Here is a 112412-nt window from a genome sequence, read left to right on the forward strand (position 1 = left end):
GCGCAGGAAGTCGGCAAAGCGCACGCCGCCCCATTTGCCGATGGCGCTCCAGCCTTCCACGCAGATGTGCCGCGTGATCTGGTCGTGCTGCGGCATGGCGCGCAGCTCGGCCAGCGTCCAGGCGTGCTTGTCGGCCACCATGCCGGTCACTTCCAGCTTGTAGCTGGCCTCGTCCACCTCGCGCACCTCGTCTTCGCCGTAGTAGGCGTTGAACGGAAAGGGGCGCGTGATCTCGGCCTCGGTGTAGGTCGGCGCGAGCTGGGTCGGGCTGAAGATCAGGCCCTGCACCTTGTCGTTGAAGCGCGAGATCTTCGTGAGCGCGGCTTCCACCTGCGCGTTGTCGCTGATGCTGCAGCCCGTGAGCAGCGAGAGTCCGCCGAGCGTGAGCGAGCGCTGCAGGAAGATGCGGCGCGATGGCTGGTCGAGCTTCTTCGCGATCAGCGTGCGGGCTTCGTGCAGCACGGCTTCGCCGTCGATGCCGCTCAGGGTGGGGGCCTTGAAGATTTTCATGATGGGACGACTCAGTCCTTCGGCGCGCGGCCGCGGAGCATGGTGAGGAGGGTTCGCGGCACCAGCGCCACCATCACGAGGTGAACGACGACGAAGGCGACGATGGTGGCCATGCAGAAGAAATGGATGCGGCGGGCGAACTCGTAGCCGCCCAGCAGCTCGCGCAGCACCGGGAACTGCACCGACTTCCACAGCACCAGGCCCGACAGCACGATCAGGATCAGGTCGAGCATCACGAACAGGTAGGCCAGCTTCTGCACGCTGTTGTAGCGGCGCGGGTCGGCGTGCGAGAGCTTTCCCTTGAGCGCGGCCAGCGCGTCCTGCAGCACGCCGCGCGGCGTCACCGGGAAGAACTTGCTGAAGAGCCGGCCGCTGGCGATGTTCAGGGTCAGGTACACGAGGCCGTTGAACACCAGCAGCCACATCGCGGCAAAGTGCCACTGCAGCGCGCCGCCCAGCCAGCCGCCGAGCGTGATCACGGTGGGAATGGTGAAGGGGAAGAAGGGCGCGGCGTCGTAGATGCGCCAGCCGCTGGTCACCAGGATCACCACCGCCAGCGCGTTGAGCCAGTGCGTGATGCGCATCCACAGCGGATGGATCGGGCGGCGGGCATCGGCCGGCGGGGCCGACTCGGCTGGTGGGGCGATGGCTGTGCTGTTCATGGGGCGGATTGTTGGGCGCACCCCATGGCCGATTCATCACGCAAACTTCAATTAATCGTGATAACTCCGGAAGCCGTATCGCGGGACAATGGCGCCACCATGGACACTGCCAAGCGCGTGCTGATCGTCGAGGACGACGCCCACATTGCCGAACTCCTGCGCATGCACCTGCGCGACGAGGGCTATGCCGTCGAGCACGCCGCCGACGGCAACGCCGGCCTGCGCGAACTGGAGCGCGGCAGCTGGGACGCTCTGGTGCTCGACCTGATGCTGCCCGGCATCGATGGCCTCGAGATCTGCCGCCGCGCCCGCGCCATGACGCGCTACACGCCGATCATCATCATCAGCGCGCGATCCAGCGAGGTTCACCGCATCCTGGGCCTGGAGTTGGGCGCCGACGACTACCTGGCCAAGCCCTTTTCGGTACTGGAGCTGGTGGCGCGCGTGAAGGCGCTGCTGCGGCGCACCGACGCGCTGGCGCGCAACGCGCGCATGGAGTCGGGCAGCCTCACGCTGGGCAACCTCGACATCGAACCGCTCGCGCGCGAGGTGCGGGTGGACGGCAAGCCCGTCGAGCTAACCCCGCGCGAGTTCGACCTGCTGTACTTCTTCGCGCGCAACCCCGGCAAGGTGTTCTCGCGGCTGGACCTGCTCAACCAGGTCTGGGGCTACCAGCACGACGGCTACGAGCACACCGTCAACACCCACATCAACCGGCTGCGCACCAAGGTCGAGGCCGATCCGGCGGAGCCGCGGCGCATCCTCACGGTATGGGGGCGCGGCTACAAGCTGTCGGCCACCGCCAACGGGGAGGATTCGCCGTGATGGCATGGGCCACGCTGTCGCGGCGGCTTTCCGCCGTGTTCGCGGTGCTGCTGCTGGTGTGCAGTGGCGCGTCGGTGTGGCTGCAGATGCGCTCCAACGGCATCCACGAGCAGGAAGTCATCCAGCGGCTGTCGCTCGGGCTCGCGGCACATATCGCCGAAAACTCCGAGCTCATGAAGCCCGGCGGGCTCAACCAGGAAGCAGTGAAAGACCTGTTCGACAAGCTGATGGCCGTCAACCCGAGCGTGGAGGTCTACCTGCTGGGGCTGGACGGAAGCATCAAGGCGCAGGCCGCGCCGCCGGGGCACCTGAAGCGAGACCGGGTCGGGCTGGAGCCGGTGCGCAAGCTGCTGGCGGGCGCGCCGCTGCCCATCGCGGGCGACGATCCGCGCAGCATCACGGCGTCCAAGGTGTTCAGCGTCGCGCCGTTGCGCATGGACGGTCGCGACGCGGGCTATGTCTACGTGGTGCTGCAGGGCGAGGACCACGACGCGTTGGTCGCCAACGTGGCGACCGACAACGTGCTGCGCACCACGCTGTGGTCGATGGGACTCGTGGCTTTGCTCGGGCTGCTGGCGGGCCTTGCGGCGTTCCGCCTCATCACCCGGCCGTTGCGCGAGCTGACCGCGGCGGTGAAGCGCTTCGAGACCGAAGGCATCGCCTCGCTCGAAGGCGAGGCGCCCACGCTGGAACGCCTTTCGCAGGGCAGCGACGAAATCGCCCAATTGGGCCAGGCCTTCACGCAGATGACGCGGCGCATCGCCGAGCAATGGCGCGAACTGACCCTGCAGGACCAGCAGCGCCGCGAGCTCTTCGCGAACATCTCGCACGACCTGCGCACGCCGCTCACGTCGCTGCACGGCTATCTCGAAACGCTGCTGCTCAAGGCCGGCACGCTCGGCGATGAGGAGCGCCGGCGCTATCTCGAGATCGCGCTGGGCCAGAGCCGCAAGGTCGGTCGCCTCGCGCAGGAAGTGTTCGAGCTGGCCCGGCTCGAATACGGCGTGGTCAAGCCCGAGAAAGAGAATTTCGCGCTCGCCGATCTCGTGCAGGACGTGTTCCAGAAGTTCGAACTGGCCGCCGAGGCGCGGCACCAGCGCCTGAAGCCCGACATCGCGCCCGGCCTGCCGGTGGTGTCGGCCGACCTCGGCATGATCGAGCGCGTGCTGACCAACCTGCTCGACAACGCCATCCGCCACACACCCGAGGGTGGCGAGATCGTGGTTCAGTTGCGCGCCGCGAACGCCGGTGTGGCGGTTCAGGTGAGCGACACGGGGCCGGGCATTCCGGGCGAGCTGCAGAAGGCGCTGTTCATGCGCCCCGTGTTCATGAGCGGTTCGCGCACCAACGGCGCGAGCAGCGGCGGCCTGGGCCTGGTGATCGTGAAGCGCATCCTGCAGCTGCACGACAGCGACATCCGGCTGGTGCAGCAGGCGGACAAGGGCGCGGTGTTCCGGTTCCAGCTGGGCGGCGCGGCTGGCGCCTGACAGGGGCGGGTCAGAACGCCGGCCCCACGCGCTGCTCCAGGCGCTCCAGCAGGCCTTGCAGGTCGAAGCCCTGCGACGCGATCGACTTCGGCACGATGTGATAGAGCCTCGGCATCGGGTAGATCAGCACGAAGCGGTCGTTCTGGCGCCACTTGAGCACGTTCTCCCACACCACGATGCCATCGCCGTGCGGCGACATGAGGCGCAGGCCGTTGTCCAGCAGTTCCGCCTGGAACTCCGCGTGCATCGCCTTGTACTTGCGGTAGTGCCGGCGCGCCATGGCGGGCGTGAGCAGGCGCGTGGCCAGCAGCACGATGGCCATGCCTACCATTCCTCCCACGGCGGCGAGCCAGACATTGCGGCCACCGATCAGGACGCCCAGCAGAAGCAGCACGCCGATTGCCGCCAGCAGGGCCCAACGCAGCGGCGTCGGCCGGGCGAACAGCTTCATCGCGTAGGCGTAGTCGTCTTCGGAGATCCTGAATGTCGCGATCATGGGGGGCGCCCGGGGTTTGCCTGCAAGTGAGCGTGGATGCTACAAGAGCGACGCGACCCAACTCCAGGAGACAAAGGACCATGCCCGCCTTCGAAACCGTCCTGATCGACAAGGACCCGCAGCACCCGCGCATCGCGCGCCTCGTGCTCAACCGGCCCGACAAGCTCAACGCCATCGGCGAGACCACGCCTTCGGAGATACGCAGGGCAGTCGAATGGGCCGAGGCCGACGACGAGGTGCACGTGATCGTGGTCGAAGGCGCGGGCCGTGCCTTCTGCGCCGGCTACGACCTCGGAGACTACGCCGAGGGCCACGGACATGAAGGGCAGGGCGACCACCCCTGCCGCCAGGAGAAGACCCCCTGGGACCCGATGCTCGACTACGCCGCCATGAAGCGCAACACCGACGACTTCATGGCCCTGTGGCGCAGCCGCAAGCCGACCATCGCCAAGGTGCACGGTTACGCGGTGGCGGGCGGCAGCGACATCGCGCTGTGCTGCGACCTGCTCACCATGGCCGACGACGCGCGCATCGGCTACATGCCCACGCGGGTGTGGGGCTGCCCGACCACCGCGATGTGGACCTACCGCCTCGGCGCCATGCGCGCCAAGCAGCTCATGTTCACGGGCGACACCATTGCCGGCACGCAGGCGGCCGAATGGGGCCTCGCCAATTTCTCGGTGCCGGCCGACCAGCTCGACGAGGCCACGCTGAAGCTCGCGCTGCGCATCGCGGGCGTGCCGCGTTCGCACCTGATGATGCACAAGCTGGTCGTCAACCAGGTCTGGCATTCGATGGGGCTGGAGCAGAGCCAGATGTTCGCCACCGTGTTCGACGGCATCACGCGCCACAACCCCGAGGGCATGTGGTTCAGGCGGCAGGCGGAGGCCGAGGGCTTCAAGAGCGCGGTGCAGTGGCGCGATAGCGGCCGGCCGATTCCGGAAGGCGACGAAGCCCGCGCGCGCATCGCGGAGCTCGAGGCGAAGCTGGCCGCGCGTGGCTGAGCACGACTGAGCGCCACGGTGCGGTCGCATGTCACGCGACCGACATACCTCCCCTCGATGATCCGGCGCGCCCACCGCCAGCCGACCACAACACTAAGAAGCGTGAGGCGGGGTGCATTCGCATCGACATACAAGAGGGAGGAATCTCAATGCAATCGTTCATCTTTTCCAGGACGACGCTGGCGGCTTGCGCCTGCGCGTTCATCGCGGCCTGTGGCGGCGGCAGCGGCGGTGGAGGCACACCGCTGCTGCCCATCGCACCGGCATCACCGCCGGCACCGGCTCCCGCGCCGGCCCCGGCGCCGGCACCCGCACCAGCGGAAGCAGCACCCGTGCTCGTCATCGGCCACCGCGGCGCTTCGGCATCGCGGCCCGAGCACACGCTGGCCGCGTACCAGCAGGCCATCGACGACGGCGCCGATTTCATCGAGCCGGACCTCGTACCCACCAAGGACGGCGAACTGGTCGCCCGCCACGAGAACGCCATCGCCATCGTGGATGGCTCGGGCAACGTGACCGAGGCCACCACCAACGTGGCAGATGTGCCGAAATTCGCCAGCCGCAAGGCCACCAAGGTCATCGACGGCACCTCGATCACCGGCTGGTTCACCGAAGACTTCACGTTGGCCGAACTCAGGGAGCTGAAAGCCCGCGAACGCATCCCGAAGCTGCGCCCGGCCAACGTGTCGTACAACGACCAGTTCCAGGTGCCCACGCTCGACGAGGTGATCCAGCTCGCCAAGTCGCAGTCGGTGGCCAAGGGCCGCGTGATCGGCATCTACCCCGAGACCAAGCACCCGACCTACTTCCGTTCCATCGGCCTGCCGCTCGAGAACAAGCTGCTCGACACGCTGCAGAAGCACGACATGAACAAGGCCGACGCGCCAGTGTTCGTGCAGTCCTTCGAGACGGGCAACCTGAAGGACATCCGCCTGAAGAGCACGGTGAGGATCATCCAGCTCGTCTACTCGGCGGGCGCGCCCTACGACCTCCAGGTTCTGGGCGACAAGCGGACCTATGCCGACCTCAAGAAGCCCGAGGGCCTGGCCGAGATCGCGACGTATGCGCAGGGCATCGGTGCCGACAAGACCAGTGTGATCCCGGTGGTCAGCGGCAAGCTGGGCACGCCGACCACGCTCGTGAAGGACGCGCACGACAGGAAGCTGCAGGTCCACGTCTGGACCTTCCGGCCCGAGAACAACTTCTTGCCCGACAGCCTGAAGAAGGACCCGAAGACCGACCCGATTGCGTACGGCGACACGGCCGGGGAAATCAAGGCATTCCTCGATGCGGGCATCGACGGCCTCTTCGCCGACAGCCCCGCAACGGCGGTGCCGGCGGTCAAGGCATATCGCGCGGCACGGCCCAAATAGAAAGAGGGCTGAAAGGCCGGCGGCGCTCAGTTCTTGCGGCGCGTGACGATCACCGTCGCTTCGAGGCCTTCGTAGGCCTCGGCGTCGCCGTACCAGCTGCCCGAGATCGGTGCCGCCTGCGCCGGGTCGCGCGTGACGCCGACACGAATCAGCTGGCCGCTGCCCATCAGGTTGTTGGTCGGGTCGAAGGCCAGCCAGCCGATGCCCGGCAGGTAGGCCTGCAGCCAGGCATGCGTGGTGCCGGCGCCGGTCATCGACTCGCCCTTGGTCTGGGCGGCGTTGTCGAGCGCGGCGTCGTAGAGGTAGCCGGAGACGAAGCGGGTGGCAATGCCCAGGCGCCGCGCGGCCTCCATCATCAGCAGGGCGTAGTCGCGGCAACTGCCGCTGCCCAGCGCCAGCGTGACGAGCGGCGTTTGCGTGCCTTCCTCGTCGCGCGCCTTGTATTCGAGGCTCTGGCCGATGTGCGCGTTCATGCGCGTGAGCACCTCGCGAGTGCTGTTGGGCTGGTCGGTGTGCAGGAACTGGTGGGCCCAGCGGATCAGCGTGCCCTGGTTGTCGTCGTCGTGGTGCGGGCGCAGGTAGTGTTCGAGGTCGAGGCGCTCTTGCACGGAATAAGCGAAGGGCAGGAATTCGGCGGCCGGGTCGAGCGCCAGTTGATCCTGCTGCGCCGGCACATGCTCGATGGTGAACGAGCAGACGATGCGCAGCTCAGTCGCTTCGCCCATGGGCTGTACCAGCGCGACGGAATTGGAGTGCGGGTCTTGAATGAGCCGGGTGAAGGCCTGCGGGCTCACCTGCAGGTCGGTGGCCAGCACGCGCAGATCGTGGCTGTCGCGCGGACGGAACATCACGCGGTGCAAGCCGAAGGTGACCGGCTTGTTGTAGCGATAGACGGTGGTGTGCTTGATGTCGTACTGGGTGGCCATGCGCCGCATTCTCATGCCTTCGCGTGGCAAAAGGGTGGATCGGCGAGGGCACATGCCGCAGAATCGGCGCCCGTCCGTGCCTTGCCCGGGTTCATTCGGGTTCATCCAGGAGATTCCGGCCCGCCATGTACTGCGCCACTTTCATCTTCGCCAAGAAGCAGTTCGACGACGAATTCCACCGTCTCGACCAGACCATCGCCGCGGCCGCGAAATCACTGCCCGGCTACCTGGGCGAGGAAACGTGGGAAAACCCGGGCAACGGGCTGGTGTCGAACGTCTACTACTGGGATTCGCTCGACAGCCTGCAGGCGCTGATCCGCCATCCCGTGCACCAGCAGGCCAAGGCCGCGCAGGCGAACTGGCTCGACGGGTACAAGGTGGTGATCTCCGAGGTGCTGCGCACCTACGGGGACAGCCGCATCGACCACATGCTGGCGCCCGTGGAGCAAGGCGCCGCATAGCCGGCATGTTCGAATCCCTCGGCCTCGTGCAGGTACTCGGCGGGCTGGCGATCGGCGTCTTCGCGGGCGCGATGGGCGGCCTGCTCGGCGTGAGCCCCGGCGGGGCGCTCGTGCCGGCGCTGGCGCTGATGCCCGGACTCGGCCAGCACGACGCGCAGGCCGTCTCGCTCGCCGCGCAGCTGCTGCCGACCAGCCTTGCCGGGTTCCTGCGCTACCGGGTGTCGGGGCACGGGGCGTCGTGGCGCACGGTGGCCTGGATCTCGCTCGGGTTCCTGGCCGGGGCCTGGCTGGGCGCGCGCGGTGCGAACCATCTGGCCGACGCGACGCTGCGGTGGATGTTCGTCGGCTACCTGCTGGTGCTGGCGACGCTGGTCGTGCTGAAGTCCCCCGCGAAGGCCGAAGGTAGCGCCGAGGCGCCCGGGGAGCCTCGCGGCGCGGCCGTGGCGCTGGTGGTCGTAGGTGTGGTGGCTGGTGCGTCGTCGGGCCTGCTCGGCATCGGCGGCGGGCTGGCCATCACGGCGTTGCTGACAGTCGCGCTGCACTACTCACAGCATCGGGCGCAGGCCGTGAGCCTTGCGGTGAATGCCTTGCCGCTCGCGCTGCCGGCCGTGCTCGTCTATGCGAGCGTGGCGAACGGGCTGCCCTGGGGCCTGCTGGTCTGCGTCGTGATCGGACTGTGGGTCGGCACGGCGGCCGGGGCGCGGCTTGCGACCCGGCTCGACGAGCGGACTCTGCGCAGGTACTTCTTCGTGCTGGTGATCTGCATGGCGCTGCTGATGGCGTATCGCGCGGCAGGCGCGGGCTGATTTCAGAGCCGTTGGGTGCCGAGCGCCCTGGCCAGCGTGGCCGGCAGCGGCAACGGCTCTGCGTGCCACTGCGCGGCCAGCAGTTCGGCGCACAACGCGGCGAAGCTCAGGCCGCGCGAGCCCAGCGCGGTGCAGGCCCAGAGGCCCTGAGCCTGCGCGTCGAGCGGGCCGACCAGCGGGCGACGGTCGCCGGAAGCGCAGCGAACGCCGACCCATGCATTGATCTCGTCACGCTTGAATTCATCGGCCAGCGCCTCGGCAGCCGCTGGATGCAGCCGGGCGAGGCGCTCGTGGTTCGCCGTGCCATCCGCTTCGGTGGGGTCGAGGCTGGTGCTGTCGCGGTCGAAGGTGGCGCCGGCCAGCCAGATCGGGGCCTCATCGCGTTCGCCGGGCACATGGGCGACCAGGTGGCCGTCGCCGTTGATCGGCGTGACGGGCAGGGCGGAGGCATCGTCGGGCATCGGGCCCCAGGCGACCTGTCCGCGCACGGGCTGCAAGGGGAGCCCGGGGGCGAAGCGGGCCGATTCGAAGCCGGCACAGACGACCACGCGGTCCGCGACGGTCAGCAAATCTCCGGCCGGGTCGAACAATTGCCAGCCGCCTGCATGACGTTCCAGCCGCGCCACCCGGCAACCGCCACGAAACTCGACGCCCGGCTGGCGCAGCCAGGCGGCGATCAGGCGCTGCGGCCGCACCCAGGCCGCGCGTGCATGCCAGAGCGCGGGCGTGTCGCCGGGCAGGCCGCTCGCGGCCAGCCGGTCGGCATCAGCGGGCCACGATTCGTTGGGTCCACTGCTGCTCCAGCCGGCGGGCACGCGGGTATCGCCATCGGGCCGGCGCTCGAGCACGCCGCTGGCGCGCCAGTCGCGGTCTTCTTCAAGCAGCCGCACCAGCTCAGCCCAGGTAGCGCGGATGCCGGCACGCGTGAGCCGCGAGAGCAGGGCGTCGTCGGGCGACACATGCGGCGCCAGCATGCCCACCGGCAATCCCGAAGCGCCGGAGGCGGGCCAGTCGGCCGCGTCGAGCACCGTCACCTGCCAGCCGCGCCGCGCGAGGCTCGCCGCCACGGCAGCGCCAGCGAGGCCTGCGCCGATGACGGCACAGCGTCCCGGCGTTTCGACGCGCTCCGGCGCGGGGCCGCGGCGGCGGACGGTCCAGGCGGGCGCGAACACGCCGCGCAGGCAGTCGCGTTTCGGCGGCAGGCCCGGATGCTTCTCCACCGTGAAACCGTATTGCTTCAGCGCGTCGCGGATCGCCCGTGCGATGGTCCAGGTGGCGATGCGCGTGCCTTGCCGGGCGAAGCGCGACACGGCCTTGAGCGTGTCTTCGGACCACATGGCCGGGTTCTGCTGCGGGCTGAAGCCGTCCAGGAAGATGCTGTCGGCCTCGAAGCGCTGGGCGCGCAGCATCGCCTGCACGTCACCGATGCACAGCGTGAGCAGCACGCGCCCTTCGTCGAAGGCCAGCCGGTGGAAGCCTGGCAGCAGCCCGTGCCATTGCGCGGCCAGTTCGCGGGCAAGTGAAACCAGCTCGGGATAGGCCTCGGCGCCGCGCAGCAAGTCGTCGGCCGAAACCGGGTGCGCCTCGACCGAGACGAAATGCAGCAAGCGTGGCCGCGCCGGGTCGGCGCGCCAGGCCTGCCAGGTTGTCAGGAAATTGAGGCCAAGACCGAATCCGGTTTCGAGAATCCGCCATTGCGGCTGCCCGGGCCAGGCTTGGGGCAGGCCGCAGCCGCCCAGGAACACACGGCGCGACTGCGCCAGTGCCCCGGTTTCGGTGTGATAGATGTCGTCGAAGCGCTCGCTGCGGGGAACGCCGTCGGCGCGCCAGGCGACGGGCTCGGCGGCCAAGACAGGCTCAGTTCGTGGGGGGGACGTAGCCTTGCGCCACGTCGGCGCCTTCGCCGAAGAAATGCTTTTCCATCTGCCGCGCCAGGTACTGGCGGGCGCGCAGATCGGCCAGGTTCAGCCGGTTTTCGTTGACCAGCATGGTCTGCTGCTTGAGCCAGGCGGCCCATGCTTCCTTGCTGACGTTCTCCCAGAGGCGCTTGCCCAGTTCGCCTGGGTAGGGGGGAAAGTCGAGCCCTTCGGCCTCTTTGCCGAGCTTGATGCACTGAACCATGCGTGCCATATCGATTGCCTTTGAACGGGAAATGTGGGGAGACGGGAGAAAAAAGCGGGGAGCGGCTGCTTAGTTGATTTGGCTATTTAGAACTGAAAACTTGGTCGTTCCAGTTTCTATATGTCGTATTGAGAATACGCAGCTTCATCGATATGCCTTTTAAGAGCAAGACACCATGAGCCTCCGCCGCGACTTTATCAAGCTTTCCCTGGGTGCCGGCGTGGCCGGTGCCATGGCCCTGTCGGCGTTGCCGACGTTCGCCCAGGGCCCCGTGACGCTGCTGAACGTGTCCTACGACCCGACGCGCGAGCTCTACGTGGACTACAACCAGGCCTTCGCCAAGTACTGGAAGGCCAAGACCGGCCAGGACGTGACGGTCAAGCAGTCGCACGGCGGCTCGGGCAAGCAGGCCCGCTCGATCATCGACGGCATCGACGCCGACGTGGCCACGCTGGCGCTGGGCGGCGACATCGATGCGCTCGTTTCGCACGGCGGCCTGGTCAAGGCCGACTGGCAGAAGCGCCTGCCGCACAACTCCGCCCCCTACACCTCGACCATCGTGTTCCTGGTGAAGAAGGGCAACCCCAAGGGCCTGAAGGACTGGGACGACCTGGTCAAGCCCGGTGTGCAGGTGATCACCCCCAACCCCAAGACCTCGGGCGGCGCCCGCTGGAACTACCTGGCCGCGTGGGAATTCGCCAAGCGCAAGTACGGTGGCGATGCAAAGGCCAAGGAATACATCGGCAACCTGTTCAAGAACGTGCCCGTGCTCGACACCGGCGCGCGTGGCGCGACGATCACCTTCGTGCAGCGCGGCGTGGGCGACGTGCTGCTGGCCTGGGAGAACGAAGCCTTCCTGGCGCTGAAGGAATTCGGCCCCGAGAAGTTCGAGATCGTGGTGCCTTCCATCTCCATCCTGGCCGAGCCCAGCGTGTCGGTGGTCGACAAGGTCGTCGACAAGAAGGGCACGCGCGCCGTGGCCGAGGAGTACCTGAAGTACCTGTACTCGGATGAAGGCCAGGACATCGCCGGCCGCAACTTCTACCGCCCGACCTCCGACAAGGCCAAGGCCAAGTACGACAAGCAGTTCCCCAAGCTGACACTGGTGACCATCGACCAGGCCTTCGGCGGCTGGGCGAAGGCCGACAAGGAGCACTTCGCCGACGGCGGCTCCTTCGACCAGATCTACACGGCAAAGCAGAAGTAAGCCGATCCGCTGCCGAGCCGGCAGTGCACGGCGCCCGTCCAGCGGGCGCCGTGGCCCGGCTCACCCTGAATTCCTGAAGAAAACAGAAAGCCTCCCGTGTCCGTTCTCCTGATTGCCGGCAGCCCCACGGCCCCGTCCCGCTCCACAGCCCTGCTCGATGCGGTGGGTGAGCGGCTGGCCCAGCGGCATGCGCGAATCGAGCGGCTCGCCGTGCGCGAGTTGCCCGCGCAGGCGCTGCTGCTCGCGGAGTGGAACCACCCGGCCATCGAGCGCGCCATCGCCCAGGTGGCGGCAGCGCGCGTGATCGTTGTGGCCACGCCGGTCTACAAGGCGGCCTACAGCGGTCTGCTCAAGGTTTTTCTCGACCTGCTCTCGCAGAACGCGCTGAAGGGCAAGACGGTGCTGCCGCTGGCCACCGGCGGCAGCCCGCACCACATGCTCGCGCTCGACTACGCGCTGCGCCCTGTGCTGCAGTCACTGTCGGCACGCCACATCCTGCCGGGCGTGTACGCCAGCGAATCGCAAATCGCGCTGACGCCCGAGAACGCCTACCAGGTGCACAACGACCTGGCCGAACGGCTCAACGAGGCCGTAGAAGTGCTGGCCACCGAGGGCCTCAAGCTGCCCGCAACCCACGGCTTCGAGCCGGTGCCGTTTTCCCGCGTGCGATGTAGCGTCTGACGAGCGGGTTCTTCAACGAACCCGGCTCTCCCGCCAGACCCATCCCCGTCCTCTTTTTCGAAACCGCCTGTGCGCGGCAAGGGGGCGGCTTTGCCTGAAGTTTTTGCAGACCAAGGAATCCACGCATGAACCCCGTTGCAACCGAAGACTCCGTGCTCGAGGTGCCGCCGCGCTCCTTCTGGCGCGGCCTGCGCGATCTGCTGATCAGTGCCGTCGTGGTCAGCGCCACCGCGCTGATCGTCAGTTTCATCTCCGCCGCATCGGCCCATGCCCAGGGCAACCAGGGCAACCAGGGCAAGGGCGAGCTGCGCATCGGCTACCAGAAGTCGGCCAGCCTGTTCGTGCTGCAGAAGGCGCAGGGCACGCTCGAGAAGAAGCTCGCCCCGCTGGGCTTCGGCGTGAAGTGGGTCGAGTTCCCGGCCGGCCCTCAGTTGCTCGAAGGCCTGAATGTTGGCGCGGTCGACGTCGGCTACGTCGGCGAGGCGCCGCCCATCTTCGCGCAGGCTGCAGGAGCCAAGTTCGTCTACTTCGGCTACGACCCGGCCGCGCCGCGCGCCGAAGCCATCCTCGTCACGAAGGATTCGCCCATCAAGTCCGTCGCCGACCTCAAGGGCAGGAAGGTCGCGCTCAACAAGGGCAGCAACGTGCATTACCTGCTCGTGAAGCAGCTCGAGAAGAACGGCCTGAAGCTCTCCGACATCCAGCCCGTCTACCTCGCGCCCGCCGACGGCCGCGCCGCCTTCGAGAGCAGGAACGTCGATGCATGGGTGATCTGGGATCCGTTCCAGGCCGCCGCCGAGAAAGCCACCGGCGCACGCGTGCTGGCCGACGGCACGCCCGAGGTGGTCAACAACTACCAGTACTACCTGGGCGAGCGCGGCTTCGTGAAGAACAACCCGAAGATCATCGACGCGCTGTTCGCCGACTCGGTCGAGCAGGGCATCTGGCTCAAGAAGAACCTGCGCCAGGCGGCCGAGCTCATCGCTCCGCTGCAGGGCCTGCCGGTCGACGTGGTCGAGCTGGCGCTGCGCCGCTACGAGTTCAACGTGAAGCCGATCACGCCGGCCGTCGCTGCCGACCAGCAAAAGATCGCAGACACCTTCTTCGCGCTGAAGCTCATTCCCAAGCCCATCAAGGTCAGCGACGCCGTGGTCACGGCGCAGCCCTGAGGCATTCACCGGATCGGATCCCCTGAACCCATGACACGCATCTCCATTCCCCGCCGCCGCCTGATCCAGGGCGCGGCCGCCGCCATCGCGCTGCCTTCCTCGTTCGCCGCGCTGGCGCAGGCACCCGCGCGCCAGTTCCGCATTGGCCACCAGAAGGGCTATCTCACGCTGCTCAAGGGCCGAGGCACGCTCGAAAAGCGTCTGGCGCCGCTCGGCGTGAGCGTGAAGTGGACCGAGTTCACCGCAGGCCCCGTACAGCTCGAGGCGCTGAACGTCGGCTCCATCGACTTCGGCGACGTGGGCGAGGCACCGCCGATCTTCGCGCAGGCCGCCGGCGCGCCGCTGGCCTACGTGGGCGCAACCGTGCCGCGTCCGCAGTCGGAGGCGGTGCTGGTGCCCAAGGGTTCCTCCATCAAGACGGTGGCTGAGCTCAAGGGCAAGAAGATCGCGCTCAACAAGGGCTCGAACGTCCACTACTTCATCGTCAAGCTGGCTGAAAAGCACGGCCTTTCGTACGCCGACCTGAACCTGGTCTACCTGCCGCCCGCCGATGCGCGTGCCGCCTTCGAGAAAGGCTCGGTCGACGCATGGGTGATCTGGGATCCGTTCCTCGCCGCGGCCGAGAAGTCGCTCGAGGCGCGCGTGCTGGCCGACGCGACGGGCGTGGTCGGCAACCGTGCCTACTACTTCTCCTCGCTCGACTACGTGGCGAAGAACGCCGACGTGCTGGCCATCGCGATCGAGGAGCTCAACAAGGTCGACGTCTGGGGCGCCGCCAACAAGGGCGACCTGGCCGGCGAGCTGGCCACGCTCTGGGGCCTGCCGAAGCCGGTGGCGGAACTGTCGGTGAACCGCTCGGCCTACGGCACCGCGCCGATCACCAAGGCCATCCTGGCCGAGCAGCAGAAGATCGCCGACACCTTCTTCGAGCTCAAGCTGATCCCGAAGAACATCAACGTGCTCGAAGCCGCCGGCGCTGGAGTCGCGTGATGCAGATCTTCTGGTTCCTCCCCACGCACGGCGACAGCCGCTACCTCGGCACCACCGAGGGCGCGCGCCCCATCGACCTGGCCTACCTGCAGCAGATCGCCGGCGCGGCCGACAACCTCGGCTACGAAGGCGTGCTGATCCCGACGGGCCGCTCGTGCGAAGACCCCTGGGTGATCGCCTCCAGCCTGATCGGCGCGACGAAGAAGCTCAAGTTCCTGGTGGCGGTGCGCCCCGGGCTGCACCAGCCCAGCCTGGCCGCGCGCATGGCCGCGACCTTCGACCGGCTCTCGGGCGGACGCCTGCTCGTGAATCTCGTGACCGGCGGCGACCAGGCCGAACTCGAGGGCGACGGCGTGTACCTCGACCACGCGGCGCGCTACGAGCAGTCGGCAGAGTTCATCCGCATCTGGCGCGAGATCATCGCGCGCAGCCACGAAGGACAGGCCTTCGACTACGAGGGCAAGCACCTGAGCGTGAAGGGCGCGAAGCTGCTGTACCCGCCGGTGCAGAAGCCGTATCCGCCGGTGTGGTTCGGTGGCTCCTCGGCCGCCGCGCACGACCTCGCTGCCGAGCAGGTCGACGCGTACCTCACCTGGGGCGAGCCGCCCGCCGAGGTCGCGAAGAAGATCGCCGACGTGCGGGCCCGCGCGCAGCGCCAGGGCCGCAAGGTCGAGTTCGGCATTCGCCTGCACGTGATCGTGCGCGAGACCGAAGATGCCGCCTGGAAGGCCGCCGAGGAACTCATCAGCCGCGTGGACGACGAGACCGTGATCCGCGCGCAGGCCGCCTTCGCGCGCATGGATTCGGAAGGACAGCGCCGCATGGCCGCATTGCATGCGGGCGGCGCGAAGCGCTCGCGCGCCGAGCTGGAGATCGCGCCGAACCTCTGGGCCGGTGTGGGCCTGGTTCGCGGCGGCGCGGGCACGGCACTGGTCGGCGACCCGAAGACCGTCGCGGCTCGCATCGAGGAATACGCGGCGCTCGGGCTCGACAAGTTCATCCTCTCTGGCTACCCGCACCTCGAAGAGGCCTATCGCTTCGCCGAGCTGGTGTTCCCGCTGCTCTCGCGCAAGGCGAAGACGCAGCTGGCCGGCGGCTCGCTGAGCGGGCCTTTCGGCGAGGTCGTCGCGAATCTCGACGCGCCTTCGCGCCTCGTTTCCCAAAGCTGAAGGAACGCCATGACCGAACAAGTTCAGGAACTGCCGGCGGTGGCGCCCGTGGAAAACACGGGGAACGCGCTCAGGAGTTTCGCCATCAACGTGGCGAAGCGGCTCGTGCCGTGGCTGGTGCCGGTGGGGCTCATCGTCTTCTGGCAGATCGCGTCGTCGCTGGGCTGGCTCAGCACGCGGGTGCTGCCGGCGCCCATCGACGTGGTCAAGGCTGCATGGAACCTCACGGTGTCCGGCGAGCTGTGGACGCACGTGAAGGTCAGCGCGGGCCGCGCGCTCCTGGGGCTGGCCATCGGCGGCGGGGCGGGGTTGTTGCTGGGCCTGCTGACCGGCTCGGTGAAGTTCGCCGAGACGCTGCTCGACTCCACCATCCAGATGGTGCGCAACATTCCGGCGCTGGCGCTGATCCCGCTGGTGATCTTGTGGTTCGGCATCGACGAGTCGGCCAAGCTGTTTTTGATCTCGGTGTCGGTGTTCTTCCCGATCTACCTGAACACCTTCCATGGCATCCGCAACGTGGATCCGCAGCTCATCGAGATGGGCCGCACCTACGGACTCTCGCGCTGGCAGCTGTATCGCGAGGTGATCCTGCCGGGGGCGCTGTCGTCGATTTTGGTGGGGCTGCGCTTCTCGCTGGGCCTGATGTGGGTGATTTTGATCGTGGCGGAGACCATCTCGGCGCAGGCCGGCATCGGCTACCTCACGATGAACGCCCGTGAGTTCCTGCAGACCGACATCGTGCTGGTGGGCATCCTGCTGTACGCGCTGCTCGGCAAGCTGGCCGACCTGTTCGCGCGCGGGCTGGAGCAGTGGTGGCTTCGCTGGCACCCCGGCTATCAGAAGAAGGCGAAGTGAGGGCAGGGGAATGACGCATTCAACGATCTCCCGCCGCGCGGCCATCGCGACGCTCGCCGCGCTCGGCTCGGGCGCAGTGCTCGCGCAGGGCGTGGCCAGCCGGCCCGCCACCGTGCGGCTCGGCTACCAGAAGTCGTCGACGCTCATCGCCGTGCTGAAGACGCAGGGCGTGCTCGAGAAACAGCTCGCGCCGCTGAACGTCACGCTCAGCTGGCACGAGTTCACCAGCGGCTTGCCGCTGCTGGAGGCGCTGAACCTCGACAACCTCGACATCAGCGCCGACGTGGCCGACACGGTGCCCGTGTTCGCCCAGGCGGCCGGTGCCGACCTGACCTTTCTCGCGCAGGAGGCGCCTTCGCCATCGGCGCAGGCCGTCGTGGTGCGCGAGGACTCGCCCATCAGGACCGTGGCCGATCTCAAGGGCAAGAAGGTCGGCTTCGCGAAGGCGGCCGGCGCGCACTACCTGCTGATCGCCGTGCTCGACAAGGCCGGCCTGTCGTTCAGGGACATCGAGCCCGCCTACCTCACGCCGGCCGACGGCCGTGCCGCATTCGAGAAGGGTGCCATCGACGCCTGGGTGGTGTGGGACCCGTTCCTCGCCGCCGCCCAGCGCCAGTCGAAGGTGCGTGTGCTGGCCGATGGTGCTGGCATCGCGTCGTACCAGCGTTACTACCTTGCGAGCAGCAAGTTCGCGAAGGCGCGGCCCGACGTGCTGCGCGTGGTCTACGCCGAGCTGGAGAAGACGGGCAAGTGGGTCAAGCAGAACCCGAAGGAGGCGGCCACGCTGCTGTCGCCCGTGTGGGGCCTGGACGCCGCGACCATCGAGCAGGCCAACGCCCGCCGCAGCTACGCGGTGCGGCCGGTAGTGCCCGAGGGGCTGGGCGAGCAGCAGCGCATCGCCGACGCCTTCCTCGCCGAGAAGCTGCTGCCAAGAAAAATCGATGCGCTGAACGTGGCGCTGTTCAAGCCGGGAGCCTGAAGAAAATCATGAGTGCCGTACTGAAAGACATCCAACCTCAGGCTCAACCGCAAGCCATCGCTGGCGGCGTGCGCCTCGAGGCGCGCAACCTGCACAAGCGCTACGGCGTGCGCGAGGTGCTGCGCAACACGCGCCTGGCCATCGAGCCGGGCCAGTTCATCGCCATCGTCGGGCGCAGCGGCTGCGGCAAGAGCACGCTGCTGCGGCTCATCGCGGGCCTCGAGGAGCCGAGTTCCGGCGCCCTCTACACCGACGGCAAGGCCGTGCACGGCCTGCACGACGACACCCGCATCATGTTCCAGGAGGCACGCCTCCTGCCGTGGCGGCGCGTGCTCGACAACGTGACGCTGGGCCTGCCGAACGACGCCAAGGCGCGCGGCAAGGAAGTGCTCGCGCAGGTGGGCTTGGCCGACCGCGAGAACGAGTGGCCGGCGCGACTTTCGGGTGGCCAGCGCCAGCGCGTGGCACTGGCCCGTGCGCTGGTGCACCACCCGCGCCTGCTGCTGCTCGACGAACCGCTGGGCGCGCTCGACGCGCTCACGCGCATCGAGATGCACCGCCTCATCGAGAACCTGTGGCAGCGCCACCGCTTCACTGCGCTGCTGGTGACGCACGACGTGCAGGAGGCCGTGGCGCTGGCCGACCGCGTGATCCTGATCGAGGACGGACGCATCGCCCTCGACGAGAACATCGCGCTGGCCCGTCCGCGCTCGCAGGGCGACCCGGCATTCGCCGCGATCGAAAAACGAATCCTCGACAGGGTGCTGCAGAAGTCCGAAGAGACCGAACCCGAGAGCACCGACGCCAGCTGGCTCGCAACCCCGGCGCATGCATTGCGCTGGGCGATCTGACGAGCCTCTTCATCCATCAGCCCATTTGAAAGGCAGTCGCATGTCGCAGAACTGGAAATTCGAAACCCTGTCGGTCCACGCCGGCTATTCGCCCGACCCGACCACCCGCGCCGTGGCGCCGCCGATCTACCAGACGGTCGCCTACGCCTTCGACAGCGCCCAGCACGGCGCCGACCTGTTCGACCTGAAGGTGCCGGGCAACATCTACACCCGCATCAACAACCCGACGCAGGACGTGCTGGAGCAGCGCGTGGCCGCGCTCGAAGGCGGCATCGCAGCGCTGGCGCTGGCCTCGGGCCAGGCTGCCGTGACCTACGCGATCCAGACCATCGCCGAGGCCGGCGACAACATCGTCAGCAGCACGGCACTCTATGGGGGCACCTACAACCTGTTCGCCCACACGCTGCCGCAGTTCGGCATCACCACGCGCTTCGCGGACCACCGCGATCCGGCCAGCTTCGAGAAGCTGTTCGACGAACGGACCAAGGCGGTGTTCGTCGAGTCGCTGGGCAACCCGGCGGGCAACGTGACCGACATCGCGGCCATCGCCGAGATCGCGCATCGCAACGGCGTGCCGTTGATCGTCGACAACACCGTGCCTTCGCCGTACCTGAGCCGACCCATCGAGCATGGTGCCGACATCGTGGTGCACTCGCTCACCAAGTACCTCGGCGGCCACGGCACCAGCATCGGTGGCGCGATCGTCGATTCGGGCAAGTTCCCCTGGGCGGAGCACAAGCAGCGCTTCAAGCGTCTGAACGAGCCCGACGTGAGCTACCACGGCGTGGTCTACACCGACGCGCTGGGCCCGGCCGCCTACATCGGCCGCGCGCGCGTGGTGCCGCTGCGCAACACGGGCGCGGCCATCTCGCCGTTCAACGCCTTCCTGATCCTGCAGGGCATCGAGACCCTGGCGCTGCGCGTGGACCGCATCAGCGACAACGCATTGCGGGTGGCGCAGCACCTGAAGACGCACAAGGCGGTGAAGTGGGTCAACTACGCGGCGCTCGAAGACCACCCGGACCACGCGCTCGCCAAGAAGTACCTCGGCGGCAAGGCCAGCGGCGTGCTGACCTTCGGCATCGGCTCGGGTCGCGAGGGTGGGGCGAAGTTCCTCGATGGGCTGAAGCTCTTCACCCGCCTCGTGAACATCGGCGATGTGCGCTCGCTGGCCACGCACCCGGCATCGACCACGCACAGGCAGCTGTCGCCCGAGGAGCTGGCCCGCGCCGGCGTCACCGAGGACACGGTGCGCCTGTCCGTCGGCATCGAGCACATCGACGACCTGATCGCCGACCTCGACCAGGCATTGGCCGCCGCGTCGAATTGAAGAGAGACTTTTTGCAAGAACCATGAACACACTGCAAGCCATTCCCGAAGCCGCGCTGGACCAGCTGTTCCGCAAGGCCCGCACCGTGCACGCCTTCAAGCCCGTGCCCGTGACCGACGAGGTCATCCACAAGCTCTATGACCTGCTCAAGTGGGGGCCGACCGCCTATAACGCCCAGCCGGCGCGCTACGTGTTCGTGCGCAGCGAGGAGGCCAAGGCGAAGCTGAAGCCGGCCGTGTCCGCGGGCAACACCGCGCAGACGCTGGCGGCCGGCGTCACGGTGATCGTGGCGCACGACACGCGCTTCTACGAGCACCTGCCGAGCCTCTTCCCGGCCTACGACGCCAAGCCCTTCTTCGAAAAAAGCGCCGAAGCGGCGCAGGCCACGGCCTTTCGCAACAGCAGCCTGCAGGGCGCCTACCTGATCCTCGCGGCGCGGGCGCTTGGCCTCGACGCCGGCCCGCAGTCGGGCTTCAACGCGGACCTGGTCGACAAGGCCTTCTTCCCCGACGGGCGCTATCGAGCGAACTTCCTCGTCAACCTCGGCGTGGCCGACCACGCTGGCACTTTCGAGCGCGGCCCGAGGCTCGCGTTCGACGACGTGGCGGAGATCGTCTGATCTCGTGCTTTTCCTCAACGAATTCCCTCAACCTGAAAGAGAACCCATCATGTCCATCCAAGCCATCAACGTGCGCAACCAGTTCAAGGGCAAGGTCCGCGAAATCATCCGCGGCGACGTCGTCTCCGAAGTCGACGTCGAAACCGCCTGGGGCATCGTCACCTCGGTCATCACCACGCGCTCGGTCGACGAGCTGCAGTTGAAGGTGGGCTCCGACGTGGTTGCGCTCGTGAAGTCCACCGAGGTTTCGATCGCGAAGCTCTGACGGACCCTCGGGCATCTGCGACGACCCGGCGCTGTCATGGCGCCGGGTTTTTTCGTTTCTGGCGCCCGTGTTTTCAGCGGTTTACAGGGTGTCAACTCATCGACTGTGCTGAATTTTGGAAATCGTCCGAATCTTTTAGAGGCCTGAATCTTCTTTGAAGGTGTCGCAATAGCATGCGCCGCGAAGTCGTGTTCCGCACATCGATGCGGGTCGTGACTTCGCGAATGCATTCAATCAAACACTTCAGGGAGGAACCGCATGCTCGTTGAAATTGACGAACATGGAATGATCAGCCACGCGCGAGTGAGGCACGCCCGCAGTCCGCAGATCGAGCGAGGGAAGAGGGCTGGGGCGATCACTGGCATCGTGGTGCACCAGACGGATGCCGATACTTCGGCGTCTTCATTGAACAGCTACAAGCGGACCAAGGCGAACGGGGCGCACTTTCTCATCGACAAGGATGGGACGATTTATCAGACGGCGGCGATCTATCAGAGGACGAATCACGTGGGGCCGTTGAAGGCGCGATGCTTGACTGCGGGGAAATGTAGCCCGAGCGATTTCAAGAACATCGGGGCGGAGGGTATGCATCGCATCGAGATGCGCAAGCCGCCAGGCGAACGCTATCCGAACAACATGGAGGCCATCGGAATCGAGATAGTTGGCAGGGCTAGGTTGCCTGCGGGGTTCCAACCAATTGGCAAGCAGATCGAATGGTCGCTCGAAAAAATTCGAGGCGAACACGGCATATTCGACGAGCCTACCGCAGCCCAGAATCAAGCTCTTTCTTGGCTAGTCAGCGTACTCGCAGACTCGATAAAGATTGGATCGGCCGAAGTATTTCGTCATCCCGTGGTCAGCAGCAAGAACATAACGGAGGCGCGGGGCGCGAATTGGAAGCTGCCCGTACAGACACCATGAAAAAGACCAACATTCTCACAATCACAGCTGTACTGGGTGCGGTGGCCGCGGCGCTTCCGGCGCAGGCCGCTGACAAGAGATATCCGACCGCATATGTGCAGGAAATTGAGGTCACAAGGCCTTCACAGCGAAACATTGCTTGGGAGAACAAGGATTTTCTCAATTGCGACGACGTTGTATTGACTGAAGAAGATGTGCGCTACGCCTTGCGGTATATGCGGAGAGTTTCGTGGAAAGGATACGACCCTGAAAAAGTGGGCGCCACAGGATGTGAAGGAGAGGCGCTCGTTACGTTCAAGAACGGGAGGGTTCTTGTCATGGGCATCGAGCCCGATGGACGAATTGGCACTGCGGAATACGATGCAAAGATGAGGGTTGTTGCCGGCTCCACGAGCTTCTACGAATGCGGCCCTTGCCGGGATCGCAAGATGGCCCTTTTGAAAGACGCGCTGAACCGCGCGGACGAGCGAAGGCTCAGGAAGCTGGTCGAGGAAGGCCAGCTCTCTGCCAGCGAAGCAGAGTTCCGGTTGAAGAGGATGCGGGCTGATAGGGACAAGCCCTGAGGTCCTGTCAGTTCGTCTTCTGGAGGCCCACTACGGTGGGCTGATCGTAACAACACTATGAAAAAGACAATCGATTTGATGGCCGTCGCGGCGCTGCTCTTCGCCGTGGGATATCCGGCAAATGCCGCCGACAAGCGATACCGGATTGATTCAGTAAAAAGCATCGAGGTCATCGAACCCTCCAACGGGTCTGTGTGGGAGAACAAGGATCTCCTGGATTGCTCCGATGTTGTCCTGACTGAAGATGATGTGCGATATGCGCTGCGTCACATACGCAGGGTCACGGAGAAGGCGTTTTTCAGCGAGAAGACGGAGAGGACAGGGTGTTCAGGCGGTGCTTCCGTCACCTTCAGCAATGGAAAGATCATCGTCATCGGGGTCGAGCCCACGGGGAGGATCAACATCTTCGAAGCGGACGCGAAGCTCGAACCTACCGGTGCTCCTGAAAGCTACTACGAATGCGATCCGTGCAGGACGCGCAAGATGATCCTTCTGCAGGACGCTTTCGATCGTGCTGATGAGCGCAGGCTAAAGAAACTGGTGGGGCAGGGACGAGTCTCTTCTGCCGAAGCGGAACTCCTGCTGCAGAAGGCGCGCTCGGCGCGTAAGGGACCTTGATGCGCAGGATCAAAAATCTCGTGGCCAGTGCTCTAGTCGGGGCGGCGGGAATGTCTTCAGCACAGGCCGCTGATCCGAGATACCCCATCGCTTACGTGCAAATGGTGAAGATCACCGTCCCTTCAGGCAGGACTGCCTGGGAGAACAAGGACTTTCTGAACTGCGACGACGTAGTGCTGACGGATGAGGATGTCCGCTATGCGTTGCGGCATATGCGAAGGGTTTCCTGGGGGGCCTACGATCCCGAAAATACGGATACCACAGGGTGTGAAGGAGAGGCGATCGTTACTTTCAAGAACGGAAAAATCCTTGCCATGGGGATTGAGCCAAACGGACGAATCAGCACTGGAGAGTTCTACGCAGGAATGAAGCCGACGGCGAGTCCACCGAATTTCTACGAGTGTGACCCTTGCAGGAAGCGCAAGATGGCGCTTCTGAAAGATGCGCTATACCGCGCGGATGAGCGAAGACTCAAGAAGCTGGTTGCAGAGGGTCAACTCTCCGCCAGCGAAGCGGAGCTTCGGTTGAAGAGGACTCGAGACGAGCGCGACAAGCCCTGACATTTCGACCAATGCGTCGCCTGCCCCGAGAACCCGCCACGGCGGGTTTTCTTTTGTCGGTTCTCCATGGAAGGTCCGCTTAGTCGGCCCACGCATTTGAAACTGCAAACAGCTTCCTTCCCCCCCACGACGCGCCTCGCAGAATCTTCCGGATCCCCCGAAACAGGACCTCCGATGAGCGCCATTCTTTCTTCCGCAGCCCCTGCGCAGGACGCGCAGGGCCACGAACTCGACATCGTCCGCCAGGCCGGCCACATCGGCGCCGAGGTGCGCGGCGTGCGCCTCTCGGGTGCGCTGCAGCCCGAGGTATTCGGTGCCATCAAGGCCGCGCTGCTCAGGCACAAGGTGCTCTTCTTCCGCAGCCAGCAGCATCTGGACGATGCCCAGCAGGAGGCCTTCGGCCGCCTGTGGGGCGAGCTGGTGCCGCATCCGACCGTGCCTTCGAAAGACGGCACGCGGCTGCTGGAGCTCGACTCGCGCCATGGCGGCCGCGCCAATTCGTGGCACACCGACGTGACCTTCGAGGTTGCCTATCCGCAGGTTTCGATCCTGCGCGCGGTGGTGATCCCGGCCTATGGCGGCGACACGGTCTGGGCCAACACGGTGGCGGCCTACGAGAGCCTGCCGGACGATCTCAAGGCGTTGGCGGACCGGCTGCGCGCCATCCATGGCAACGACTACGACTACGCCGCCTCGCGCTCGCCCTCCGATCTCGACGAGAAGGGCACCAGGCGCTACAGGAGCGTGTTCACGCGCCGCCTGCTCGAGGCCGAGCACCCGGTGGTGCGCGTGCACCCCGAAACCGGTGAGCGCAGCCTGGTGCTGGGCCATTTCGTGAAGCGGCTGGCCGGCCATTCCACGCAGGACTCCGGCCATCTGCTGAGCGTGCTGCAAAGCCACGTGCATCGCCTCGAGAACACGGTGCGCTGGCGCTGGACCCAGGGCGACGTGGCGATCTGGGACAACCGGGCCACGCAGCACTACGCAATCAACGACTACGGCGACCAGCACCGCGTGGTGCGTCGCGTGACCATCGCCGGCGACGTGCCGTACGGTGTGGATGGCACCAGGAGCGTGGACCTGACCGCCCCGGCCGTGCGCGCCGCGGAGGCTGCCGGAACGGCTGCCTGAGCCCATCTTCTATAGATCGGATGGTTGTTAGGAATCGACTTTTCAGTTGTTTGAGCTTCGGCACCCGGCTCCTACAGTGGTGGTTATCGCCATCAAGGCGTATCCAACGCACAACAGGAGCCTCACAGCATGTCAGTGGAAGTTGAAGAAGAACTCGTGGTCTTGCCCGAAGCACTGGAACAGGCGCGCGCCAGGGCCGCCGAAGGAAATTGGCCTTATGCGGGCGGCGTGACGCCGCCGGTGGCATGGGAGCTGGTGCAAAAAGGCCAGGCCATGCTGGTCGATGTGCGTTCCGGCGAGGAGCGCAAGTTCGTCGGCCACGTGCCCGAGAGCCTGCATGTGGCCTGGGCCACGGGCACGGCGCTCACGCGCAATCCGCGCTTCGTGCGCGAACTCGAGGCCAAGCTGGCGAAGGAGGGCGGCAAGGATGCCGTGGCGCTGCTGCTTTGCCGCAGCGGCAAGCGCTCCGCACTGGCTGCAGAGGCGGCTGCAAAGGCCGGCTTCACGAACGTCTTCAATGTCCTCGAAGGTTTCGAGGGCGAGATCGACGAGCACCAGCACCGCGGCATCGCGGACGGCTGGCGCTTCCACAAGCTGCCCTGGGTGCAGGACTGAGCCCACCCCACACAAGACGTTCCCGGGAGAAAACACACATGGCCCATTTCGAGGTAAGCGACATCGTGCGCGCGCTACATGGCGTGCGCGACGAATGGCGCGACTCGCAGCGCCGCTCGCGCGAGCCCGGCGCCCGCGAGTTTCCGTCGCGCGATGCGCTCGCGCAGATCGTCGAGTCGCTTAAAGGCGCGCTGTTTCCGATGCGGCTCGGCCCGCCGGACTTGCGCCACGAGAGCGAAGATTTCTACGTCGGCCACACGCTCGACGCAGCCCTGCAGGCGCTGCTGGCGCAGGCGCGGCTGGAACTGAACTTCAACGCGCGCCACGAGCCACGCCCCGCGAGCGAGATCGACGACACCGCCACCGAGGCCGTGCGCCGCTTCGCCAATGCACTGCCGGGTCTGCGCCGCCTGCTCGACAGCGACGTGCTCGCCGCCTACCAGGGCGACCCGGCCGCGCGCAGCGTCGACGAAGTGCTGCTGTGCTATCCCGGCGTGCTCGCGATGATCCATCACCGTCTTGCGCACGAGCTCTACAAGCTCGGGTTGCCGCTGCTGGCACGCATCGTGGCCGAGCTGTCGCATGCGCAGACCGGCATCGACATCCACCCGGGCGCGCAGATCGACGCGGGCTTCTTCATCGACCATGGCACGGGTGTCGTGATCGGCGAGACGGCCGTCATCGGCAAGCGCGTGCGGCTGTACCAGGCCGTCACGCTGGGTGCCAAGCGCTTTCCGACCGATACCGAAGGCAACCTGCAGAAGGGCCTTCCGCGGCATCCTGTGGTGGAGGACGACGTGGTGATCTACGCCGGCGCGACCATCCTCGGGCGCGTGACGCTCGGCAAGGGCGCCGTCATCGGCGGCAATGTGTGGATCACCGACGACGTGCCTCCGGGCGCGAGCGTCACGCAGGCCAGTTTGCAGAACGCACCGAAGGCAGGGGGAGCGGCATGAAAGCGTTTGTCGAAGACTTTGGCGTGACCATCCGCCAGCTGCGCGAGGACAGGGGCTGGTCGCAGGAGGAGCTGGCCGAGCGTTCCGATCTGAACCGCTCCTACGTGGGCGAGATCGAGCGCGGCCGCGTCATTCCGTCGATCGTCACGGCGCAGAAGCTCGCCACCGCGCTCGGCATCAACATGGTCGGCCTGCTCATGCGCTGCGAGCAGCTGGAGCAGTCGCGCCTTGCGCGAAGGATCAACTTGGCGGCTATAGCCTGTTGAGGGAAAACCCGTGGCCGCCGGACACTGGCGGCCACTTTTTTTCTCAACCACGGAGCCCTGATTCATGAGCGCAACAGTTGGTGGTACGACCGCCCTTGGCGACAACGCCGCAAGACAGCTGGCCAATGCCACCAAGACAGTTCCCCAACTCGAGACCATCAGCCCGCGCTGGCTGACGCACCTGCTGCAGTGGGTGCCGGTGGAGGCGGGCATCTACCGCGTCAACAAGGTCAAGAACCCGGAGTCGATCAAGGTCACCTGCACCTCGCGCGAAGAAGAAAACCAGCTGCCGCGCACCTTCGTCGACTACGAGGAGAACCCGCGCGAGCACTACCTCAATGCCGTGAGCACCGTGCTCGACGTGCACACCCGCATCTCCGACCTCTACAGCAGCCCGCACGATCAGATCAAAGAACAGCTGCGCCTGACGATCGAGACGATCAAGGAGAACCAGGAGAGCGAGCTCATCAACAACCCCGACTACGGCCTGCTGGCCCAGGTGTCGGAAGAGCAGCGCATCTTCCCGCTGACTGGCGCGCCCACGCCCGACGACCTCGACGAGCTGCTGACCAAGGTCTGGAAGGAGCCCGCCTTCTTCCTCACGCACCCGCTGGCCATTGCCGCGTTCGGCCGCGAGGCCACGCGCCGCGGCACGCCGCCGCCGACGGTGAGCCTCTTCGGCTCGCAGTTCATCACCTGGCGCGGCATTCCGCTGATTCCGTCGAACAAGGTGCCGGTGGCCGACGGCAAGAGCAAGATGCTGCTGCTGCGCGTGGGCGACAAGCGCCAGGGCGTGGTGGGCCTCTTCCAGCCCGGACTGTCGGGCGAGCAGGGCCCGGGGCTGTCGGTGCGCTTCATGGGCATCAACAACCATGCGATCGCGTCTTACCTGATCTCGCTGTACTGCTCGCTCGCGGTGCTGACCACCGACGCGCTGGCGGTGCTCGACGACGTCGAGATCGGCAAGTACCACGACTATCCCGACACCTACAAGTAAGCCGCGGTGAGCAGCAGCACTCCATCGATTCCGGGCGAGGCGCCGTTCGATCCGGCCATCCTCGCGCGCATGGCCAGCGCCATGTTCTCCGCACTGCCGGGCACGCCACCGGCCTCGCTGCCGGGCGCGGCCAGCGGGCTGGTTCCGGGCGCACAGTTTCCCGCCAACATCGCGCCGCCGGGCTCTCCACTGGCCAGCCCGGCGGGCTTCGGGCCGAGCGTGCCGGGCACGCCGATTCCACAGGGGCAGATTCCGGGCACCAACCTGCTGCCCGCGTCGCCGACCCAGCTGCCTTCGCTTGCGAACCGTGCGCCGGCTTTGCTGCCGCATGCGGTGGCGGGCAATGGCGTGCCGGACACGGTGCTATCTGTGGCGCCGGCTTTCGAGCCGCGCTCCGGTGGCTCGGTGCAGGGCGTGCCGCAGGTGAATGCGCCTGTGGCGCCGCAGGCCGCGGCCTCTCCGTTCTACTTCGTGGGCAGCAGCTACGGGCATCCGTCGGCGGGGGCGAGCGATGACATCGCGATCCACGATCCGTTCGCGGGTCTCGCGTTGCCCTCGACGACCGCGGGCGTCTCGCCGCAGAGCCCTGCCATGGCACCCGCCGGCCGCGACGCGCAGTTCTACTTCGTCGACGCGGTGCGCCTGCCCAACGGCTTCGTCACCCCGGCGAAGCCGGATCCGCGCGGACCCGACGCCGTGCCGCTGGCCGGCAGCGGCCAGCATCCGCCGTTCGACGTGCACGCCGTGCGGCGCGACTTCCCGATCCTGCAGGAACGCGTGAACGGCAGGCAGCTCGTGTGGTTCGACAACGCCGCCACCACGCACAAGCCGCAATCGGTCATTGACCGCATCGCGTACTTCTACGAGCACGAGAACTCGAACATCCACCGCGCTGCGCACGAGCTGGCCGCGCGCGCCACCGACGCCTACGAAGGCGCGCGGGAACGCGTGCGCAAGTTCATCAATGCGCCCGAGGTTGAGGAAGTGATCTTCGTGCGCGGCACCACCGAGGCCATCAACCTGGTGGCCAGAAGCTGGGGCGGGCAGCACGTGGGCGAGGGCGACGAGATCATCGTGTCGAATCTCGAGCACCACGCCAACATCGTGCCTTGGCAGCAGCTCGCCGCCGCCAAGGGCGCAAAGCTGCGCGTGATTCCGGTGGACGACTCGGGCCAGGTGCTGCTCGACGAATACCGCAGGCTGCTGAACGACCGCACGAAGATCGTCGCCGTCACGCAGGTCTCGAACGCGCTGGGCACGGTGGTACCGGTGAAGGAGATCGTCGAGCTGGCGCACCGTGCGGGCGCGAAGGCGCTGGTCGACGGAGCGCAGTCGGTCTCGCACATGCGCGTGGACGTGCAGGACATTGGCGCCGACTTTTTCGTGTTCTCCGGCCACAAGGTGTTCGGCCCGACCGGCATCGGCGTGGTGTGGGGCAAGCGCGAGGTGCTGGAAGACATGCCCCCGTGGCAGGGCGGCGGCAACATGATCGCCGACGTGACCTTCGAGAAGACGGTGTTCCAGCCGATCCCGAACAAGTTCGAGGCCGGCACCGGCAACATCGCCGACGCCGTGGGGCTGGGCGCCGCCATCGATTACGTCAACAAGATCGGCATCGAGAACATCGCGCGCTACGAGCATGACTTGCTGGTGTACGGTATGGCGCAGCTCGGCGCGATTCCGGGCGTGCGGCTGATCGGCACGGCGGCCGACAAGGCCAGCGTGATGTCATTCGTGCTCGACGGCTACACCACTGAGGAAGTGGGGCAGGCGCTGAACGAGGAGGGCATTGCGGTGCGCACGGGCCACCATTGCGCGCAGCCGATCCTCCGGCGTTTTGGTGTGGAGACGACGGTGCGGCCTTCGCTGGCCTTCTACAACACCTTCGACGAGATCGACCGGCTGGTGGCCGTGGTGCGCCGGCTGTCGTCGCAGCGTCGCGCGGGATAGATCGTCAGGGCTTCGGCGCGAGGTGGCGGTTGAAGAAGGCCGCCACCTCGGTGTTGAATGCCTTGTGGAAGGCCGTGCGGTCGAAGCCGGGCGCGTCGCGGCAGATCTCGACCTTGGCTTCGATCTGTGCCTGCGAGCACGGGGCGAGGAAGCCGAAATGCTCGGACTTCTCGGCCACATGCCATTCGGGCGCCACGGGAAGGTTGCGGCGGACGGCCGCCACGTTTTCCGGCGTGACGCCGTCGCCGCCATAGGCGGAAGCCCACAGTTCGATCGGAATCGTCACGTTCTTCAGGCCCTGGGCGTCGAAGAGCATGCTGAGCGGATCGGCGATCACGGCGGCCTTGATGCGGGTGTCGTGCGTGAGCGGCGTGGCCAGAAGGTCCCGGAATCTCTGCTTCATCCATCCGCACTCCGCGCTTTCCGGCGCCCTTGCGCAGGGGGATGAGGGCAGGGGCGGCAGCCGTTCGAAGTCCGGGCGCGCTCCTGCGAGCACGAGGCCCGTGTAGCCGCCCCGGGAGAAACCATGGAAACCGATCTGGTCGGCGGCGATCCTGTCGTGCGCGGGCCACTGCTGGAGCATGTGGTCGATCAGGCGCTTGATGTCGGTGGTGCGCGTCGCGAGTGCGGAGATCCTGTCGTTGGGGCCGCCGCGGATCTGGAAGTTGTCTTCCGAATGGCTGATGGCCGCGACGATGAAGCCCGCGTCGGCCAGCGCCTGTGCCGTGTCGTGGTGGCCGAGGAAGGAGCCGCCGTAGCCGTGCGAGATCACGATCAGCGGCAGATGCGCGCCCGGCGGGAGCGGGCAGTCCCGCACTCCCTGGATCGTGGTGCGGCCGAGCCTGATCTCGCCAGCGGGCGCAGCGCAGGGCGTCCACACGGCACCCTGCATCGCCGGGCCCTCGCGGTCGGCGGGAATCTCGATGGTGCTGAAGCCGGCGGCATGGGCGAGCGTGGCCGTGAGGCAGGCGGCGGCGAGGCAGAGAGTGCGAAGGAGGCTCATGCGCGGCAGTGTGCTGCTCTTCGCCGTGGGCCGCTTAGCAGACTTTGCTGTGTTCGCGGGGCCCGGGAAGCAGCGCGCTATGCTCCATGACTGTCAAAACATTGTTGCTCGCCTTCGAATGTCCTTGTCCCAAGCTTCTTCCTCCGTGCCTCAGGCTGCCGACGAATCCTGCGACGTGCTGGTCGTCGGCGGAGGCCCCGCCGGCTCGACCATCGCCGCGCTGCTGGCGCGGCAGGGCCGCAAGGTGGTGTTGCTCGAGAAGGCGCACCACCCGCGCTTTCACATCGGCGAATCGCTGCTGCCGGCGAACGTGGAGCTGTTCGAGAAGCTCGGCGTGCGCGACCAGGTCGAGAAGATCGGCATGCCCAAGTTCGGCATCGAATTCGTCTCGCCCGAGCACGAGCACCGCAGCTACGTGGACTTCGCCGAGGGCCTGGACAAGTCGCTCGACTCCGCCTGGCAGGTGCGCCGCTCGGAGCTCGACGAGCTGCTGTTCCGCAACGCGGCCACCTGCGGCGCGCAGGCCATCGAGGGCTGCAAGGTGCGCGACGTGGCCTTCGATGCCGACGGCGCCACGGTCAAGGCCGAGATGGATGACGGCGCGCGCCGCAACTGGCGCGCCCGCTTCGTGGTCGACGCCACCGGCCGCGACACGCTGCTGGCCAACAAATTCCGCTGCAAGGAAAAGAACCCCGACCACAACAGCACCGCGCTCTTCGGCCACTTCACCAATGCCGAGCGGCTCGAAGGCAAGAAGGAAGGCAACATCAGCATCTGCTGGTTCCCGCACGGCTGGTTCTGGTTCATTCCGCTGGCCGACGGCACCACCAGCGTGGGCGCCGTGTGCTGGCCGTACTACCTGAAGACGCGCGACAAGCCGCTCAAGGAATTCTTCTACGACACCATCGCCACCTGCCCGGTGCTGGTCGACCGCCTGAAGAACGCCACGCTGGTCGACGACGCGGTGCATGCCACCGGCAACTTCTCGTACTCGAGCACCCATGCCACCGGCGACCGCTACCTGATGCTGGGCGACGCCTTCACCTTCATCGACCCGATGTTCTCCTCAGGCGTGTACCTCGCGATGCACAGCGCCTTCGACGGTGCAGAGCTGGTTGCAACGGCGCTTGACCGGCCGGCCGGGTTGGCGGCCGCGCGCAAGGGCTTCGAGGCCATGATGCGCAAGGGGCCGCGCGAGTACTCGTGGTTCATCTACCGCGTGACCAACCCGACCATCCGCGAGATGTTCATGTACCCGGGCAATCCGTTCCGCGTGAAGGAAGGACTGATGACGCTGCTGGCCGGCGACATCTACCGTGGCACGCCGTCGCGCGGGCCGATCGGCATGTTCAAGGTGCTGTACTACCTCATCTCGGTTTCGCACCTGCGGCGAACGTGGGAGGGGTGGAAGCGGCACCGCTTCAACATCCGCGACATGGGGATGCTGAAGGGCGAAACCATCCTCAAGTCGGACTGAGTGCCAGCGCGACGGCGTGCGCGGTGCCCGGCCCGGGGCTGCTGAGCACGTCGATGCCGAGGTCGGACAACGCATCGGCCACGGGAGTCATCGAAGCCTGCGCCAGAACCACGACATCGGCCTTGTCCGCTGCGGCGCGGATCGAGCGGGCCAGGGTCTCGATGTAGCGCGCGCTGTCGCCGGCTTCGAAATGCGGCCACGCATCCTCGACCAGCAGGGTCGAGGGCTGCACCTCGACGCCCGCGTCTTTCGCAGCGGAAAAAACCAGCTCCCTTGTCGGCGCGAGCGTGCTTTCGAGCGCCGCCACGATCAGCACGCGCGGGCCTGAGCGTACCGCGAGCTCGGCCATGGCGCGGTCGATGCGCAGGGCCTGGAACGCATCGCCCGTCGGTGTCCGCTCGGCGATGGCGCCGATGGTCGAGCAGGTGCACACGACTACCTTCTCGCCGCCAGAGGCCGCTTCGCGCATGGCGTTGTGGACGCGGGCGATCAGGCCCGCGTGCGCCACCCCGAGGGCGCGCGCATCGGCCAGCAGGTCTTCGCGCACCACGTGGCGTGCATGCAGGCCGGGCGCGATTTCGTTCACCAACCGCTCGAAGGTCGGCACATGCACCTGTGCCGTATGCAGGAAGGCCAGCGCGCCGCGCATGGCCTCAGGCGTTCGCCGCGGTGCGGGCGCGCCGTGCCTCGTAGGCCTTGAGGTGCACGTACGCCGTGCGCAGCACCGTCGGCACCGGCGAGTTGCCGGGAGCGGCCCGGCCCAGCAGGTCGCCGACGATGTGATCGGCCTCCACGGCAGCGCCGCGCGCCATGTCCTTGTACATCGACGCCGTCATCGGGGAGCCGGCGGCCGTGATGATGGCGCGGCCGCGCTGCACGGCGGCGGGGCGAGGCGCGAAGCCGTTGTGGGCGGCGATGGCGCAGCACTCGTCGAAGATCGACAGTGCCACGTCCTGTCCGCCGGCGGCCACGATGTCGCCGATGGAGGCGTGCATCAGGCTGGTGAGGCCGGCCGCCGAGGCGATGAAGACCCACTTCTCCCACATGTCCTGCGAGATGTTCTCGCTGGCGGTGGCGTCGAACTTCGCGCCGGCGAACTGCGCCGCGATGGCATCGACACGGGCCGAGCGGCCGCCCGCGCGTTCGCCGAAGCTCAGGCCGTGCATGTCGTTGAGGTGCTGCACGCGGCCTTCGTCGTCGAGCGTCGCGGAGATCATGCACAGGCCGCCCAGCACGCGCTCGCCGCCGAAGCGCCCGGCCAGCCGGTCGATGTGGCTCATGCCGTTGAGCAGCGGGAGGATCACGGTGTCGGGGCCGACGGCGGGCGCGAACGAGTCCATCGTCGAATCGAGGTCGTAGGCCTTGCTGCCGACCACGATCACGTCGTAGGGGCCGTCGATGTTGTCGGCGAGTACGTGCCTGGGAGTGGGCAGGTTCAAGTTGCCGAAGGGGCTCTGCACCACCAGCCCGGTCTTCGCGAGCTGCGCCGCGCGGCGCGGGCGCAGCAGGAAGGTGACGTCGCGTCCCGCCTCCAGCAGACGGCCGCCGAAATAACCACCGAGTGCGCCGGCACCCACCACCAGAAATCTCATCGCGCTTCGCTCCTGAGTCAGACAGACACAAAAAAAGATCGGAGGCGATGATGCCCGGGATCGCCGGCGCGTGCTTCAGGCCGGCGCCTTCTCCAGCAGCCGTCGGCGGGCAAACGGCGAGAGGTCGAGCGCGCTCTTGCGCCCCAGCACGTGGTCGGCGATGGCGTCGCCAAGCCCGGCCGAGTGCTTGAAGCCATGGCCGGAGCAGGCCGAGACGACGAGCACGCCGGGCAGGCCGTCGAGCGCGTCGATCACGAAGCGGCGGTCGGGTGTCACGGTGTACATGCAGGCGCGGGCCTTGAGGGCGCGGCCGCCGATCTGCGGGAAGCGGCCGGCCACGCGGTCGCGGTACATGGCGGCGGTTTCTTCCGCGCTCACGTTACGGTCGATGGTGTCCGGCGTGGTGGCGGCCACGTACTGTTCGGTCGCCACCTTGAGCGCCGGCTGCGACGGGTCGGAGGCCGGGAAGCCGTACATGTAGTCTTCCGGGCCGTCGCCGAACATCCAGATGAAGATGGGAAAGCGCCCGGGCGCGAAGTCTTCGGTGGCGCTGCCGGTGTCGAACCAGTGCATCACCTGGCGGTGCACGGAGAAATCGGCCTGCCAGTCGGCCCGGGCCTGCGTGCCCAGGAAGGCCGGCAGCCATGCACCGGCCGACACCACGACGCGGTCGGCTGTGAAGCTCGCGGTGGCCGTGCGCACGCGCAGAACGTCGCCGTTGCCTACAGGCTCGACGGCTTCCACGCGTTCGTTGGTGCGAATCTGCGCACCGGAGGCGCGGGCCACGGCCAGCTGGGCGCCGATGGCGTCCTCGGGCCGCACGAAGCCGGCCTCGGGCTCGAAGTAGCCGATCTCGTCGCCCTGCAGGTTGAACTGCGGAAAGCGTGCGCGGATGCCGGCCGCATCGAGCACTTCGTGCGCGATGCCGAAGCGCTCGGCGCAGGCGATGGTGCGGCGCACGAAGTCGGACTTGCCGTGGTGCTCGGCGACACGGTCGCGCGGCGCGAGGATCAGGCCGCCGGTGGTGGTCATGAGCGGCTTGCCGGTGCGCGCCTCGAGCTCGCGCCAGATGGCGTGCGAGCGCTGCACGAAGGGCACGTACTCATCGCCTTCGCCGATGGCCAGCCGCGTGATGCGCGAGTCGCCATGCGAGGAGCCGAGGTCGTGCGGCGGGGAGAACTGGTCGATGCCCAGCACGCGTGCGCCGCGCTGCGAGAGCTGGTAGAGCGTGGCGGCGCCGAGTGCGCCGAGACCGACGACGATGACGTCGTAGTGGGAGGATGACTGGGTCACTGATGCGTCCTGCGCTTCGATGAGGTTGGAGGTGCGCAACATCTTGCCGCCGTTCGCGCAGGGCCGCATGAACTTTTCCAGAAAAGGTCTTGAGCGCTTCGCATAATCGCGTTCGTCATTTCCGACCCCCTCATCAAAGGAGCTTCACCCATGGCCCAGACCCGGATCGCTGTCATCGTCGGCAGCCTGCGCAAGGATTCGTACAACCACAAGCTGGCCCTCGCGCTCGCGCACCTCGCGCCCTCGGACTTCACCTTCGAAACCCTGCGCATCGACGACCTGCCGCTGTACAACCAGGACGACGATGGCAACCAGGCGCCCGCAGTGAAGCGCCTGAAGACCGAGATCGCGGCGGCCGACGGCCTGCTGTTCGTCACCCCCGAATACAACCGCTCGATTCCCGGCGTGCTGAAGAACGCCATCGACCATGCCTCGCGCCCCTACGGCCAGAGCGCCTGGGCGGGCAAGCCGGCCGGCGTGGTCGGCATCTCGGTGGGCGCCATCGGTACCGCGCTGGCGCAGCAGCACCTGCGCAACATCCTGGCGTACCTCGACGTGCCCACGCTGGGCGCGCCCGAAGTGTTCCTGCAGGCCAAGGAAGACCTGTTCGACGACAAGGGCCACATCGGCAATGAAGGCTCGAAGAAGTTCCTGCAGGGCTGGATGGACAAGTACGTCGCGTGGGTCAAGAGCCACTCGGCCTGAGCCACACGCCCCACAAAGCAAAAAAGCCGCCCTTGCCGGGCGGCTTTTTTGTTTGCGCGGAAGACGCTCAGGCTGCGATCGCGGCGTCGCGCTGGTTCGCGGCTTCGGCCGTCGCCACCAGGATGTCGGCACGGGCCGATGCCAGGGCGCTGTTGCGGGCTTCGTCGCCCATCGCCACGCCCTCGGCGCGCACGATGCGCACGTCGGTGATGCCGAAGAAGCCGAAGACTGCCTTGAGGTAGCTCTCCTGGTGTTCCATGGCCTGGCCGCCTTCGCTGGTCGAATAGACGCCACCGCGGCTGGAGGCGACGATGATGGTCTTGCCGCCGGCCAGGCCCACGGGGCCCTTGTCGGTGTACTTGAAGGTGCGGCCGACCTGGCCGAGGCGGTCGATCCAGGCCTTCAGCTGCGTCGGGATCGAGAAGTTGTAGAACGGCGTGCCGATGACGACCACGTCCGAGGCCAGGAACTGGCTCACCAGCTTTTCGGACAGAGCGTTCTCGCGCACCTGGGCTTCGGTGGGCTGGGCCTGCACGCCGATCTTGATGCCCAGCGCGTCGGCACCGAAGTGCGAGGGAGCGTCGACGGCCAGGTCGAGGTATTCGACGGCGGTGTCGGGATGGGCGGCGCGCCATGCGGTCACGACTTCGGCCGAGAGCAGGCGCGAGGTCGAGTTGGTGCCGAGGATGCTGGAGTCGATGTGGAGCAGCTTCATTTCAATCAATCACTTTCTGTGTTGGCTGTCGGCGCTCAATGTGGCCGGCGGATGTGAGAATTCTATTTTTCGACCGAGTGGGTGATAAGTAGCCAAAAATTGCCTAGATCGTTCCATCTGCAGGACAATGACTGCCATGCAAGACCTCAACGACATGGTTTTCTTCGCCGAAGTGGCCGAGCGCGGCGGCTTCGCGGCCGCCAGCCGGGCACTCGGCATTCCCAAGTCGCGCCTCTCGCGCCGCGTGGCCGACCTGGAAGAGCGACTGGGCGTGCAACTGATGCAGCGCAGCACCCGCCGCCTGTCGCTCACGCCGGCCGGCGAGATCTATCTGCGGCACTCGTCCGCCATGCGCGACGCGGCGCAGGCGGCGGCCGAGGCAGTTGCGCAGGTCCAGACCGAGCCCAGCGGGCTGGTGCGGCTGAGCTGCCCGGTCACCATTGCGCACAGCGGGCTGGCGCAGCTGATGCCGGTCTTCATGGAGCGCTATCCGGCGGTGCGCATCGACATACGGGTGATCAACCGGCCGGTCGACCTGATCGAGGAGGGCATCGACATCGCACTGCGCGTGCGCCCCGTCATAGAAGACAGCACGGTGCTGGTGGCCAAGACCTTCGGCTACAGCCGCGGCGTGCTGGTGGCTAGCCCGGTGCTGCTGGCGCGGCACGGCCCGGTGCAGACGGTGGCCGACCTGGCAAAGCTGCCCACGGCGGCCATGTCGGTCAACGGGGAAGGGCGCAGCGACTGGCGGCTGGAAGGCCCCGACGGCGAGAGCCTTGTTCATTCGCACACCCCGCATTACGTGGCGGACGACCTGGCCACGCTGCAGCTCGGCGCAATAGGCGGCATCGGCGCAACCATGCTGCCCGACTACATGTGCCGTGCCGACGTGGAGGCCGGCCGGCTGGTGCGGCTGCTGCCCGGCTGGGGGCCGCCGCCGGTGGTGGCGCACATGGTGTTTCCGGCACGGCGGGCGCTGGTGCCGGCGGTGCGCAAGCTGATCGACTTCCTGATGGAGCACCTGCAGAGCGCCGACATGCAGATGTTCTAGGGCTCGGGAGGAGTCGTTATGCGGAAAACGTCATATCCAAACAAGCAGATATTCGTTTGGCATTGAAGCAAGGGTTCGCACAATCCGGGGCTCCCATCCAATCCAGGAGCGACCATGGCTACTCTGCGACTCGGCGACACCGCCCCCAATTTCACTCAGGATTCCAGCGAAGGCCCCATCGACTTCTACCAGTGGGCCGGCGATTCGTGGGTCGTGTTCTTCTCGCATCCGGCCGACTTCACGCCCGTGTGCACCACCGAGCTTGGCAAGACCGCGGCACTGTCGGGCGAATTCGCCAAGCGCGGCGTGAAGCCCATCGCGCTGAGCGTCGACCCGGCCACCAAGCACAAGGAATGGATCGGCGACATCAACGACACGCAGAACACCACGGTCAACTTTCCCATCATCGCGGACGCCGACCGCAAGGTTTCCGACCTGTACGACCTGATCCACCCGAACGCCTCGGCCACGGCCACCGTTCGCAGCGTGTTCATCATCGACCCGAAGAAGGTCATCCGCACCACCATCACCTACCCGGCGTCGACCGGTCGCAACTTCGACGAGATCCTGCGCGTGATCGACTCGCTGCAGCTCACCGACAGCCACAAGGTCGCCACCCCCGTGAACTGGAAGGACGGCGACGACGTGGTCATCATCCCGGCCATCCAGGACCCGGCCGAGCTGGCGGAACGCTTCCCCAAGGGCTTCAAGGCCGTGCGCCCGTACCTGCGCATCACGCCGCAGCCGAACAAGTAAGCGGGCAGGACAGCGTCGTCATGCAGACCCGCGTCGTCATCGTGCCCGGTTGGCGCGACTCCGGGCCCGGCCACTGGCAGAGCCTGTGGGAGGAGCGCATTCCGGGCGCCGCGCGCGTGGTGCAGGACGACTGGGCCTCGCCCAAGCGCGAAGCATGGGTCTCGACGCTGGCGAAGCTGATCCTCGACAGCCCCGGCCCGGTGGTGATCGCGGCGCACAGCCTGGGTTGCATCGCCACGGCCCACCTGCCTCCCGAGGCCGCGGCCCGCATCCAGGGCGCGTTGCTGGTCGCACCCGCCGACCCCGAGCGCCGCGCCGTGCTCTCCGACTTCGCGCCCGTGCCGTACGCCGCGCTGCCGTACCGCAGCATCGTGGTGGCCAGCAGCAACGATCCGTACTGCCCGATCCGTCTTGCCGGCGCGTATTCGCGCGCCTGGGGCAGCGAGTTCGTGCGGATGCAGAATGCGGGCCACATCAACATCGATTCGGGGCACGGAGACTGGCCGCTGGGCTTAGCCTTGCTCCAGTCTTTGACCGACGAGCCCGCCGCATGGTCGGCGGGCCGTGAATTTTCAGAAAACCTGGCAACCACATGACTTCCAGAATCAAGACCTTCGTCGCCGTGCTCGCGCTGGCGTCCTCCGCACTCGCCGGCAGCACCGCCTTCGCGCAAGGCACCGGGCTGCTGAACGCCTCCTACGACGTGGCCCGCGAGTTCTACAAGGACTACAACGCGGCCTTCGTGGCGCACTACAAGAAGGCGACCGGCAAGGACGTGAAGATCGACCAGTCGCATGGCGGCTCCAGCGCGCAGGCCCGCGCGGTGGCCGACGGCCTCGACGCCGATGTGGTCACGATGAACACCTCCACCGACATCGACTTCCTCGCCAACGCCGGCGTGGTCGCCAAGGACTGGAACAAGAAATTCCCCGAGAACGCAGCGCCGACCACGTCGACCATGCTGTTCCTGGTGCGCAACGGCAACCCCAAGGGCATCAAGGACTGGGACGACCTGGTCAAGCCCGGCGTGCAGGTCGTGATCGTCAACCCCAAGACCGGCGGCAACGGCCGCTACGCCTACCTGGCCGCCTGGGGCTACATCAAGAAGAAGGGCGGCACCGACGCCCAGGCCGCCGAGTTCGTCGGCAAGCTGTTCAAGAACGTGCCTGTGCTGGCGCGCGGCGGCCGCGACGCGACCACCGCCTTCCTGCAACGCAACATCGGCGATGCGCTGATCACCTTCGAATCGGAAGTGGTGTCCATCGACCGCGAATTCGGCACCGGCAAGGTCGACTCTGTCTACCCGTCGATCAGCATCGTGGCCGAGAACCCGGTGGCCGTGGTCGAGCGCACCGTCGCCAAGAAGGGCACCGGCGAACTCGCCAAGGCTTACCTCGACTGGCTGTATTCCGAAGAAGCGCAGGAAATCGCCGCCAAGCACGCGCTGCGTCCGCGCTCGCAAGCCGTACTCAAGAAGTACGCCTCGACCTTCAAGCCGCTGCAACTCTTCACGGTGCAGGAACTGTTCGGCAGCCTCGGCGAAGCGCAGAAGGTGCACTTCAATGACGGCGGCCAGTTCGACAAGCTGTATACGCCCGGCGGCAAGTAAATGAGCGGCGCTGTTACTTCGGCGCTCCCGTCCGCGGGAGCGCCTTTTTCGCGTGCCAACCGGGCAGGGGGCGCCAAGCGCGTGCTGCCCGGTTTCCACATCACGCTCGGCTTCTCGATTCTTTACCTGAGCCTGATCGTGCTGATCCCGCTGTCGGCGCTGGTCTTCAAGACCTTCACGCTGAGCTGGGAGCAATTCTGGGTGGCCGTGACCGCACCTCGCGTGATGGCCTCGTACCGCCTGACCTTCGGCGCATCGCTGTTCGCGGCCATCGTGAATGCGGTGTTCGGCCTGCTGGTGGCCTGGGTGCTGGTGCGCTACAAGTTTCCGGGCAAGCGCATCGTCGATGCGCTGGTCGACCTGCCTTTCGCGCTGCCGACTGCCGTGGCCGGCATTTCGCTGACCGCGCTGCTCGCGGGCAACGGATGGGTCGGGCAGCTGCTCGAGCCGCACGGCATCAAGCTGGCATTCACGCCGGCGGGCGTGGTCATCGCGCTGATCTTCATCGGGCTGCCCTTCGTGGTGCGCACGGTGCAGCCGGTGCTCGAAGACGCCGAGAAAGAGCTGGAAGAAGCCGCCACCTCGCTGGGCGCGACGCGCCTGCAGACCTTCACCAAGGTGATCTTCCCGTCGATCGGGCCTGCGCTGTTCACCGGTTTTGCCATGGCGTTCGCGCGCGCCATCGGCGAGTACGGCTCGGTGATATTCATCGCGGGCAACATGCCGATGATCTCGGAGATCACGCCGCTCATCATCATCGGCAAGCTGGAGCAATACGACTACGCGGGCGCCACTGCCGTTGCGCTGGTGATGCTGGTCATTTCGTTCATCCTGCTGCTGGTCATCAACGGCCTGCAGGCATGGCAGCGTCGCCGCGCGGGAGCCTGACATGAGCGCACCATCCAAAGTCATTCGCCGCGCGCAGGCCGGCACCACCGAATCCGCCTGGGTGCGCTGGACGCTGATCGGCCTTGCGCTCGGGTTCATGTTCCTGTTCCTCGTGCTGCCGCTGGCCGCCGTGGCAACCGAGGCGCTGCGCAAGGGCCTCAACGCCTACCTCGACGCGCTGAAGGAGCCCGACGCCTGGAGCGCCATCCGCCTCACGTTGATCACGGCCGCCATCGCGGTGCCGATGAACCTCGTGTTCGGTGTGGCCGCGGCATGGGCCGTCGCCAAGTTCGAGTTCCGCGGCAAGGCCTTTCTCACCACGCTGATCGACCTGCCGTTCGCGGTGTCGCCGGTGGTGGCGGGCCTGATCTACGTGCTGGTGTTCGGCGCGCAGGGCTGGCTCGGTCCGTGGCTGGCCGAGCACGACATCAAGATCATCTTCGCCGTGCCCGGCATCGTGCTGGCCACCGTGTTCGTGACCTTTCCGTTCATCGCGCGCGAACTCATTCCGCTGATGCAGGCACAGGGCACCGACGAGGAACAGGCCGCCATCGTGCTCGGCGCGACCGGCTGGCAGACCTTCTGGCGCGTGACGCTGCCCAACATCAAGTGGGGCCTGCTGTACGGCGTGATCCTGTGCAACGCGCGCGCCATGGGCGAGTTCGGCGCGGTGTCGGTGGTGTCTGGCCACATCCGCGGCCAGACCAACACCATGCCGCTGCACGTGGAAGTGCTCTACAACGAATACCAGTCGGTGGCCGCGTTCGCCGTGGCCTCGCTGCTGGCGATCCTGGCGCTGGTCACGCTGGTGATCAAGTCGGTCATCGAGTGGCGCCACGAGCGCGAGATGAAAGCCATTGCCGAGCTGCCCCCGGAACGGCCCCCTGAAACCACGGCGGCCTGAGCCTGAGAGAGAAGAAATCATGAGCATCGAAATCCGCAACATCAGCAAGCAGTTCGGCGATTTCCGCGCGCTGCGCGACGTGAGCCTCGACGTCGATTCGGGCGAACTGGTCGCTCTGCTCGGCCCCTCGGGCTGCGGCAAGACCACGCTGCTGCGCATCATCGCGGGGCTGGAGACGGCCGACACCGGCAGCATCCTGTTCTCGGGCGAGGACACCACCGACGTGCACGTGCGCGAGCGGCAGGTGGGCTTCGTGTTCCAGCACTACGCGCTGTTCCGCCACATGACCGTGTTCGAGAACGTGGCCTTCGGCCTGCGCGTGAAGCCGCGCAAGGAGCGCCCGAGCGACGCGCAGATCAAGGCCAAGGTGACCGACCTGCTTAAGCTCGTACAGCTCGACTGGCTGGCCGACCGCTACCCGTCGCAGCTCTCGGGCGGCCAGCGCCAGCGCATTGCGCTGGCCCGCGCGCTGGCGGTGGAGCCCAAGGTGCTGCTGCTCGACGAACCCTTCGGCGCGCTCGACGCCAAGGTGCGCAAGGAACTGCGCCGCTGGTTGCGCCGGCTGCACGACGAATTGCACGTCACATCGATCTTCGTCACGCACGACCAGGAAGAAGCGCTCGAAGTGGCCGACCGCGTGGTGGTCATCAACAAGGGGCAGATCGAGCAGGTCGGCTCGCCGCAGGAGGTGTGGGACCAGCCGGCCAGCCCGTTCGTCTACGGCTTCCTGGGCGACGTGAATCTCTTCCACGGCCGTGCCGACAACGGCGCGGTGCAGCTCGACGGCATGCGCCTCGAGTCGCCCGAGCACAGCGAGGCGCGCGATGCCAAGGCGCGCGCCTACGTTCGCCCGCATGACATCGACGTGACACGCTACGTGACCGGTGCCTCGGGCATCGTCGCCACGCTGTCGCGCGCGATCGTCGTCGGACCCATCGCGCGGCTGGAACTTGAGCCCACGGAATCGAATCCAGATAATCCGGGCTCCGGAACCATCATCGAAGCGCAACTCCCTGCGCAACAGTTCCGCGACCTGGGCTTGAAGGAAGGCGACACCGTCGTCGCTAATCCACGCAAGGCCAGGGTGTTCGTAGAAGAAGATTGGGTATCTCCTTGATCGCTTGGTACTTCGGCGCGCCGCGCCGCGCGTTTGGTCTGATCTGCCTTGCCTGCGTCCTGATGCTGGCTTTCGGGCTCTACCTGCAGCACGTGGTCGGGCTCGAACCCTGTCCCATGTGCATCGTCCAGCGTTATGCGCTGGTGCTGGTGGCGCTGTTCACCGGGCTGGCTGGCGTGTTCCGCAACGTGGGCCTTCGAGCCCTGAGCGGAGTGCTCGCGTTGGTGGCGGCGGTGGGCGGTGCCTACACGGCAGCCTCGCAGAGCTGGCTGCAGTGGTATCCGCCCGAAGTCGTGTCCTGCGGGCGCGACCTCTACGGAATGATCGAGACCTTCCCGCTGAAGCGCGCGCTGCCGATGATCTTCCGCGGCGGCGGCGACTGCTCGAAGATCGACTGGTCGCTGTTCGGCCTGACGCTGGCGAACTGGTCGTTCATCGCGTTCGTGGTGTTGTCGCTGCTGCTGATCACGCTGCTGCTTCGTTCGCGACGCGCGCGCTGAGCATTCCCGCCCGCCGTTCTGAAGCCGCCCCCGGCCGAGGGCGGCTTTTTCACATCGCCGGGTTCAGTTGTACCAACCCTGGCCAGAGAAGCCGCAGGTCAATTCCTGGATCAGGCTGCGCCAATACCAGCGGCTCGCGCAACTGTCGGCGATTGCGGTGTTCACCGGCTGATCCATTTCCGGCTTGGCCGGTGCAACCAGGCTCAGCAGGTCTTGCCGGGCCGATGCCTCTTCCATCTTGATCTTCGATGCAGGCGCGCCGACGCTGGCGATGATGCCCGTCGTCTGCAGCGCGTCGCTGTCCTGCGGCGTATGGGCCGCTCCCGCGGTGCCGCTGAATGCCAGCAGCGTTGCAACCGCGCCTGCCAGTGCTGCGTTGCGCAGCAGCGTGTTCGACTGTTTGAATTTCATGGTCGTTTCCCTTCCTTGAACTTTCGGTTTATGCACGGCAACAGGCCGTGCAATCGAAAAATTTAGGCCACCGGAAAGCGCCGTGACAGTGCAGAAAGTCACGCTCTCGTAACGCTGCGAATCGGTTTGTCGCCAGGCCACGGGGCTTTAAAGAATCTTCAGTAAACGCGGCTAGGATGACATCGGACCCCCTGGTTCCTTGCCACTTTTGCGCAGCCTGTCCGCCACGCAACGTCACTCCGGTTCCCCCCGCATGCCCACTATCCAACCCCGGCGATCACGCAAACTTGTCATCGGCATTGCCGTTCTCGTCGTGCTGGCGGTCATCGCCTCCTTCTGGCTGAGCCCGGCCAGAAAGGTCGAATACCTCACTGCCACCGTGCAGCGCACCGACCTCGAGAACGCCGTGCTGGCCACCGGCGTGCTGCAGGCGCTCAAGCAGGTGGAGGTGGGGGCGCAGGTGAGCGGCCAGCTCAAGTCGCTGAAGGTGGTGCTCGGGCAGACGGTGAAGAAGGGCGACTGGCTGGCCGAGATCGACCCCGTCATCTCGCAGAACACCTTCGCGCAGGAACAGGCCAAGCTCGACAACCTGCAGGCGCAGAGGCTCGCGAAGGAAGTACGTGTCAAGCAGGCGCAGCTCACCTGGACGCGCCAGCAGGAAATGCTCGCGCAGGACGCGGCCGCGAAGCAGGACATGGAAAGCGCCGACGCCGAGCTGCGCGCGCTGCGTGCCGACGCGGTGTCGCTGGAGGCGCAGATCCGCCAGCAGAAGCTGGCCGTGGCCTCGGCGCAGCAGAACCTCTCGTACACGCGCATCGTCGCGCCCATCGACGGCGACGTGGTTTCCATCAACACGCTCGAAGGGCAGACAGTGGTCGCCGCCTTCCAGGTGCCCACGCTGATGAAGCTGGCCGACCTCTCGACCATGACCGTCAAGGCGCAGGTGTCCGAGGCCGACGTGGTGCGCGTGAAGCCGGGGCAGCCGGTGTACTTCACCATCCTCGGCGACCCCGACAAGCGCTACCACGGCACGTTGCGCTCGGTGCAGCCCTCGCCCGAGAAGATCAACAACGCCGTGTTCTTCAACGCATTGTTCGACGTGCCCAACCCCGACCGCACGCTGCGCGTGGACATGACGGCCCAGGTCGCCATCCTGCTGGGCGAGGCGAAGCAGGCTCTGACCGTGCCGCTCACGGCGCTGGGCACGCGCGACAAGGACGGCCGCCAGGAAGTGCGCGTGCTCAAGGCCGACCAGACCGTGGAAACGCGGAAGGTGCGCGTCGGCATCGCCAACAACTTCCAGGCGCAGGTGCTCGAAGGTCTGAAGGAAGGCGACAACGTCATCACTGGCGATGCTTCGGCGGTGCTGGAGCGTGGCGAGACCGGCGACAACGGCAACGGCGGCGGACGGGGCAAGCGCTGATGACGCAGGAGCCGAAGACGCCACTGCTGGCCCTGCGCGGCATCGGCCGCAGCTTTCCCTCGGGCGAGCAGGAAGTGCAGGTGTTGAAGGACGTGAACCTCGACATCGGCAACGGGGAAATGCTGGCCATCGTCGGCGCCTCGGGCTCCGGCAAGTCGACGCTGATGAACATCCTCGGCTGCCTCGACCGGCCGAGCACGGGCACCTACACCGTCTCGGGCCAGGACGTGGGCGCGCTCGACAGCGATGCGCTGGCCGAGCTGCGCCGCGAGCACTTCGGCTTCATCTTCCAGCGCTACCACCTGATGCAGCACCTGACGGCGACCGGCAACGTCGAGGTGCCCGCCGTGTACGCGGGCACCGACGGCCAGGCACGCGACTCGCGTGCACGCCAGCTGCTCGAGCGGCTGGGGCTGGGCGACCGCACCGAGCACCGGCCCAGCCAGTTGTCGGGCGGCCAGCAGCAGCGCGTGAGCATTGCGCGCGCGCTCATGAACGGCGGGCAGGTGATCCTGGCCGACGAGCCCACCGGCGCGCTCGACAGCCGCAGCGGCCAGGAGGTGATCGGCATCCTGCGCGAGCTGCATGCGCAGGGCCACACGATCATCATCGTGACGCACGACATGCAGGTGGCAAGCTGCACCGAACGCATCATCGAGATTGCCGACGGCGTGATCGTGGGCGACCGGCCCAACGTGCCGACCGTGATGGAGCCGACGCACGAAGTGCGGGCGAGCGCGGCGCCGCCTGCAGCGATGACCAGGCCCAGGCTGGGCATCGCGCACTTCAGCACCGGCTGGTCCCGTTTTGCCGAAGCCTTCCGCATGGCATGGCGCTCGATGATGGCGCACCGCATGCGCACGGCGCTCACCATGCTGGGCATCATCATCGGCATCACCTCGGTGGTGTCGATCGTGGCCATCGGGGAGGGCGCCAAGCGCTACGTGCTGTCGGACATCCGCGCCATCGGCACCAACACGCTCGACGTGTACCCGGGCCGCGATTTCGGCGACGACAAGGCCACGAGCATCCGCACGCTCATACCCTCCGACCTCGATGCCATCGCGGCGCAGCCCTACGTGCACAGCGTGACGCCCACGACCTCGCGCAGCCTGCGGCTGCGCTACCGCAGCGTGGACATCAACGGCACGGTGAACGGCGTGAGCGACAGTTTCTTCCGCGTGCGCGACATGCAGATGGCCAGCGGCGCGGCCTTCACCACCTCCGACGTGCGCCATCAGTCGCAGGTGGTCGTGATCGACCAGAACACGAAGCGCAAGCTGTTTCCCGACGGCACCGAGCCGGTGGGCAAGATCATCCTGGTGGGAAGCCTGCCGTGCACGGTGATCGGCGTGGCGCAGGAGAAGAAGACGGTGTTCGGCGACGGCAACAAGTCGCTCAACATCTGGCTGCCCTACAGCACCGGCGCGAGCCGCCTCTTCGGGCAGCAGCACTTCGACAACATCACGGTGCGCATCCGCGACGACCAGCCCACCAAGGCGGCCGAGGACAGCATCGTCAAGCTGCTCACGCTGCGCCATGGCACCAAGGATTTCTTCACCTTCAACATGGACAGCATCGTCAAGACGGCGGAGCGCACCAGCCAGTCGCTCACGCTGCTGCTGTCGCTCATCGCGGTGATCTCTCTGGTGGTGGGCGGCATCGGCGTGATGAACATCATGCTGGTGTCGGTGACCGAGCGCACGCGCGAGATCGGCATCCGCATGGCGGTGGGCGCGCGCCAGAGCGACGTGCTGCAGCAGTTCCTGACCGAGGCGGTGCTGGTGTGCCTGGTGGGCGGCCTGATCGGCGTGACGCTCTCGTACGGCATCAGTTTCCTGTTCTCGCTTCTCGTCAAGCAATGGCAAATGATCTTCTCCATCGGCGCCGTGGTTTCGGCATTTCTCTGCGCGTCGCTGATCGGCGTGCTGTTCGGCTACCTGCCGGCGCGCAACGCGGCGCGGCTGGACCCCATCGAGGCGCTGGCTCGTGAGTAGGGCGCGTCTTCTGTCCGCGGTGGCCGCAGCCGTGCTGGCGCTCGGCGGGTGCACCCTGTTCAAGCCGCAGCCGCGCGAGCAGCGACCGCTGGAAGTTCCGCAGGGCTGGCAGCAGTCGCCCGGTGCAGGCAGCGCGGCGGCGACGATCTCCGCGAGATGGTGGACGGCCTTCAACGACCCTCAGCTCGACGGCCTGATCGACAACGCGCTACGCACCAACAACAACCTGGCCGCCGCGGGCATCCGCGTGCAGCGCGCGCAGCTGCAGGCCGGCCTCGCGAACACCAACCTCACACCCGGCGTGGTCGGGCAGGCCGCCACCAATCGCAGCTACGACCTCAAGCGCGGCGGAGTGACCGGCTCCACGTCGAGCACGCTGGTGACGCTGAGCTACGAGCTCGACCTGTGGGGCCGGCTCTCGGCGCTGCGCAGCGCCGCCGACTGGGAACTGAAGGCCACCGAATCCGACCGCCAGGCCACGGCGCTTGCGCTGGTCGGAACCACGGCCGGGCTCTATTGGCAGACCGGCTATCTGAACCAGCGCATCGCGCTGAGTGAGGCCGGCATGGAAGATGGCCGCCGCATCCTCGCGCTGGCGCGCGTGAAGTACGCCGCGGGCGCCGTGTCGGGACTGGACGTGGCGCAGGCCGGCCAGAACCTCGCCACGCAGGAAGCGGCGCACACCCAGCTGCTGCAGCAGCGCGTGGAGGCGCGCAATGCGCTGGCGATCGTGTTCGACCAGCCGCCCGAGCAGATGGCCGCCGAGCCTGCGCAACTGCCCGACATCGCGCTGCCGGCCATCGACGCCGGCGTGCCCGCCAGCCTGCTGGGCCGCCGGCCGGACCTGCGCGCCGCCGAACAGCGGCTGCGCAGCGCGCTGGCGAACGTCGACGCCACGCGCACCGGCTTCTATCCGGCGCTGAGCCTGACGGGTTCGCTCGGCACCTCGAGCACCGCGCTGGGCGAACTGCTGAAGAACCCCGTGGGCACGCTGGGCGCGGGGCTGACCTTGCCGTTCCTGCAATGGAACACCGCGCGGCTGACCGTGGCCGTGTCGCAGACGCAGTACGAAGAAGCGGTTGTGGGCTTCAGGCAGTCGCTCTACACGGCGCTGTCGGAAGTCGAGAACGCCTTGTCGTCGCGCACGCAACTGCGCGACGAGAGCGAAAAACTCGTGCTGGCGCTGCAGGAGGCGCAGCGCGCCGAACGCCTGTCGGAGGTGCGTTACCGCGCCGGTGCGACCGCGCTGCAGCCGGTGCTCGACGCAAAGGACCGGCGCCGCACGGCCGAGGTGTCGCTGGCCCAGAACCGGCTGAACCAGCTCAACGCCACGATGACGCTCTACAAGGCGCTGGGCGGCGCGGCGATTGCGCTGTAGCCGGCCGTGTCGGCTTGTTCAGTCCTGGAACGGCGGCTTCTTCGCCAGCTTGCGGAACAGCAGCAAGGGCAGCCGCAGGACGAACTCGACCATCAGCCGTGCATGCATCCAGGTGAGCAGCACGTTGTCGCGGCCGTAGCGGAAGTGCGAAACCCCGCCTTCCTCGGCCGTCAGGTATTTCACCGGCGCGTCGATGTTCACCGGCTTGACGCCGCGCCAGGCCAGCCGCACGACGGCTTCGGTGTCGAAGTCGAAGCGGCGCATCCACGGCTGGCGTTCCATCACCGCGATCAGGTCGGTCACCGGGTACACGCGAAAGCCGTAGAGCGAATCGCCGACGCCTGCGAACAACGTTTCGAGCTGTGTCCATCCGTTCGACACGCGCCGTCCGCGCACACGCAGCAAGGGCGCGCTGGCGTCGAACACCGGGCGCCCCAGCACCATCGTCTCGGGCCGTGCCAGCGATGCCTGCATGAATGCGGGAATGAGGTCGGCCGGATGCTGGCCATCGGAGTCCATCGTCAGCGCGTGCGTGAAACCCGCGTCCTTCGCGGCGCGCAGGCCGTGCAGCACCGCCGAGCCCTTGCCCTGGTTCTGCGGCAGCACCCACACGCGCAGGCCCGGATCGCCTGCGGCCATCTGCTGCAGGCGCTCGCCCGTGCCGTCGTCGCTGCCGTCGATCACCACCCACACCGGGCTCCACTGCGCGCGGGCGGCCGCGACCGTCGAGAACAGCCGCTCGCCGGTGTTGTAGCTGGGGATCAGGACAAGGTGTGTGCGCGAGGCGTCTGGCATTCGGGGGACGCGTCGGTGGCGCGCTGCTCCATGTTTTGTCGGAAATATTGTTCGAGTTCGGCCTGCAGCACGTCGCTGTCCTGCGTGGGCGAAAAGCGCTTGCCCAGCCGCAGCGTGAAGACGATCGGCAGCGGCGGCACGCGCCACAGCGGCCAGCCCTTGGCGAGATAGGGCGAGTCGGTGTCGATGAACACCGTTTGAATGGGCGCCTGCGCCAGCTTGGCGATCAGCGTGGTGCCGGGGCGGAAGGGGTTGAGCGGCGGCGTCACCGTGCGCGTGCCCTCGGGGAAGATCACCAGCTGGCCGCCGTTGCGCAGGTCGTTCACCGCCAGCCGCACCATCGTGCGCGCCGACTTGTTGCTGATGTAGCGCGCCAGCCGGGCGCCCGCACCCAGGAAGATGTTGCCCATCAGGTCGGCCTTCATGATGCAGGCGCTGCGCGGCAGCCGCGACACCAGCAGCAGCGCGTCGAGCATGGTCGGGTGGTTGGCCACGAAGATCACGCCGGGCTCCTTGCGCATCGGGTCGAGGCAGGTGGCGTCGATGCGCATCATGCCGGTCACCGAGGCAAGCCACCAGAACATGCGGTAGGCGAAGGCGATGGTCATGCGGCCCAGCGTGCGGGCGGGAGCCGCCGGCATCACCGGGTGGATGAGCATGGCGAAGACGTTCCAGACCAGCGAGATCAGGCCCAGGAACAGCAGCAGCGCGTAGAGCATCAACGCGAGCGGAATCGACGTGAGAAATCGCAGCACGCGAGTCATTGGATCGGTAAATCGGACGAGGCGCGATCGGACAACGACCGCTCAGGCCCGCAGCCGGCCGGCCGCGACCGTGTGGGCCTCGATCTCGACCAGCAGGTCGCTGCGGCAGATGTCGGCCTCGAGGTACACGGCGTGGCGCGCCATCGGCGCATCGGCGCCGAGCGCGCCTTCGAGAATGTCGCGCACCGTCTCGGTGTCCGACGGATGCCGCACGTAGACCACGCAGTCGAGCTCGGCCAGCGAGAACTTCGCGCTGCAGCGTTCGTTGGCAGCATCGATCACCGCCTGCAGGTTGCGCAGGGTTTCGCGCGTCTGTTCCTGCACGTCGCCGTGGTGCACGGTCTCGTGGCCGACGATGCTCGCGGTGCCGGAGATGAAGAGGGCGATGTTGCCGTCGCCGATGTCCGCCAGCGCGGCGCGGGAAAAGGTCGGCGAGCGCGGGCCATAGGTTTCGGGATAGCGGTAGGCCGAGACCTGCCGCGGGTTCTCGACCGGCAGCGGCGCCTGCTGGCCGGCCAGGAAGCGGATCGACAGCGCGCCCTGGTGGATGCCCAGGGCGCAGGCCGCCGGCGCCCCTTCGAAGGCGGCCCGGCCGGCTTCGAGGAAGGCTTCCTGCCGGCCCAGGTTGAACTGGCGGTAGCGCTCCAGCCCGCCGCCGTCGGCGTTGATCTGCGGCAGGTAGTTCCAGATGCGCTGCAGGTGCGGCGTGCCGGCCTGGTCGAGCGTCTTGAACAGGTCGCGGTAGGCTCGGTGCGCGAGCTCGGCGAGGCCCTGCTTTTCGGTGGCCTCGTCGAGGTCGATGGCGCCGAGCAGCCAATGGCCGTCGGTGCGCCAGCGCGCGATGCCGGTGGTGCCCGACCTGACGTGCGGGCCGCTGCTCACGTGCCAGACGTCGGCCATGGCGCCGTTGGACGACAGAACGCGCGCGTTGACCGTCGGCATCCAGGCCACGCCGTGCGGCGTGCCGTAGCCGAGCGCCGCGAAGGGCGCCTTGCCGTCGGCGGCCAGCGCCAGGCTGGCCGGCATCGAAAGGCGCTCGACGCGCAGATGGGAAATGGAGGTTTCGTCCTGAGCTCGCACTGTCAGCTGGCCTCGACGGCGTGTTCTGGTTTGATGGCGGTGTAGGCGGAGAAGACACCGAGGCTCGCGTGCCGGCGAACGTCGCGCAAGCCCGCGTCGGCCAGCGCCTGCATCACCCGCTCGGGGGGAATGCAGGCCTCGATCGTGTCCCAGTAGTAGCGCCACAGTTCGGATGTGTTGCGCTGGCGGCCGACCACGCGGGCGATCAGCGGCACCACGGCGCGCATGTAGCCCTTGAGCAGCGCGGTTGCGACACGGCCCTCGGGCTTGGTGATTTCGAGCACCGCCACGCGCCCGCCGGGGCGCAGCACGCGGTGGAACTCGCTGAAGGCGGCCGCCACGTCGCTGATGTGGCGCATGGCGTAGCCCATGCTCACGAAGTCGCAGCTGGCGTCGGGCCGGGGCAGGGCCTCGGCCACGCCGCGCACCAGCTGGACGCCGGGCAGCCTGACCTGGCTCATCATGCCGGGGCTGGGATCGACGCCTACGAGCTGGCCGGTGGAACCGATGAGTTTCAGCGCCTCGCGGGCCACGAGCCCGGTGCCGATGCCCACGTCCAGAACCCGCATGCCCGCTGCGAGGCCGGCTTCCCGCAGCGCAGCACGGCGGTACGAAGGGCCGGTGCCGAAGGCCAGCACGCTCTCGATGCGGTCGTAGTCGGCAGCCGTGCTGTCGAAGATGCGCCGCAGGAACGCCTGGTGCTCCGCCTCGGTGCTGTAGTACAGCGGCAAGGGTGCGTGCGGCGGCAGGGTGTCGGGATTCCCGGGCCCGACGGAAGGCGATGGCGTCATCGAACAATTATCACCAAAAGCCCACGCCCGAATTCCCGGCCCCGGGCGGGCGTTGTGTGCGCCGGACAGTAAACTCGGAGCCTGCTCGGATTGACACAGAAACACAGGACAGCGAGATAGAAAGCCATGGCCGGACATAGCAAGTGGGCGAATATTCAGCACCGGAAGGGCCGCCAGGACGAAAAGCGGGGCAAGCTCTGGACCCGCGCCATTCGCGAGATCACGGTGGCTGCCCGCGCCGGCGGCGCCGATCTGGGCGCCAACCCCCGGCTGCGGCTGGCGGTGGAAAAGGCCAAGGCGGTCAACCTGCCCATCGACACCATCAAGCGCAACATCGACAAGGCCACGGGCAACCTCGAAGGCGTCAATTACGAAGAGATTCGTTACGAAGGGTACGGCATCGGCGGCGCGGCGATCATCGTCGACACCATGACCGACAACCGCGTGCGTACCGTGGCCGAAGTGCGCCACGCCTTTTCCAAGCACGGCGGCAACATGGGCACCGAGGGCTCGGTGGCCTTCCAGTTCAAGCACTGCGGCCAGATCATCTTTGCGCCCGGCACCAGTGAAGACAAGGTGATGGAAGTGGCGCTCGAGGCGGGCGCGGAAGACGTCGTCACCGACGACGACGGCGCCATCGAGGTGATCACCGCCGTGACCGACTTCGAGGCCGTGAAGAACGCGCTCGAAGCCGCCGGCCTGAAGCCCGACGCAGCCGAAGTCACCATGCGCGCCGAGAACACCGTGGACGTGACCGGCGAAGACGCCGCAAGAATGCAGAAGCTTCTCGACGTGCTCGAGGACCTGGACGACGTGCAGGACGTTTATCACAACGCCTCGCTGTCAGAGTGAGCGAGTGAGTTCCTGCCGAATGAATGTTTGTTGAATCACAGCGAGAAATGAAGGCCCGCGAATGAAGGTACTGGTAATTGGGGGAGGGGGCCGTGAACACGCTCTGGCATGGCGACTGGCGCAGGCTGCCCGGGTGAGCCGCGTGTACGTGGCGCCGGGCAACGGCGGCACCGCGAGCGACGAGCGCTACGACTGCATCGACATCACCGAGCCCGCCGCGCTGCGCGAGTGGGCCATCAAGGAAAAGATCGCGCTGACCGTGGTCGGCCCCGAGGCGCCGCTGGCCGCCGGCGTGGTCGACGAGTTCCGCGCGCACGGCCTGCGCATTTTCGGCCCGACGCAAGCGGCCGCGCAGCTCGAGAGTTCGAAGGCTTTCTCCAAGGCCTTCATGAAGCGCCACAAGATCCCGACGGCCGAGTACGAGGCGTTCACCGACGCCGCTGCCGCGCACGCCTACATCGACGCCAAGGGCGCGCCCATCGTCGTCAAGGCCGACGGCCTGGCGGCTGGCAAGGGCGTGGTGGTCGCCATGACCGCGCAGGAAGCGCACGAAGCCGTCGACTTCATGCTGGTCGACAACAAGTTCGGCGTGTCGCACAACGAAGGCGGCGCGCGCGTCGTCATCGAAGAATTCCTGCAGGGCGAGGAAGCCAGCTTCATCGTGCTGTGCGACGGCAAGAACGTGACCGCGCTGGCCACCAGCCAGGATCACAAGCGCCTGCTTGACAACGACGAAGGCCCCAACACCGGTGGCATGGGCGCGTATTCGCCCGCGCCCGTGGTCACGGCCGAAGTGCATGCGCGAGCCATGCGCGAGATCATCCTGCCGACCATCCGCGGCATGGAAAAGGACGGCATTCCGTTCACCGGCTTCCTGTACGCCGGCCTGATGATCGACGCCACGGGCCACCCCAAGACGCTCGAATTCAACTGCCGCATGGGCGACCCCGAGACGCAGCCGATCATGATGCGGCTCAAGTCCGACCTGTTCGAGGTGTTCTGGCATGCCACCGATGGCACGCTCGACCAGGTCGAGCTGCAGTGGGATCGCCGCGTGGCGCTGGGTGTGGTCATGGCCGCGCACGGCTACCCGCTCTCGCCGCGCAAGGGCGACCGCATCACCGGCATCCCGGCCGAGGCGCCCGATGCCGTGGTGTTCCATGCGGGCACCACGCTAGAAAACGGCGAGCTCAAGACCAGCGGTGGCCGCGTGCTCTGCGTGACCGTGCTGGCCGACAGCGTGAAGCAGGCGCAGCAGCGGGCCTACGAGGTTGCTGCACGCGTCAAGTTCGATGGCGCGCAGTACCGCAAGGACATCGGATTCCGCGCGGTGCACGCGCGCAACCCCCACGGCGCCTGATGCAGCAGACCAATCCGGCGGCGGTCGGCGAGTACCTGCGCGGACTGCAGCATTCGATCATCGCGGCGGTCGAGAAGGCCGACGGCGGCACCTGCGTGCGCGATGCCTGGCAGAAGGCGCCCGGCGAGCCGCTGCAGGGCGAGGGGCTCACCTGCATCCTCGAGGGGGGTGAACTTTTCGAGCGCGCGGGCTGCGGCTTCTCGCAGGTGCGCGGGCCCAAGCTGCCGCCCTCGGCCACGCAGAACCGGCCCGAGCTGGCGGGCGCGCCTTTCGAGGCCATGGGCGTGTCGCTGGTGTTCCACCCGCGCAATCCCTACGTGCCCATCGTCCACATGAACGTGCGCATGCTGGCGGCGTTGCCCGAAGGCGGCGAGCCCGTCTGCTGGTTCGGCGGCGGCATGGACCTCACGCCGTGCTACGGCTTCGAGGAAGATGCGGTGCATTTCCACGCCGTGTGCCGCGATGCACTCGCGGCACACGGCGACGACAAGTACCCGCGCTTCAAGACCTGGTGCGACGAGTATTTCTTCCTGAAGCACCGCAACGAGCAGCGCGGCGTCGGCGGCATCTTCTTCGACGATTTCTCCGAAGGCGGCTTCGAGAACGGCTTTGCCATGATCCGTTCGGTGGGTGACGGCTTCCTGCCCGCATACCTGCCGATCGTCGAGCGCCGCCGCGCCACGCCGTACACCGAGCGCGAGCGCAACTTCCAGCTTTACCGGCGTGGCCGGTACGTGGAGTTCAATCTCGTGTGGGACCGCGGCACGCACTTCGGCCTTCAGTCGGGCGGGCGCACCGAATCGATCCTGCTGTCGATGCCGCCGCTGGCGAGCTGGGCCTACCAGCAGCAGCCCGAGCCGGGCAGCCCCGAAGCCGCGCTGTACAGCGACTTCATCGTGCGACGCGACTGGCTGTGAACTCTTCTCCCGGCAAGGCGCAGCGCATAGGCGTTTTCGGCGGCGCGTTCGATCCGCCGCACAACGCCCATGTGGCACTTGCCGAGGCAGCGCTCGCGCAACTCGATCTTGCCGAGCTGCACGTCATTCCCACGGGACAGGCCTGGCACAAGAGCAGGGCGCTCACGCCGAAGGAAGATCGCCTGGCGATGACCCGCCTGGCCTTTTCCGGCCTGAAAGGCACCGTCGTCGTCGACAGCCGCGAAGTGTTGCGAGACGGCCCCACCTACACCCTCGACACCCTGCATGAACTGCAGCGCGAGCAGCCCGGCGCACAGCTGGTGCTGATCATGGGCGCCGACCAGGCGAGCGCGCTGCCGACCTGGCACGGCTGGCAGGATATACTCGGCATTGCTATTGTTTCTGTAGCGTATCGCGCACTATCGACGGGCGGCACTGCCCGTTTTGATCCGAAAACGCTTCTCGGCCTCCCTGCCGGCGCGCGTTTCGAGGCGCTAGAACTGCCTCCCATGGACATCAGCGCCACCGAAATCCGGCGGCGCGCGGCGCTCGGCGTGGACATTTCCTCGCTGGTTCCGCCCACGGTTGCACGCTATATTGACCAACACCACCTCTACCGCTCTGCCTGATGACCACTGAAGCCGCCGCAAAGAAAGACACCCAGAAACTCCAGCGAGCCATCATCGATGGTCTCGAAGACGTCAAGGCGCAGGACATCCAGGTATTCGACACAGAACATCTTTCGCCGCTGTTCGAGCGCGTGATCGTTGCCTCGGGCACCTCCAATCGCCAGACCAAGGCGCTGGCTGCCAGCGTGCGCGACGCGGTACGCGAAGCCGGTTTCGGCAAGCCGCGCATCGAGGGCGAGGACAACGGCGAGTGGATCATCGTGGACTGCGGCGCGGCCGTGGCGCACATCATGCAGCCCGCCATCCGCCAGTACTACCACCTCGAAGAGATCTGGGGCGACAAGCCGGTGCGAGCCAAGCTCGGCGGTGTAAAGCCTGCTGTCGCCACCGCTTCGAAGGCTGGCGCCGAAGAGAAGAAGGCCGCCGCCAAGGCCCCGACGCTGCGCCGTTCGAGCGCCGCCAAGACCGCGATTCGCGCAGCCGAGCAGGAAGCCAAGGCCGGGAAGGCCCCGGCCAAGAAAACGGCTGCAAAGAAAGCCCCTGCCAAGAAGACCACCAACGCGCGCGTGCCGGTCAAGGTCGTGGGCAAGCCCGCTGCCAAGAAACCGGCGGCAAAGAAGACGACGGCCGCCAGGAAGGCGCCAGCCCGCCGCGCATGAAGCTGCTGGTGGTCGCCGTCGGGCAGCGCATGCCCGATTGGGCACAGACTGCCTGGGACGACTACGCCAAGCGCTTCCCGCCCGAACTCAAGCTCGAGCTGCGGGCTGTCAAGACCGAGCCGCGCGGCTCCAAGACGCTTGAAACGCTCTACGCCGCCGAGCGCGAGCGCATCGAGGGGGCGATCGCGCGCGGCATGCGCATCGTCGTGCTCGACGAGCGCGGCACTGCGCTGACCACCAAGGCGCTGGCCGCGCGCCTGCAGACCTGGCAAGGCGAGGGCGATGACGTCGCCCTGGTCATCGGCGGGCCCGACGGGCTCGATCCGGCCTTCAAGGCCGCGGCCCATGAGCGCATCCGTCTGTCCGACCTGACGCTGCCGCACGCGATGGCGCGGGTGCTGCTGGTCGAGCAGCTGTACCGGGCGTGGTCGGTCAATGCGGGCCATCCTTACCACCGCGAATGACGAACGCCGGCGGGCAGGTTGCGTTGCTCGGGGAAAGCGGCCATGCGCTGGTGCCGGCGCTGTTGCCGAACGGGCTGCTGGATGCGGCGGCGCAGTCGCTCGATCACTGGTTGGGGCAGGCGGCGGGTAGCCGCAATCTCCTGGCCCATCCGCCGTGCAGTGAGATGGCCGTCGAGGTCAAGGCGCGGTTGTCCGGCATGGGCCTGCTCGATGCATCGTCGGTGGCCGTGCAATGCACGCTCTTCGACAAGACACCCGACAGGAACTGGCTGGTCGCGCTGCACCAGGACACGTCGATCCCCGCCTCGGTCGCCGGCATGCCCTGTGTCATCAAGGAGGGCGAGCCGTATGTGCAGCCCCCGATCGACGTGCTGCAGTCGTTGCTTGCCGTACGGGTGCACCTGGACGACTGCGGTGTTGATGCGGGGCCGTTGCGCGTCGTGCCGGGCAGTCACCGCGCGGGTCGGCTGGACGGCGACGAAGCGCAGGCGTTGCGGGCAGCCCATGGTGAGACGGTCTGCACTGCGGCGCGCGGCGACGCCTTGCTGATGCGCCCCTTGCTGCTGCATGCGTCGTCACGCGCGAAGTCGCCGGTGCGCCGGCGCGTCCTTCACTTTCTGTTCGGCCCCGCGCGCCTGCCGCAGGGGCTGGTCTGGAACCACATCGTGGCCGGCGAACCGCCATCGCCACAGGAGACTTGAGCCTTGCCGGATTTCATCTACCTCGCCTCGCAGAGCCCGCGCCGCGCCCAGTTGCTCGGCCAGCTCGGCGTCCGCCATGAACTGCTGCTGGCCGATGCCGACGAAGACGCCGAGTCGCTCGAAGCCGTGCTGCCCAACGAGGCCCCGGCTACCTACGTGCAGCGCGTCACCGGCCTGAAGCTCGATGCCGCCGTGGCCCGGATGCGCAGGCGCGGCCTGGCGAATGCTCCGGTGCTCTGCGCCGACACCACGGTTGCCATCGGTCGCACCATCCTCGGCAAGCCCGAGGACGAAAAGGACGCCGCGCGCATGCTGCGAATGCTCTCGGGCGCCACGCATCGCGTGCTGACCGCCGTGGCGCTGCATCACGGCAAGAAGAGCCATGCGGCGCTCAGCGTGTCTCGTGTGCGTTTCGCCGACATCACCAAGGCGCAGATCGCCCGTTATGCCGAAAGTGGCGAGCCGCTGGGCAAGGCCGGCGCGTACGCCATACAGGGCGCCGCAGCCTCATTCGTCGAGCACATCAGCGGGTCCTATTCGGGCATCATGGGCCTCCCCATGTTCGAGACGGCTGGGCTGCTTCGAAACGCCGGTTTCAATACTTAAGACTTCCATGCAAGACATCCTGATCAACTGGTCTCCGCAGGAGACCCGCGTGGCGCTGATCGAGCACGGCGCGGTGCAGGAGCTGCACGTCGAGCGCACGCTGGAGCGCGGGCTGGTCGGCAACATCTACCTCGGCAAGGTGTCGCGCGTGCTGCCGGGCATGCAGTCGGCCTTCATCGACATCGGCCTGGAGCGCACAGCCTTCCTGCACGTGGCCGACATCGTGGCGCCGTTCACGCCGGGCTCGCGGCCCAGCGCGCCGGCGCCCGAGCGCGACCATCGCAACGGCGGGCCGATGGTGCCCATCGAGAAGCAGGTGTTCGAGGGCCAGTCGCTGCTGGTGCAGGTCATCAAGGACCCCATCGGCACCAAGGGTGCGCGGCTCTCGACGCAGATCAGCATCGCCGGGCGGCTGCTGGTGTTCCTGCCGCAGGACAACCACATCGGCGTGTCGCAGAAGATTCCGTCGGACCAGCGCGAGTCGCTGCGCAACCGCATGCTGGCGCTGATAGAGGCCGCCGCGGCCGCCGATAGCGGCGGCGTGGTGCCGGCCAACACGGGCGGCTTCATCCTGCGCACGAACGGCGAGGACTCGAGCGACGCCGAACTGGCCGAAGACATCGCCTACCTGCGCAAGACCTGGTCGCGCATCCGCGAGGCCTCGATGCGCATGCCGCCGATGTCGCTGCTGCACCAGGACCTGAGCCTATTGCAACGCGTGCTGCGCGACATGACCGGCGAGGAAACGCAGACCATCCGCATCGATTCGCGCGAGCAGTTCGACGTGCTGCTGAAGTTCGGGCTCGAGTTCATGCCCAAGGCGGCCGGCAAGCTGCAGCACTACAAGGGCGAGCGGCCGATCTTCGACCTGTATTCGGTGGACGAGGAAATCGCGAAGGCGCTGGGCCGGCGCGTCGATCTCAAGTCGGGCGGCTACCTCGTGGTCGACCAGACCGAGGCGCTGACCACGGTGGACGTGAACACCGGCGGTTTCGTCGGCGCGCGCAACTTCGACGACACCATCTTCAAGACCAACCTCGAGGCGGCGCAGGCCATTGCGCGCCAACTGCGGCTGCGCAACCTGGGCGGGATCATCATCGTCGACTTCATCGACATGGGGCGCGACGACCACCGCGAGCAGGTGCTGGCGGAGTTTCGCAAGCAGCTCGCGCGTGACCGCGTGAAAACCACCGCGGGCGGCTTCTCGCAGCTGGGGCTGGTGGAGATGACGCGCAAGCGCACCCGCGAATCGCTGGCGCACATGCTCTGCGAGCCCTGCGTGGCCTGCGGCGGGCAAGGCATTGTGAAGACCGCGCGCAGCGTGGCCTACGACGTGATGCGCGAGATCCTTCGCGAGGCGCGGCAGTTCACGCCGCGCGAGTTCCGCATCGTCTCTTCGCCGCAGGTGATCGAACTCTTCCTCGACGAGGAAAGCCAGCATCTGGCGGGGCTGAGCGACTTCATCGGCAAGCCGATCTCGCTGCAGGCCGAGCCGGCGATCGGGCAGGGGCAGTACGACATCGTGCTGCTCTGAGGCAGCACCGGCCGGTCAGAGCGTCGGATCCTGCCCCGGCGGGGCGCTGCGTACCGCCAGCGTCTGCAGCCGCGCATAGAGCCCGTCGAGCGCCATGAGCTGTTCGTGGCTGCCTTGCTCGGCAATGCGGCCTTGCTCCATCACGATGATCCGGTCGGCATGCTGGATGGTCGAGAGGCGGTGCGCCACGATCAGCGTGGTGCGGTTCTGCATCAGGCGCTGCAGGGCGTCCTGCACCAGCCGCTCGGATTCGGTGTCGAGGGCCGAGGTGGCTTCGTCGAGTAGCAGCACGGGCGCATTCTTGTAGAGCGCGCGGGCAATGGCGAGGCGCTGGCGCTGGCCGCCCGAGAGCTGCGTGGCGTTGTGGCCCAGCACCGTGTCGATGCCTTGCGGCAGGTTCTCGACGTGCGAGCTCAGGTTGGCCGCCTCTATGCATTGCAGAACGCGCTCGCGGTCGATCTCGGCGCCCAGCGCCACGTTGGCCGCCAGGGTCTCGTTGAGCATCACCACGTCCTGGCTCACCATCGCGAACTGGGATCGCAGGCTCTTGAGTTGCCATTCGCTGGTGTCGTGCCCGTCCAGCAGCACCTGGCCGCCGCTGGGCTGCACGAAACGCGGCAGCAGGTTGACCAGCGTGGTCTTGCCCGAACCCGAGGGGCCGACGAAGGCCACCACCTGGCCCGGCTCGATGACCAGGCTCACGCCGTCGAGCGCGCGCTGCTCGTCGTCGCCGCGGTAGCTGACCCGCACGTCGCGCAGCTCGATGCGGCCCTGGGCATGCTCGATGCTGAACGTGCCCTGCGATTCGGGCGCCACCTCGTCGACGAGGATCAGCCCGCGCTCCAGCGCGGCAAGGCCGCGCGTGATCGGGCCAGCCACTTCGGCAAGACGGCGGATGGGGGCGATCAGCATCAGCATGGCCGTGATGTAGGCGACGAAGCCGCCCACGGTGAAACCCTGCTTGCCGCTCTGCCAGAGCGCGATCATCACCACCACCGAGAGCGCCAGTGATGCCATCATCTGCGTGAGCGGCGTGGTGGCCGCCTGCGCGATGGTCGACTTCACGGCCAGCCGGTTCAGGCGCTGGCTCAGCTGCTCGAAGCGGCGGCCCTGCGCGCCTTCAGCGCCATGCAGCCGCACCATGCGATGCGCGAGCACGTTTTCCTCGACCACGTAGGCCAGTTCGTCGGTGGCCTGCTGGCCCTGCTGGGTCAGGCGATAGAGCCGCTTGGAGAACACCTTCATGATCCAGGAGATGCTGGGCACCAGGAAGGCGACGATCAGGGTGAGCTTCCAGTTCAGGTAGACCAGATAGCCGAGCAGCGCGACCAGCGTGAAGCCGTCGCGCGAGAGCCCGAGCAGGGCTTGCACCAGCAGCATCGCGCCGGTCTGCACTTCGTAGACCACCGTATTCGACAGGGCGCTGGCCGACTGCCGGGCGAACAGCGCGAGCTCGGCGCCGAGCAGCCGCTCGAACAGCACCCGGCGCAGCTTCTGCATGCCTTCGTTGGCGATGCGCGAAAGCGCGTACTGGGAGATGAACTGGGCGATGCCACGCACTGCGAAAAGCAGCAGCACGGCGGCGGGCACGAACCACAGCGGCATCTCGCCGCGCGTGAAGCCCCGGTCGAGCAGGGGCTTCAGCAGGGCCGCCATCAGCGGTTCTGTGATGGCCGCCAGCAGCGCCCCGCTCAATCCGAGTGCCCACCATTGGCGGGAGCCGCCAAACCAGGTCATGAGTCGCGCCAGACGGCGCATCAGGGGAGGGCGCGCGGTATCGCCGCCGGGGGATGCTTGCATGGCGGCGGATTCTACGGGGCCCCCTGTGCGAGGCTCGCCGTGGCGTGCCTGTAGGACCATGCCGACGCATAAACGTTTTGTGACGGCGGCCCCGAGCCAGTGTGTAACATGTGGCCCGTTGAAGCCGGGGAGAACTTTTCACCCGGAAACCTCTCCGAACCGCATGAACAAGCCGTTGCCAACTCCAATTCCAACTCCTTCTTCATCGTTATTTGCACGCCGCACAGTCATCGCGGCCCTCGCTGCCACCCCCATGATTCCTGCACTGGCCCAGTTCCGGGTCGAGGTCTCGGGCGTCGGGCTCACGCAGCTGCCGATCGCGCTCGCCCCCTTCAAGGGCCAGGAATCGTCTCCCCAGAAGATCTCGGACATCGTCCAGGCCGACCTGGAACGCAGCGGCCAGTTCCGCGGTGTCGATGCCTCCGGCCAGGTGCTCGACGAGGCCTCGCGCCCCGACATGTCGCCGTGGCGCCAGCGCAAGGCCGATTCGCTCGTGGTGGGCAGCGTCAACAGGCTGGCCGATGGCCGCTTCGACGTGCGTTTCCGCCTGTGGGACGTGGTGAAGGAACAAGACCTGGGCGGCCAGAGCTACACCGTGCCCCAAGGCGACCTGCGCCTTGCCTCGCACCGCATCGCCGACTACGTCTACGAGAAGCTGACCGGCGAGAAGGGCATCTTCTCGACCCGCATCGCGTACGTCACGAAGGCCGGCAGCCGCTATTCGCTGTGGGTGGCCGATGCCGACGGCGAGAACGCCCAGGCCGCGCTCGCCAGCCCCGAACCCATCATCTCGCCCTGCTGGTCGTCCAACGGCCAGCAGCTGGCGTACGTGTCGTTCGAGTCGCGCAAGCCCGTGGTGTACGTGCACAACGTGGCCACTGGCCAGCGCCGCCTGCTCGCCAACTTCAAGGGCTCCAACAGCGCCCCGGCCTGGGCGCCCGACGGCAACTCGCTGGCCGTCACGCTCAGCCGCGACGGCGGCTCGCAGCTGTTCTCCATTCCGGCCAGCGGCGGCGAACCGCGCCGCCTGACGCAAAGCTCCAGCATCGACACCGAACCGGTGTACTCGGCCGACGGCGGCACCATCTATTTCGTGAGCGACCGCGGCGGCGCTCCCCAGATCTACAAGATGAGCGCCGGCGGCGGCAGTCCGACCCGGGTGACCTTCAGCGGCACCTACAACATCTCTCCGTCTGTCAGCGGCGACGGCCGGTGGTTGGCCTACATCTCCCGTGTGGGCGGCGCCTTCAAACTCCATGTGATGGAGTTGGCCACCGGCAATGTCAGCGCGATCACCGACACCTCCGCGGACGAAAGTCCGAGTTTTGCTCCGAACAGCAAGCTGATCGTCTACGCAACGCAGCTGCAGGGCCGCGAAGCCCTGATGACGACCACGCTCGATGGAAAAATAAAGGCACGACTGGCGGGACAGGCGGGAGACATCAGGGAACCGGACTGGGGTCCGTTTCAAAAGCAATGACTAAGGTTTATTTGAGGAGTTTTCAAAAATGTTGAAACGTACGATCTATTCGCTGGCCATCGTGGCTCTCATCGCCGGTTGCTCGTCGGGCACCAAGCTCAACGAAACGCCGGTGACCGACCGCACCGGCACGGCCGGCGGCCAGCAAGGCGCGAGCACCGTGACGCCTGTCACCATCGATCCCAACGCGGGCACCGCGCAAGGTCCGGTGGGCGTGGCGCGCATCGTCTATTTCGACTACGACAGCTACACGGTCAAGCCCGAGTTCCAGTCGCTGATCGACGGCCACGCCAAGTTCCTGAAGGCCAATCCGCAGCGTCGCATCTCGATCGAAGGTCACACCGACGAGCGTGGCGGCCGCGAGTACAACCTTGCGCTGGGCCAGAAGCGTTCCGAAGCCGTGCGTCGCGCACTGACCCTGCTGGGCGTGAACGACAACCAGATCGAGGCCGTGAGCTTCGGCAAGGAAAAGCCTGCCGTCACGGGCTCGGGTGAAGAAGTGTGGGCGCAGAACCGTCGCGCCGAAGTCCGCTACACCCGGTGATGCCACGCGCTCTACTGCGAGGCTCGGCGCTGGCCGCGGCCCTGCTTTGCGTCTCGGCGGCGTCGCATGCCGCGCTGTTCGAGGATGACGAGGCTCGCCGCGCCATCCTCGACCTGCGCCAGCGCGTCGAGGCCATGCGCCAGCAGACCGACCAGCGGCTGACCGACGAAAACGGCCAGCTGCGCCGCAGCCTGCTCGATCTGCAGAACCAGATCGAGCAGATGCGTGGCGACCTCGCGCGCATGACCGGCCAGAACGAGCAGCTCACGCGCACGTTGAGCGAAATGCAGTCGCGCCAGACCACCATCGACGACAAGCTCAAGCAGAGCGAGCCATCGAAGGTGTCGGTGGACGGCCGCGAGTTCAATGCCGACCCGAAGGAAAAGGCCGACTTCGAGGCCGCCCTCGGCGTGTTCCGCTCGGGCCAGTTCGCGCAGGCGCAGACCGCGTTCGCCGAGTTCGTCAAGCGCTACCCGCAAAGCGGCTACAACGCCTCGGCGCTGTTCTGGCTGGGCAATGCGCAGTACGCCACGCGCAACTACAACGAGGCCATCGCGAACTTCCGCTCCATGCTCTCGCTCGCGCCCGATCACGCCAAGGCTCCCGAGGCCGTGCTGTCGATCGCGAACTGCCAGATCGAGCTGAAGGACACACGTGCCGCGCGCCGCACGCTGGAAGACCTGACCAAGGCCTACCCGCAGTCCGAAGCCGCACAGGCCGGCCGCGAGCGTCTCTCGCGCCTGCGCTGATGCGGGCGGAGCATTCCGCTTGAGCGCCATCATCACTGCCGCTTTCACTCCTCCAGCCGCCGCGGATGTCGTCACCGACACCGCGGCGCCTGACTTTGCGCGCCGCTTCGGCGGGCTCGAGCGGCTCTACGGCGTGGCCGGTGCCGCGCGCATCCGCAACGCGCACGTGCTGGTCGTCGGCATCGGCGGTGTGGGATCGTGGGCGGTCGAAGCGCTGGCGCGCAGCGGAGTGGGGCGCTTGACCATGATCGACCTCGACCACGTGTCCGAGTCGAACATCAACCGCCAGATCCACGCGCTCGACGCGACGGTGGGTCAGGCCAAGGTCGAAGCCATGCGCGATCGCATTGCGCAGATCAACCCTGAGTGCAAGGTGCAGGCCATCGACGATTTCGTCGAGCCCGGCAACTGGCTTTCGCTGCTGGAGGCGGCACAGGCCGCGAACGGACCGGCAACTGCCGTCATCGACGCCTGCGACCAGGTGAAGGCCAAGGTGGCCATGGCGGCATGGGCGCGTGCCTCGCGCAACGCGTTCGTCACGGTCGGCGCGGCGGGCGGCAAGCGGCAGGCGCACAAGGTCGACATCGAAGACCTGTCGCTCGTCACGCACGACCCGCTGCTGGCCCAGCTTCGCCAGCGCCTGCGCAAGGAACACGGTGCTCCGCGCGAGGGCCGCAAGATCGGCGTTGCCTGTGTCTTCAGCCGCGAAAGCGTGGCGCCGCCGGACGCCTCGTGCGCCATTGAAAGCGGCGACGGTTCGCTCAACTGCCACGGCTACGGATCGGTGGTCAGCGTGACCGCGACGTTCGGTCAATGCGCGGCGGGTTGGGTTCTGGACAAAATCGCCTCCAACCTCGCGCTATAATCTTTGGCTTTGCCGGATATCACTTCGGTAAAGAGCGAAAAATGGTTCCGGGACGTTAGCTCAGTTGGTAGAGCAGCGGACTTTTAATCCGTTGGTCACTGGTTCGAATCCAGTACGTCCTACCAGACCCTCTTCGAGATCCTCAAGTGCCTCAGGCGCTTGAGGATTTTTTTATGGCCGGTGCGAAATCCAAGGCAACCCATCTCAGGACACGGCAGTGATTCTTGCGGTTGATGTCGGGTTGATGTCGACTACCGGGGAACCGGCGGCGTGGCTGCCGGCGTGCTGCTTCGGTGCTGGAGCGATGCCGCCCCGTCGCGAGAGATCGTCGTGCGCGTTCCTTCCGTAGACGAGTACGTCCCAGGCGAGTTCTTCCGGCGCGAACTGCCGTGCATCGAGGCAGTGCTGAAGGAGATCGACGAACCCCTCGAATGCATCGTGATCGACGGCTACGTCACCCTCGGCGATCCGCCGCGGGACGGGCTTGGTGCCGCGCTCTGGCACAAACTCGAGCGCAGGGTGCCGGTCGTCGGCGTGGCGAAGACGAAGTACCTTGGTGTCCCGCAGGAGGCTTTTCTTTTCCGCGGAGGCAGCAGTCGGCCGCTGTTCGTCACGGCAGCCGGGATGACAAGCGACGAAGCGAAGCGCCGAGTGCTTTCCATGGCGGGAAAGTACAGGCTGCCGGACGTGCTCAAGCACGTCGACGGCGTCGCCCGAAGAGGCGCGTGATCCGGTTCCGACTTACGAAATCAGCTTCTCGCTGTCGACGTCGAAGAAAACGACCTTCGAGAGATCGATGGCGAAGCGCGTTCGCACACCGGCCGACAGCGCCACGTCCGGCGGCAGGCGAGCCGTGAAGTCATGGCCATCGATGTCGAGCAGCACCAGCGTATCGGCGCCGGTCGGCTCGACCACTTGCACGCGCGCTTCCAGATGGCAATGCGAGGGCCCGGGTGCCGTGCCTGGAGCTGCCAGATCCACGGCCTCGGCGCGCAGTCCGACGATGACATCTTTTCCGGCTCTGACCGCCTCCGGTACAGCCGACATCATTTCCAGCGGCAGATTGATCGCTGTCGCTCCGACGCTACCGTCTCCGGCAACGATGCGCAGCTCCCCATGCCGCTCGTTCGCCATCCGCATCTTCAGCAGATTCATCCGCGGCGAGCCCATGAACCCCGCCACGAAGGTGTTCGCCGGCCGGTTGTAGACCTCGTGCGGCGTACCAAGCTGCTGCAGCACGCCGCCCTTCATCACGGCGATGCGTGTGGCCAGCGTCATGGCCTCGATCTGGTCGTGCGTAACGTAGACGATGGTGGCGTTCAGCCGCTGGTGCAGTTTCTTGATCTCGGTGCGCATGTCCAGCCGCAGCTGGGCGTCGAGATTCGACAGCGGTTCGTCGAAGAGGTAGAGCTGCGGCTCGCGCGCCAGTGCGCGTCCGATGGCCACGCGCTGGCGCTGGCCGCCCGAGAGCTGGCGTGGCTTGCGGTCCATCAAGTGGCCGATCTGCAGCAGCTCGCCGACCTTCTTCACGCGCTCGGCACGCGCAGCCTTGTCGACCTTGCGCATCTCCAGCGGAAACTCGATGTTCTTCGCCACCGTCATGTTCGGGTAGAGCGCGTACGACTGGAACACCATCGAGATGTTGCGCTCGGCCGGCGCGGCATGCGTGATGTCGCCGCCGTTGAGCTGCAGCCGGCCTTCGGTGGGCTCCTCGAGGCCCGCAATGATGTTCATCAGCGTGCTCTTGCCGCAGCCCGAGGGGCCGACGAGCACGAGGAACTCGCCGTCTTCCAGCGCGATGGAGATGTCGTGCAGGATGTGCACGGGGCCGAAGCTCTTGCGGATGCCAATCAAGTCCAGAGAAGCCATTAACCAACCTAACCTTTGACCGAGCCGGCCATGAGGCCGCGCACGAAGTACTTGCCGGAAACCAGATACACGATGAGCGTCGGCAGCGCCGCGATGAAGGCGCCCGCGAAATGCACGTTGTATTCCTTCACCCCCGTGGAGCTGTTGACGAGGTTGTTCAGCGCCACGGTGATGGGGAAGGAGCTGTAGTCGCTGAACGAGGCCCCGAACAGGAACTCGTTCCAGATGTTGGTGAACTGCCAGATCACCGTCACCACGATGATCGGCGTGCTGTTGGGCAGAAGGATGCGCCACAGCACGCCGAAGAAGCCCGCGCCGTCCATGCGTGCCGAGCGCACCAGCTCCTGCGGAAACGCGGCGTAGTAGTTGCGGAAGAAGAGGGTGGTGAAGCCGATGCCGTACACCGTGTTGACGAACACCAGTCCCGTCACCGTGCCCGCGATGCCCAGCAGGCCCAGCGTCTTGGCCATCGGGATCAGCACGATCTGGAACGGGATGAACACCGAGAACAGCATGGCTGCAAACAGCAGGTGCGCGCCACGCACCCTGAACTGCGTGAGGATGTAGCCGTTCACCGCGCCGATCAGCGTCGACAGCACCACGCCCGGCACCACCAGCAGGAACGAGTTGATGAAGTAGGGCTTCAGCCCTGTGGGCTGCACGCCGATCTGCGCGGTGCTCCATGCGGCGCGCCAGGGCGCGAGGGTCCAATCGACCGGCAGCGCCATCAGGTTGCCGCTGCGGATCTCGTCGAGCGGCTTCAGCGAGTTGACGACCATCACGTACACCGGCATCAGGAACACCAACGCCATCACGGCCAGCAGCGCATAGAGCGCGAAACGCAACGAGCGCTCAGCCATTCCGGGCTCCCTGCATCTCGCGCAGCAGGTAGGGCACGACGACGATGCTGATCGCGACCAGCATCAGCACCGAACTCGCGGCGCCCACGGCCATCTCGTTGCGCGCGAAGGTGTACTGGTACATGAAGACCGAAGGCAGCCAGGTCGAGCGGCCCGGCCCGCCGTTGGTCAGCGCGATCACGAGGTCATAGGACTTGATCGCCATGTGCGCCAGGATCACGAAGGCCGAGACGAACACCGGCCCCAGCTGCGGGATCACGATGCGCAGGTAGATCTGCCAGGTGCGCGCGCCGTCGACGCGCGCGGCGCTGATCTGCTCGCTGTCCACGCCGCGCAGGCCGGCGAGGAACATCGCCATCACGAAGCCCGAGGTCTGCCACACGGCGGCGATGACCACGCAGTAGATGGCCATCTCGCCGTCCTTGATCCAGTCGAAGGAGAAGCTGCTCCAGCCCAGGCTCTGCAGCGTGTGCTCCAGGCCCACGCCGGGGTCGAGCAGCCATTTCCAGGCCGTGCCGGTGACGATCAGCGAAAGCGCCATCGGGTAGAGGAAGATCGAACGCAGCACGCCCTCGGCACGGATCTTCTGGTCGATCAGGATCGCCAGCCCGAGGCCCAGTGCCATCGCGATGACGATGTAGAGGCTCGCGAAGATCGCGAGGTTGCGCAGCGACACCTCCCAGTTCTCCAGGCCGAGCAACCGCTCGTAGTTGGCCGTGCCTGCCCACTCGGCGGTGGGCAGCATGGTCGACGCCGTGAACGACAGGTACACCGTGAACATGATGTACCCGTACACGCAGACCAGCACCAGCACGGCGCTGGGGCTCAGCAGGAGCCGGGGAAGCAGGTTGTTGGCTTTCAAGTGCGGCAAGGATCAGTTCTTCGCCGCCGATGCCAGTGCCGCAACGGCCTTCTTGTCGTCGAGCTGCCCGTTGAAGTGCCTCGTGATCACGTCGTAGAACGCGTTCTTGATCGACGCCGGCACCGCGTGCCCGTGCGCCATCGAGCCCACCAGCGTGTTGCCCTGGCTGGCATCGGCAACGTCCTTGATGGCCTTCTTGCCGCAGGCGTCGAAGGCGGTGTCGGGCACGTCGGTGCGCGCGGGCGCCGAGCCCTTCACCACGTTGAAGGCCGACTGGAAGCCCGGCTCCATGATCGCGGCGGCCAGCTTCTGCTGCGCGGCCTCCTTGTCGGCGTCCTTCATCTTGAACATCACGAACTGGTCGGTGTTGAAGGTGACCACGCCCTGCGTGCCCGGAAAGCGGAAGCAGGCGAAGTCCTTGCCCGGCACCTGCTTGGCGTTGACGAACTCGCCCTTGGCCCAGTCGCCCATCACCTGAAAGCCGGCCTTGCCGCCGATCACCATGCCCGAGGCGACGTTCCAGTCGCGGCCCGAGAAGTCCTTGTCCACCAGCTTGCGAAGCTGGCTCATGCGCTGGAAGACCTTCTCCGTGGTCGGCGAGGCGATGGTCTTGCCGTCGAGCTCGATGAAGACCTTGCGGTAGTAGTCGATGCCGCCGGTCGAGAGCGCCACGCTCTCGAACAGCGTCGCGTCCTGCCAGGGCTGGCCGCCGTGCGCGATGGCGACGAAGCCGGCCTTCTGCACCTTCTCGGCGGCGGCGATGAATTCGTCCCAGGTCTTCGGCTCGGCCGTCACGCCGGCCTTGGCCAGCACCGCCTGGTTGGCCCAGACCCAGTTGGTCGAGTGGATGTTGACCGGCGCGGCGATCCACTTGCCGTTGTACTTCGAGAACTTCTGCAGCGCGGGTGGCACCACCTTGTCCCAGCCGCCTTTCTGGGCAAGCGTGTTCAGGTCGGCCACCACGCCCTGCTTGCCCCAGTCGAGGATGTCGAAGCCCAGCATCTGCGAGGCGGTGGGCGGGTTGCCCGAGGTCACGCGCGCCCGCAGGGCCGTCATGGCGGCTTCGCCGCTGCCGCCGGCCACGGGCATGTCGTTCCACTTCACGCCTTGCTTCTCGAGGTTGCCCTTGAGCACGTTGAGCGCGCCGGCCTCGCCGCCGGAGGTCCACCAGTGCAGGACTTCCACGCTTTGCTGCTGGGCCATGGCGGCGCCGCTTCCCATGGCGAGGCAGAGGGCGGCAATGGTGAATCGGGATGTGTTCATCTGCATGTCTCTTCTGTTGTCTTGATTGCTGGAATCCGGGGCCGGCGGCAGTTTAGGCAGCCCCCTCGGGGCTGCGCGCTGTGATTTCCCGGACGAAAGACGGCGTTGCGAGCGCAACAAGAGCGCTGCCAGGAGGGTGTGCGGAATCGCCATCCGCTCACTCCCACCAGGCTTCCATCTGGATGCCGAAGATGGTGGCGCTGCGCCGGCCGTTGGCGCCGAAGGTGCCGGCGTTGGCATCGGCGGCGGCCTTGTTCCAGCTCGCCCGCGTGGCATAGAGGCGGAATTCGGGGCGGGTCCAGAAATCGGTGTTCGGCGAGAAAGCCACCGCGATCGTGCCCTTGTTCAGCGTCTGGCGGGCCTGCCCGTCGCTGCTGCGCCGCGTCGTGCCCAGCTCGGCCAGCAGCTTCGTGTACTTGGCGATCCCGTACGACACACGCCCGCCGAGCGTGAAGTCGCGCGTCTCGGGCCCGTCGTCCGGGCGCGTGGTCTGGTAGCCGATCAGCGTCTGGCCGCCGAAGCGCCCGATCTGGAAGTCCATCGAGTCCAGGATGCGGCGCTGCTTCGCGCCCGCCTGCGGCGTCACCACCGTGCGCTCCACCAGCGGTGCGAACAGGAAGGTGTTCGAGCTGCCGAAGCCCGGCGGCAGCAGCAGCCCGGTGGTCGTCGTGCTGTTGTCCAGGTTGTAGAACTTGCCGCTCAGGGATGCGTGGCCGTTGGATGCCTGCGCGATGAAGATGTTGTTCAGCCCCGGCACCAGGAAGTTCTTCTGGATGTGCATCAGCCCCAGCGCGCCGCCGTCCTTGCCCTTGGCGAAGTTGCCCGAGATCAGCCCGCCCGTGATGGTGAGCTTGCCGTCCGGATTGGTGGGAATGTCGCGCCACTGCACGTTGATGCGCTTGGCGTTGTTGGGGTTGCCGCTCTTGTTGTCCACCGAGTCGGCCGTGTGCACCGCCACGTTCAGGCGCCCGAGGCCGCCCAGCGGGATGTCGTCGATGCCGGCGCCGTAGTTGTCGCCGTCCTCCACCACCCACTTGTCCACGATGTGCACGTCCTGGATGCGGTGGTAGCGCTGGCCGGCCCACAGCGTGGCGCTGTTGCCGAAGATGCCGCTGAGAGAGAAGTAGGCTTGGGCGGTGCCGCTCTTGCCGTTGTAGATCGTGGGCATGTAGAACACGCCCCACTTGATGCCGTCGCCCAGGTCGAAGCGCTTGCCGATGCCGAACTCGAGGTAGTTGTCGCCCTCGTTGCCCAGGCGGTACTTCTGCAGGTCGCCGCCCAGGGAGTAGCCGCCCTTGGGCGCACCCTTGGGGGAACTGTAGAAGCCGCCGCGGCCGTAGCCCCAGAACTCCAGGCCGGTGGCGTCGTTGACCTTCTTGACGAAGTCCTTGGTGGGGTCGGACTTCACGGTGGCCTCGGGCGGGGCGTCCGTCGGCGTGTCGGCGGTCTGGGCCTGCGCCAGGCCATGCAGGCTGCCCAGCAGCACGACGGCCGCGGCGGCGATTCGGTTCAGCTTGAGTTTCACGGGTGTCTCCTTGGTCAGGTCGGTTGTTGTGAATGCGTGAAAGGTGGGCGTCTGGTTGCTGCGGGCAAAAGCTCTCCCGCACCGGCCGAAACCGGCGGTGTCGTGTCCAGACGAAAGAAAGGGGGAAGGCGGGGAGGGGGCGGCGCTATCGCTTCATCGAGCGAAAGGCTGGGCGGTCGTCAAGGCAAGGGAAGGGAACATGAGGAGTACGCACCATGGCGGAACGGGGCCTGTACTCAGGCATCCGCCGGTTGTGCATGCAGGTCGCTGCCATGTGCTGTCTCCTCTTGTTGTGCTGCGTCTCGTTGTCAGAAGGCCGGCCTTCCGAGGGGGCCTGACGTGTGACGGCACGCAGTGTAGGAGCGCGATTTAGTACGACATCTTGTGATTTCCCGGACGAAACACAGCGTTGCCAACGCAAAAAGCGCCGGGGTGCGGGGCCTTCAGGCCATGTGAGGCGAGGCTTCAGCCGCCGGTGCTGGCCCGCACGATCAGCTCGACCGGCAGGGTGTTGAGCCTGGGCATGGAAGAGCCCTGCATCACCAGCTCGACGCCGAAGCGGCCGAGCTCCTGCCGGTCCACGCGCAAGGTCGTGAGCGGCGGGTTGGCCTGTGCGGCGGCGAGTGTGTCGTCGAAGCCGACGATGGCGATGTCCTCCGGCACCGACAGGCCCGCCTGCTGGCAGGTCCGCAGCGCCGCCAGCGCCGCGGCGTCGTTGTACGCGAACACCGCGTCGGGCGGCTTGCGCAGCCGCAGCAGCTGCTGCATTGCGGCCGATGCGCCCAGGTCGTGCAGCTGCCCGGTGGGCGCCACCACTTCCAGCTCGGGGTCGGCCAGGATGCCCGCCTCGAACAGCGCGCGGCGATAGCCTTGTGCGCGCTCCAGGATGCTCACGTGCGCCAGCGAGCCCGCGATGTAGGCGACGCGCTTGCGCCCGATGTCCAGCAGGTGCCGCGTGGCCATGTAGCCGCCCATCGCGTTCTCGGGGTTCACCGAGGGCAGGTCGCCCTGCGAGAAGTCGATCAGCGCAATCGGCAGCTCGAGTCCCGCCACCATGTCGAGCACCTCGCTCTCGAAGTAGCCGGCCGCGAGGATCATGTCGGGCTCGTGCATGCGCAGCTGCTCACGGATCGGGTCCGTCGGCCCGCAGGTCAGCAGCGTGGGCACGATGCCGAACTTGCGGCACGCCTCCTCGACGCCATGCAGCACGTCGGAGAAGAAGGGGTTGGTCGAGAAGTGGCTGTGCTGCCTGTGCACCATGAAGGCCAGCTGCTTGGCCTTGGCGCCGCGCAGCCGCGCGGCGTTGTAGCCGATGTCGCGCGCCACCTGGCGGATCATGCGGCGCGTGTCGTCCGACAGGCCGCGCTGGTTTTTCAAGGCACGCGATACGGTGCTGATCGAGACGCCGGAAGCCTCGGCCACATCGCGGATGGTTACGGGCATGAGTCTCCTTGTCCTTGGTGATGTTGTCGCTGGGAGGGCGTCATTCTCATGGCGACGGAGCAGCGTTGTCGAGGCACTGCTGCACGCACGCGGCTTGCGGATGGCTTGCGCGCGGGAGGGGTAGCGCGCTGATTTGTTTCCCTGCCAGCGCCGTGTTTCGTCCGGGAAATCACAAGACCGCCTTCACCGGGGCCGTACATACACTGCGCCCGTTTGGCGCTCCGGCGACCGTGAGCGATGTACAGGCAACAGGGAGACATGCAGCATGGAAAAGAAGATCGCGTACAGCAGAACCATGGCCGCGAGCGTGATCGCCGCGTCGGTGCTGTGGGGTTGCGGCGGCGGCGGTTCGGGTGGCTTCTCGGTGCCCCTGACCCCGACGACGACAACGAACGGCTCCGACCCGGCGTCCACTGTCGGCACCGATACGAACCCGGTCCCCGACGCAGGCACGACGACACCGCAGCAGGAGAAACGCGTCGATATCGCCCTCACGGGCTACGTCGATCTCTTCGTCGGAACGAAGATCTCCAACACGGGAAGCGGCCATTCAGGCAACGTCAATCCCGGTGCGCAGACACCGTTCGGCATGGTGAGCTTCGGCCCCGACACCAGGGGCAGTGGATCGCCCTGGGGCTACGGCTCGGGCGGCTACTACTACGACGACGCGGCCATCCGCTACTTCAGCATGACCCACCTCAACGGACCCGGCTGCAGGGGGCAGGGCGCAGTGGCCATCCTGCCGAACAACGCCGGCACCGGCATTCCCTCGGGTGGCCTTGCGTACACCAAGGCGAACCAGTCGGCCAGCCCCGGCTACTACAAGGTCAAGTTCAACAACGGCATCACGAGCGAGCTGACCGCGATGACGCGCACCGGCATGGCCAGGATCAGCTACGCGGACAAGGACAAGGCCTTTCTCGCCATCGACTCCGCCCGCAACAACCCGAACCAGGACGGCGTTTCCTACACAGGCCTGACGGACGTCGCGCTGAGCGCCGACCGCAAGTCCGTATCGGGAACCGCCGTCGCCAACGAGTTCTGCGGCGGCACATGGAAGCAGCCCGTGTATTACTACGCGACCTTCGACAAGCCGCTGAAGGCGAGTTCCGCCATCTCGGGCAAGGCGGCGATCCTGCAGTTCGACCTGGCCGATGCCGATCTCACCGTGCAGGTGAGGGTGGGCATTTCCTCGGTCAGCACCACCAACGCGAAGAAGAACCTCGAGACGGAGAACCTCGACGCCTCCTTCGACACGGTAAGGACCGCGGCAGCGAACAACTGGAACAGCCGCCTCAACGTCGTGCAACTCGATCTTGCGAAGGAGGGCGAGATCGGCAAGCTCGACGCGAAGAAGCAGGACGACGCCACGACCCAGCTGAAGAAGTTCTACACCGCCCTCTACCGCGTCTACAGCGGCCCGACCGTCTACAGCGACGTCAACGGCGACTACCGCAGCATGAAGCAGGCCGATCTTTCGCAGTCGAACGACGTGCTCCCGGCCAGGGCGACGGAGAACGTCGCCAGCTACAAGTTCAAGCTCGATGGCAAGGACGCCGGCTACAAGACGCACTACAGCGGCTTCTCGATGTGGGACACCTACCGCAGCCAGGCCCAGCTGCTCGCCCTGATCGCGCCCGACGAGGCGAGCGAGATGATGCAGTCGCTGGTGGCCGACGCGCAGCAGTGCGGCGCCTTTCCCCACTGGGTGGACGGCAGCGAGGACACCACGCCGATGAACGGCGACCACGCGCCCACTGTCGTCGCAGGCTCCTACATGTTCGGCGCGCGCAAGTTCGACCTCGACACCGCCAGGAAGTACATGCTCCAGGCCGTCATGAATCCCAAGGGCCAGTGCAACGACAAGTTCTCCATCGGCAAGCCCGGCGACAGCCTGGCCGACTACATGAAGATCGGCTGGATTCCTTCCGACAGGGGCTACGACAACCCCTCGTCGACAACGCTGGAGGCCATCACCACCGACCGCTCCGTGGGCGCCTTCCTCGACGCGCTGCCCGCCACCAGGGCCACGGACAAGAGCGTGATCGACACGGTGTTCAAGCGGGCGGGCAACTGGCAGAACATCTTCGACGACACCAGCAAGACGCTGAAGTCGAAGACCGCGGCGGGCGACTGGAGCGACGGCGTCTTCCACGAATCGACCGAGGCCAACTACCTCTGGACCTTCGCGTACGACTGGACCCTTCTGGCCCGGAAGCTGGGCGGCAGGCAGGGCACGCTCGACCGGCTCGCAAAGCTGTTCTCGCTCGACGCGGCGGACCCGTTCAAAGGGACCGAGCCCAGCGGGCAGGACCTGAACGGCGGCGAAAACTCCGACGGCTACTACATCGGCAACGAGCCGGCGTTCCAGACACCGTGGGCCTACAACTGGATCGGTTCCGCCAAGTACGCGCAGTACATCATCCCGGTCATCCTGCGGAAGAACTTCAGCATCGATCCGGCCGGCCTGCCGGGCAACGACGACATGGGCGCGACCTCGGGTTGGTACGTGTGGGCCGCCATGGGCCTGTATCCGGTGATTCCTTCGGCGCCGGGGCTGGCCGTGTCCACGCCGCAGTTCTCTGGCATGACGCTCTGGCTGGGCAACGGGAAGAAGCTGCGGATCGAGGCCGACAGGCAGGCGCTGATCGACGATGTGCGCTACATCGGCGACATGAAGTTCAACGGCGCGGCCTATGCGGGCTCGTGGCTGCCGCTCGACAAGATCAAGGACGGCGGAACGCTTTCCTTCAAGCTGTCGACCACGCCTACAGACTGGGCCTCTGACCCCGCGCTGGCGCCGCCTTCCGGGCCGGCCGCGGACTACACCAAGACAACCGCCGCGGGTGCGATGTGAGCGGCCGGATTGGGTTCGCGGGCAAAGCTGCCCGGGCTGCCGCATTGCTCGTCGCGGCGTCGCTGTGGGGGTGCGGAGGCGGCTCCAGCAGCGGTCTCTCGATGCCGCTGCCGCAAGGCCAGAGCGGCTCGCCGTCCGGTGACCAGCAGCCGGTCGCGAACACGGACGCGCCGGCGTCATCCGTCACGAGCAACACGAGCGCAGGGGACGTCGCAAGCCGTGCAAAGCAGGACCTGGCGAACTACGTCAACACCCTGCGCGGCGCCCACTCCAACGCCTACATCTACGACGGCTACTCGCGTGGCAACACCTTCCCCGCCACGGCGGTGCCCTTCGGCTTCACGATGTGGTCGCCCGTCAATCGCATCGACCCCGACGACGAGAGCGCCGGCTGGAGCAACACCAAGCCCTATGACGGCTACATGGGCAACGACTTCTTCTACACATTCTTCGAGGACGAGAACAGCACCAAGCCGCTGGACCGCATCTTCGCGTTCGCGGCCGTCCACGAGGCAAGCCCGTGGATGGGCAACCGACAGTCGGTGCAGTTCATGCCTGTCACCCAGGTCGACAAGGCGGGCAAGCCTGTGCTGGACAAGGCATCGCGCGGCGAGAAGTTCAGCCACAGGAACGAGGTCGCCCGCGCGCACTACTACAGCGTGAGTTTCGACAACGGCACCCGAACCGAGATCACGCCCACCGACCATGCCGCGTACTTCCGCTTCACCGCGGCCGCGAACCAGCCTTCGCTGGCGGTGGTGTTCGATGTGTTCAAGGGCGTGTCGGGCTCGCTGACAGTAGACACCGCCAACGGCGTGGTGTCGGGCTACACGGACCAGGGCTCGCCGCGCATGTACTTCTACGCAGTGGCCGATGCGCCGGTGAAGGCTTCAGGCGCAGACTCCTTCCCGACGTGGCTGCGCTTCGACACTGCATCCGCCGGCAGGCAAGCGGTAGGCCTGAAGGTCGGAACCTCCTTCATCAGCGTGGAGCAGGCCAAGGCCAATCTCGCGCAGGAGATCGGCGCGAAGTCGTTCGACGACGTGCTGGCCGCGGCGAAGGACGCGTGGAACGAGAAGCTCAACACCATCCAGGTCGAGGGCGCGACGGAAGACCAGAAGACCATCCTGTACTCCAACATGTACCGGGCCTTCCTGTACCCCAACTCGGCCTGGGAGAACGTGAACGGCACGCCGTCGTACCTGAACCCCTACGTGAGCCCGATGACGGTGCGCCCAGGAAAGCTGTGGGTCAACAACGGCTTCTGGGACACCTACCGCACCACCTGGCCGCTCTACACGCTGCTGCTGCCGCAGCAGACCGGCGAGATGCTCGACGGCTTCGTCAACGGCTACAAGGACGGCGGCTGGACCACTCGCTGGGCCAGCCCGGGCTATGCCGACATGATGGTGGGGACCAATTCCGACATCATCCTTGCCGACGCGTACCTGAAGGGCGTGCGCAACTTCGACGTGAACGCGGCCTACGACTCGATGCTGAAGAACGCCTCTGTCTACAGCCCGAACAGCGACCGCGGCCGCAAGGGCATGGAGAAGACGCCTTTCTATGGCTACTCGACGGTCTACGACGAGTCCGTGTCGTGGTCGCTGGAAGGCTACGTGAATGACTTCGGCGTGAGCCAGATGGCGAAGGCGCTGAGCAAGGCCGACGACGCCGCCTACTTCGCCAACAGCGCGACCGGCTACGCCAACATCTTCGACGGCACGTCAACCGGAACCTGGGCCGGCGGCTGGTTCCGCGAGAAAGACACAGACGGCAGCTTCGGCGGCGGCGCGCCGAACCCGATGGCCTGGTACTACGGCTACACCGAGGGCAACGCCTGGACCTACGCCTTCGCGACGCCGCAGGACGGCCGGGGCCTGGCGAACCTGCATGGCGGGCGCGCCGGGCTCAAGGCGAAGCTGGATGCCTTCTTCACAACGAAGCCTGGTCTCGGCTACGACGGCACCGACCCGAACGGATCGCACACCGGCATCAAGCCCGAGATCAAGTCGGCTTACGACGTGGACGCGCTCGCGGGCGTCGGGCAGTACCAGCACTCCAACCAGCCGGTACACCACACGATCTACATGTACAGCCACGCGGGCAGTCCCGCCTCGGGGCAGAAGTACCTGCGCGACGTGATGGACAAGCTCTACTTCTCGGGCTTCGACAAGGACGGCAACTCGACGGGCGACGGCTACATGGGCGACGAGGACAACGGCGAGATGTCGGCCTGGTACGTGCTCAGCGCGATGGGCTTCTACCCCGCGTCCACCGGGCGGCCGGAGTACACGATAGGCGCGCCTTACTTCCCGAAGATGAGCGTGCTGGTGCGCAACGCGAAAGGCGAGGCCAAGGCCATCACCATTACCGCGCCCGGCGTGAGCAGCACGAATCGCTACGTACAGGGCCTGAAGCTCAACGGAGCCAGCATCACGCGCACCTACCTGACGCACGCGGAGCTGGTCGAGGGCGCGACGCTGGAGTTCCAGATGGGGCCGAATCCGTCGTCATGGGGCACGGGAGAAGCCGACGCACCGTCCTCGATCACGCAGGGTACGGCGAAGCCGGCGCCGCTGCAGTCGCTGCTGCCGACCACGGCCTTCGCTACCAGTGCGAGCAACCCGACGGGGCTGGAGAACCTGACCGACCGGACTTCGTTGACGGAGTGGAGCAGCGGCGCTTCCGGTGCTGCATGGGTGCAGGGCAGCACCACGGGGGCAGCCCGCACGGTGGCGATCTACACGCTCACCTCGAGCAACAAGACCGGGCAGGATCCGGCCGGCTGGACACTGAAAGGCTCCAACGACGGCATCAACTGGACCACGCTCGATACGCGCCAGGGCGAAGTGTTCGCCTGGCGCCGCCAGGTGCGGCCCTTCGTCGTGAAGACACCGGCAGCCTATTCGAACTACCGGCTGGAGATCGGCGGGAGCGGGGCGGTCAGCCTGTCGGAATTCGAACTGCTGGCCGCGCCCCGGTGAATCGGGCGGTCACCGGCGCGGTCATGCGCGCCGTGGCCTTGTAGGTGAAGTCATCCGGGCGCGAAGCGGCTACAGTCGTCGTTTCCCATTTCCAGCCCTGCTTGCCGCAACTGCTCTTTCCGATGCGCCCCTTCAGTGCTCTTTCAGTTCTTGTCCTGGCCGCATTGGCCGCCGGGTGTGTCACGCGAACGGCTCCCCGCTATACCTCGCTCGGCGACGGCGTCTACAAGTCGCCGACCGCGCAGGATGCCGAGAACTACTGCCGCAACTTCGGTGCGCCGATGCGCTACCTGGCCAACCGGGGAGCGGAAGACCAGGCGCAGGGCGTTCCCGCTGGAGAAGTCGTCTACCGCTGCGACTGAAAAAGCCGCGAAGAGAGACCAGAAAAAAAGCCCGCAGTCGAAGAGACTGCGGGCTTTTTTGCCGGATGGGCGAAGCGCTCAGGCTTCGGGGGCCACGGGCCCCGGGCCTTGCCCCGGAAGCGCTGCCGGTTCGGCAGCCGGGAGCGCTTCCTCCTTCTCATGCCGCGCCGCGATGAACAGGTACATCGCCGGCACCACGAACAGCGTGAACAGCGTGCCGATGGACAGCCCGCTGAAGATCACGATGCCCATCGCCTTGCGGCCGGCAGCGCCCGCGCCCGAGGCGATCACCAGCGGCAGCACGCCGAAGACCATGGCAGCGGTCGTCATCAGGATGGGGCGAAGACGCGTGCCGGCGGCCTCCACGATGGCGTCGAGCTTGCTCAGGCCCTGCTTCTGCAGGCGGTTGGCCACCTCGACGATCAGGATGCCGTGTTTGCTGATGAGGCCCATCAGCGTCACCAGGCCCACCTGCGTGTAGATGTTCATCGAGGCGAAGCCCCAGAAGATGAAGATCATGGCGCCGAAGAGCGCGAGCGGCACCGACACCAGGATCACCACCGGGTCGCGGAAGCTCTCGAACTGCGCCGCGAGCGCCAGGAACACGATGATCAGTGCGAACACGAAGGTGATGGCGAAGTTGCCCGACTCCTGCACGAACTGGCGCGACTGGCCCGAGTAGTCGACCGTGTAGCCGCTGGGCGCGAGCTGCTGCACCACGCCGCGCAGGTATTCCAGCGTTTCGCCCTGCGTGCCGCTGGGCACGCCCTGGATGGTCACGGAATTCAGCTGCTGGAAGTGATTCACCGTCTCGGGCTGCACGCTGTACTTCAGGCTCGCGACCGTGCTTGCCGGCACCACGCCGTTGGGGGTCTTGATGTAGAAGTTCAGCACGTCGGACGGATTCAGCCGGTCGACCTGCTGCACCTGCGGGATCACCTTGTACGAGCGGCCCGAGATAGAGAAGTAGTTGACGTAGCCGCCACCCAGCGCCGCGCCCATGGCGTTGCCCACGTCCTGCTGGGTGATGCCCAGCGTGGCGATCTTGTCGCGGTCGACCACCACGGTGGCCTGCGGCAGGTCGATCTTCAGGTCGGCGTCGACGTAGTAGAACTTTCCGTCGGCGCGCGCCTTGTCCATGATCTGCTGGGCCAGCGTGTTCAGGTTCTCGAAGGGCTCGGTCGTCTTGATGACGAACTGCACCGGCAGGCCCGAGGCGCCCGGCAGCGCCGGGAACTGGAAGGCCACCACCTTCGCGCCGGCAATGCCGTTCCAGCGCTTCTGCAGGTCGGTCTGGATGTCGTGCGCGCTGCGCGTGCGCTGGTCCCAGGGCTTGAGCAGCACGCCCGCGATGCCGGCGTTGGTGCTGGGTACGCCGGTCAGCTGGAACAGCTGCGCGTACTCGGGCGTGTCGTGCGCGATCTTGAAGATCTGGTCCGCGTAGGTCTGCATCTGGTTGATGGTGGCCGTGGGCGCGCCCACCACCTGCGACAGCACGATGCCCTGGTCTTCCTCGGGCGCCAGCTCCGATTTCGACATCTTGAACATCACGAACAGCAGCGCCACCAGGATCGCGCCCATGACGATCATCACCGGCCAGGTCTTCAGCACGCCGCGCAGTATGAGCTGGTAGCGGTGGTGCACGCGCTCGAAGACGTGCTCGATCTTCATCGCGAACTTGCCGGTGTCCTGCTCGGGCTTGAAGAAGCGCGAGCACATCATCGGCGACAGCGTGAGCGCCACGATGCCCGACACCACCACCGAGCCCGCGAGCGTGAACGCGAATTCGGTGAAGAGCGAGCCGGTGAGCCCGCCCTGGAAGCCGATGGGCACGTACACCGCCACCAGCACCACCGTCATGGCCAGGATGGGTCCGCCCAGCTCGCGCGCCGCGAGCAGCGAAGCCTGCATCGGAGACTTGCCCTCGCGCATGTGCCGGTCGACGTTTTCCACCACGATGATCGCGTCGTCCACCACCAGCCCGATCGCCAGCACCAGCGCCAGCAGCGTGAGCAGGTTGATGGAATAGCCCAGCACCAGCATGATGAAGAAGGTGCCGATCAGCGACAGCGGCATGGCGATCACCGGCACCACCACCGCGCGCAGGCTGCCCAGGAAGAGGTAGATCACCACCGTCACGATGATCAGCGCCTCCACCAGCGTCTTGATCACTTCGCTGATCGATGTGTTGATGAAGTCGGTCGAGTCGTAGACGATCTTGCCCGTCAGCCCGGTGGGCAGCTGGGCCTGCAGGTCGGGGAACACGGTACGCACCTGCTTGGCCACCTCGAGGATGTTGGCCTCGGGCGCGACCTTGATGCCGATGAACACCGAGCGCACGCCGTTGAAGGCCACGTTGAAGTCGTAGTTCTCCGACCCCAGCGTCACGTTGGCCACGTCCTGCAGCCGCACGATGGCGCCGTTGCTGCTCTTGATGGACAGCTGCTTGAACTCGTCCACGCTGTGCAGCGAGGTGCCGGCCGTGAGCGGCACGCTCACCATCTGGCCCTTGCTCTGGCCGACGGCGGCGAGGTAGTTGTTGGCGGAAAGCGCCGCGCTCACGTCGGTGGCGGTCACGCCGTAGGCGGCCATCTTCTGCGCGTCGAGCCAGGCCCGCAGCGCGAAGGTGCGCGCGCCGAGGATTTCGGCGGTCTGCACGCCCGGAATGGCGTTGAGCTTGGGCTGCACCACGCGCACCAGGAAGTCGGTCACGTTGTTGTTGGGCAGCGTGTCGCTGTAGAAGCCGATGTACATCGCATCGGTGGTCTGGCCCGTGGCTACGGTGAGCACCGGCTGCTGCGCCTGCGGCGGCAGCTGGTTGCGCACCGAGTTCACCTGCGTGTTGATCTCGGTCAGCGCGCGGTTCGAGTCGTAGTTCAGCCGCAGCGTCGCGGTGATGGTCGATACGCCCAGGCTGCTCGAGGACGACAGGTAGTCGATGCCCTGCGCCTGCGACACGGCGGCCTCCAGCGGCTGCGTGATGAAGCCCGCGACCGTGGCAGCGTCGGCGCCGTAATAGGCGGTGCTGATGGTGACCACGCCGTTCTCGGTCTTCGGGTACTGGTTGACCGGCAAGCCGGCCAGGGCGCGCAGCCCCAGCACCACGATCAGCATGCTCACCACCATCGCCAGCACCGGCCGGCGGATGAAGATGTCGGTGAAGTTCATGCGGGCGACCTCACTTTTCCTGCGGCGTCGGCGCCGGGTTGTTGGCGGGCTGGACGCTGTTGTCCACCACCACCGGCGTGCCGTTCTTCAGCTTGTTCTGCCCGCTGCTCACCACCACCTGGCCGGCAGTGAGGCCCTTGACGATGGCGATCTGGTCTCCGCGCGTCGCCCCGGTCTCGACGAAGACCTGTTGCGCGACGAGCTGCTTGGCACCCGAGGGACTGGCCGGCTGGGCGGGCGCACCTGCGGCACCCTCCTTGGGCGGCTCGGCTTCCTTCACCACGTACACGGTCGAGCCGTACGGGTTGTAGGTGACGGCGGTGGACGGCAGCGTGAGCTGCTCCTGCACGCCGCCGACGTCGATCTTCACGTTCGCGAACATGCCGGGCAGCAGGATCTGCTTGGGGTTCGAGATGGTGGCCTCGACCTGCACGTTGCGCGTGGCGGCGTCCACCTTCGGGCTGATCGCGTTGATCTTGCCGCTGAAGGCCTGACCCGGGAAGGTGTCGACGCTCAGGTTCACCATCTGGCCCACCGCCAGCCCCGCGAGCTGCTGCTGCGGCAGGGCGAAGTCGACGTAGATCGGGTCCAGCGTCTGCAGCGTGACGAGCTTGTCGCCTGCGTTCACGTACTGGCCGGGGTTCAGCGCGGTGATGCCGAGGCGGCCCGAGAAGGGCGCGCGGATCGACTTCTTCGCCACCACGGCGGCCTGCTGCTCGACCTGAGCGCGCTTGGCCTTCAGGTCGTTGGTGTCGGCGTCGATCTGCGCCTGGCTCACGGCCTGCACCGCGAGCTGCGCCTGGTCGCGCTTGAGCACGATGGCGGCCTGCGCGGCTGCAGCTTCGGCAGAGTGAAGCAGGGCGATGTCGGAGTCGGCGTTGAGCTCGACCAGCAGCGCGCCGGCCTTCACGTCCTGTCCCGACTTGAAGTGCACCGTGCGCACCAGCCCCGCCACTTCGGTGCTAAGGTCGGCGCCGCGCACCGGGTTCAGCGTGCCGACCGCGGTGAACTGCGACTGCCACTGCAGCTTCTGCACCTCGGTCGTCGACACGGTCTGCGGCGCCGGCTTGGGAACGGCGGCGATCAGCGCGCGGATCTGCAGGACTTTGCCGAGCGCGAGCGCGGCGACCAGCAGCAGCACGCAGCCGATCATGATGATCATTCTCCGGGTCATAGGTAGGCTTTTCTTCGTGTTGTCGTTGGAGGTTGCGGTCGGTCAGTTCTGCGCGGCGGCCTGCGTTGCAGGTCGGGGCTGCGCAGGCTGCCCCGGTGCGATCGCGGCGTTGGCCAGCTCGCCGCGGTTCCACCAGCCGCCGCCGAGCGCCTGGAAGAGGGCGGCCGTGTCGGCATAGCGCGCGGCCTGTGCCTGCACCAGCGCGGTGTGCGTCTGCAGCCAGGCCTGTTGCGCGGTCAGCAGCGTGACGTAGCTCACCGCGCCGGCGCGGAACTGCGCGGTCGACAGGTCGAGCGACTGTTTGGCGAGCGACTCGGCCGTGGCCTGTGCCTGCAGCGTGGTGGCGTCGAGTTCCAATGCGCGCAAGGCATCGGCGACGTTCTGGAAGGCGCCGAGCACGGTATTGCGGTACTGCGCCGCAGCCGAGTCGTAGGCCGCGACCGCCGCCCGCTGCTGCGCACGCAGGGCACCGCCGTTGAAGATCGGCTGCGTGAGCCCGGCGCCGATGCTCCACAGCGTGGTCGGCCCGGTGAACAGGTCGCGTGCGCGCAAGGAGGTGTTGCCGTAGCTGCCGCTCAGCTGGATCTGCGGATAGAGATTGGCCGTGGCCACGCCGACCGCCGCGCTGGCCTGGTGCAGCTGTGCCTCGCTGGCGCGCACGTCCGGCCGCTGGCGCGCGAGCTCGGAGGGCAACGACAGCGGCAGGGCATCCGGCAGCGAGAGGCTGGCAAGGTCGAACTCGGGCAGGCCTTCTTCCGACGGCAGGCGGCCCGCGAACACCGCGAGCTGGTGGCGCGTCTGCGCCAGCGACTTCTCGATGGGCGGCAGCGTGGCCTGCGTCTGCGCGACCTGCGTGCGCTGCTGCAGGACGATGGACTTCGGTATCGCGCCGGTGTCGAACTGCTTTTCGATCACGCCCAGCTGTTCGCGCTGCGCCTGCAGCACTTCGCGCGTGGCCTGCAACTGCGCGCGCAGCGCAGCTTCGCGGATGGCGGTGGTGACGAGGTTCGAAGTCAGCGTGAGGTATGTCGCCTCTACCTGGTAGCGCTGCGCCTCCACGGCGGCTTGCGCGCCTTCGATCTGGCGTCGCGAGCCGCCGAACACGTCGAGGTTGTAGCTGACGTTGACCGATGCGTTGTAGAGCGTGAGCAGCTGGCCGCCCGGCACCTGCGTGCTGACCTGCGAAGCGCGCTCGCGCTGCGCGCCCAGCTGCGCCGTGACCTGCGGCCACAGCAGGTTGCCCGACTTCGCGTCGTACGTGGCCTCGGCCTGCCGCAGCGCTGCCTGCGCGGATGCCAGCGTGGGGCTCTGGGCGAGCGAGGCGCGGATCAGCCGGTCGAGCGGTTCGGAGCGGAACACTTCCCACCATTGAGCGGGAATGTCGCGGCCCGGCAGCAGCTCCTGGGCCTGCCCTGCAGGCACGTCGGCCCGCACGGTGCGCGCGGGCATCGGTGCGGGCGTGTAGTCGGCGCCGCTGGCGGCGGCCGGCAGGTCGGGCGTCTTGAAGTCGGGGCCGACCGCACAGGCGCTCAACAGCAGCAGAACGGCGCCGAGCACGGCGCCCTGAACGGGCCACCCCGGTCGCGCGCGCGCAGGCGCAGCGCGCAACGACGAACCAGGGTGATCCTCCAACGCGTTGTTTTCTTGATTTGGCATGGGGCAGCGGTTGTACACCCGGAACGCCCGGGCTGCCTGACTTTCCTGAAGTCTCGTGGCCGCCGCCCCACGCCGCGAGGGGGCTGCGACGAAATTGGTACTACACAGTGCGAAATGCATGGGAGCGGCGCGAAACGCAGCGGCCTTTGGCGCGTCATCTTTTCTTTCGCCGCCGCCGAATCTGTTCAGTGCAGGTACCCGTATTGAAGACAGCCGCCGCCATTTCGCGGCGGTCGTTCATTCAATCAATCAGGAGCATCCAAATGCAACGCAGACTTCATCGCTTCGCCGCCGTCTCTCTCGCCATCGCACTGTCCGCCGGCGCGGTCTCGGCCCTTGCGGCTTCGGTCATGGTGGGCGGTGCGCCGATGCTGCCGACCAAGGACATCATCGACAACGCCGTCAACTCGAAGGACCACACCACCCTGGTCGCCGCCGTCAAGGCCGCCGGCCTCGTCGACACCCTCAAGGGCCCGGGCCCGTTCACCGTGTTCGCACCGACCAACGAGGCCTTTGCCGCGCTGCCGGCCGGCACCGTCGACACCCTGCTCAAGCCCGAAAGCAAGGATGCCCTGACCGGCGTGCTGACCTACCACGTGGTGGCCGGCAAGCTCGACGCCGCCGCGCTGAAGAAGGAGATCAAGGCCGGCAAGGGCTCCGCCGAACTGAAGACCGTGGCCGGCGGCATGCTCGTCGCCAAGGAAAAAGGCGGAAAGATCATGATCACCGACGAGAAGGGCGGCACCGCGACGGTGACGATCCCCAACGTCTACCAGTCGAACGGCGTGATCCACGTGGTCAACAAGGTGCTGCTGCCCAAATAAGCAAAGCACACCGCCCCCTTCCAGAAACACCGAGGAACCGGCTTTGCCGGGCCTCAGGTGTTGTCCCCGGTAGGGGGAAGGCGAAGCGACACGAAGTGCGCGAAGCCTGGGGGCGAGCAATTTTTTTCAAAAAAAAGCCCGCACGAGGCGGGCTTGAAGGTGACCTGCTGGAGGAGGGAGGATCAGAGGATGCAGGCCACAGGGAGAGACATGAATATCGCCTCTGAACCTGCACGCAACCTGACCTCGCTGAAATCCTGTTCCAGGCTAATTCCTGGCTCATTCTTCTCGCGTCTCACGCCCGATCAATCGAGCGTTTGATCTATCGGGCGATCAGTCCTCGTCTTCCCACTTGCCCACCACCGTGCCCAGGATGGAGAAGGGCGTGCGCACCGGCTCGTGGTTCGGGTTCAGCGGCAGCAGCCAGCGGCGGCCGTCGTCCTCCTTGAACACCTTGAAGGTGATCTCGCCGCTGTCTTCCAGCTTCGCGATGATGCGTTCGCCGTCGTCGGGCTTGCGCAGCGAGGTGTCGATGAAAACGATGGAGTCGGCCGGATAGCTCTTCAGGTGGCCGCTGGGCGAGGTCATGCTGTCGCCGCGCACGCGCAGCGCATAGCTCTGGAGGCTGTGATGGGCGATGCAGGGAATCCAGCGCTCGGCGCGCGGCTGCTGCGCGATCTCGTGGCTGTCCCAGTTGGCGGCGTCGGCCCAGGAAATGAGCGGCACGGTGCCGGGCGTGCGGGGGTTGAACGACGGGATCGAAGGCGGCGTGTGCGCCACCCGGTACGGGCCCGGTGGTTCGTTGGCCCTGTCGCGGGCCTGGCGGATCTGGTCTTCGTCCCAGGGGGCGGGGCCGTCGCCGGTGTCGAGCCAGTTCGGATCGGCCCGGTAGGCGCGCGCCAGCGCGAGCACGCTCATGGAACGGCTGACGTCCCCGCGCTCGATCTTGGAAATGCTGGACTGTTTGACGCCCGAAACCGCTTCAGCCTGTTTCTGGGTCATCTTGGCGAATTTGCGCGCGGCCAATGCGCGTTTGGCAATGCTGTCCATCGGATGGGGATTTAAGCCCAAACGAATATTCATCGCAAACTCTAGAATAGTTAAAAAAGGGAGGAATAGATGAAGCCACGGGAGTTGGTTCTGGCGCTGAGGGCCATGGGCCTCACGCAGAAGCAGATCGAACAGAGAACCGGCATTCCGCAGCCGACGGTCAGCAAGATCGGGCTGGGACGGGTCGCCGACGTGATGTCGCGCCACTATGTCGCGCTGGTGGCCGCCTACGAGCAACGGGTGAAGGAAGAGGCGCTGAGGGCCGCGCCGGAGGTCGGACGCCGGTCGTCGAGGCGATGAGCGGGCGGTGCGCGAACGATTGCCGTCGGGCTTGTGGCTCGACCGCGTGTTGTGCGTGCTGCTTGCGCTGCTGTCCCTCGCGGGGCTGGTCGCCGGGTTGATGCTGGGGCGCCCGGCCGTCGCCGGCGCCGGCTGCTTCGGGCTGGTCTGCGCGGCGTGGGCGGCGCAGGTGCTGTTCGACCGCGAGGCGCTCAGGCGCTCGCGTGCGGTTCGGGCGGCGCGAGAGCGAGGGTGGCGCTGACGCGAACGCAGTCCTTGATGTGCTGCTCGCCAAGGGCGCGCAGCGCCGCGTAGCCGAGCGCGGCCGACACGACCTGCCCGGCGATGGGCACGTACTTGGTCGCCTGCTTGGCCGTGAGGCGCACGCCCGCATGTTTGGCGAGCCGGATCAGCAGGTCGCGCGTGACGAGCCGCCCCACCAGCAGGGCGCCCACCGTGGTTGCGGCCTTCTGGATGCGCTCCCGCTGGTGCGGCGCGAGCTTTTCGACCTGGGTGACCGAAAGACCGAATTCCGCGCTGATCTGCGGCACCAGCCGCGACAGCAGCGCCGCGTCGGCCATCCAGTCGAGGCCGGGCAGGGGCACCGCGCTGGCCGCGGCCGCCATCAGCGCCTTTCGACCGATGAGGCGGCGGCTGCGGTGGATGGCGGCAATGAGCTTTTCATCACCCCGGGCCAGTTCGATGGCAGACGGCATCCGGCGACTCCCTTGCTGTTGCTGGGTTTCAGCTTCAGGCCGCGAGGGCTTCCAGCTGATCCGACAGGGCCAGCCAGCGCTCCTCCAGACGGCCGATTTCATCGTTGAGCGCCTTCAGCCGCTTGCCGGCCTCGGCAATCTCCGCGGAAGGCAGCGGCTGGGCCAGGCGTGCCTCGAGTTCGGCGCGCTCGGTGCCGGCCTTGGCCAGGCGCTCGTCGATCTGGGCGATCTCGCGCTTGATCGGCTTGGCCTGGTCGCTGCGCTGCTGGCGCTCCTGGGCGTCCTGCTTGCGCTGTTGCGGGGCGACTGGAGCGGCTGCCGCCGCGGCGGCAGCGGCGGCGGTTTCCGCCTCGCGCACCGCGACCTTCGCCTCTTCGCGCAGGCGCTTGGCCTCGTCGAGCAGGTAGCGCTGGTAGTCGTCGAGGTCGCCGTCGAAGTCGCCGACCACGCCGCGGCCCACCAGCCAGAACTCGTCGCACACCGAGCGCAGCAGCGCGCGGTCGTGGCTCACCAGCATCAGCGTGCCTTCGAACTCGTTGAGCGCCACGGCCAGCGCCTCGCGGGTGGCCAGGTCCAGGTGGTTGGTCGGTTCGTCGAGCAGCAGCAGGTTGGGGCGCTGCCACACCATCATCGCGAGCACGAGGCGGGCCTTCTCGCCGCCGCTCATGGTGCCCACGGGCTGCTTGACCATGTCGCCGCTGAAGTTGAAGCTGCCCAGGTAGCCGCGCAACGCCTGTTCGCCTGTGGGCTCCTTGGCGTTGCTGCCCAGCTCGCGCGCCAGGCGCACCATGTGCTCGAGCGGGTTGCTCCCGGGGTGCAGCACGTCGAGTTCCTGCTGCGCGAAGTAGCCGATGTTCAGGCCCTTGCCCTCGGTGACCTGCCCGGCCAGCGCGCCCATTTCGCGCGCGATGGTCTTCACCAGCGTCGACTTGCCCTGGCCGTTGGCGCCCAGGATGCCGATGCGCTGGCCCGCCAGCACCGAGCGGTTCACGCCGCGCAGGATGGTCTTGGGTTCTTCGTCTTCAACCACGTAGCCGAAGCTCGCATTGCTGATCGACAGCATCGGGTTCGGGATGTTGCCCGGCTCCTTGAATTCGAAGCTGAAGTCGGCCTCGGCCAGCAGCGGCGCCACCCGTTCCATGCGCTCCAGCGCCTTGACCCGGCTTTGCGCCTGCTTGGCCTTGCTGGCCTTGGCCTTGAAGCGGTCGATGAACTTCTGCAGGTGGGCGATCTTGTCCTGCTGCTTGGCGAAGGCCTGCTGCTGCTGTTCCATCTGCAGCGCGCGCATGTCCTCGAACTTGCTGTAGTTGCCGCCGTAGCGCGTGAGCTGGGCGTTGGCGATGTGCAGGGTGACGTCGGTCACGGCATCGAGGAACTCGCGGTCGTGGCTGATGACGATCATGGTGCCCGGGTACTTCTGCAGCCAGGCCTCGAGCCACACCAGCGCGTCCAGGTCCAGGTGGTTGGTGGGTTCGTCGAGCAGCAGCAGGTCGCTCGGGCACATCAGCGCGCGGGCGAGCTGCAGGCGCATGCGCCAGCCGCCCGAGAAGCTGTTGACGGGCTGGTCGAGTTCGTGCGACTTGAAGCCCAGCCCCAGGATCAGCGCCTGCGCACGCGGCACGGCGTCGTGCTCGCCGGCGTCGGCCAGGTCGGTGTAGGCGTGGGCCAGCTCCATGCCGATGTCGGCATCGTCGGGGTTCTCGGCGTAGGCGGCCTCGATGGCGGCCAGCGACTCGCGCAGCTCGGTCAGGCGGGTGTCGCCGCCCACCACGAAGTCGGTGGCCGACTCCTCGGTCTCGGGCATGTTCTGCGCCACCTGGGCCATGCGCCACTGCTTGGGCACGGAGAAATCGCCGCCGTCTTCGTGCAGCGTGCCGTTGAGCAGTGCGAAGAGGGTCGACTTGCCGGCGCCGTTGCGGCCCACCAGCCCGACCTTCTCGCCGGGGTTGAGGGTGACGGTGGCGCCGTCGAGCAGGACCTTGGCGCTGCGGCGAAGAATGACGTTCTTGAGAGTGATCATGAAAGAGGAACCGTAGGGGCGATTATCCCGCCCGTGCCTTCGGCCCCCCGGAAAAGGGGCAAAGGCGCGGGGGAATGCGCGGGGATTGCGCGGGAAAATCGCCCGGTGAATGGGGTTTCGCGGCCAATGGCTGCGAGAAAGCGGCTGAAGGGGGCTTGGGTGGGCGCAGCTAACGCGCACCGGCGCCGGCCACCAGCGCGTCGCGGGTGACAAGCAAGACCTGGTCCTCGCCCGCCGAGGTTTCGAGCCAGACGACCTCGAGCTGCGGGAAGGCCGCTTCGAAATACTCGCGCTCGTTGCCGATCTCCAGCACCAGCACCGCCCGCTCGCTCATGCGCGAGGGCGCGTCGGCGAACAGCTGGCGCACGAAATCCATGCCGTCGGTGCCGCCGGCCAGCGCCAGTTCGGGCTCGGCGCGGTACTCGGCGGGCAGGGCGGCCATGCTGGCGCTGTTCACGTAGGGCGGGTTGCACAGCACGAGGTCGTACGGGCCGGGCAGGTTCTTCAGGCCGTCCGATTCGATCAGCGTGACGCGGGTGTCCAGCTCGTGGCGCGTGACATTGATGGCCGCCACTTCGAGTGCGTCCACCGACAGGTCGGCTGCATCCACCGTCACTTCCGGGTAGGTGAGCGCCGCGAGCACCGCGAGGCTGCCGTTGCCGGTGCACAGGTCGAGCACGCGCTGCGTATGTTCGCCCAGCCAGTAGTCGATGCTGCCGTCGGCGATCAGCTCGGCGATGAAGCTGCGCGGCACGATGGCGCGCTCGTCCACGTAGAACGGCACGCCTTGCAGCCAGGCTTCCTTCGTGAGGTAGGCGGCGGGCTTGCGCGTGGCGATGCGTTCGTCGATAAGTGTGGCGACCTTGGCTGCGTCGGCAGGCGACACGGGCCTGTCGGCTACGCCGTCGAGGTCGTCCAGCGGCAGCTTCAGGCGCCACAGCACCAGCCAGGCGGCTTCGTCGAAGGCGTTGGCGGTGCCATGGCCGAAGGCCACGCCGGCGTCGTCGAGCCGCTTGGCGCCCGACTCGATGAGTTCGATGACGGTGCTCATCCTGCGAGCGCAGCGTCCAGCCGCTTGATGGTGCGCAGGTAGAGGTTCTTCAGCGTCTCGATCTCGGCCACGTCGATGTGCTCGTCGATCTTGTGGATGCTGGCGTTCACCGGGCCGAGTTCGACCACCTGCCTGCAGATCTTGGCGATGAAGCGCGCGTCGCTGGTGCCGCCGCTGGTCGACAGCTCGGTCTCGATGCCGGTCTCGTCGCGGATGGCGTCCTGCACGGCAGTGACCAGCTCGCCCGGTGTGGTCAGGAAGGGCAGGCCGCCGATGGTCCAGGCCAGCGTGTAGTCGACCTTGTGCGTGTCGAGCACCGCATGCACGCGCTGCTGCAGCGACTCGGGCGTGGATTCGGTCGAGAAGCGGAAGTTGAAGTCGATCACCGCGCTGCCCGGGATCACGTTGCTCGCGCCGGTGCCCGAATGGAAATTGCTGATCTGCCAGCTGGTTGGCTGAAAGTAAGGGTTGCTCGCCCCGTCCCAGCCGCCGGCGGTGTTGATGGCCACCAGCTCGGCCAGCGCGGGCGCGACCGCGTGTACCGGGTTCTTCGCCAGGTGCGGATAGGCGATGTGGCCCTGCACCCCCTTGACCGTGAGCTTGCCGCTCATGGTGCCGCGGCGGCCGTTCTTGATCATGTCGCCGCAGCGCTCCACGGCCGTGGGTTCGCCGACGATGCAGTAGTCGATGACCTCGCCGCGTGCGGCCAGCGTGTTGCAGACGACGACGGTGCCGTCGACACCGGGGCCTTCCTCGTCGCTGGTGAGCAGCAGGGCCAGCGTGAGCTTCGGCTCCGGTTGCGCCTGCAGGAACTCCTCGATCGAGGTGACGAAAGCCGCGACCGAGGTCTTCATGTCGCAGGCGCCGCGGCCGTAGAGCTTGCCGTCGCGGTGCGTGGGGGTGAAGGGGTGGCTGGTCCACTGCTCGACGGGCCCGGTGGGCACCACGTCGGTGTGGCCGGCGAACACGAGCGTCTTCGTGGCCTTGGCTGCCGTGGGGCGGCGCACCGCCCACAGGTTGGTCACCTGGAAGTCGGCAGGGCCGCTCTCGATTGTTTCCAGCGTGAAGCCCAGCTTCGCCAGCCGCTCGCCGAGGATCTGCTGGCAGCCCGCATCGTCGGGTGTGACGGAGGGGCGCGAGATGAGTTGTTCGGCGAGCTGGAGCGTACGGGACATCGGAAAGGGGCTGGGTTCAGAACTTCACGTCTAGCGTGATGTCGGTAAAGGTGGGTTCGTCGACCTGATCGGTGAGGTTGCGGTCGTCGACCTGCTGCTTGGGTGCTGCACGGTTCTGCAGGCGCCACATGAGGTTGGTGGGGGAGTCGGCTTGCGACAGGCCTTCTTCGCGGGTGACGCGCTCCTCGATCACGAGGCGGGCGATGTCTTCCTCGAAGGTCTGCGAGCCTTCGGCCATGGACTTTTCCATGGCCTCTTTCACGCCGGAGAAGTCGCCCTTCTCGATCAGCTCGGCCACCAGCGCGGTGTTGAGCAGGACTTCCATTGCCGGCACGCGGGCGCCGGCCGGCGTGCGCAGCAGGCGCTGCGACACGATGGCGCGCAGCGCGCCGCCCAGGTCGCCCAGCAGCGTGGGGCGCACCTCGACGGGGTAGAAGCTCAGGATGCGGTTCAGCGCGCGGTAGCTGTTGTTGGCGTGCAGCGTGGCCACGCAAAGATGGCCCGACTGAGCGTAGGCGATGGCGGCGGTCATGGTGTCGCGGTCGCGGATTTCGCCGATCTGGATCACGTCGGGCGCCTGGCGCAGGGCGTTCTTCAGGGCCGTCTGCAGCGAGGTGGTGTCGCTGCCCACGTCGCGCTGGTTCACCACCGACTTCTTGTTTGTGTAGGTGAACTCGATCGGCTCCTCGACCGTGAGGATGTGGCCGCTGGCGTGCTCGTTGCGGTAGTCGAGCATCGAGGCCAGCGTGGTGGTCTTGCCCGCGCCGGTGGCGCCGACCATGAGGATCAGCCCGCGACGCTCCATGATGAGCGTCTTCAGGATGTCGGGGAGATTCAGCTCTTCGAAGCTGGGAATCCTCGAGGCGATGTGCCGCACCACCACCGCGTAGGTGCCGCGCTGGCGCATGGCGCTTATGCGGTAGTTGCCGGCGTCTTCGAGGTGCACGGCCATGTTGAGCTCGCCCGTGCTTTCCAGCTCCTGGATGCGCGCGGCCGGCACCACCTCGGACAGCAGCGCCAGCGGTGCGGTGGGCGGCAGCACCTGCGCGTTGACGGGCAGGCAGATGCCGTTGATCCGGATCTGCACCGGGGAGTGGGCCGAGAGATAGATGTCGGATGCCTTGCGCTCGGCCATCAGACGAAGAAGCCGTTCCATCATGTTCATCGGTCTCTCTCCTCGGGTGCTTTTTGAATCATTCGTGAGCCGCGTGCAAACCGTGTGCTTCGCGGGGAACGCCGCGGAACCGGCTTTGCCGGGCCGCAGGCGTTGCCCCCTGCAAGGGGGTGTGCGAAGCGACACGAAGTGCGCGCAGCATGGGGGTGTGCCAGGTTCAGTCGCGCAGCAGGTCGTTGAGGCTGGTCTTGGAGCGCGTCTGCGCGTCGACCGTCTTCACGATGATCGCGGCGTAGGTGCTGTAGTCTTGGCCAGACTTGGTCTTCTTGGGCAGGTTGCCGCTGATCACCACGCTGCCGCTCGGCACGCGGCCGTACGAGATCTCGCCGGTGTCGCGATTGAAGATCGGGGTGCTCTGGCCGATGTACACGCCCATGCCGAGCACGGAGTTCTCTTCGACGATCACGCCTTCGACGACTTCGGAGCGTGCGCCGATGAAGCAGTTGTCCTCGATGATGGTCGGGTTGGCCTGCAGCGGCTCCAGCACGCCGCCAAGGCCCACGCCGCCCGACAGGTGCACGTTGGCGCCGACCTGCGCGCACGAACCCACGGTGGCCCAGGTGTCGACCATGGAGCCTTCGCCTACGTAGGCGCCGATGTTCACGTACGAGGGCATCAGGATCGCGCCCTTGGCGATGAAGCTGCCGCGGCGGGCCACGGCCGGCGGCACGATGCGCACGCCCGAGTCCTTCAGTTCGTTGGCCGACAGGTGCGAGAACTTGGTCGGCACCTTGTCGTAGAAGCCGAGCGAGCCGGCCTGCATCTGCTCGTTGTCCTTCAGGCGGAACGACAGCAGCACGGCCTTCTTGATCCACTGGTGCACGGTCCACTTGCCCACGCCTTCGCGGGTGGCCACGCGCAGCTTGCCGTTGTTGAGTTCGGTGATGACGTGCTCGACGGCGTCGCGCACTTCGGCCGGCGAGGCGGCGACCGAGATGTTGGCGCGGTCTTCCCACGCGGCGTCGATGATTTGTTGCAGTTGCTGGGTCATGAAGGGTCTCGGATGAAAAATTGGAGCAGGAAAGCGAAGCAGGTCAGCGCCGGGCGTCCTTGCAGAAACGGACGATGCGCCCGGCGGCCTCCACGCATTCGGCCGTTTCGGCAACAAGCGCCATGCGGATGCGGCCCCGGCCGGGGTTGGCGCTGTGCGCTGTGTCTCGCGCCAGATAGCTCCCCGGCAGAACCGTCACATTGTATTGAGCGTAGAGCGCCCGGGCGAAGGCTTCGTCGTCGCCAGCCCACACTTCGGGCACGCCGGCCCAGAGGTAGAAGCTGGCGTCGGGCAGCCGCACGTCGAGCACCGGCTCCAGCAGCGGCGTGACGGCCGCGAACTTGGCGCGGTACTGGGCGCGGTTGTCGACCACGTGCGACTCGTCGCCCCAGGCCGCGATGCTGGCCGCAGCCACGGCACCGCTCATGGCGCTGCCGTGGTAGGTGCGGTAGAGCAGGAATTTCCTGATGATGGCCGCATCGCCCGCCACGAACCCGCTGCGCAGGCCGGGCACGTTGCTGCGCTTGGACAGCGAGGTCAGCGCGATCAGGTTGCGGAAGTCGGGCCGGCCGAGCTTCACCGAGGCTTCGAGTCCGCTGAGCGGGGGCTCGTCGCGGAAGTAGATCTCGCTGTAGCACTCGTCGGCGGCGATCACGAAGCCGTGGCGGTCCGAGAGGGCGAAGAGCTTCTTCCACTCGTCCAGCGACATCACCGCGCCCGTCGGGTTGCCCGGCGAGCAGACGAACACCAGCTGCGTGCGCGCCCAGATGGCCTCGGGCACGCTGTCCCAGTCGACCGCGAAGTTGCGCGCGGGCACGCTGGGCACGTAGTACGGCTCGGCGCCCGAGAGCAGGGCCGCGCCCTCGTAGATCTGATAGAACGGATTGGGCGACAGCACCACCGGCTGCGGCGAAGCGGTCGGGTCGACCACCGTCTGGGCCAGCGAGAACAGCGCCTCGCGCGAACCATTGACCGGCAGCACCTGGGTGGCCGGATCGAGGGAGAGGCTGTAGCGGGTCTTGAGCCAGCTGGTGAAGGCGGTGCGCAGCTTCAGTTCGCCGGCGGTGGCGGGGTAGGCGGCCAGCGCGCCGAGGCTGGCGCTCAGGGCATCCTTGATGAAACCCGGCGTGGCGTGCTTGGGTTCGCCGATGCCCAGGCTGATGGCCGGGAACTCGGGGTTGGGCGTGACGCCCGCGAACAGCTGCTTCAGCCGTTCGAAGGGGTAGGGTTGCAACCGGGAAAGCAGGGGATTCATGGCCGGGATTATCGGTGACAGGTCTTACCGCTCCCGGCGAAGCGGCTACTCGCGCAAGCCGCCGGCGAGGCGGTCAGGTCGCGCTGCGGCGATAGAAGGCCAGCGAGCCGGCCAGCGCCAGCAGCATGCCGCCGCAGGCGCGGTCGATCCAGCGCGTGGCCGACACGGTCAAAAGCCGGATCGCCCGGGCGCCCACGAAGGCGTAGGCCAGCATCACGGCCATGTCCAGGCTCGCGAAGATCAGTGCGATGACGACGTACTGCGGCGCCTGCGCGGCCGACGGGTCGATGAACTGCGGCAGCAGTGCCGAGCAGAAGATGTAGCCCTTGGGGTTGGTTACCGCCACGAGGAAGGACTTGAAGAAGATGCGGCGGCTCTCGCCCGCCGTGACCGAAGGCGCCGCGTCGGCAGCCGGCAGGTGGAATCCACCCTTGGAACGCAGCATCCGCAGCCCCAGCCAGGCGAGGTAAACCGCGCCGACCCACTTCAGCATCGAGAACCAGAATTCCGACGCCGCCAGCAACGCGCCCAGGCCCAGCGCCACGGCACCGACCAGCACGAAGTCGGACAGCACCGCGCCCAGCATGCCCGGCAGCGCGCGCCGCACGCCGTGGCGCGATCCGTTGCTGAGCGCCAGCAGCACCGTGGGGCCGGGCGTGGCGATGGCGGCGAAGGCCACGATGGCGAAAAGCAGGGCGGTTGCGAGCGTCATCGGGGCAGTCTCCTTGTATGTTGCTGCGGGGGACGGGGGCTGGAACTAGATCTTCTTGACCAGCACCAGGCTCTTGCGGTCCCAGTTGTACTTGCGCTTGCGCGCCTCGGGCAGCCAGTCGGGGTTGACTTGCTGGAAGCCGCGCTTGAGGAACCAGTGCATGGTGCGGGTGGTGAGCACGAAGATGCTTTCCAGGCCCATGGCCTTGGCGCGGTGCTCGATGTGCTTGAGGATGCGCTCGCCGTCGCCCTGCGACTGCGTGTGCGGCGACACGGTGAGCGCGGCCATTTCGGCGGTGCGCTCCTCGGGGTAGGGGTAGAGCGCCGCGCAGCCGAAGATCACGCCGTCGTGCTCGACCACCGTGTACTGGTGGATGTCGCGCTCGATCTCGGTCCGGTCGCGCTTGACCAGCGTGCCGTCGCGCTCGAAGGGCTCGATCAGCTGCAGGATGCCGCCGATGTCATCCACCGATGCCTCGCGCAGGCTCTCGAGCTTCTCGTCGATCACCATCGTGCCGACGCCGTCGTGCACGTACACCTCCAGCAGCAGCGAGCCATCGAGGGCGAAGGGCAGGATGTGGTTGCGCTCAACGCCGGCCTTGCAGGCCTTCACGCAGTGCTGCAGGTAGAAGGCGGTGTCCGTCGGCTTCTGCGGCGGCGGCAGGGAGGCCAGCAGCTTCTCGGCGGCGTCCAGCGGCAGTTCGGTGTCGATCGGGTTGTCTTCGCTCTCGGGCAGCTCGCTGTCGATGCGGATGCCGGGAATTTCCGTGAGGAAGATCAGCTTGTCGGCCTGCAGCGAAATGGCGACGCTGGTGGCGACCTCTTCCATCGTCAGGTTGAAGGCTTCGCCGGTGGGAGAGAAGCCGAAGGGCGACATCAGCACCATCGCGCCAAAGTCCAGCGTACGGCGGATGCCGGCTGCGTCCACCTTGCGCACCAGGCCCGAATGCTTGAAGTCCACACCGTCGACCACGCCCACCGGGCGCGCGGTGATGAAGTTGCCCGAAATCACCCGCACCGTGGAGCCGGCCATCGGGGTGTTGGGCAGGCCCTGGCTGAAGGCGGCCTCGATCTCGTAGCGCAGCTGGCCGGCGGCCTCCTGGGCGGAGTCGAGCGCCACCTCGTCGGTGATGCGGATGCCGTTCGAATACTTCGCCTCGTGCCCCTTGGCCGCGAGCTGCTCGTTGACCTGCGGACGGAAGCCGTGCACCAGCACGATCTTCACGCCCATGCTCTGGATCAGTGCCAGGTCCTGCGCGATGTTCTGCAGCTTGCCCGCCGCGATCGCCTCGCCCGCGAGCCCGACCACGAAAGTCTTACCGCGGTGCGTATGGATGTAAGGCGCGACCGAGCGGAACCAGGGCACGAAGGTGAAATTGAAGACGGTGGACATGGGGCGTGATTGTGCATTCATGAAAGGGCGTTTGCCTGACTCGGGCGAATCAGGCGATCGCACGCAGCACGCGGGCCGCGCTTGCCGGAACAGACCCGCCGCCGCCCGCGCCGGGCGAGGGCGGCGGCAGTCCGGCGTGACCGGCGCGGAAGGTCGCCAGCAGCGCCGCGTAGGCGTCGGTGGCGGCACCCGTGGCCGGGTCCGGCAGCTCCAGCATCGCGGCCAGCTGGGCGGGCGCGATGGAGCCTTCGCGCAGCAGCGCGTCGACCACCGCCATCAGCGCCGGCGTATGCGTGTCGAGCAGCGCCAGTGCGCGTGCGTGCTCCTGCGCCAGCAGGGCCTCGATCTCGGGGTTGGTGACCGCGATGTCGGTGTTCACGTTGTCGTTCGGGTCGTTCGCGACGTCGGTGCGGCTCAGGCGCGTGCCGAAGGCGAAATGGCGAACGTACTGCGCCGCATAGGCGGTCGCCTGCATGAAGTCCTGGGTGGCGCCCGAGGTGCAGGCCTGCTCGCCGAACACCAGCTGCTCGGCCGCGCGGCCCGCGAGGCTCACGCAGATGCGGTCGCGCAGGTTCTCCTTCGACCAGGCCTTGCGCTGCTCGTAGCTGTTGTAGCCGCCTTCGAACGAGGCCACGTTGATCTTGATCTCCTGCGGCGCGCGGCCGAACAGCAGGCCGTAGGCCACGCCGTGGCCCGCCTCGTGCACGGCGAGCAGGGCGCGGAAGTCCTCGCTCGAGCGCTGCTTGAGGCGGTTCAGCTCCAGCGCGACCGGGAACTGGCGGCGCGCCTTGCGGTACTTCGCGGTGATGGCCGAAACGCCCGCGTCCAGCGTGAGCCAGACCGGATCGCTGCCGTTGGCGCCTTGCTCCAGCGCCCACAGCGCGGCGTTGACCAGCGTGGCGCTCAGGATCGCGTGGATCGACGAGAACAGCGGGCGCGTGCCCTGCGCCGGAAACACGGCGTTGGCGTAGATCTGCTCGTACACGCTCGCGTCCAGCACGAAGCGCACGCCGGAGCTCTCCTGGATCTCGGCCACGTAGCGGTCGCAGATCGACAGGATCAGGCGCACGTAGGTCGCGCGGTTGAACGAGGGATAGATCACGTGGTTGTTGCCCAGGCGCGCGATCTGCTCGGGGCGGAAGCGCTCGGCCAGCGCCTTCTTCACGTCGATGACGGAGAGCTTCTTCGTCAGGGCGTGGAAGATGTCGGCGTCGGTGTCGCAGTCTTCGACCCGCTGGGCCGTCTCGGCATACATCTCGTCGAGGTTGCCCGAGACGAACACCAGCAGCTTGCTGTAGTCGGTCTCCCAGCCCTGCTGCGTGTCGCGGAAAGCGCGCAGGCGCGCGTGCACCTCGGCGGGCTTCCACGCCATGATCTGCAGCAGGGTCTCGGAGAGCTTCAGGCAGCGCTTCACCTCGCGCGCCTCCCAGGGCGACAGGTGCAGCTTGCGCTTCTTGTCTTCCTTCTTGTTCTTGTCGGTGCCGTCGCGGTCCTGCGTGTACTCGGCGTACGCGAGCGAGGACTCGATCTCGCCGAGCATCGAGAGCGCGGGCGGCAGGCGTCCGTCGGACAGCAGCGCCCACACGTCCCGGTAGCGCTCGACCTTGGCGTCGCTGCCGTTGCCTTCCACCGTGCGGAAGCGCTGGAATTCGTCGAGCACCAGGATGCCCGGCATGCCCTCGGCGATACCCGATTCGGCCAGCATGGCGGAGATGGAACCGCGGCTGTGATAACCCGAGCCATGGCTGAAGCCGTCCATCTGCACTTCGATGAAGCGGTCGTAGAAGCCCAGGTGCTGCGCGAGCCTGCGCACCAGCTGCGTCTTGCCGGTGCCGGTGAGGCCCCAGAGGCAGACGATGACGGGACGGCTGATGAGTTGCGGCAGCACATACCAGGCGCGCAGCGAATCGATCACGCGATCGATGATCTCGTCGATGCCGAAGAGCTCGGTCTTCAGTGCCTCGGCGACGGTCTGCAGGTGGCGAGTGCGCTCGGCGAGCTCGGCATGCAGTTGGGAACGGATGTCTTTGGACATGTTTTTCTTTTTCGAATCGAACAGGTACGGAGAAGCGGCCGTTCCTTCGGCATGAAGGAATCGGCAGGCGTGACGCTGTGGGTGTCGGTTGCGGCGCTTCTGTGTCCGAAGCGCGCCGACAAGGTCGAGGGCGCGGGCTTCAGGCCGGGCGAGGCAACTTGACCCTTCCATGCGCACTGGGCGCACGGCTTGCGCAGCGACGGCGCAAGGTGATGGGGGCAAGGCGATAGGACATGGACGCGATCGTAGTGGTGGTTTGCAATTGAGTAAAGACTATTTACGGATCGTGTTGCAGCGAAGCCGCGCGCTGTGGATGCCGTGCAACAGCCGCGGTGCGCGCCGATAATCAGCGGTTTGCCTGCCGCGCCGGCCCGACGACTGCCTTCCCTTGACGACCACGACACCGCTCCGCATCGAATTCCCTGAATCGCTCCCTGTCTCGGCGAGGCGCGACGAGATCATGGCCGCCATCTCGGCGCACCAGGTCGTGATCGTCTGCGGCGAGACGGGCTCGGGCAAGACCACGCAGTTGCCGAAGATCGCGCTCGCGCTGGGCCGCGGCAAGCTCAACGCCGAGCCTGGCAAGGGCCGGCTCATCGGCCACACGCAGCCGCGCCGCATTGCCGCGAGCTCGGTGGCCAAGCGCATCGCCGAAGAGCTGAAGACGCCGCTGGGCGACGTGGTCGGCTTCAAGGTGCGCTTCCAGGACCGCCTCTCGCGCGACGCCTCCGTCAAGCTGATGACCGACGGCATCCTGCTGGCCGAGACGCAGACCGATCCGCTGCTGAAGGCCTACGACACGCTCATCATCGACGAGGCTCACGAGCGCTCGCTGAACATCGACTTCCTGCTGGGCTACCTGCGCGAGATCCTGCCGCGCCGGCCCGACCTGAAGGTGATCGTCACCTCGGCAACCATCGACGCCGACCGCTTCGCGCAGCACTTCGCCTCGGCGAAAGGCCCGGCGCCGACCATCTTCGTCTCGGGCCGCACCTATCCGGTCGAGCAGCGCTACCGCCCCTTCGAGGAGTCGCGCGAGCACGACCTGAACGACGCCATCGCCGACGCGGTCGACGAGCTCTGGCGCGACCCGCACAACGCGGGCGACATCCTCGTCTTCCTGCCCGGCGAGCGCGAGATCCGCGAGGCGGCCGACCACCTGCGCCGCCACCTGAGCCACCAGCCGCTGCTGCGCAGCGCCGAGGTGCTGCCGCTGTTCGCGCGGCTCTCGGGCCCCGAGCAGGACCGCATCTTCGACGGCCACACGGGCCGGCGCATCGTGCTGGCCACCAACGTGGCCGAAACCTCGCTCACGGTGCCGGGCATCCGCTACGTGATCGACACCGGCACGGCGCGCGTCAAGCGCTACAGCTTCCGCAGCAAGGTCGAACAGCTGCTGGTCGAGCCGATCAGCCAGGCCGCCGCCAACCAGCGCGCGGGCCGCTGCGGCCGGGTGGCGAACGGCATCTGCATCCGGCTCTACGACGAGAAGGACTTCGAGGGCCGACCGCGCTTCACCGACCCCGAAATCCTGCGTTCGTCGCTGGCCGGCGTGATCCTGCGGATGAAGTCGCTTCGCCTGGGCGACGTGGCGCGCTTCCCGTTCCTCGAGGCCCCGTCGCCGCGCGCGATTGCCGACGGCTACCAGCTGCTCAACGAGCTGGGTGCGGTCGACGACGCCAACGAGCTCACGCACACCGGCGCCGAGCTGTCGAAGCTGCCGCTGGACCCGCGCGTGGGCCGCATGATTCTCGAAGCCCGCTCGCGCAGCGCGCTGGAAGAAGTGCTCATCATCGCCTCGGCCCTCAGCGTGCAGGACGTGCGCGACCGCCCGATGGATGCGCAGCAGCAGGCCGACCAGGCGCACTCGAAGTTCGACGACGAGAAGAGCGAGTTCAGCGGCTACCTGCGGCTGTGGAAGTGGATCGCCGACGCGCGCGGCGGCCACGGCGACACCCACAAGCTCAGCAACCGCCAGTACGAACAGCTGTTGCGGCAGAACTTCATCAACATCCGCCGCGTGCGCGAGTGGCGCGACATCCATTCGCAACTGCTCACGGTGGTGACCGAGCACAAGTGGCGCATCAACGCCGAGCCGGCCGGCTACGAGGCTCTGCACATGTCGATGCTGTCCGGCCTGCTGGGCAACATCGGCTGGAAGCTCGAAGACGACGAGGCTTATCTCGGCGCGCGCGGCATCAAGTTCTACCGGCATCCTGGCGCGCACCTGAAGAAGAAGCCCGGACGCTGGATCGTCGCGGCCGAACTGGTCGAGACGACCCGGCTTTTCGGACGCGGCATCGCCAACATCGAGCCGCAGTGGCTCGAACAGGTGGCGGGGCATCTGCTGAAGAAGCAGCTGCTCGATCCGCACTGGGAGAAGAAGGGCGCGCAGGTCTCGGCGCTGGAGCGCGCAACCTTGTACGGGCTGGTGGTCTACAGCGGGCGGCGCGTCGACTTCACGCGGGTCGATCCGGTCGCGGCGCGCGAGATCTTCATCCGCGAGGCGCTGGTCGGCGGCCAGTGGGAAAGCAAGTTCCCGTTCCTGCAGGCCAACCGCAAGCTGGTGCGCGAGGTGGAAGGACTGGAGCACAAGTCGCGCCGGCAGGACGTGCTGGTCGACGACGAACTGATCTTCGCCTTCTACGACGCCCAGCTTCCGGCCGACGTCGCCAGCGGCATCACCTTCGAGAACTGGTATCGCCAGGCCTCGAAGGAGCAGCCGCGTCTGCTGTACCTGACGCGCGACGAGCTGATGCGCCACCAGGCGGCGGGCATCACGACGCAATCTTTCCCGCCGACGCTGCGGCTCGGCGGCGTCGATTGCGCCGCGGGCTACCTGCACGAGCCCGGCGACGCGAAGGACGGGCTCACGGTGAGCGTGCCGCTCTTCGTGCTCAACCAGGTGAGCGAGGAGCGCTGCGAGTGGCTGGTGACGGGCATGCTCAAGGACAAGATCCAGGCGCTGCTCAAGAGCCTGCCGCAGCGCCCGCGCTCGCGGCTGGTGCCGCTGCCCGAGTCGGCCTCGAAGCTGGCGGAAGAACTGTCCGTGCCCGAACTCTTCGGCACCGGCTCGCTGACCGACGTGCTGCTCAAGCGCGTGCGCGACATGACCAGCATCGACGTCAGGCGTGCCGACTTCAAGCTCGACATGCTGGCGCCGCACCTGTTCATGAACCTGCGCGTGATCGACGAGCACGGCCGGCAGCTGGGTATGGGGCGCAACCTCGGTGCGCTGAAGGCCGAGCTGGGCGCGCAGGCGCGCGGGGCCTTCCAGGCGCTGGCGGGTTTGAACGTCAAGGCATCGCCCGAGAAGAAGGCGGTTGCCACGCCTGACGATCGCTCGAAGGCGCCCTCGACGAAGGCGGCGGATGCGCCCGCGCCCGCAGCACTGCCCGCGGGCCAACGCTACACGGCCTGGACCTTCGGCGAGCTGCCCGAGCTGATGGAAGTGCGCCGTGGCTCGCAATCGCTGATCGGCTTCCCGGCACTGCGCGACGAAGGCGACGCGGTGACCATCGAGGTGTTCGACGAGCCCGCCGTGGCGGCTGCCAAGCACCGCGCCGGCTTGCGCCGCCTGTTCGCGCTGCAGCTCAAGGACGCGCTCAAGTACCTCGAGAAGAACATCCCCGACCTGCAGAAGATGTCCGTGGCCTACATGCCGCTGGGCACTTCCGAGGAACTGCGCACGCAGATCGTCGACGTGGCGATCGACCGCGCATTCCTCCAGGAACCGCTGCCGACCGACGAGTTCGCCTTCAAGCGTCGGCTCGAAGAGGGGCGCGGCCGCCTCACGCTGATCGCGAACGAAGTGGCCCGGCTCGCATCGACCATCCTCGTCGAATACGCCGCGGCCGCGCGCAAGATCAAAGACACGAAGATCCAGCCAGACGCCGTGCAGGACGCTGCGCAGCAGCTTCAGCGCCTTGTCGGCAAGCGTTTCATTGCCGACGCGCCGTGGACGCAGCTGCAGCATTTCGCGCGCTACCTGAAAGCGATCGTGCTGCGGCTCGACAAGCTGCGTGCAGACCCGGCGCGCGACACCGCCAAGCTCGCCGAACTGAAGCCCCAGGATCAGCGCTATTGGCGCCTGGTGGCCGAACGCAAGGGCGTGGTGGACGATCGCATGCTCGAATTCCGCTGGCTGCTCGAGGAACTGCGCGTGAGTTTCTTCGCGCAGGAGCTGCGCACGCCGCAGCCGGTGAGCGTGAAGCGGCTCGACAAGGCCTGGGCGCAGCTGCAGGCCTAGGCCCGGCTATATGCGTCCCATGAGCACGAGGATCACGACGATCAGCACGACCAGGCCGACGCCGCCGCTGGGCCCGTAGCCCCAGGCGCGGCTGTAGCCCCAGCTGGGCAATGCGCCGACCAGTATCAGGATCAGGACGATCAGCAGGATGAGCGAGAGCGACATGGTTTCTCTCCAGGGCGTTGTTGTGATGAGCCTTCATGCTCGCCCCACCATGTCGCGCGCATCGCCGGAGGGCGGCCCCTCTGGCGGTCAGGCAACGTCCTACCGTGGGCGTCGGCGCTTTGCCGTTGTCTGCGCAGGCAGGAAGAGCAGCGCTGCCGTCACCAGCAGAAAGACTGCGCCCAGCCCGCCCGTGATGGCCGCGCCGCCCCACAGCGAGAAGAAGCCGTCGAGCCTGGCTTCCTGCGGGTTTCGCGGATCGAAGAAGACATCGACCGTCTCGCCCACTTCGTAGGCCGGCGGGCTGCTGCTGCTCGACGGCGCGAACTCGATGATTTCGCCGGACGGCGCGTTGAAGCGCACCAGCGGCTTCCAGGTGCCCGATTCGTTGCGCTCCGAGCTTTCCACATGGAGCAGCCGCACCACTTCGCCTTGCGTGCGGCTGGCCGATTCGATGAAGGACGTCGTGTTGTGGTGCAGCAGCCAGGCCACGGCGCACAGCACGATGCCGACCGCACCGAAAACGAGCCTCAGGATCGTGATGGGGTTCTTCATTCGGGCAGGGGCCTGCCCAGCAGTGCCGCTGTCGCAATGGCGCCGAGGCTGGACAGCACGATGCACATGACCAGGAATGCGATCGCGCCAAGGGTCGCAACGAGCGCCTTGGCGAAAGGCCGGGTGCGAAAGAAGTAAAGCGGCACGCCCAACGGTGGAAAGAGGCCGGCCACCAGCGCCGAGCGGCCGGGCGGCAGCACGCCGCGCACGAGCCCGTCGGCCCTGCACCACGTGTAGCACAGGGCCCCGATGAGCAGGCTGTGGATCACGTCGATGACGGAGTAGGGCTTGCCGGCCATCTGCGGCACGATGGGCGAGAGCACGCCGGCCACGACGAACGAGAGCGCCAGCGCAAGGAGCACCCGCCGCGGCCTGTTCATCGTCATGGCCATCTGGCGGCGGGGCCTTGCGTTGCAGGCGTCAGAGGCGCGCGAGGCGCTCCAGTGCCGCGAGCAGAGTCTCGTCCTTCTTGGCGAAGCAGAAGCGCACTACGCGCTGGTCGAAGCCGTTGCCGTAGAAGGCCGAAAGCGGAATGGCGGCCACACCGATCTCGCGCGTGAGCCACAGGCAGAACTCGGCTTCCGACAGGTCGCTCACCGCCGAGATGTCCACGCACTGGAAGTAGCTGCCCTCGCTGCGCAACAGCCTGAAGCGGGTCTTCTCGGCCAGGCCGGCGGCGAACAGGTCGCGCTTGCGCTGGTAGAAGGCCGGCAGCTCGAGGTACGGCTTCGGCTCGGCCATGTACTGCGCCAGCGCGTGCTGCATCGGCGTGTTCACGGTGAACACGTTGAACTGGTGCACCTTGCGGAACTCGGTCATCAGCGGGGCCGGCGCGGCCACGTAGCCGACCTTCCAGCCGGTGACGTGATAAGTCTTGCCGAAGCTGCTGACGATGAAGCTGCGCGCTGCCAGCCCCGGAAAGCGCGCCACGCTTTCATGGCGGGCGTTGTCGAACACCATGTGCTCGTAGACCTCGTCGCTGATCACGAACACGTCGGTGGGCGCGAGCAACTCTTCCAGCTGGCGCATCTCGGCCTCGGTCCAGACCGTGGCGCTCGGGTTGTGCGGCGTGTTGATGATGATGGCGCGCGTGCGCGGCGTGAGCGCGGCGGCGATCTTGTCGAAGTCGGGGCGGAAGGTGCCCGGCACGAGCGGCACGCGCACCACGCTGCCGCCGGCCAGCTCGATGTTGGGCACGTAACTGTCGTAGCAGGGCTCCAGCACGATCACTTCGTCGCCCGGGCGCACCACCGCGAGGATGGCCGTGATGATGGCCTGCGTGGCGCCGGCGGTGACGGTGATCTCGCTGGCCGCGCTGTAGTCATGGCCGTACTGCGCCGAGATCTTGGCCGCGATCGCCTCGCGCAGCGCCGGAATGCCGGGCATCGGCGGGTACTGGTTGTGGCCCGCGGCCATGGCGGCCGTCACGTCCTCGAGCAGCTTCGGGTCGCAGTTGAAGTCAGGGAAGCCCTGGCCCAGGTTGACCGCGTTCTTCTCGGCCGCCAGGGTCGACATGACCGTGAAGATGGTGGTGCCGACGGAAGGCAGCTTGGTGCCGACCTCGGGGGTGCGGGGGGATCGAGCCGTGCTCATAGTTCGTAGTCTTGTTGGTGGCCGCTCAGGGCCTTGGCGATCAGGTTGCGGTCGAGGCGGTCGGAGAGCAGCTCGGCGAACTTGAAGACGAAGTTGCGCAGATAGGCGCTGCGCTTGAACGCGACCCGCGCGATATTCTGGCCGAACACATGGCCCATCGGGCGCACCACGAGATCGGCATTCGACTCGTCGCGCACGGCCATCTCGGCCACGATGCCCACGCCCAGTCCGAGACGTACGTAGGTCTTGATCACGTCCGAATCGATGGCTTCGAGCGCGATGCGCGGCGTGAGCTTCTTCTGGGCGAACGCATGGTCGATGCGCGTGCGGCCGGTGAACGACGGGTGGTACGTGATGATCGGCTCGCTCGCCAGGTCCTCGAGCGAAACGCGCTCCTTGGAGGCCAGCGGATGGTCCTTGGGCAGCACCAGCACGTGCTGCCATTCGTAGCAGGGCAGGGTCACGAGTTCGGCGTAGCCGTCGAGCGATTCGGTGGCGATGCCGATCTCGGCGATCTCGTCGATCACCATGCGCGCCACCTGGTCGGGCGAGCCCTGGTGCAGGCTCACGTTGACCTTGGGGTAGGCCTCGCGCAGGTTGGCCACGGGCACCGGCAGCACGTAGCGCGCCTGGGTGTGGGTGGTGGCGATGGAGAGGGTGCCGCTGTCCTGTGCGCTGAACTGCTCGCCGATGCGCTTGAGGTTGCCCACCTCGCGCATGATCAGCTCGATGCTGGCGATGACGTGCTGGCCCGGCTCGGTAACGCGTTTCAGCCGCTTGCCGTGGCGCGCGAAGATCTCGACGCCCAGTTCTTCCTCAAGTTCGATGATGGCCTTGGAAACGCCGGGCTGCGAGGTGTGCAGCGCCTTGGCCGCCTCGGTGAGGTTCAGGTTGCGCCGCACGGCTTCCTGAACAAACTTGAACTGATGCAGATTCATATCAAATTCCGTCTTATTGCGGAATTCATTATGCCTTCGGAATCTATCGAAATTGCCGGATGTTCAGGATTTGACAGCAATTCTGGCCAGGAGATCGATCAGTTCTGGCTCTTCGCCCACGATGCGGGCGAGCGAGAAGCCGATGGCGGGCCAGCGCTGGCGCAGCGCCTCGAGTTGGTGCGGCAGGTCTTCGCGGGCGTGCTTGCCCATGCCGAGGAAGAGCGGGACGACGCGGATGGCGGTGGCGCCGTCGGCGATCAGCGTCGCAGTCGCCGTTGGCAGGTCGGGCGCGGCCAGTTCCATGTAGGCGCAGGCCACGCGGGCATCGGGCTCGTTGCCGCGTACGCGTTCGGCAACGGCTTCGATGGGCTGGCGCCAGCGCTCGTCGCGCGAGCCGTGCGCCAGCAGGACGATGCCCTGGGTCATCGTCGCAGCACCAACCAGCTGAAGGCCGTCAACGACATCACCGAATAGATCATTCCCGGCGCCGCCGCCGTGAGCCATGGCGACCAGTTGCTGAGGTTGCCGAGATAGCCGAACACGTTGTTCAGCAGGAAGAAGCTGATGCCGATCATCACGCCGCCGAACACGTAGGTGGTGATGCCTGCCTGCCTGAAGTGCAGGTAGGCGAAGGGCAGGGCGAGCACCACCATCACCAGGCACGACAGCGGATAGAACACCTTGCGCCAGAACTCGATCTCGTAGCGCTGCGCGGTCTGGCCGTTGGCGTCCAGGTGGCGGATGTAGTCGAACAGGTCGATCGTGCTCATCCGGTCGGGGCGCAGCAGCGCGACCGACACCATCTCGCTGGTCAGCGAGGTCGGCCAGTTCACCTGCGGGATCCTGGTGGTGACGATGTGCGCCTGCTCGGCCGAACTGCGGGTGTCGTACTTCTGCTCGGCGACGTCGTTGAGCAGCCAGTGGCCGTCGCTGCCGATGGTGGCCGAGGCGGCGACGATCTGGGTCTTGATGTAGCCGTTGTCGTCGAACTCGAAGATGCGTGGGCTCTTCAGCGCACCCTTGCGGTCGATGGCCAGAACGTTCACTGCGTAGGAGGCGTTGTCCCGCTTCTCCTTGAGCCAGGCGCCCGTGTTGCCGGCCAGCGAATAGGTGCCCTGGTACTTGGCCTTGAGCAACTGGCCCGTGCGTTCCGAAGCCGGCGCCACGTAGTCGCCGATGGCAAAGGTCAGCACCACGAAGCCGATGCCCAGCAGCAGCAGGGTGCGCAGCGCGCGCCATGGCCCCAGCCCGCTCGTTCGCAGGATGGTGTATTCGGAGCTTTGCGCCAGCCGGGCCATGACGAAGATCGAGCCGATCAGCACGGTGATCGGCAGCAGCTCGTAGAGATGGCTGGGGACCAGCAGTGTCACGTAGAGCAGCGCCTGTGCGGGCCCGTAGTTCAGGCTGTCGGGCTTGCCGATGGACTGCAGCTCGTCGACGAAGTCGAAGAAGAAGAAGAGGCAAAGAAAGCCGAGCGTCACGAACGCGACGGCCTTCAGCACCTCCACGTAGATCAGGCGTCTTATCGTTTTCACGTGGGTTCGATCTTCGGGGTGGACGGCGGCACGGCGGCGGCCGACGGGTTGCGCATGATCCTGCGGCCCCAGTTGTTCTGGCGGGCGCCAAGCCATGCCAGGTTGATCAGCAGCACGCCGCCGTGCAGCATCAGCATGAAGCCGCCCATGCCGTACTTGCCTGCGCTGATCCAGCTCTGGCCAAGGTTGAGCATGTTGTAGTAGACGACGAACGCGAACAGCGCGAGCAGCAGGTTGCCGCTGCGGCCCACGCGCGGATTGGCGCTCGACACATTGAGCGCCAGCAGCACGAAGTTGATGGCCGCCAGGAGCATGCCGATGCGCCAGGCCAGCTCGCCGTGGCTTGCGGCGCTGCCGTCGCTCAGCAGGGACAGCGTGGTGCGAGCACGCGGCGGCGTCGCGTCGTTGACCAGGCCGGAATTGCCGCCGGCACGCGTGCCGTAGGTCTTGAACTCGCTGATCTTCAGGCCGGTGGCCGTCATCGGCTGCTCGAGCCGCTGGCCGCTGCTGAGCAGCAGGTAGCGCGAATCGCCGATGTTCTCGATGCTGCCGCTGCGCGCCGAGGTCGTGATCTGCATGTTGCGCTCGATCGACCAGATGAAGACGTTGGTGGCCTTGGAGTTGTCAGGCGTCTCCTTGTCGATGAAGAACACCCGCACCCGTCCGGCGGATTCGCGGAACTCGCCCGGCGCCACGCGCTCGATGTCGCTGCGCTGCTCGTACTGCTGGCGCATGCCGATGGTCTGGGAGTTGGCCCATGGCCAGCCCACCAGCGCCATCACGGCGATCAGGATCAGCACCGGCCAGGCGAAGCGGAACAGCGGCTTGACGAAGTCGGCCAGGCCGCGTCCGCTGGAGAACCAGATGACCATTTCGCTGTCGCGATACATGCGCGACAAGGTGCCGACAATGGCGATGAACAGGCTCAGACTCAGGATGGTCGGCATGTAGCCGAGCACCGTGTAGGTCATCACCAGGAACACCTCCTGCGGGTTCACACTGCCCTTGGACGCGAGCCCGAGGGTACGGATGAGCATCATGGTCATCACGATGGTGACCAGTACCACGAGGGTCGCTCCGAAGCTGCGGGACAGCTCCTTGCGTAGGGAAGAATGGAATAACATCGTTCGAGGAAAAAAAGGATTATGGACTTTCAACTCAAGACCCTCACCGTCGCCCAGGCCGCAGCCGAGAAATCCGATGTCCTGATCGTGCTCGTCGGCAGCGCTCCCCCCGCCTCCAAAGACCCGCTCTCGGTGCTTGCCGCCAGTGCCCGCAAGGCCGGCGACCTGCCCGACAAGGCCGGCAAGCTGCTGGGGCTCTATCGCCCTGAAGACGTCGTGGCGGCCCGCGTCGTGCTCGCCGCCATCGGCGACGGCAAGCCTGCCTCGGTGCGCAGCGGCGTCGTCGCGGCGATCAACGCGGCCAAGGCCCAGGCGCCCAAGCGCGTGACCCTGGTGTTCGCGCAGCCCGCCGACGGCGCGGCAGTGGCTTGCGCCGTCACGGCGGCGGCCGAAGCCAGTTACGTCTACACCACCACCAAGTCGAAGGCTGAGCCCCGTAGCATCCGCCAGCTGACAGTTGGCGTCGCCGATGCCGCGGCAGTGGCCGGCGCCTTCGACGAAGCTCGCGCCACCGTCCGAGGCATCGAACTGGCCAAGGAGTGGGGCAACAGGCCCGCCAACCACGCTACGCCCACGCTGCTGGGCGAAGCCGCCAGGGAGCTGGCGAAACTGCCGAACATCAAGTGCGAGGTGCTGGGCCCGAAGGAGGTCGAGAAGCTCGGCATGGGCTCCTTCGCCGCGGTGGCTCAGGGCTCGGCCGAGCCGCTGCGCTTCATCGTGCTGCGCTACCAGGGCGCGGCCAAGGATCAGGCACCCGTGGTGCTGGTCGGCAAGGGCATCACTTTCGACACCGGCGGCGTCTCGCTCAAGCCCGCGGCCGAAATGGACGAGATGAAGTTCGACATGTGCGGAGCAGCCAGCGTGCTCGGAACCTTCCGTGCGCTGGGCGACATCCAGCCTGCCATCAACGTCGTCGGGCTCATTCCCTCGTGCGAGAACATGAACGACGGCCGCGCGGTGAAGCCGGGCGATGTGGTGACCAGCATGAGCGGCCAAACCATCGAAGTGCTCAACACCGACGCCGAAGGCCGGCTCATCCTGTGCGATGCGCTGACCTACGCCAAGCGATTCGAACCGGCCGCCGTGATCGACATCGCCACGCTGACGGGCGCCTGCGTGGTCGCCTTGGGCGGCGTGCGCAGCGGCCTGTTCGCAAGCGACGAGGCGCTGGCCGCCGCGCTCGAAGCCGCCGGCGAGGCCTCGCAGGATCGCTGCTGGCGCCTGCCGCTCGACGACGACTACGCCGAAGGCCTGAAGAGCAACTTCGCCGACGTGGCCAATATCGCCGGCCGCGCGGGCGGGGCCATTACGGCCGCAAAGTTCCTGCAGCGCTTTGCTGGCGACTTCGTCTGGGCGCATCTGGACATCGCTGGCACGGCCTGGAAGAGCGGGGCGGCCAAGGGCTCGACCGGCCGCCCTGTGGGCTTGCTGGTGTCCTACCTGACGACCCGCGCGGGCAGCAGTGGGGCATCGGGCAAGGCCAAGTCCAGGAAGACGAAGGCCCCCGAAGCCAAGGGCAAGAAGGCGCAGTCCGCGAAGTGACGGAAATCGGCTTTCACTACAACGCGCCCGACAAGCTGAACTACGCCTGTCGGCTGGTTCGCAAGGCCGTGAACACGCGCGGCCTGCGCGTGGTGGTGGTGGGCGATGCGCGCGCGCTCGACGCGGTGGACGCCGCGCTCTGGCAACTGTCGCCGGTGGACTTCGTCGCGCACTGCCGGGACGACGCGCCGGCTCACGTCGTTGCGCGTTCGCCCGTCGTTTTGTCGACGCAGGGCGCCGATGCGGCATCGCTGCCGCATCGCGAGATGCTGGTGAACCTTGGCCTCGAGGTGCCCGCGGGCTTCGAGCGCTACGAACGCATGATCGATATCGTGAGCGACGAGACCAACGACCGTCAGGTCGGCCGCTCGCGCTGGCGGCACTATGCCGATCGCGGCTACACCATCCAGCCGCACGACTTTGCAAAGAGTTCCTGACATGGCCAGTACGTTGCGCACTCCGCCCCGGTTCGTTCCAACGTTGACCACGGTGCTCGAGGTTCCTGCGGAGCCCGCGAGTCCCGAGCCTCAGACCGCGCAGGCGGCTCAGCCCGACCCGGCGAACTCCATGGCGTTGCCGCCTGCCGTGCAACTCTCGCAGGCAGAAATCGTCAGTCTCGAAGAGCAGTTGCTGCACCGCGTCCTGCAGCGTGTCGACCTGTCTCTGGAAGAGCGTTTGAGCGACACCGTGTCAGCTGCTGTTCAGCATCAACTCGATGCGATGGTGCCGCGCTTGCGCAATGAAATCGAGGCTGTTCTGCGTGCGTTGGTGATCGAGGCAATGGCCGCCGAACTCAGCGAAAACACCGGGTCTGTGCCAGCTTCCGGGGCCTGAATACTGGGCTAAACTGCGCCGCAGGTCGGAAGGGCGTGAGGGTGCCGCTGGTCTGCGGCGCGAAACTTGCGAGGTCTGCGCGCCCGGATCAAACGACCGGTGTTTTTTATTCTTTTCATCCAAGTTCTGGAGGTTCCCATGCAATTGAAATGGACTGCGGTCGCACTGGCTGCAATCACGCTCGTGGCTTGCGGCAAGAAGGAAGAAGCTGCTGCTCCCGCTGCAGCGCCCGCGCCAACGGCCGCGGCCCCGGCTGCACCTGCACCCGCACCTGCCGGAGACACCCTGGTCGTCAAGATCGGTCACGTGGCACCTACCAGCGGTCCCATTGCCCACCTCGGCAAGGACAACGAGTTCGGCGCCAAGATGGCCATCGAAGACCTAAATGCAAAGGGCCTCAAGATCGGC

General features: G+C 66.8%; 109 protein-coding genes, 1 tRNA gene and 1 pseudogene (2 of these 111 only partly in view). 66 read left to right on the forward strand and 45 right to left on the reverse strand.

Annotated elements, in window-relative coordinates; all coding sequences use genetic code 11:
- Both EJO71_RS21670 and EJO71_RS21675 read right to left on the reverse strand, forming a co-directional pair.
- Positions 1 to 510, reverse strand: the 5' portion of a protein-coding gene (locus EJO71_RS21670) for a molybdopterin-binding protein (protein WP_125950728.1). It extends 282 nt beyond the left edge of the window; only the first 510 of its 792 coding nucleotides appear in the window; its start codon is at positions 508 to 510; its stop codon lies off the left edge, out of view.
- 11 nt (positions 511 to 521) lie between these two features.
- Positions 522 to 1172 (reverse strand): cytochrome b/b6 domain-containing protein, encoded by a 651-nt coding sequence (locus EJO71_RS21675; RefSeq protein ID WP_125950729.1) that lies wholly within the window; start codon positions 1170 to 1172, stop codon positions 522 to 524.
- A gap of 99 nt (positions 1173 to 1271) precedes the next feature.
- Here EJO71_RS21675 and EJO71_RS21680 point away from each other — a divergent pair, with 99 nt between their 5' ends.
- Together EJO71_RS21680 and EJO71_RS21685 are read left to right on the forward strand one after the other, a co-directional pair.
- Positions 1272 to 1997 carry a response regulator transcription factor gene (locus tag EJO71_RS21680; RefSeq protein WP_125950730.1) on the forward strand — a complete coding sequence of 242 codons (726 nt, stop codon included), beginning with the start codon at positions 1272 to 1274 and terminating at the stop codon, positions 1995 to 1997.
- Positions 1997 to 3484, forward strand: a complete 1488-nt coding sequence (locus EJO71_RS21685) for a HAMP domain-containing sensor histidine kinase (RefSeq protein ID WP_125950731.1) — start codon at positions 1997 to 1999, stop codon at positions 3482 to 3484. The genes EJO71_RS21680 and EJO71_RS21685 overlap by 1 nt, the downstream gene beginning before the upstream one ends.
- A 10-nt stretch (positions 3485 to 3494) precedes the next feature.
- Here EJO71_RS21685 and EJO71_RS21690 read toward each other — a convergent pair whose 3' ends face one another.
- Positions 3495 to 3980 carry a YcxB family protein gene (locus EJO71_RS21690; protein WP_125950732.1) on the reverse strand — a complete coding sequence of 162 codons (486 nt, stop codon included), beginning with the start codon at positions 3978 to 3980 and terminating at the stop codon, positions 3495 to 3497.
- A gap of 80 nt (positions 3981 to 4060) precedes the next feature.
- On the opposite strand from EJO71_RS21690, the gene EJO71_RS21695 reads away from it, so the two are divergent.
- Both EJO71_RS21695 and EJO71_RS21700 read left to right on the forward strand, forming a co-directional pair.
- Positions 4061 to 4984, forward strand: coding sequence for a crotonase/enoyl-CoA hydratase family protein (locus EJO71_RS21695; protein WP_125950733.1), 924 nt, complete (start codon positions 4061 to 4063; stop codon positions 4982 to 4984).
- 149 nt (positions 4985 to 5133) lie between these two features.
- Positions 5134 to 6357, forward strand: coding sequence for a glycerophosphodiester phosphodiesterase (locus EJO71_RS21700; protein ID WP_125950734.1), 1224 nt, complete (start codon positions 5134 to 5136; stop codon positions 6355 to 6357).
- 26 nt (positions 6358 to 6383) lie between these two features.
- Here EJO71_RS21700 and EJO71_RS21705 read toward each other — a convergent pair whose 3' ends face one another.
- Positions 6384 to 7283 carry a transglutaminase family protein gene (locus EJO71_RS21705; protein WP_240651473.1) on the reverse strand — a complete coding sequence of 300 codons (900 nt, stop codon included), beginning with the start codon at positions 7281 to 7283 and terminating at the stop codon, positions 6384 to 6386.
- Between the two features lie 125 nt (positions 7284 to 7408).
- On the opposite strand from EJO71_RS21705, the gene EJO71_RS21710 reads away from it, so the two are divergent.
- Together EJO71_RS21710 and EJO71_RS21715 are read left to right on the forward strand one after the other, a co-directional pair.
- Complete coding sequence (locus EJO71_RS21710; protein WP_125950736.1) at positions 7409 to 7744, forward strand: antibiotic biosynthesis monooxygenase; 336 nt, start codon at positions 7409 to 7411, stop codon at positions 7742 to 7744.
- A gap of 5 nt (positions 7745 to 7749) precedes the next feature.
- Positions 7750 to 8550, forward strand: a complete 801-nt coding sequence (locus tag EJO71_RS21715) for a sulfite exporter TauE/SafE family protein (RefSeq protein ID WP_125950737.1) — start codon at positions 7750 to 7752, stop codon at positions 8548 to 8550.
- Between the two features lie 2 nt (positions 8551 to 8552).
- Here the strand turns inward: EJO71_RS21715 and mnmC are convergent, their stop codons facing one another.
- Positions 8553 to 10400 carry an FAD-dependent 5-carboxymethylaminomethyl-2-thiouridine(34) oxidoreductase MnmC gene (gene mnmC, locus EJO71_RS21720; protein ID WP_125950738.1) on the reverse strand — a complete coding sequence of 616 codons (1848 nt, stop codon included), beginning with the start codon at positions 10398 to 10400 and terminating at the stop codon, positions 8553 to 8555.
- A gap of 7 nt (positions 10401 to 10407) precedes the next feature.
- Positions 10408 to 10680, reverse strand: coding sequence for an oxidative damage protection protein (locus EJO71_RS21725; RefSeq protein WP_125950739.1), 273 nt, complete (start codon positions 10678 to 10680; stop codon positions 10408 to 10410).
- A gap of 166 nt (positions 10681 to 10846) precedes the next feature.
- Between EJO71_RS21725 and EJO71_RS21730 the strand changes: the two genes are divergently transcribed.
- The 21 genes from EJO71_RS21730 to EJO71_RS21830 all read left to right on the forward strand — a co-directional run bounded on the left by EJO71_RS21730 (position 10847) and on the right by EJO71_RS21830 (position 29363).
- Positions 10847 to 11878, forward strand: coding sequence for a sulfate ABC transporter substrate-binding protein (locus EJO71_RS21730; protein WP_125950740.1), 1032 nt, complete (start codon positions 10847 to 10849; stop codon positions 11876 to 11878).
- Between the two features lie 96 nt (positions 11879 to 11974).
- Positions 11975 to 12559: an NADPH-dependent FMN reductase gene (gene ssuE, locus EJO71_RS21735; RefSeq protein ID WP_019652906.1), complete on the forward strand. Its 585-nt coding sequence runs from the start codon at positions 11975 to 11977 to the stop codon at positions 12557 to 12559.
- A 125-nt stretch (positions 12560 to 12684) separates the two neighbouring features.
- Positions 12685 to 13728, forward strand: a complete 1044-nt coding sequence (locus tag EJO71_RS21740; protein ID WP_125950741.1) for a sulfonate ABC transporter substrate-binding protein — start codon at positions 12685 to 12687, stop codon at positions 13726 to 13728.
- Between the two features lie 30 nt (positions 13729 to 13758).
- Positions 13759 to 14718, forward strand: coding sequence for a sulfonate ABC transporter substrate-binding protein (locus tag EJO71_RS21745; RefSeq protein ID WP_125950742.1), 960 nt, complete (start codon positions 13759 to 13761; stop codon positions 14716 to 14718).
- Positions 14718 to 15887, forward strand: a complete 1170-nt coding sequence (gene ssuD, locus EJO71_RS21750) for an FMNH2-dependent alkanesulfonate monooxygenase (protein ID WP_125950743.1) — start codon at positions 14718 to 14720, stop codon at positions 15885 to 15887. The genes EJO71_RS21745 and ssuD overlap by 1 nt, the downstream gene beginning before the upstream one ends.
- A 9-nt stretch (positions 15888 to 15896) precedes the next feature.
- On the forward strand, positions 15897 to 16742 hold the full coding sequence (ssuC, locus tag EJO71_RS21755) for an aliphatic sulfonate ABC transporter permease SsuC (RefSeq protein WP_125950744.1): 846 nt from the start codon (positions 15897 to 15899) through the stop codon (positions 16740 to 16742).
- Between the two features lie 10 nt (positions 16743 to 16752).
- The gene (locus EJO71_RS21760; RefSeq protein WP_125950745.1) at positions 16753 to 17721 is read left to right on the forward strand and encodes an aliphatic sulfonate ABC transporter substrate-binding protein; all 969 of its coding nucleotides are present in this window, start codon (positions 16753 to 16755) and stop codon (positions 17719 to 17721) included.
- 8 nt (positions 17722 to 17729) lie between these two features.
- A complete protein-coding gene (locus tag EJO71_RS21765; RefSeq protein ID WP_125950746.1) occupies positions 17730 to 18572 on the forward strand; it encodes an ATP-binding cassette domain-containing protein in 843 nt (280 codons plus the stop codon).
- Positions 18573 to 18612: 40 nt separating this feature from the next.
- Complete coding sequence (locus tag EJO71_RS21770; protein WP_125950747.1) at positions 18613 to 19902, forward strand: O-acetylhomoserine aminocarboxypropyltransferase/cysteine synthase family protein; 1290 nt, start codon at positions 18613 to 18615, stop codon at positions 19900 to 19902.
- A gap of 22 nt (positions 19903 to 19924) precedes the next feature.
- Positions 19925 to 20521, forward strand: coding sequence for a malonic semialdehyde reductase (locus tag EJO71_RS21775; RefSeq protein ID WP_125950748.1), 597 nt, complete (start codon positions 19925 to 19927; stop codon positions 20519 to 20521).
- Between the two features lie 49 nt (positions 20522 to 20570).
- Positions 20571 to 20786 (forward strand): molybdopterin-binding protein, encoded by a 216-nt coding sequence (locus tag EJO71_RS21780; RefSeq protein WP_007829250.1) that lies wholly within the window; start codon positions 20571 to 20573, stop codon positions 20784 to 20786.
- 258 nt (positions 20787 to 21044) lie between these two features.
- Complete coding sequence (locus tag EJO71_RS21785) at positions 21045 to 21707, forward strand: N-acetylmuramoyl-L-alanine amidase (RefSeq protein ID WP_125950749.1); 663 nt, start codon at positions 21045 to 21047, stop codon at positions 21705 to 21707.
- Complete coding sequence (locus tag EJO71_RS21790; protein WP_125950750.1) at positions 21704 to 22270, forward strand: hypothetical protein; 567 nt, start codon at positions 21704 to 21706, stop codon at positions 22268 to 22270. Before EJO71_RS21785 ends, EJO71_RS21790 begins: the two co-directional genes overlap by 4 nt.
- Before the next feature lie 57 nt (positions 22271 to 22327).
- Complete coding sequence (locus EJO71_RS21795) at positions 22328 to 22888, forward strand: hypothetical protein (RefSeq protein ID WP_125950751.1); 561 nt, start codon at positions 22328 to 22330, stop codon at positions 22886 to 22888.
- The gene (locus EJO71_RS21800; RefSeq protein ID WP_125950752.1) at positions 22888 to 23448 is read left to right on the forward strand and encodes a hypothetical protein; all 561 of its coding nucleotides are present in this window, start codon (positions 22888 to 22890) and stop codon (positions 23446 to 23448) included. Before EJO71_RS21795 ends, EJO71_RS21800 begins: the two co-directional genes overlap by 1 nt.
- A 174-nt stretch (positions 23449 to 23622) precedes the next feature.
- On the forward strand, positions 23623 to 24579 hold the full coding sequence (locus tag EJO71_RS21805; protein WP_125950753.1) for a TauD/TfdA family dioxygenase: 957 nt from the start codon (positions 23623 to 23625) through the stop codon (positions 24577 to 24579).
- Between the two features lie 129 nt (positions 24580 to 24708).
- A complete protein-coding gene (locus EJO71_RS21810; RefSeq protein ID WP_125950754.1) occupies positions 24709 to 25194 on the forward strand; it encodes a rhodanese-like domain-containing protein in 486 nt (161 codons plus the stop codon).
- Positions 25195 to 25232: 38 nt separating this feature from the next.
- Positions 25233 to 26150 (forward strand): serine O-acetyltransferase EpsC, encoded by a 918-nt coding sequence (epsC, locus tag EJO71_RS21815; protein WP_125950755.1) that lies wholly within the window; start codon positions 25233 to 25235, stop codon positions 26148 to 26150.
- The gene (locus EJO71_RS21820; RefSeq protein WP_125950756.1) at positions 26147 to 26416 is read left to right on the forward strand and encodes a helix-turn-helix transcriptional regulator; all 270 of its coding nucleotides are present in this window, start codon (positions 26147 to 26149) and stop codon (positions 26414 to 26416) included. Before epsC ends, EJO71_RS21820 begins: the two co-directional genes overlap by 4 nt.
- A 64-nt stretch (positions 26417 to 26480) precedes the next feature.
- Entirely contained in the window at positions 26481 to 27413 is a 933-nt protein-coding gene (locus EJO71_RS21825; RefSeq protein WP_125950757.1) for a family 2A encapsulin nanocompartment shell protein, read from the forward strand.
- 6 nt (positions 27414 to 27419) lie between these two features.
- Positions 27420 to 29363, forward strand: a complete 1944-nt coding sequence (locus tag EJO71_RS21830) for a family 2A encapsulin nanocompartment cargo protein cysteine desulfurase (protein ID WP_171022453.1) — start codon at positions 27420 to 27422, stop codon at positions 29361 to 29363.
- A gap of 4 nt (positions 29364 to 29367) precedes the next feature.
- On the opposite strand, the gene EJO71_RS21835 is transcribed toward EJO71_RS21830, so the two are convergent.
- A complete protein-coding gene (locus EJO71_RS21835) occupies positions 29368 to 30366 on the reverse strand; it encodes a dienelactone hydrolase (protein WP_125950758.1) in 999 nt (332 codons plus the stop codon).
- A 118-nt stretch (positions 30367 to 30484) separates the two neighbouring features.
- On the opposite strand from EJO71_RS21835, the gene EJO71_RS21840 reads away from it, so the two are divergent.
- Positions 30485 to 31843 (forward strand): NAD(P)/FAD-dependent oxidoreductase, encoded by a 1359-nt coding sequence (locus EJO71_RS21840; RefSeq protein ID WP_125950759.1) that lies wholly within the window; start codon positions 30485 to 30487, stop codon positions 31841 to 31843.
- On the opposite strand, the gene EJO71_RS21845 is transcribed toward EJO71_RS21840, so the two are convergent.
- The 3 genes from EJO71_RS21845 to solA all read right to left on the reverse strand — a co-directional run bounded on the left by EJO71_RS21845 (position 31830) and on the right by solA (position 34728).
- The gene (locus EJO71_RS21845) at positions 31830 to 32492 is read right to left on the reverse strand and encodes an Asp/Glu/hydantoin racemase (RefSeq protein ID WP_125950760.1); all 663 of its coding nucleotides are present in this window, start codon (positions 32490 to 32492) and stop codon (positions 31830 to 31832) included. The genes EJO71_RS21840 and EJO71_RS21845 overlap by 14 nt on opposite strands.
- Before the next feature lie 4 nt (positions 32493 to 32496).
- Entirely contained in the window at positions 32497 to 33435 is a 939-nt protein-coding gene (gene panE, locus EJO71_RS21850) for a 2-dehydropantoate 2-reductase (RefSeq protein WP_125950761.1), read from the reverse strand.
- Positions 33436 to 33510: 75 nt separating this feature from the next.
- Positions 33511 to 34728 (reverse strand): N-methyl-L-tryptophan oxidase, encoded by a 1218-nt coding sequence (solA, locus tag EJO71_RS21855; protein ID WP_125950762.1) that lies wholly within the window; start codon positions 34726 to 34728, stop codon positions 33511 to 33513.
- A 150-nt stretch (positions 34729 to 34878) separates the two neighbouring features.
- Between solA and EJO71_RS21860 the strand changes: the two genes are divergently transcribed.
- Positions 34879 to 35433: an NAD(P)H-dependent oxidoreductase gene (locus EJO71_RS21860; protein ID WP_125950763.1), complete on the forward strand. Its 555-nt coding sequence runs from the start codon at positions 34879 to 34881 to the stop codon at positions 35431 to 35433.
- A gap of 67 nt (positions 35434 to 35500) precedes the next feature.
- Here EJO71_RS21860 and EJO71_RS21865 read toward each other — a convergent pair whose 3' ends face one another.
- Complete coding sequence (locus EJO71_RS21865) at positions 35501 to 36148, reverse strand: NAD(P)H-dependent oxidoreductase (protein WP_125950764.1); 648 nt, start codon at positions 36146 to 36148, stop codon at positions 35501 to 35503.
- A gap of 136 nt (positions 36149 to 36284) precedes the next feature.
- Between EJO71_RS21865 and EJO71_RS21870 the strand changes: the two genes are divergently transcribed.
- The 8 genes from EJO71_RS21870 (at position 36285) to EJO71_RS21905 (ending at position 42973) form a co-directional block, all read left to right on the forward strand.
- A complete protein-coding gene (locus tag EJO71_RS21870; protein ID WP_125950765.1) occupies positions 36285 to 37199 on the forward strand; it encodes a LysR family transcriptional regulator in 915 nt (304 codons plus the stop codon).
- Between the two features lie 114 nt (positions 37200 to 37313).
- Entirely contained in the window at positions 37314 to 37955 is a 642-nt protein-coding gene (locus EJO71_RS21875) for a peroxiredoxin (protein WP_125950766.1), read from the forward strand.
- A gap of 20 nt (positions 37956 to 37975) precedes the next feature.
- Positions 37976 to 38551: an alpha/beta hydrolase gene (locus EJO71_RS21880; RefSeq protein WP_125950767.1), complete on the forward strand. Its 576-nt coding sequence runs from the start codon at positions 37976 to 37978 to the stop codon at positions 38549 to 38551.
- On the forward strand, positions 38548 to 39564 hold the full coding sequence (locus tag EJO71_RS21885; protein ID WP_125950768.1) for a sulfate ABC transporter substrate-binding protein: 1017 nt from the start codon (positions 38548 to 38550) through the stop codon (positions 39562 to 39564). The genes EJO71_RS21880 and EJO71_RS21885 overlap by 4 nt, the downstream gene beginning before the upstream one ends.
- Positions 39565 to 40452 (forward strand): sulfate ABC transporter permease subunit CysT, encoded by an 888-nt coding sequence (gene cysT, locus EJO71_RS21890; RefSeq protein WP_125950769.1) that lies wholly within the window; start codon positions 39565 to 39567, stop codon positions 40450 to 40452.
- Between the two features lies 1 nt (position 40453).
- Positions 40454 to 41356: a sulfate ABC transporter permease subunit CysW gene (gene cysW / locus EJO71_RS21895; RefSeq protein ID WP_125950770.1), complete on the forward strand. Its 903-nt coding sequence runs from the start codon at positions 40454 to 40456 to the stop codon at positions 41354 to 41356.
- A 19-nt stretch (positions 41357 to 41375) separates the two neighbouring features.
- On the forward strand, positions 41376 to 42473 hold the full coding sequence (locus EJO71_RS21900; RefSeq protein ID WP_125950771.1) for a sulfate ABC transporter ATP-binding protein: 1098 nt from the start codon (positions 41376 to 41378) through the stop codon (positions 42471 to 42473).
- Positions 42470 to 42973, forward strand: coding sequence for a disulfide bond formation protein B (locus EJO71_RS21905; protein ID WP_125950772.1), 504 nt, complete (start codon positions 42470 to 42472; stop codon positions 42971 to 42973). Before EJO71_RS21900 ends, EJO71_RS21905 begins: the two co-directional genes overlap by 4 nt.
- Positions 42974 to 43036: 63 nt before the next feature.
- Here EJO71_RS21905 and EJO71_RS21910 read toward each other — a convergent pair whose 3' ends face one another.
- Positions 43037 to 43384 carry a hypothetical protein gene (locus EJO71_RS21910; RefSeq protein ID WP_125950773.1) on the reverse strand — a complete coding sequence of 116 codons (348 nt, stop codon included), beginning with the start codon at positions 43382 to 43384 and terminating at the stop codon, positions 43037 to 43039.
- Positions 43385 to 43637: 253 nt separating this feature from the next.
- On the opposite strand from EJO71_RS21910, the gene macA reads away from it, so the two are divergent.
- Genes macA through EJO71_RS21925 form a run of 3 tightly spaced genes read left to right on the forward strand, consistent with a single transcriptional unit; the run spans position 43638 to position 48182 of the window.
- On the forward strand, positions 43638 to 44807 hold the full coding sequence (gene macA, locus EJO71_RS21915) for a macrolide transporter subunit MacA (RefSeq protein ID WP_125950774.1): 1170 nt from the start codon (positions 43638 to 43640) through the stop codon (positions 44805 to 44807).
- Complete coding sequence (gene macB, locus EJO71_RS21920; protein ID WP_125950775.1) at positions 44807 to 46804, forward strand: macrolide ABC transporter ATP-binding protein/permease MacB; 1998 nt, start codon at positions 44807 to 44809, stop codon at positions 46802 to 46804. The genes macA and macB overlap by 1 nt, the downstream gene beginning before the upstream one ends.
- Positions 46797 to 48182, forward strand: coding sequence for an efflux transporter outer membrane subunit (locus tag EJO71_RS21925; protein WP_125950776.1), 1386 nt, complete (start codon positions 46797 to 46799; stop codon positions 48180 to 48182). The genes macB and EJO71_RS21925 overlap by 8 nt, the downstream gene beginning before the upstream one ends.
- Positions 48183 to 48200: 18 nt before the next feature.
- On the opposite strand, the gene EJO71_RS21930 is transcribed toward EJO71_RS21925, so the two are convergent.
- Genes EJO71_RS21930 through EJO71_RS21945 form a run of 4 tightly spaced genes read right to left on the reverse strand, consistent with a single transcriptional unit; the run spans position 48201 to position 51612 of the window.
- Positions 48201 to 48977, reverse strand: a complete 777-nt coding sequence (locus EJO71_RS21930; RefSeq protein WP_125950777.1) for a glycosyltransferase family 2 protein — start codon at positions 48975 to 48977, stop codon at positions 48201 to 48203.
- A complete protein-coding gene (locus tag EJO71_RS21935; RefSeq protein ID WP_125950778.1) occupies positions 48944 to 49741 on the reverse strand; it encodes a lysophospholipid acyltransferase family protein in 798 nt (265 codons plus the stop codon). Before EJO71_RS21935 ends, EJO71_RS21930 begins: the two co-directional genes overlap by 34 nt.
- Positions 49742 to 49783: 42 nt before the next feature.
- On the reverse strand, positions 49784 to 50821 hold the full coding sequence (locus EJO71_RS21940; protein ID WP_125950779.1) for a Rid family hydrolase: 1038 nt from the start codon (positions 50819 to 50821) through the stop codon (positions 49784 to 49786).
- 2 nt (positions 50822 to 50823) lie between these two features.
- Positions 50824 to 51612 carry a class I SAM-dependent methyltransferase gene (locus EJO71_RS21945; protein WP_125950780.1) on the reverse strand — a complete coding sequence of 263 codons (789 nt, stop codon included), beginning with the start codon at positions 51610 to 51612 and terminating at the stop codon, positions 50824 to 50826.
- A 126-nt stretch (positions 51613 to 51738) separates the two neighbouring features.
- Between EJO71_RS21945 and EJO71_RS21950 the strand changes: the two genes are divergently transcribed.
- The 9 genes from EJO71_RS21950 to rng all read left to right on the forward strand — a co-directional run bounded on the left by EJO71_RS21950 (position 51739) and on the right by rng (position 59334).
- Positions 51739 to 52464, forward strand: coding sequence for a YebC/PmpR family DNA-binding transcriptional regulator (locus EJO71_RS21950; RefSeq protein WP_125950781.1), 726 nt, complete (start codon positions 51739 to 51741; stop codon positions 52462 to 52464).
- A gap of 61 nt (positions 52465 to 52525) precedes the next feature.
- A complete protein-coding gene (purD, locus tag EJO71_RS21955) occupies positions 52526 to 53824 on the forward strand; it encodes a phosphoribosylamine--glycine ligase (RefSeq protein WP_125950782.1) in 1299 nt (432 codons plus the stop codon).
- Complete coding sequence (hemF, locus tag EJO71_RS21960) at positions 53824 to 54741, forward strand: oxygen-dependent coproporphyrinogen oxidase (RefSeq protein WP_125950783.1); 918 nt, start codon at positions 53824 to 53826, stop codon at positions 54739 to 54741. Before purD ends, hemF begins: the two co-directional genes overlap by 1 nt.
- Positions 54738 to 55370 carry a nicotinate-nucleotide adenylyltransferase gene (gene nadD, locus EJO71_RS21965; protein ID WP_125950784.1) on the forward strand — a complete coding sequence of 211 codons (633 nt, stop codon included), beginning with the start codon at positions 54738 to 54740 and terminating at the stop codon, positions 55368 to 55370. The genes hemF and nadD overlap by 4 nt, the downstream gene beginning before the upstream one ends.
- Entirely contained in the window at positions 55370 to 56029 is a 660-nt protein-coding gene (gene rsfS / locus EJO71_RS21970; RefSeq protein WP_125950785.1) for a ribosome silencing factor, read from the forward strand. The genes nadD and rsfS overlap by 1 nt, the downstream gene beginning before the upstream one ends.
- On the forward strand, positions 56026 to 56493 hold the full coding sequence (gene rlmH / locus EJO71_RS21975; protein ID WP_070060813.1) for a 23S rRNA (pseudouridine(1915)-N(3))-methyltransferase RlmH: 468 nt from the start codon (positions 56026 to 56028) through the stop codon (positions 56491 to 56493). Before rsfS ends, rlmH begins: the two co-directional genes overlap by 4 nt.
- Positions 56490 to 57194, forward strand: a complete 705-nt coding sequence (locus tag EJO71_RS21980; protein WP_125950786.1) for a phytanoyl-CoA dioxygenase family protein — start codon at positions 56490 to 56492, stop codon at positions 57192 to 57194. Before rlmH ends, EJO71_RS21980 begins: the two co-directional genes overlap by 4 nt.
- A 3-nt stretch (positions 57195 to 57197) precedes the next feature.
- Entirely contained in the window at positions 57198 to 57800 is a 603-nt protein-coding gene (locus EJO71_RS21985) for a Maf family protein (RefSeq protein WP_125950787.1), read from the forward strand.
- Between the two features lie 7 nt (positions 57801 to 57807).
- Positions 57808 to 59334, forward strand: a complete 1527-nt coding sequence (gene rng / locus EJO71_RS21990; RefSeq protein WP_125950788.1) for a ribonuclease G — start codon at positions 57808 to 57810, stop codon at positions 59332 to 59334.
- Positions 59335 to 59349: 15 nt separating this feature from the next.
- Here the strand turns inward: rng and msbA are convergent, their stop codons facing one another.
- Positions 59350 to 61134, reverse strand: a complete 1785-nt coding sequence (msbA, locus tag EJO71_RS21995; protein ID WP_125950789.1) for a lipid A export permease/ATP-binding protein MsbA — start codon at positions 61132 to 61134, stop codon at positions 59350 to 59352.
- A 253-nt stretch (positions 61135 to 61387) separates the two neighbouring features.
- Between msbA and tolB the strand changes: the two genes are divergently transcribed.
- The 6 genes and pseudogenes from tolB to EJO71_RS22025 all read left to right on the forward strand — a co-directional run.
- Entirely contained in the window at positions 61388 to 62614 is a 1227-nt protein-coding gene (gene tolB / locus EJO71_RS22000; RefSeq protein ID WP_240651474.1) for a Tol-Pal system beta propeller repeat protein TolB, read from the forward strand.
- Positions 62615 to 62642: 28 nt separating this feature from the next.
- Entirely contained in the window at positions 62643 to 63158 is a 516-nt protein-coding gene (gene pal, locus EJO71_RS22005) for a peptidoglycan-associated lipoprotein Pal (RefSeq protein ID WP_125950791.1), read from the forward strand.
- Positions 63158 to 63907, forward strand: a complete 750-nt coding sequence (gene ybgF / locus EJO71_RS22010) for a tol-pal system protein YbgF (protein WP_125950792.1) — start codon at positions 63158 to 63160, stop codon at positions 63905 to 63907. The genes pal and ybgF overlap by 1 nt, the downstream gene beginning before the upstream one ends.
- A gap of 19 nt (positions 63908 to 63926) precedes the next feature.
- Positions 63927 to 64772, forward strand: a complete 846-nt coding sequence (locus tag EJO71_RS22015) for a tRNA threonylcarbamoyladenosine dehydratase (protein ID WP_125950793.1) — start codon at positions 63927 to 63929, stop codon at positions 64770 to 64772.
- A 49-nt stretch (positions 64773 to 64821) separates the two neighbouring features.
- Positions 64822 to 64897: transfer RNA gene (locus tag EJO71_RS22020), tRNA-Lys, on the forward strand.
- A 127-nt stretch (positions 64898 to 65024) separates the two neighbouring features.
- Positions 65025 to 65501, forward strand: a pseudogene (locus tag EJO71_RS22025) (endonuclease V); the annotation flags it as partial.
- 12 nt (positions 65502 to 65513) lie between these two features.
- On the opposite strand, the gene EJO71_RS22030 reads toward EJO71_RS22025, so the two are convergent.
- From EJO71_RS22030 to EJO71_RS22055, 6 genes are all read right to left on the reverse strand, one after another.
- Positions 65514 to 66641, reverse strand: a complete 1128-nt coding sequence (locus EJO71_RS22030) for an ABC transporter ATP-binding protein (RefSeq protein WP_125950795.1) — start codon at positions 66639 to 66641, stop codon at positions 65514 to 65516.
- Between the two features lie 8 nt (positions 66642 to 66649).
- Positions 66650 to 67501: a carbohydrate ABC transporter permease gene (locus EJO71_RS22035; protein ID WP_125950796.1), complete on the reverse strand. Its 852-nt coding sequence runs from the start codon at positions 67499 to 67501 to the stop codon at positions 66650 to 66652.
- Positions 67494 to 68363 carry a sugar ABC transporter permease gene (locus EJO71_RS22040; RefSeq protein WP_125950797.1) on the reverse strand — a complete coding sequence of 290 codons (870 nt, stop codon included), beginning with the start codon at positions 68361 to 68363 and terminating at the stop codon, positions 67494 to 67496. Before EJO71_RS22040 ends, EJO71_RS22035 begins: the two co-directional genes overlap by 8 nt.
- A gap of 12 nt (positions 68364 to 68375) precedes the next feature.
- Positions 68376 to 69584, reverse strand: a complete 1209-nt coding sequence (locus EJO71_RS22045; RefSeq protein ID WP_125950979.1) for an ABC transporter substrate-binding protein — start codon at positions 69582 to 69584, stop codon at positions 68376 to 68378.
- Positions 69585 to 69783: 199 nt separating this feature from the next.
- A complete protein-coding gene (locus tag EJO71_RS22050; protein ID WP_206169042.1) occupies positions 69784 to 71151 on the reverse strand; it encodes a carbohydrate porin in 1368 nt (455 codons plus the stop codon).
- A 465-nt stretch (positions 71152 to 71616) separates the two neighbouring features.
- Entirely contained in the window at positions 71617 to 72594 is a 978-nt protein-coding gene (locus EJO71_RS22055; protein WP_125950798.1) for a LacI family DNA-binding transcriptional regulator, read from the reverse strand.
- A 265-nt stretch (positions 72595 to 72859) separates the two neighbouring features.
- Between EJO71_RS22055 and EJO71_RS22060 the strand changes: the two genes are divergently transcribed.
- The 3 genes from EJO71_RS22060 to EJO71_RS22070 all read left to right on the forward strand — a co-directional run bounded on the left by EJO71_RS22060 (position 72860) and on the right by EJO71_RS22070 (position 78800).
- A complete protein-coding gene (locus EJO71_RS22060) occupies positions 72860 to 75451 on the forward strand; it encodes a GH92 family glycosyl hydrolase (RefSeq protein ID WP_240651475.1) in 2592 nt (863 codons plus the stop codon).
- A gap of 101 nt (positions 75452 to 75552) precedes the next feature.
- On the forward strand, positions 75553 to 78438 hold the full coding sequence (locus EJO71_RS22065; RefSeq protein ID WP_125950799.1) for a GH92 family glycosyl hydrolase: 2886 nt from the start codon (positions 75553 to 75555) through the stop codon (positions 78436 to 78438).
- Between the two features lie 122 nt (positions 78439 to 78560).
- A complete protein-coding gene (locus EJO71_RS22070) occupies positions 78561 to 78800 on the forward strand; it encodes a hypothetical protein (RefSeq protein ID WP_125950982.1) in 240 nt (79 codons plus the stop codon).
- A 78-nt stretch (positions 78801 to 78878) separates the two neighbouring features.
- On the opposite strand, the gene EJO71_RS22075 is transcribed toward EJO71_RS22070, so the two are convergent.
- Genes EJO71_RS22075 through EJO71_RS22085 form a run of 3 tightly spaced genes read right to left on the reverse strand, consistent with a single transcriptional unit; the run spans position 78879 to position 84699 of the window.
- The gene (locus EJO71_RS22075) at positions 78879 to 81968 is read right to left on the reverse strand and encodes an efflux RND transporter permease subunit (RefSeq protein ID WP_125950800.1); all 3090 of its coding nucleotides are present in this window, start codon (positions 81966 to 81968) and stop codon (positions 78879 to 78881) included.
- Between the two features lie 10 nt (positions 81969 to 81978).
- Entirely contained in the window at positions 81979 to 83130 is a 1152-nt protein-coding gene (locus EJO71_RS22080) for an efflux RND transporter periplasmic adaptor subunit (RefSeq protein ID WP_171022454.1), read from the reverse strand.
- A gap of 54 nt (positions 83131 to 83184) precedes the next feature.
- Positions 83185 to 84699 carry an efflux transporter outer membrane subunit gene (locus EJO71_RS22085; protein WP_240651858.1) on the reverse strand — a complete coding sequence of 505 codons (1515 nt, stop codon included), beginning with the start codon at positions 84697 to 84699 and terminating at the stop codon, positions 83185 to 83187.
- 362 nt (positions 84700 to 85061) lie between these two features.
- Here EJO71_RS22085 and EJO71_RS22090 point away from each other — a divergent pair, with 362 nt between their 5' ends.
- Positions 85062 to 85622, forward strand: a complete 561-nt coding sequence (locus EJO71_RS22090; protein WP_125950803.1) for a fasciclin domain-containing protein — start codon at positions 85062 to 85064, stop codon at positions 85620 to 85622.
- 333 nt (positions 85623 to 85955) lie between these two features.
- Here EJO71_RS22090 and EJO71_RS22095 read toward each other — a convergent pair whose 3' ends face one another.
- Entirely contained in the window at positions 85956 to 86705 is a 750-nt protein-coding gene (locus EJO71_RS22095; protein ID WP_346428060.1) for a LexA family transcriptional regulator, read from the reverse strand.
- A gap of 36 nt (positions 86706 to 86741) precedes the next feature.
- Here EJO71_RS22095 and EJO71_RS22100 point away from each other — a divergent pair, with 36 nt between their 5' ends.
- Positions 86742 to 86972 (forward strand): XRE family transcriptional regulator, encoded by a 231-nt coding sequence (locus EJO71_RS22100; protein ID WP_125950805.1) that lies wholly within the window; start codon positions 86742 to 86744, stop codon positions 86970 to 86972.
- Positions 86973 to 86979: 7 nt separating this feature from the next.
- A complete protein-coding gene (locus tag EJO71_RS22105; protein ID WP_125950806.1) occupies positions 86980 to 87213 on the forward strand; it encodes a hypothetical protein in 234 nt (77 codons plus the stop codon).
- On the opposite strand, the gene EJO71_RS22110 is transcribed toward EJO71_RS22105, so the two are convergent.
- From EJO71_RS22110 to EJO71_RS22155, 10 genes are all read right to left on the reverse strand, one after another.
- Entirely contained in the window at positions 87164 to 87667 is a 504-nt protein-coding gene (locus EJO71_RS22110; RefSeq protein ID WP_125950807.1) for a hypothetical protein, read from the reverse strand. The two genes, EJO71_RS22105 and EJO71_RS22110, sit on opposite strands and share 50 nt — an antisense overlap.
- A 34-nt stretch (positions 87668 to 87701) precedes the next feature.
- A complete protein-coding gene (locus EJO71_RS22115) occupies positions 87702 to 89687 on the reverse strand; it encodes an ATP-binding cassette domain-containing protein (protein WP_125950808.1) in 1986 nt (661 codons plus the stop codon).
- Positions 89688 to 89856: 169 nt separating this feature from the next.
- Complete coding sequence (gene prmB, locus EJO71_RS22120) at positions 89857 to 90738, reverse strand: 50S ribosomal protein L3 N(5)-glutamine methyltransferase (protein ID WP_125950809.1); 882 nt, start codon at positions 90736 to 90738, stop codon at positions 89857 to 89859.
- Positions 90735 to 91913, reverse strand: a complete 1179-nt coding sequence (dapE, locus tag EJO71_RS22125; protein WP_125950810.1) for a succinyl-diaminopimelate desuccinylase — start codon at positions 91911 to 91913, stop codon at positions 90735 to 90737. The genes prmB and dapE overlap by 4 nt, the downstream gene beginning before the upstream one ends.
- A gap of 16 nt (positions 91914 to 91929) precedes the next feature.
- Positions 91930 to 93078 carry a PilT/PilU family type 4a pilus ATPase gene (locus EJO71_RS22130; RefSeq protein WP_125950811.1) on the reverse strand — a complete coding sequence of 383 codons (1149 nt, stop codon included), beginning with the start codon at positions 93076 to 93078 and terminating at the stop codon, positions 91930 to 91932.
- Between the two features lie 166 nt (positions 93079 to 93244).
- Positions 93245 to 94078: a 2,3,4,5-tetrahydropyridine-2,6-dicarboxylate N-succinyltransferase gene (gene dapD / locus EJO71_RS22135; RefSeq protein WP_125950812.1), complete on the reverse strand. Its 834-nt coding sequence runs from the start codon at positions 94076 to 94078 to the stop codon at positions 93245 to 93247.
- 43 nt (positions 94079 to 94121) lie between these two features.
- Positions 94122 to 95333, reverse strand: a complete 1212-nt coding sequence (gene dapC / locus EJO71_RS22140) for a succinyldiaminopimelate transaminase (RefSeq protein WP_125950813.1) — start codon at positions 95331 to 95333, stop codon at positions 94122 to 94124.
- A 73-nt stretch (positions 95334 to 95406) separates the two neighbouring features.
- On the reverse strand, positions 95407 to 96045 hold the full coding sequence (locus EJO71_RS22145) for a LysE family translocator (RefSeq protein ID WP_125950814.1): 639 nt from the start codon (positions 96043 to 96045) through the stop codon (positions 95407 to 95409).
- A 45-nt stretch (positions 96046 to 96090) separates the two neighbouring features.
- The gene (gene argA, locus EJO71_RS22150; RefSeq protein ID WP_125950815.1) at positions 96091 to 97437 is read right to left on the reverse strand and encodes an amino-acid N-acetyltransferase; all 1347 of its coding nucleotides are present in this window, start codon (positions 97435 to 97437) and stop codon (positions 96091 to 96093) included.
- Positions 97438 to 97486: 49 nt separating this feature from the next.
- The gene (locus EJO71_RS22155; protein ID WP_125950816.1) at positions 97487 to 99472 is read right to left on the reverse strand and encodes an AAA family ATPase; all 1986 of its coding nucleotides are present in this window, start codon (positions 99470 to 99472) and stop codon (positions 97487 to 97489) included.
- Positions 99473 to 99932: 460 nt separating this feature from the next.
- On the opposite strand from EJO71_RS22155, the gene hrpA reads away from it, so the two are divergent.
- The gene (gene hrpA, locus EJO71_RS22160) at positions 99933 to 103721 is read left to right on the forward strand and encodes an ATP-dependent RNA helicase HrpA (RefSeq protein ID WP_240651491.1); all 3789 of its coding nucleotides are present in this window, start codon (positions 99933 to 99935) and stop codon (positions 103719 to 103721) included.
- A gap of 6 nt (positions 103722 to 103727) precedes the next feature.
- Here hrpA and EJO71_RS22165 read toward each other — a convergent pair whose 3' ends face one another.
- The 8 genes from EJO71_RS22165 to lptF all read right to left on the reverse strand — a co-directional run bounded on the left by EJO71_RS22165 (position 103728) and on the right by lptF (position 109628).
- On the reverse strand, positions 103728 to 103886 hold the full coding sequence (locus tag EJO71_RS22165) for a DUF3309 family protein (RefSeq protein WP_125950818.1): 159 nt from the start codon (positions 103884 to 103886) through the stop codon (positions 103728 to 103730).
- A gap of 99 nt (positions 103887 to 103985) precedes the next feature.
- Positions 103986 to 104438, reverse strand: coding sequence for a DUF3592 domain-containing protein (locus EJO71_RS22170; protein WP_125950819.1), 453 nt, complete (start codon positions 104436 to 104438; stop codon positions 103986 to 103988).
- Positions 104435 to 104824, reverse strand: coding sequence for a rard protein (locus tag EJO71_RS22175; RefSeq protein WP_240651477.1), 390 nt, complete (start codon positions 104822 to 104824; stop codon positions 104435 to 104437). The genes EJO71_RS22170 and EJO71_RS22175 overlap by 4 nt, the downstream gene beginning before the upstream one ends.
- 34 nt (positions 104825 to 104858) lie before the next feature.
- Positions 104859 to 106031 (reverse strand): pyridoxal phosphate-dependent aminotransferase, encoded by a 1173-nt coding sequence (locus EJO71_RS22180; RefSeq protein ID WP_125950821.1) that lies wholly within the window; start codon positions 106029 to 106031, stop codon positions 104859 to 104861.
- Complete coding sequence (locus EJO71_RS22185; protein ID WP_125950822.1) at positions 106028 to 106969, reverse strand: CysB family HTH-type transcriptional regulator; 942 nt, start codon at positions 106967 to 106969, stop codon at positions 106028 to 106030. The genes EJO71_RS22180 and EJO71_RS22185 overlap by 4 nt, the downstream gene beginning before the upstream one ends.
- 63 nt (positions 106970 to 107032) lie before the next feature.
- On the reverse strand, positions 107033 to 107395 hold the full coding sequence (locus EJO71_RS22190) for a CbiX/SirB N-terminal domain-containing protein (protein ID WP_125950823.1): 363 nt from the start codon (positions 107393 to 107395) through the stop codon (positions 107033 to 107035).
- On the reverse strand, positions 107392 to 108504 hold the full coding sequence (gene lptG, locus EJO71_RS22195; protein ID WP_125950824.1) for an LPS export ABC transporter permease LptG: 1113 nt from the start codon (positions 108502 to 108504) through the stop codon (positions 107392 to 107394). The genes EJO71_RS22190 and lptG overlap by 4 nt, the downstream gene beginning before the upstream one ends.
- The gene (gene lptF / locus EJO71_RS22200; protein WP_125950825.1) at positions 108501 to 109628 is read right to left on the reverse strand and encodes an LPS export ABC transporter permease LptF; all 1128 of its coding nucleotides are present in this window, start codon (positions 109626 to 109628) and stop codon (positions 108501 to 108503) included. Before lptF ends, lptG begins: the two co-directional genes overlap by 4 nt.
- A 21-nt stretch (positions 109629 to 109649) precedes the next feature.
- On the opposite strand from lptF, the gene EJO71_RS22205 reads away from it, so the two are divergent.
- The 4 genes from EJO71_RS22205 to EJO71_RS22220 all read left to right on the forward strand — a co-directional run.
- Positions 109650 to 111170, forward strand: a complete 1521-nt coding sequence (locus tag EJO71_RS22205) for a leucyl aminopeptidase (RefSeq protein ID WP_125950826.1) — start codon at positions 109650 to 109652, stop codon at positions 111168 to 111170.
- Positions 111167 to 111607 carry a DNA polymerase III subunit chi gene (locus tag EJO71_RS22210; protein ID WP_125950827.1) on the forward strand — a complete coding sequence of 147 codons (441 nt, stop codon included), beginning with the start codon at positions 111167 to 111169 and terminating at the stop codon, positions 111605 to 111607. Before EJO71_RS22205 ends, EJO71_RS22210 begins: the two co-directional genes overlap by 4 nt.
- Position 111608: 1 nt before the next feature.
- Entirely contained in the window at positions 111609 to 112004 is a 396-nt protein-coding gene (locus tag EJO71_RS22215) for a hypothetical protein (protein WP_125950828.1), read from the forward strand.
- A 138-nt stretch (positions 112005 to 112142) separates the two neighbouring features.
- Positions 112143 to 112412: the 5' portion of a branched-chain amino acid ABC transporter substrate-binding protein gene (locus EJO71_RS22220; protein ID WP_125950829.1), read on the forward strand. The gene runs 945 nt beyond the window's last position; only the first 270 of its 1215 coding nucleotides appear in the window; the start codon lies at positions 112143 to 112145; the stop codon falls past the right edge of the window.

The organism is Variovorax sp. 679, from assembly GCF_003952185.1.
In the GTDB taxonomy this organism is placed as follows: domain Bacteria; phylum Pseudomonadota; class Gammaproteobacteria; order Burkholderiales; family Burkholderiaceae_C; genus Variovorax.

Coding starts and splice junctions, on each gene's coding strand:
- EJO71_RS22095 (WP_346428060.1), bottom strand. CDS start 86,705: ATGAATATTCGTTTGGGCTTAAATCCCCATCCGATGGACAGCATTGCC.
- EJO71_RS21745 (WP_125950742.1), top strand. CDS start 13,759: ATGACACGCATCTCCATTCCCCGCCGCCGCCTGATCCAGGGCGCGGCC.
- ssuD (WP_125950743.1), top strand. CDS start 14,718: ATGCAGATCTTCTGGTTCCTCCCCACGCACGGCGACAGCCGCTACCTC.
- EJO71_RS22170 (WP_125950819.1), bottom strand. CDS start 104,438: ATGAAGAACCCCATCACGATCCTGAGGCTCGTTTTCGGTGCGGTCGGC.
- EJO71_RS22100 (WP_125950805.1), top strand. CDS start 86,742: ATGAAGCCACGGGAGTTGGTTCTGGCGCTGAGGGCCATGGGCCTCACG.
- EJO71_RS21685 (WP_125950731.1), top strand. CDS start 1,997: ATGGCATGGGCCACGCTGTCGCGGCGGCTTTCCGCCGTGTTCGCGGTG.
- macA (WP_125950774.1), top strand. CDS start 43,638: ATGCCCACTATCCAACCCCGGCGATCACGCAAACTTGTCATCGGCATT.
- EJO71_RS21765 (WP_125950746.1), top strand. CDS start 17,730: ATGAGTGCCGTACTGAAAGACATCCAACCTCAGGCTCAACCGCAAGCC.
- EJO71_RS21675 (WP_125950729.1), bottom strand. CDS start 1,172: ATGAACAGCACAGCCATCGCCCCACCAGCCGAGTCGGCCCCGCCGGCC.
- ybgF (WP_125950792.1), top strand. CDS start 63,158: ATGCCACGCGCTCTACTGCGAGGCTCGGCGCTGGCCGCGGCCCTGCTT.
- EJO71_RS21690 (WP_125950732.1), bottom strand. CDS start 3,980: ATGATCGCGACATTCAGGATCTCCGAAGACGACTACGCCTACGCGATG.
- EJO71_RS21770 (WP_125950747.1), top strand. CDS start 18,613: ATGTCGCAGAACTGGAAATTCGAAACCCTGTCGGTCCACGCCGGCTAT.
- EJO71_RS22165 (WP_125950818.1), bottom strand. CDS start 103,886: ATGTCGCTCTCGCTCATCCTGCTGATCGTCCTGATCCTGATACTGGTC.
- EJO71_RS21795 (WP_125950751.1), top strand. CDS start 22,328: ATGAAAAAGACAATCGATTTGATGGCCGTCGCGGCGCTGCTCTTCGCC.
- EJO71_RS22045 (WP_125950979.1), bottom strand. CDS start 69,584: ATGGGAAGCGGCGCCGCCATGGCCCAGCAGCAAAGCGTGGAAGTCCTG.
- EJO71_RS21840 (WP_125950759.1), top strand. CDS start 30,485: ATGTCCTTGTCCCAAGCTTCTTCCTCCGTGCCTCAGGCTGCCGACGAA.
- EJO71_RS21910 (WP_125950773.1), bottom strand. CDS start 43,384: ATGAAATTCAAACAGTCGAACACGCTGCTGCGCAACGCAGCACTGGCA.
- EJO71_RS22155 (WP_125950816.1), bottom strand. CDS start 99,472: ATGTCCAAAGACATCCGTTCCCAACTGCATGCCGAGCTCGCCGAGCGC.
- EJO71_RS21900 (WP_125950771.1), top strand. CDS start 41,376: ATGAGCATCGAAATCCGCAACATCAGCAAGCAGTTCGGCGATTTCCGC.
- EJO71_RS21715 (WP_125950737.1), top strand. CDS start 7,750: ATGTTCGAATCCCTCGGCCTCGTGCAGGTACTCGGCGGGCTGGCGATC.
- EJO71_RS21680 (WP_125950730.1), top strand. CDS start 1,272: ATGGACACTGCCAAGCGCGTGCTGATCGTCGAGGACGACGCCCACATT.
- EJO71_RS21945 (WP_125950780.1), bottom strand. CDS start 51,612: ATGACGCCATCGCCTTCCGTCGGGCCCGGGAATCCCGACACCCTGCCG.
- EJO71_RS21950 (WP_125950781.1), top strand. CDS start 51,739: ATGGCCGGACATAGCAAGTGGGCGAATATTCAGCACCGGAAGGGCCGC.
- EJO71_RS21740 (WP_125950741.1), top strand. CDS start 12,685: ATGAACCCCGTTGCAACCGAAGACTCCGTGCTCGAGGTGCCGCCGCGC.
- EJO71_RS21760 (WP_125950745.1), top strand. CDS start 16,753: ATGACGCATTCAACGATCTCCCGCCGCGCGGCCATCGCGACGCTCGCC.
- EJO71_RS21865 (WP_125950764.1), bottom strand. CDS start 36,148: ATGAAGCTGCTCCACATCGACTCCAGCATCCTCGGCACCAACTCGACC.
- EJO71_RS21820 (WP_125950756.1), top strand. CDS start 26,147: ATGAAAGCGTTTGTCGAAGACTTTGGCGTGACCATCCGCCAGCTGCGC.
- EJO71_RS22090 (WP_125950803.1), top strand. CDS start 85,062: ATGCAACGCAGACTTCATCGCTTCGCCGCCGTCTCTCTCGCCATCGCA.
- EJO71_RS21825 (WP_125950757.1), top strand. CDS start 26,481: ATGAGCGCAACAGTTGGTGGTACGACCGCCCTTGGCGACAACGCCGCA.
- EJO71_RS22070 (WP_125950982.1), top strand. CDS start 78,561: ATGCGCCCCTTCAGTGCTCTTTCAGTTCTTGTCCTGGCCGCATTGGCC.
- EJO71_RS21810 (WP_125950754.1), top strand. CDS start 24,709: ATGTCAGTGGAAGTTGAAGAAGAACTCGTGGTCTTGCCCGAAGCACTG.
- EJO71_RS21700 (WP_125950734.1), top strand. CDS start 5,134: ATGCAATCGTTCATCTTTTCCAGGACGACGCTGGCGGCTTGCGCCTGC.
- EJO71_RS21885 (WP_125950768.1), top strand. CDS start 38,548: ATGACTTCCAGAATCAAGACCTTCGTCGCCGTGCTCGCGCTGGCGTCC.
- EJO71_RS22215 (WP_125950828.1), top strand. CDS start 111,609: ATGGCCAGTACGTTGCGCACTCCGCCCCGGTTCGTTCCAACGTTGACC.
- EJO71_RS22030 (WP_125950795.1), bottom strand. CDS start 66,641: ATGGCTTCTCTGGACTTGATTGGCATCCGCAAGAGCTTCGGCCCCGTG.
- hemF (WP_125950783.1), top strand. CDS start 53,824: ATGCAGCAGACCAATCCGGCGGCGGTCGGCGAGTACCTGCGCGGACTG.
- EJO71_RS21705 (WP_240651473.1), bottom strand. CDS start 7,283: ATGGCCACCCAGTACGACATCAAGCACACCACCGTCTATCGCTACAAC.
- EJO71_RS21780 (WP_007829250.1), top strand. CDS start 20,571: ATGTCCATCCAAGCCATCAACGTGCGCAACCAGTTCAAGGGCAAGGTC.
- EJO71_RS21785 (WP_125950749.1), top strand. CDS start 21,045: ATGCTCGTTGAAATTGACGAACATGGAATGATCAGCCACGCGCGAGTG.
- panE (WP_125950761.1), bottom strand. CDS start 33,435: ATGAGATTTCTGGTGGTGGGTGCCGGCGCACTCGGTGGTTATTTCGGC.
- hrpA (WP_240651491.1), top strand. CDS start 99,933: ATGGCCGCCATCTCGGCGCACCAGGTCGTGATCGTCTGCGGCGAGACG.
- rsfS (WP_125950785.1), top strand. CDS start 55,370: ATGACCACTGAAGCCGCCGCAAAGAAAGACACCCAGAAACTCCAGCGA.
- EJO71_RS21980 (WP_125950786.1), top strand. CDS start 56,490: ATGACGAACGCCGGCGGGCAGGTTGCGTTGCTCGGGGAAAGCGGCCAT.
- EJO71_RS21880 (WP_125950767.1), top strand. CDS start 37,976: ATGCAGACCCGCGTCGTCATCGTGCCCGGTTGGCGCGACTCCGGGCCC.
- EJO71_RS21935 (WP_125950778.1), bottom strand. CDS start 49,741: ATGACTCGCGTGCTGCGATTTCTCACGTCGATTCCGCTCGCGTTGATG.
- dapE (WP_125950810.1), bottom strand. CDS start 91,913: ATGTCCCGTACGCTCCAGCTCGCCGAACAACTCATCTCGCGCCCCTCC.
- EJO71_RS21805 (WP_125950753.1), top strand. CDS start 23,623: ATGAGCGCCATTCTTTCTTCCGCAGCCCCTGCGCAGGACGCGCAGGGC.
- EJO71_RS22145 (WP_125950814.1), bottom strand. CDS start 96,045: ATGACGCTCGCAACCGCCCTGCTTTTCGCCATCGTGGCCTTCGCCGCC.
- EJO71_RS21835 (WP_125950758.1), bottom strand. CDS start 30,366: ATGAGCCTCCTTCGCACTCTCTGCCTCGCCGCCGCCTGCCTCACGGCC.
- EJO71_RS22180 (WP_125950821.1), bottom strand. CDS start 106,031: ATGAGCACGGCTCGATCCCCCCGCACCCCCGAGGTCGGCACCAAGCTG.
- argA (WP_125950815.1), bottom strand. CDS start 97,437: ATGTCCACCGTCTTCAATTTCACCTTCGTGCCCTGGTTCCGCTCGGTC.
- EJO71_RS22075 (WP_125950800.1), bottom strand. CDS start 81,968: ATGAACTTCACCGACATCTTCATCCGCCGGCCGGTGCTGGCGATGGTG.
- EJO71_RS21930 (WP_125950777.1), bottom strand. CDS start 48,977: ATGCCAGACGCCTCGCGCACACACCTTGTCCTGATCCCCAGCTACAAC.
- EJO71_RS22130 (WP_125950811.1), bottom strand. CDS start 93,078: ATGAACATGATGGAACGGCTTCTTCGTCTGATGGCCGAGCGCAAGGCA.
- purD (WP_125950782.1), top strand. CDS start 52,526: ATGAAGGTACTGGTAATTGGGGGAGGGGGCCGTGAACACGCTCTGGCA.
- lptF (WP_125950825.1), bottom strand. CDS start 109,628: ATGTTATTCCATTCTTCCCTACGCAAGGAGCTGTCCCGCAGCTTCGGA.
- EJO71_RS22065 (WP_125950799.1), top strand. CDS start 75,553: ATGCCGCTGCCGCAAGGCCAGAGCGGCTCGCCGTCCGGTGACCAGCAG.
- EJO71_RS22060 (WP_240651475.1), top strand. CDS start 72,860: ATGGAAAAGAAGATCGCGTACAGCAGAACCATGGCCGCGAGCGTGATC.
- EJO71_RS22035 (WP_125950796.1), bottom strand. CDS start 67,501: ATGGCTGAGCGCTCGTTGCGTTTCGCGCTCTATGCGCTGCTGGCCGTG.
- macB (WP_125950775.1), top strand. CDS start 44,807: ATGACGCAGGAGCCGAAGACGCCACTGCTGGCCCTGCGCGGCATCGGC.
- EJO71_RS22175 (WP_240651477.1), bottom strand. CDS start 104,824: ATGACGATGAACAGGCCGCGGCGGGTGCTCCTTGCGCTGGCGCTCTCG.
- EJO71_RS21790 (WP_125950750.1), top strand. CDS start 21,704: ATGAAAAAGACCAACATTCTCACAATCACAGCTGTACTGGGTGCGGTG.
- EJO71_RS22080 (WP_171022454.1), bottom strand. CDS start 83,130: ATGATCATCATGATCGGCTGCGTGCTGCTGCTGGTCGCCGCGCTCGCG.
- cysW (WP_125950770.1), top strand. CDS start 40,454: ATGAGCGCACCATCCAAAGTCATTCGCCGCGCGCAGGCCGGCACCACC.
- EJO71_RS22205 (WP_125950826.1), top strand. CDS start 109,650: ATGGACTTTCAACTCAAGACCCTCACCGTCGCCCAGGCCGCAGCCGAG.
- EJO71_RS21695 (WP_125950733.1), top strand. CDS start 4,061: ATGCCCGCCTTCGAAACCGTCCTGATCGACAAGGACCCGCAGCACCCG.
- EJO71_RS21800 (WP_125950752.1), top strand. CDS start 22,888: ATGCGCAGGATCAAAAATCTCGTGGCCAGTGCTCTAGTCGGGGCGGCG.
- EJO71_RS22190 (WP_125950823.1), bottom strand. CDS start 107,395: ATGACCCAGGGCATCGTCCTGCTGGCGCACGGCTCGCGCGACGAGCGC.
- rlmH (WP_070060813.1), top strand. CDS start 56,026: ATGAAGCTGCTGGTGGTCGCCGTCGGGCAGCGCATGCCCGATTGGGCA.
- ssuC (WP_125950744.1), top strand. CDS start 15,897: ATGACCGAACAAGTTCAGGAACTGCCGGCGGTGGCGCCCGTGGAAAAC.
- msbA (WP_125950789.1), bottom strand. CDS start 61,134: ATGCAAGCATCCCCCGGCGGCGATACCGCGCGCCCTCCCCTGATGCGC.
- EJO71_RS21730 (WP_125950740.1), top strand. CDS start 10,847: ATGAGCCTCCGCCGCGACTTTATCAAGCTTTCCCTGGGTGCCGGCGTG.
- EJO71_RS21870 (WP_125950765.1), top strand. CDS start 36,285: ATGCAAGACCTCAACGACATGGTTTTCTTCGCCGAAGTGGCCGAGCGC.
- tolB (WP_240651474.1), top strand. CDS start 61,388: ATGATTCCTGCACTGGCCCAGTTCCGGGTCGAGGTCTCGGGCGTCGGG.
- EJO71_RS21775 (WP_125950748.1), top strand. CDS start 19,925: ATGAACACACTGCAAGCCATTCCCGAAGCCGCGCTGGACCAGCTGTTC.
- prmB (WP_125950809.1), bottom strand. CDS start 90,738: ATGAGCACCGTCATCGAACTCATCGAGTCGGGCGCCAAGCGGCTCGAC.
- pal (WP_125950791.1), top strand. CDS start 62,643: ATGTTGAAACGTACGATCTATTCGCTGGCCATCGTGGCTCTCATCGCC.
- EJO71_RS21710 (WP_125950736.1), top strand. CDS start 7,409: ATGTACTGCGCCACTTTCATCTTCGCCAAGAAGCAGTTCGACGACGAA.
- EJO71_RS21860 (WP_125950763.1), top strand. CDS start 34,879: ATGGCCCAGACCCGGATCGCTGTCATCGTCGGCAGCCTGCGCAAGGAT.
- EJO71_RS21725 (WP_125950739.1), bottom strand. CDS start 10,680: ATGGCACGCATGGTTCAGTGCATCAAGCTCGGCAAAGAGGCCGAAGGG.
- EJO71_RS21875 (WP_125950766.1), top strand. CDS start 37,314: ATGGCTACTCTGCGACTCGGCGACACCGCCCCCAATTTCACTCAGGAT.
- EJO71_RS21845 (WP_125950760.1), bottom strand. CDS start 32,492: ATGCGCGGCGCGCTGGCCTTCCTGCATACGGCACAGGTGCATGTGCCG.
- EJO71_RS22185 (WP_125950822.1), bottom strand. CDS start 106,969: ATGAATCTGCATCAGTTCAAGTTTGTTCAGGAAGCCGTGCGGCGCAAC.
- EJO71_RS22115 (WP_125950808.1), bottom strand. CDS start 89,687: ATGATCACTCTCAAGAACGTCATTCTTCGCCGCAGCGCCAAGGTCCTG.
- dapC (WP_125950813.1), bottom strand. CDS start 95,333: ATGAATCCCCTGCTTTCCCGGTTGCAACCCTACCCCTTCGAACGGCTG.
- rng (WP_125950788.1), top strand. CDS start 57,808: ATGCAAGACATCCTGATCAACTGGTCTCCGCAGGAGACCCGCGTGGCG.
- EJO71_RS22110 (WP_125950807.1), bottom strand. CDS start 87,667: ATGCCGTCTGCCATCGAACTGGCCCGGGGTGATGAAAAGCTCATTGCC.
- epsC (WP_125950755.1), top strand. CDS start 25,233: ATGGCCCATTTCGAGGTAAGCGACATCGTGCGCGCGCTACATGGCGTG.
- dapD (WP_125950812.1), bottom strand. CDS start 94,078: ATGACCCAGCAACTGCAACAAATCATCGACGCCGCGTGGGAAGACCGC.
- cysT (WP_125950769.1), top strand. CDS start 39,565: ATGAGCGGCGCTGTTACTTCGGCGCTCCCGTCCGCGGGAGCGCCTTTT.
- EJO71_RS22055 (WP_125950798.1), bottom strand. CDS start 72,594: ATGCCCGTAACCATCCGCGATGTGGCCGAGGCTTCCGGCGTCTCGATC.